The organism is Klebsiella sp. CN_Kp088 (assembly GCF_040064335.1).
GTDB lineage: Bacteria > Pseudomonadota > Gammaproteobacteria > Enterobacterales > Enterobacteriaceae > Klebsiella > Klebsiella aerogenes.
The window spans coordinates 1-104,756 of record NZ_JBEAIQ010000019.1; the positions used below are offsets into that span (position 1 = coordinate 1).

The 104,756-nt window shown below is 57.6% G+C and carries 98 protein-coding genes; 67 read left to right on the top strand and 31 right to left on the bottom strand.

From position 1 onward, the window contains the following. Window positions 1-75: 75 nt before the first annotated feature. Window positions 76-315 (bottom strand): DUF1435 domain-containing protein, encoded by a 240-nt coding sequence (locus tag ABLV08_RS09670; RefSeq protein WP_032706671.1) that lies wholly within the window; start codon window positions 313-315, stop codon window positions 76-78. Window positions 316-581: 266 nt separating this feature from the next. On the opposite strand from ABLV08_RS09670, the gene ABLV08_RS09675 reads away from it, so the two are divergent. Together ABLV08_RS09675 and fhuF are read left to right on the top strand one after the other, a co-directional pair. After that, window positions 582-1,628, top strand: coding sequence for a GGDEF domain-containing protein (locus tag ABLV08_RS09675; protein ID WP_015368393.1), 1,047 nt, complete (start codon window positions 582-584; stop codon window positions 1,626-1,628). Between the two features lie 112 nt (window positions 1,629-1,740). Further along, window positions 1,741-2,529, top strand: coding sequence for a siderophore-iron reductase FhuF (gene fhuF, locus ABLV08_RS09680; RefSeq protein WP_213192516.1), 789 nt, complete (start codon window positions 1,741-1,743; stop codon window positions 2,527-2,529). A gap of 37 nt (window positions 2,530-2,566) precedes the next feature. On the opposite strand, the gene ABLV08_RS09685 is transcribed toward fhuF, so the two are convergent. After that, a complete protein-coding gene (locus ABLV08_RS09685) occupies window positions 2,567-3,910 on the bottom strand; it encodes a PTS sugar transporter subunit IIC (RefSeq protein ID WP_032713269.1) in 1,344 nt (447 codons plus the stop codon). 336 nt (window positions 3,911-4,246) lie between these two features. Here ABLV08_RS09685 and ABLV08_RS09690 point away from each other — a divergent pair, with 336 nt between their 5' ends. After that, complete coding sequence (locus ABLV08_RS09690) at window positions 4,247-4,705, top strand: YbaK/EbsC family protein (RefSeq protein WP_032709833.1); 459 nt, start codon at window positions 4,247-4,249, stop codon at window positions 4,703-4,705. A gap of 8 nt (window positions 4,706-4,713) precedes the next feature. Here ABLV08_RS09690 and bglJ read toward each other — a convergent pair whose 3' ends face one another. From bglJ to pobA, 4 genes are all read right to left on the bottom strand, one after another. Continuing rightward, complete coding sequence (gene bglJ, locus ABLV08_RS09695) at window positions 4,714-5,394, bottom strand: DNA-binding transcriptional activator BglJ (RefSeq protein WP_032709832.1); 681 nt, start codon at window positions 5,392-5,394, stop codon at window positions 4,714-4,716. Continuing rightward, window positions 5,355-6,077, bottom strand: a complete 723-nt coding sequence (locus ABLV08_RS09700) for a response regulator transcription factor (RefSeq protein ID WP_015704315.1) — start codon at window positions 6,075-6,077, stop codon at window positions 5,355-5,357. The genes bglJ and ABLV08_RS09700 overlap by 40 nt, the downstream gene beginning before the upstream one ends. A 259-nt stretch (window positions 6,078-6,336) precedes the next feature. Next, window positions 6,337-7,206 carry a helix-turn-helix domain-containing protein gene (locus ABLV08_RS09705; protein WP_015704314.1) on the bottom strand — a complete coding sequence of 290 codons (870 nt, stop codon included), beginning with the start codon at window positions 7,204-7,206 and terminating at the stop codon, window positions 6,337-6,339. A gap of 24 nt (window positions 7,207-7,230) precedes the next feature. Further along, window positions 7,231-8,415: a 4-hydroxybenzoate 3-monooxygenase gene (gene pobA / locus ABLV08_RS09710; protein ID WP_032709830.1), complete on the bottom strand. Its 1,185-nt coding sequence runs from the start codon at window positions 8,413-8,415 to the stop codon at window positions 7,231-7,233. A gap of 270 nt (window positions 8,416-8,685) precedes the next feature. Between pobA and ABLV08_RS09715 the strand changes: the two genes are divergently transcribed. From ABLV08_RS09715 to opgB, 6 genes are all read left to right on the top strand, one after another. Further along, complete coding sequence (locus ABLV08_RS09715; protein WP_058679941.1) at window positions 8,686-9,462, top strand: threonine/serine exporter ThrE family protein; 777 nt, start codon at window positions 8,686-8,688, stop codon at window positions 9,460-9,462. Further along, a complete protein-coding gene (locus ABLV08_RS09720) occupies window positions 9,453-9,926 on the top strand; it encodes a threonine/serine exporter (protein ID WP_015368404.1) in 474 nt (157 codons plus the stop codon). Before ABLV08_RS09715 ends, ABLV08_RS09720 begins: the two co-directional genes overlap by 10 nt. Before the next feature lie 85 nt (window positions 9,927-10,011). Next, window positions 10,012-10,551: a primosomal protein DnaT gene (dnaT, locus tag ABLV08_RS09725; RefSeq protein WP_015368405.1), complete on the top strand. Its 540-nt coding sequence runs from the start codon at window positions 10,012-10,014 to the stop codon at window positions 10,549-10,551. Window positions 10,552-10,553: 2 nt separating this feature from the next. After that, entirely contained in the window at window positions 10,554-11,291 is a 738-nt protein-coding gene (gene dnaC / locus ABLV08_RS09730; RefSeq protein WP_015368406.1) for a DNA replication protein DnaC, read from the top strand. A gap of 65 nt (window positions 11,292-11,356) precedes the next feature. Then, window positions 11,357-11,848: a DUF2501 domain-containing protein gene (locus ABLV08_RS09735; protein ID WP_015368407.1), complete on the top strand. Its 492-nt coding sequence runs from the start codon at window positions 11,357-11,359 to the stop codon at window positions 11,846-11,848. Between the two features lie 256 nt (window positions 11,849-12,104). Next, window positions 12,105-14,396 carry a phosphatidylglycerol--membrane-oligosaccharide glycerophosphotransferase gene (gene opgB / locus ABLV08_RS09740; protein WP_348855786.1) on the top strand — a complete coding sequence of 764 codons (2,292 nt, stop codon included), beginning with the start codon at window positions 12,105-12,107 and terminating at the stop codon, window positions 14,394-14,396. A gap of 27 nt (window positions 14,397-14,423) precedes the next feature. Here the strand turns inward: opgB and ABLV08_RS09745 are convergent, their stop codons facing one another. Next, entirely contained in the window at window positions 14,424-15,239 is an 816-nt protein-coding gene (locus ABLV08_RS09745) for a GNAT family N-acetyltransferase (protein WP_015368409.1), read from the bottom strand. A gap of 32 nt (window positions 15,240-15,271) precedes the next feature. Here ABLV08_RS09745 and ABLV08_RS09750 point away from each other — a divergent pair, with 32 nt between their 5' ends. Together ABLV08_RS09750 and ABLV08_RS09755 are read left to right on the top strand one after the other, a co-directional pair. After that, window positions 15,272-15,805: a GNAT family N-acetyltransferase gene (locus ABLV08_RS09750; protein WP_348855787.1), complete on the top strand. Its 534-nt coding sequence runs from the start codon at window positions 15,272-15,274 to the stop codon at window positions 15,803-15,805. Between the two features lie 93 nt (window positions 15,806-15,898). Next, window positions 15,899-16,762: a MurR/RpiR family transcriptional regulator gene (locus ABLV08_RS09755; protein ID WP_045379739.1), complete on the top strand. Its 864-nt coding sequence runs from the start codon at window positions 15,899-15,901 to the stop codon at window positions 16,760-16,762. Here the strand turns inward: ABLV08_RS09755 and ABLV08_RS09760 are convergent. The 5 genes from ABLV08_RS09760 to ABLV08_RS09780 all read right to left on the bottom strand — a co-directional run bounded on the left by ABLV08_RS09760 (window position 16,759) and on the right by ABLV08_RS09780 (window position 21,744). Then, complete coding sequence (locus ABLV08_RS09760; RefSeq protein ID WP_045365382.1) at window positions 16,759-17,358, bottom strand: 2-dehydro-3-deoxy-6-phosphogalactonate aldolase; 600 nt, start codon at window positions 17,356-17,358, stop codon at window positions 16,759-16,761. The two genes, ABLV08_RS09755 and ABLV08_RS09760, sit on opposite strands and share 4 nt — an antisense overlap. Further along, window positions 17,345-18,217 (bottom strand): 2-dehydro-3-deoxygalactonokinase, encoded by an 873-nt coding sequence (locus ABLV08_RS09765; protein WP_047041252.1) that lies wholly within the window; start codon window positions 18,215-18,217, stop codon window positions 17,345-17,347. Before ABLV08_RS09765 ends, ABLV08_RS09760 begins: the two co-directional genes overlap by 14 nt. A gap of 9 nt (window positions 18,218-18,226) precedes the next feature. Beyond that, window positions 18,227-19,714: a sodium:solute symporter family protein gene (locus tag ABLV08_RS09770; protein WP_015704305.1), complete on the bottom strand. Its 1,488-nt coding sequence runs from the start codon at window positions 19,712-19,714 to the stop codon at window positions 18,227-18,229. A 187-nt stretch (window positions 19,715-19,901) separates the two neighbouring features. Next, complete coding sequence (locus ABLV08_RS09775) at window positions 19,902-20,294, bottom strand: RidA family protein (RefSeq protein WP_015368415.1); 393 nt, start codon at window positions 20,292-20,294, stop codon at window positions 19,902-19,904. Between the two features lie 10 nt (window positions 20,295-20,304). After that, window positions 20,305-21,744 carry a D-aminoacylase gene (locus ABLV08_RS09780; RefSeq protein WP_015704304.1) on the bottom strand — a complete coding sequence of 480 codons (1,440 nt, stop codon included), beginning with the start codon at window positions 21,742-21,744 and terminating at the stop codon, window positions 20,305-20,307. Here ABLV08_RS09780 and ABLV08_RS09785 point away from each other — a divergent pair. Beyond that, complete coding sequence (locus tag ABLV08_RS09785; protein ID WP_042929906.1) at window positions 21,722-21,901, top strand: hypothetical protein; 180 nt, start codon at window positions 21,722-21,724, stop codon at window positions 21,899-21,901. The genes ABLV08_RS09780 and ABLV08_RS09785 overlap by 23 nt on opposite strands. 43 nt (window positions 21,902-21,944) lie before the next feature. Beyond that, on the top strand, window positions 21,945-23,165 hold the full coding sequence (locus ABLV08_RS09790; protein ID WP_348855789.1) for an amino acid deaminase: 1,221 nt from the start codon (window positions 21,945-21,947) through the stop codon (window positions 23,163-23,165). Between the two features lie 30 nt (window positions 23,166-23,195). On the opposite strand, the gene ABLV08_RS09795 is transcribed toward ABLV08_RS09790, so the two are convergent. The 5 genes from ABLV08_RS09795 to ABLV08_RS09815 all read right to left on the bottom strand — a co-directional run bounded on the left by ABLV08_RS09795 (window position 23,196) and on the right by ABLV08_RS09815 (window position 29,356). Beyond that, window positions 23,196-24,212, bottom strand: coding sequence for an Ldh family oxidoreductase (locus ABLV08_RS09795; RefSeq protein ID WP_126033947.1), 1,017 nt, complete (start codon window positions 24,210-24,212; stop codon window positions 23,196-23,198). A gap of 11 nt (window positions 24,213-24,223) precedes the next feature. Beyond that, window positions 24,224-25,825, bottom strand: coding sequence for an APC family permease (locus tag ABLV08_RS09800; protein WP_015368419.1), 1,602 nt, complete (start codon window positions 25,823-25,825; stop codon window positions 24,224-24,226). A gap of 15 nt (window positions 25,826-25,840) precedes the next feature. Beyond that, window positions 25,841-27,445: an aldehyde dehydrogenase (NADP(+)) gene (locus ABLV08_RS09805; protein WP_348855792.1), complete on the bottom strand. Its 1,605-nt coding sequence runs from the start codon at window positions 27,443-27,445 to the stop codon at window positions 25,841-25,843. A gap of 14 nt (window positions 27,446-27,459) precedes the next feature. Then, window positions 27,460-28,380 (bottom strand): dihydrodipicolinate synthase family protein, encoded by a 921-nt coding sequence (locus ABLV08_RS09810; protein ID WP_008807565.1) that lies wholly within the window; start codon window positions 28,378-28,380, stop codon window positions 27,460-27,462. A 151-nt stretch (window positions 28,381-28,531) separates the two neighbouring features. Beyond that, window positions 28,532-29,356, bottom strand: a complete 825-nt coding sequence (locus ABLV08_RS09815) for an AraC family transcriptional regulator (protein ID WP_015368421.1) — start codon at window positions 29,354-29,356, stop codon at window positions 28,532-28,534. A gap of 310 nt (window positions 29,357-29,666) precedes the next feature. Here ABLV08_RS09815 and ABLV08_RS09820 point away from each other — a divergent pair, with 310 nt between their 5' ends. From ABLV08_RS09820 to ABLV08_RS09835, 4 genes are read left to right on the top strand one after another with little or no spacing between them, the layout of a single operon-like run. Continuing rightward, window positions 29,667-30,614 (top strand): 4-hydroxyproline epimerase, encoded by a 948-nt coding sequence (locus ABLV08_RS09820; protein WP_015368422.1) that lies wholly within the window; start codon window positions 29,667-29,669, stop codon window positions 30,612-30,614. Further along, entirely contained in the window at window positions 30,611-31,720 is a 1,110-nt protein-coding gene (locus tag ABLV08_RS09825; RefSeq protein WP_015368423.1) for an FAD-dependent oxidoreductase, read from the top strand. The genes ABLV08_RS09820 and ABLV08_RS09825 overlap by 4 nt, the downstream gene beginning before the upstream one ends. Further along, window positions 31,717-31,980, top strand: a complete 264-nt coding sequence (locus ABLV08_RS09830; protein ID WP_020079694.1) for a (2Fe-2S)-binding protein — start codon at window positions 31,717-31,719, stop codon at window positions 31,978-31,980. Before ABLV08_RS09825 ends, ABLV08_RS09830 begins: the two co-directional genes overlap by 4 nt. Then, a complete protein-coding gene (locus ABLV08_RS09835; protein WP_015368425.1) occupies window positions 31,961-33,223 on the top strand; it encodes an FAD/NAD(P)-binding oxidoreductase in 1,263 nt (420 codons plus the stop codon). Before ABLV08_RS09830 ends, ABLV08_RS09835 begins: the two co-directional genes overlap by 20 nt. Before the next feature lie 3 nt (window positions 33,224-33,226). Here the strand turns inward: ABLV08_RS09835 and hpaR are convergent, their stop codons facing one another. Continuing rightward, complete coding sequence (hpaR, locus tag ABLV08_RS09840; RefSeq protein ID WP_015704296.1) at window positions 33,227-33,667, bottom strand: homoprotocatechuate degradation operon regulator HpaR; 441 nt, start codon at window positions 33,665-33,667, stop codon at window positions 33,227-33,229. Between the two features lie 287 nt (window positions 33,668-33,954). Between hpaR and ABLV08_RS09845 the strand changes: the two genes are divergently transcribed. The 11 genes from ABLV08_RS09845 (at window position 33,955) to ABLV08_RS09895 (ending at window position 44,409) form a co-directional block, all read left to right on the top strand. Further along, window positions 33,955-34,587 (top strand): fumarylacetoacetate hydrolase family protein, encoded by a 633-nt coding sequence (locus tag ABLV08_RS09845; RefSeq protein ID WP_032709810.1) that lies wholly within the window; start codon window positions 33,955-33,957, stop codon window positions 34,585-34,587. Continuing rightward, window positions 34,584-35,348, top strand: a complete 765-nt coding sequence (locus ABLV08_RS09850) for a fumarylacetoacetate hydrolase family protein (RefSeq protein ID WP_009485356.1) — start codon at window positions 34,584-34,586, stop codon at window positions 35,346-35,348. Before ABLV08_RS09845 ends, ABLV08_RS09850 begins: the two co-directional genes overlap by 4 nt. After that, the gene (gene hpaE / locus ABLV08_RS09855) at window positions 35,345-36,811 is read left to right on the top strand and encodes a 5-carboxymethyl-2-hydroxymuconate semialdehyde dehydrogenase (protein WP_009485357.1); all 1,467 of its coding nucleotides are present in this window, start codon (window positions 35,345-35,347) and stop codon (window positions 36,809-36,811) included. The genes ABLV08_RS09850 and hpaE overlap by 4 nt, the downstream gene beginning before the upstream one ends. 1 nt (window position 36,812) lies before the next feature. After that, entirely contained in the window at window positions 36,813-37,670 is an 858-nt protein-coding gene (hpaD, locus tag ABLV08_RS09860; protein ID WP_009485358.1) for a 3,4-dihydroxyphenylacetate 2,3-dioxygenase, read from the top strand. Between the two features lie 9 nt (window positions 37,671-37,679). Next, window positions 37,680-38,060: a 5-carboxymethyl-2-hydroxymuconate Delta-isomerase gene (locus ABLV08_RS09865; protein WP_015368431.1), complete on the top strand. Its 381-nt coding sequence runs from the start codon at window positions 37,680-37,682 to the stop codon at window positions 38,058-38,060. A gap of 137 nt (window positions 38,061-38,197) precedes the next feature. Continuing rightward, window positions 38,198-39,001 carry a 2-oxo-hept-4-ene-1,7-dioate hydratase gene (gene hpaH, locus ABLV08_RS09870; RefSeq protein ID WP_002887487.1) on the top strand — a complete coding sequence of 268 codons (804 nt, stop codon included), beginning with the start codon at window positions 38,198-38,200 and terminating at the stop codon, window positions 38,999-39,001. Window positions 39,002-39,011: 10 nt separating this feature from the next. Next, on the top strand, window positions 39,012-39,809 hold the full coding sequence (hpaI, locus tag ABLV08_RS09875) for a 4-hydroxy-2-oxoheptanedioate aldolase (protein ID WP_015368432.1): 798 nt from the start codon (window positions 39,012-39,014) through the stop codon (window positions 39,807-39,809). Between the two features lie 21 nt (window positions 39,810-39,830). Further along, entirely contained in the window at window positions 39,831-41,189 is a 1,359-nt protein-coding gene (hpaX, locus tag ABLV08_RS09880) for a 4-hydroxyphenylacetate permease (protein ID WP_348855794.1), read from the top strand. A 9-nt stretch (window positions 41,190-41,198) separates the two neighbouring features. Beyond that, window positions 41,199-42,089 carry a 4-hydroxyphenylacetate catabolism regulatory protein HpaA gene (gene hpaA, locus ABLV08_RS09885; protein WP_015368434.1) on the top strand — a complete coding sequence of 297 codons (891 nt, stop codon included), beginning with the start codon at window positions 41,199-41,201 and terminating at the stop codon, window positions 42,087-42,089. 225 nt (window positions 42,090-42,314) lie between these two features. After that, window positions 42,315-43,877 (top strand): 4-hydroxyphenylacetate 3-monooxygenase, oxygenase component, encoded by a 1,563-nt coding sequence (gene hpaB / locus ABLV08_RS09890; protein WP_002887473.1) that lies wholly within the window; start codon window positions 42,315-42,317, stop codon window positions 43,875-43,877. Window positions 43,878-43,896: 19 nt separating this feature from the next. Beyond that, a complete protein-coding gene (locus ABLV08_RS09895) occupies window positions 43,897-44,409 on the top strand; it encodes a 4-hydroxyphenylacetate 3-monooxygenase reductase subunit (protein WP_002887467.1) in 513 nt (170 codons plus the stop codon). Window positions 44,410-44,941: 532 nt separating this feature from the next. Here the strand turns inward: ABLV08_RS09895 and ABLV08_RS09900 are convergent. From ABLV08_RS09900 to ABLV08_RS09915, 4 genes are all read right to left on the bottom strand, one after another. Further along, window positions 44,942-45,874, bottom strand: a complete 933-nt coding sequence (locus tag ABLV08_RS09900) for a hypothetical protein (RefSeq protein WP_348855795.1) — start codon at window positions 45,872-45,874, stop codon at window positions 44,942-44,944. A 74-nt stretch (window positions 45,875-45,948) separates the two neighbouring features. Next, window positions 45,949-46,299 carry a ribonuclease toxin immunity protein CdiI gene (cdiI, locus tag ABLV08_RS09905; protein ID WP_015704291.1) on the bottom strand — a complete coding sequence of 117 codons (351 nt, stop codon included), beginning with the start codon at window positions 46,297-46,299 and terminating at the stop codon, window positions 45,949-45,951. Further along, a complete protein-coding gene (locus ABLV08_RS09910; RefSeq protein ID WP_348855796.1) occupies window positions 46,299-54,329 on the bottom strand; it encodes a hemagglutinin repeat-containing protein in 8,031 nt (2,676 codons plus the stop codon). The genes cdiI and ABLV08_RS09910 overlap by 1 nt, the downstream gene beginning before the upstream one ends. Window positions 54,330-54,416: 87 nt before the next feature. Continuing rightward, window positions 54,417-56,099 carry a ShlB/FhaC/HecB family hemolysin secretion/activation protein gene (locus ABLV08_RS09915; protein ID WP_348855797.1) on the bottom strand — a complete coding sequence of 561 codons (1,683 nt, stop codon included), beginning with the start codon at window positions 56,097-56,099 and terminating at the stop codon, window positions 54,417-54,419. Between the two features lie 501 nt (window positions 56,100-56,600). On the opposite strand from ABLV08_RS09915, the gene ABLV08_RS09920 reads away from it, so the two are divergent. From ABLV08_RS09920 to yjiA, 3 genes are all read left to right on the top strand, one after another. Then, window positions 56,601-58,751 carry a carbon starvation CstA family protein gene (locus ABLV08_RS09920; protein ID WP_015368441.1) on the top strand — a complete coding sequence of 717 codons (2,151 nt, stop codon included), beginning with the start codon at window positions 56,601-56,603 and terminating at the stop codon, window positions 58,749-58,751. Window positions 58,752-58,860: 109 nt separating this feature from the next. Beyond that, entirely contained in the window at window positions 58,861-59,064 is a 204-nt protein-coding gene (locus ABLV08_RS09925; protein WP_002887451.1) for a YbdD/YjiX family protein, read from the top strand. A gap of 11 nt (window positions 59,065-59,075) precedes the next feature. Then, window positions 59,076-60,032, top strand: a complete 957-nt coding sequence (gene yjiA, locus ABLV08_RS09930) for a GTPase (protein WP_348855798.1) — start codon at window positions 59,076-59,078, stop codon at window positions 60,030-60,032. A gap of 57 nt (window positions 60,033-60,089) precedes the next feature. Here yjiA and ABLV08_RS09935 read toward each other — a convergent pair whose 3' ends face one another. Beyond that, window positions 60,090-61,460 (bottom strand): NAD-dependent succinate-semialdehyde dehydrogenase, encoded by a 1,371-nt coding sequence (locus ABLV08_RS09935; RefSeq protein WP_348855799.1) that lies wholly within the window; start codon window positions 61,458-61,460, stop codon window positions 60,090-60,092. Between the two features lie 262 nt (window positions 61,461-61,722). Here ABLV08_RS09935 and ABLV08_RS09940 point away from each other — a divergent pair, with 262 nt between their 5' ends. The 6 genes from ABLV08_RS09940 to ABLV08_RS09965 all read left to right on the top strand — a co-directional run bounded on the left by ABLV08_RS09940 (window position 61,723) and on the right by ABLV08_RS09965 (window position 66,857). Then, on the top strand, window positions 61,723-63,015 hold the full coding sequence (locus tag ABLV08_RS09940) for a DUF445 domain-containing protein (RefSeq protein ID WP_161799876.1): 1,293 nt from the start codon (window positions 61,723-61,725) through the stop codon (window positions 63,013-63,015). Between the two features lie 56 nt (window positions 63,016-63,071). Next, complete coding sequence (mdtM, locus tag ABLV08_RS09945; RefSeq protein WP_020079709.1) at window positions 63,072-64,316, top strand: multidrug efflux MFS transporter MdtM; 1,245 nt, start codon at window positions 63,072-63,074, stop codon at window positions 64,314-64,316. Between the two features lie 24 nt (window positions 64,317-64,340). Continuing rightward, window positions 64,341-64,580 carry a DUF2164 domain-containing protein gene (locus ABLV08_RS09950; RefSeq protein ID WP_015704280.1) on the top strand — a complete coding sequence of 80 codons (240 nt, stop codon included), beginning with the start codon at window positions 64,341-64,343 and terminating at the stop codon, window positions 64,578-64,580. A gap of 97 nt (window positions 64,581-64,677) precedes the next feature. Continuing rightward, complete coding sequence (locus ABLV08_RS09955) at window positions 64,678-65,829, top strand: double-cubane-cluster-containing anaerobic reductase (RefSeq protein ID WP_348855800.1); 1,152 nt, start codon at window positions 64,678-64,680, stop codon at window positions 65,827-65,829. 9 nt (window positions 65,830-65,838) lie between these two features. Beyond that, entirely contained in the window at window positions 65,839-66,606 is a 768-nt protein-coding gene (gene yjiL, locus ABLV08_RS09960; protein ID WP_348855801.1) for a putative 2-hydroxyacyl-CoA dehydratase activator YjiL, read from the top strand. Next, entirely contained in the window at window positions 66,603-66,857 is a 255-nt protein-coding gene (locus ABLV08_RS09965) for a DUF3343 domain-containing protein (protein WP_049053086.1), read from the top strand. The genes yjiL and ABLV08_RS09965 overlap by 4 nt, the downstream gene beginning before the upstream one ends. Here ABLV08_RS09965 and ABLV08_RS09970 read toward each other — a convergent pair. The 4 genes from ABLV08_RS09970 to ABLV08_RS09985 all read right to left on the bottom strand — a co-directional run bounded on the left by ABLV08_RS09970 (window position 66,854) and on the right by ABLV08_RS09985 (window position 69,758). Continuing rightward, entirely contained in the window at window positions 66,854-67,918 is a 1,065-nt protein-coding gene (locus ABLV08_RS09970; protein WP_045365322.1) for a DUF2955 domain-containing protein, read from the bottom strand. The two genes, ABLV08_RS09965 and ABLV08_RS09970, sit on opposite strands and share 4 nt — an antisense overlap. Further along, window positions 67,908-68,975, bottom strand: coding sequence for an HlyD family secretion protein (locus ABLV08_RS09975; RefSeq protein ID WP_015368453.1), 1,068 nt, complete (start codon window positions 68,973-68,975; stop codon window positions 67,908-67,910). Before ABLV08_RS09975 ends, ABLV08_RS09970 begins: the two co-directional genes overlap by 11 nt. Before the next feature lie 6 nt (window positions 68,976-68,981). Then, window positions 68,982-69,446 (bottom strand): MarR family transcriptional regulator, encoded by a 465-nt coding sequence (locus ABLV08_RS09980; protein WP_015368454.1) that lies wholly within the window; start codon window positions 69,444-69,446, stop codon window positions 68,982-68,984. Window positions 69,447-69,593: 147 nt separating this feature from the next. Beyond that, window positions 69,594-69,758, bottom strand: coding sequence for a DUF1127 domain-containing protein (locus ABLV08_RS09985; RefSeq protein WP_015368455.1), 165 nt, complete (start codon window positions 69,756-69,758; stop codon window positions 69,594-69,596). A gap of 177 nt (window positions 69,759-69,935) precedes the next feature. On the opposite strand from ABLV08_RS09985, the gene ABLV08_RS09990 reads away from it, so the two are divergent. The 3 genes from ABLV08_RS09990 (at window position 69,936) to ABLV08_RS10000 (ending at window position 74,043) form a co-directional block, all read left to right on the top strand. Further along, a complete protein-coding gene (locus ABLV08_RS09990; RefSeq protein ID WP_020079716.1) occupies window positions 69,936-71,348 on the top strand; it encodes a PLP-dependent aminotransferase family protein in 1,413 nt (470 codons plus the stop codon). Between the two features lie 444 nt (window positions 71,349-71,792). Further along, window positions 71,793-72,710 carry an acetamidase/formamidase family protein gene (locus tag ABLV08_RS09995; protein WP_015368457.1) on the top strand — a complete coding sequence of 306 codons (918 nt, stop codon included), beginning with the start codon at window positions 71,793-71,795 and terminating at the stop codon, window positions 72,708-72,710. Continuing rightward, the gene (locus tag ABLV08_RS10000; RefSeq protein WP_045358948.1) at window positions 72,700-74,043 is read left to right on the top strand and encodes an APC family permease; all 1,344 of its coding nucleotides are present in this window, start codon (window positions 72,700-72,702) and stop codon (window positions 74,041-74,043) included. Before ABLV08_RS09995 ends, ABLV08_RS10000 begins: the two co-directional genes overlap by 11 nt. A 157-nt stretch (window positions 74,044-74,200) precedes the next feature. Here ABLV08_RS10000 and fosA read toward each other — a convergent pair whose 3' ends face one another. Beyond that, the gene (gene fosA / locus ABLV08_RS10005) at window positions 74,201-74,620 is read right to left on the bottom strand and encodes a FosA5 family fosfomycin resistance glutathione transferase (protein ID WP_045365318.1); all 420 of its coding nucleotides are present in this window, start codon (window positions 74,618-74,620) and stop codon (window positions 74,201-74,203) included. 177 nt (window positions 74,621-74,797) lie between these two features. Here fosA and dagR point away from each other — a divergent pair, with 177 nt between their 5' ends. From dagR to trpS, 24 genes are all read left to right on the top strand, one after another. Next, window positions 74,798-77,599 carry a transcriptional regulator DagR gene (gene dagR, locus ABLV08_RS10010; RefSeq protein WP_348855802.1) on the top strand — a complete coding sequence of 934 codons (2,802 nt, stop codon included), beginning with the start codon at window positions 74,798-74,800 and terminating at the stop codon, window positions 77,597-77,599. A gap of 119 nt (window positions 77,600-77,718) precedes the next feature. After that, window positions 77,719-78,147 (top strand): PTS fructose transporter subunit IIA, encoded by a 429-nt coding sequence (locus tag ABLV08_RS10015; RefSeq protein ID WP_020079721.1) that lies wholly within the window; start codon window positions 77,719-77,721, stop codon window positions 78,145-78,147. A gap of 10 nt (window positions 78,148-78,157) precedes the next feature. Next, the gene (locus ABLV08_RS10020; protein ID WP_015368462.1) at window positions 78,158-78,643 is read left to right on the top strand and encodes a PTS system mannose/fructose/N-acetylgalactosamine-transporter subunit IIB; all 486 of its coding nucleotides are present in this window, start codon (window positions 78,158-78,160) and stop codon (window positions 78,641-78,643) included. Between the two features lie 24 nt (window positions 78,644-78,667). Then, complete coding sequence (locus tag ABLV08_RS10025) at window positions 78,668-79,417, top strand: PTS sugar transporter subunit IIC (protein ID WP_015368463.1); 750 nt, start codon at window positions 78,668-78,670, stop codon at window positions 79,415-79,417. Further along, window positions 79,414-80,274, top strand: coding sequence for a PTS system mannose/fructose/sorbose family transporter subunit IID (locus tag ABLV08_RS10030; RefSeq protein ID WP_348855803.1), 861 nt, complete (start codon window positions 79,414-79,416; stop codon window positions 80,272-80,274). The genes ABLV08_RS10025 and ABLV08_RS10030 overlap by 4 nt, the downstream gene beginning before the upstream one ends. A 3-nt stretch (window positions 80,275-80,277) precedes the next feature. Beyond that, entirely contained in the window at window positions 80,278-81,387 is a 1,110-nt protein-coding gene (locus ABLV08_RS10035; RefSeq protein WP_348855804.1) for a DgaE family pyridoxal phosphate-dependent ammonia lyase, read from the top strand. Continuing rightward, window positions 81,374-82,120 (top strand): 2-dehydro-3-deoxy-phosphogluconate aldolase, encoded by a 747-nt coding sequence (locus ABLV08_RS10040; RefSeq protein ID WP_348855805.1) that lies wholly within the window; start codon window positions 81,374-81,376, stop codon window positions 82,118-82,120. Before ABLV08_RS10035 ends, ABLV08_RS10040 begins: the two co-directional genes overlap by 14 nt. 166 nt (window positions 82,121-82,286) lie before the next feature. Beyond that, window positions 82,287-82,871, top strand: a complete 585-nt coding sequence (locus ABLV08_RS10045; protein WP_015704263.1) for a TetR/AcrR family transcriptional regulator — start codon at window positions 82,287-82,289, stop codon at window positions 82,869-82,871. A 21-nt stretch (window positions 82,872-82,892) separates the two neighbouring features. Then, window positions 82,893-83,696 carry a winged helix-turn-helix domain-containing protein gene (locus tag ABLV08_RS10050; RefSeq protein WP_015704262.1) on the top strand — a complete coding sequence of 268 codons (804 nt, stop codon included), beginning with the start codon at window positions 82,893-82,895 and terminating at the stop codon, window positions 83,694-83,696. Further along, window positions 83,693-84,211, top strand: coding sequence for a FidL-like protein (locus ABLV08_RS10055; RefSeq protein ID WP_015368469.1), 519 nt, complete (start codon window positions 83,693-83,695; stop codon window positions 84,209-84,211). Before ABLV08_RS10050 ends, ABLV08_RS10055 begins: the two co-directional genes overlap by 4 nt. Before the next feature lie 446 nt (window positions 84,212-84,657). After that, window positions 84,658-84,936: a BMC domain-containing protein gene (locus tag ABLV08_RS10060; protein ID WP_012542984.1), complete on the top strand. Its 279-nt coding sequence runs from the start codon at window positions 84,658-84,660 to the stop codon at window positions 84,934-84,936. A 17-nt stretch (window positions 84,937-84,953) separates the two neighbouring features. Continuing rightward, complete coding sequence (locus ABLV08_RS10065; RefSeq protein ID WP_002442227.1) at window positions 84,954-85,238, top strand: BMC domain-containing protein; 285 nt, start codon at window positions 84,954-84,956, stop codon at window positions 85,236-85,238. Window positions 85,239-85,250: 12 nt separating this feature from the next. Next, window positions 85,251-85,529, top strand: coding sequence for a BMC domain-containing protein (locus tag ABLV08_RS10070; protein WP_004146125.1), 279 nt, complete (start codon window positions 85,251-85,253; stop codon window positions 85,527-85,529). Window positions 85,530-85,582: 53 nt separating this feature from the next. Beyond that, the gene (locus ABLV08_RS10075; RefSeq protein ID WP_042896103.1) at window positions 85,583-87,184 is read left to right on the top strand and encodes an acetaldehyde dehydrogenase (acetylating); all 1,602 of its coding nucleotides are present in this window, start codon (window positions 85,583-85,585) and stop codon (window positions 87,182-87,184) included. Between the two features lie 24 nt (window positions 87,185-87,208). Continuing rightward, window positions 87,209-87,466 carry a EutN/CcmL family microcompartment protein gene (locus tag ABLV08_RS10080; protein WP_015368471.1) on the top strand — a complete coding sequence of 86 codons (258 nt, stop codon included), beginning with the start codon at window positions 87,209-87,211 and terminating at the stop codon, window positions 87,464-87,466. A 17-nt stretch (window positions 87,467-87,483) separates the two neighbouring features. Beyond that, the gene (locus ABLV08_RS10085; RefSeq protein ID WP_032709774.1) at window positions 87,484-88,638 is read left to right on the top strand and encodes a 1-propanol dehydrogenase PduQ; all 1,155 of its coding nucleotides are present in this window, start codon (window positions 87,484-87,486) and stop codon (window positions 88,636-88,638) included. A gap of 25 nt (window positions 88,639-88,663) precedes the next feature. Further along, window positions 88,664-92,050 (top strand): choline trimethylamine-lyase, encoded by a 3,387-nt coding sequence (gene cutC / locus ABLV08_RS10090; RefSeq protein ID WP_032709772.1) that lies wholly within the window; start codon window positions 88,664-88,666, stop codon window positions 92,048-92,050. An 85-nt stretch (window positions 92,051-92,135) separates the two neighbouring features. Next, window positions 92,136-93,083: a choline TMA-lyase-activating enzyme gene (cutD, locus tag ABLV08_RS10095; RefSeq protein WP_046883381.1), complete on the top strand. Its 948-nt coding sequence runs from the start codon at window positions 92,136-92,138 to the stop codon at window positions 93,081-93,083. 12 nt (window positions 93,084-93,095) lie between these two features. Beyond that, the gene (locus ABLV08_RS10100; protein ID WP_015368475.1) at window positions 93,096-93,494 is read left to right on the top strand and encodes a BMC domain-containing protein; all 399 of its coding nucleotides are present in this window, start codon (window positions 93,096-93,098) and stop codon (window positions 93,492-93,494) included. Then, complete coding sequence (locus ABLV08_RS10105; protein ID WP_015704257.1) at window positions 93,491-94,111, top strand: phosphate propanoyltransferase; 621 nt, start codon at window positions 93,491-93,493, stop codon at window positions 94,109-94,111. The genes ABLV08_RS10100 and ABLV08_RS10105 overlap by 4 nt, the downstream gene beginning before the upstream one ends. A gap of 12 nt (window positions 94,112-94,123) precedes the next feature. Further along, the gene (locus ABLV08_RS10110; protein ID WP_047077457.1) at window positions 94,124-94,792 is read left to right on the top strand and encodes a hypothetical protein; all 669 of its coding nucleotides are present in this window, start codon (window positions 94,124-94,126) and stop codon (window positions 94,790-94,792) included. Between the two features lie 31 nt (window positions 94,793-94,823). After that, window positions 94,824-95,237 (top strand): multidrug efflux SMR transporter, encoded by a 414-nt coding sequence (locus tag ABLV08_RS10115; protein WP_047054127.1) that lies wholly within the window; start codon window positions 94,824-94,826, stop codon window positions 95,235-95,237. Between the two features lie 17 nt (window positions 95,238-95,254). Then, window positions 95,255-95,584 (top strand): multidrug efflux SMR transporter, encoded by a 330-nt coding sequence (locus ABLV08_RS10120; RefSeq protein WP_004204123.1) that lies wholly within the window; start codon window positions 95,255-95,257, stop codon window positions 95,582-95,584. Between the two features lie 200 nt (window positions 95,585-95,784). Beyond that, window positions 95,785-96,792 carry a tryptophan--tRNA ligase gene (gene trpS / locus ABLV08_RS10125; protein WP_047036783.1) on the top strand — a complete coding sequence of 336 codons (1,008 nt, stop codon included), beginning with the start codon at window positions 95,785-95,787 and terminating at the stop codon, window positions 96,790-96,792. 47 nt (window positions 96,793-96,839) lie between these two features. Here trpS and ABLV08_RS10130 read toward each other — a convergent pair whose 3' ends face one another. Continuing rightward, window positions 96,840-98,234: a GGDEF domain-containing protein gene (locus ABLV08_RS10130; protein WP_015368480.1), complete on the bottom strand. Its 1,395-nt coding sequence runs from the start codon at window positions 98,232-98,234 to the stop codon at window positions 96,840-96,842. A 370-nt stretch (window positions 98,235-98,604) separates the two neighbouring features. Here ABLV08_RS10130 and ABLV08_RS10135 point away from each other — a divergent pair, with 370 nt between their 5' ends. The 3 genes from ABLV08_RS10135 to ABLV08_RS10145 are packed head-to-tail and all read left to right on the top strand — an operon-like array spanning window position 98,605 to window position 103,549. After that, on the top strand, window positions 98,605-99,669 hold the full coding sequence (locus ABLV08_RS10135) for an HlyD family efflux transporter periplasmic adaptor subunit (protein ID WP_015704252.1): 1,065 nt from the start codon (window positions 98,605-98,607) through the stop codon (window positions 99,667-99,669). Then, window positions 99,666-102,425 (top strand): ribosome-associated ATPase/putative transporter RbbA, encoded by a 2,760-nt coding sequence (gene rbbA / locus ABLV08_RS10140; protein WP_348855807.1) that lies wholly within the window; start codon window positions 99,666-99,668, stop codon window positions 102,423-102,425. The genes ABLV08_RS10135 and rbbA overlap by 4 nt, the downstream gene beginning before the upstream one ends. Continuing rightward, entirely contained in the window at window positions 102,425-103,549 is a 1,125-nt protein-coding gene (locus ABLV08_RS10145; protein ID WP_063445261.1) for an ABC transporter permease, read from the top strand. Before rbbA ends, ABLV08_RS10145 begins: the two co-directional genes overlap by 1 nt. A gap of 28 nt (window positions 103,550-103,577) precedes the next feature. On the opposite strand, the gene ABLV08_RS10150 is transcribed toward ABLV08_RS10145, so the two are convergent. Continuing rightward, window positions 103,578-103,895 (bottom strand): hypothetical protein, encoded by a 318-nt coding sequence (locus ABLV08_RS10150; RefSeq protein ID WP_047075890.1) that lies wholly within the window; start codon window positions 103,893-103,895, stop codon window positions 103,578-103,580. 324 nt (window positions 103,896-104,219) lie between these two features. Continuing rightward, window positions 104,220-104,495 carry a DUF2574 family protein gene (locus ABLV08_RS10155; RefSeq protein WP_072057568.1) on the bottom strand — a complete coding sequence of 92 codons (276 nt, stop codon included), beginning with the start codon at window positions 104,493-104,495 and terminating at the stop codon, window positions 104,220-104,222. Window positions 104,496-104,756 lie beyond the last annotated feature (261 nt).

Sequence of the window (104,756 nt, forward strand, 5' to 3'; positions counted from 1 at the left end):
TCAGGTGTTAGTGTCCTTACGGACGTGGGGGTTCAAGTCCCCCCCCTCGCACCAATATTCTTACCCTTCTCTGTTTTATCCCATCAGCTTCAAATTCAACATGATCAGCATTATTCCACTGACCAGCGCTACGCTTGACGGCAACAGTACGAAATGACGTAACTGACGGTGCCAGATCATTGCCGCCGATAGTAGTAACCCCAGCACAATCATCACGCGCCAGGCTTCCACCGGCAGGCCAATCATGCCTAACGCCATCACCAGTACGCCCGGCAGCAGAATTCCCCAACCACTCCCTAAAGCTCGCTGCAACATGGTTTCGCCTCTCACAACGATAATGATAACCAATATCATATGATAATTCTTATCATTTGTCATGCCGGAGAGTTTAACTTTTATTACTCTTGCATTCAGGAGTAATGACATACATTCACTGGGATGATAAATTAAGCAAATTAAATCTATATATTACATTGTCTGATCATTTGCGCAGATAGCCTTATATTACGTGTTGTTTTATATTTTTCCCCCTTTGGCAGCCATCATCTTGAAACTTAACTACTAATAATGATAGTACCAATATGACTGCACAAACCTGGCGGGCTCATTACGAGCAAAAATATCAGTATTCCTTACGACTTTTTTTATTACTTAATTGTGTTTCTGCCGCTCTGTCGCTCCTCAGTCCGCTGTTTACCATTGTCACCGTCACGCTGCCGAGTTCGCTGATCTGTGCCGCCAGCCTGGGGTTCTTGTTATGGAATTGGAAATTTCCAAAACAGAAAATAAATATTCCTGTTATTTCTCTGTTATTTGGCATGCTATGGGCCTGGCACATCGTAATAAAAGCCTCATTGTTACCACCTCCACATTTTAACTTTCTGGTTATTGCCTTATTAAGCATCCTGTTTATTGGAACTATCGCTTTTTCTAACAATATCATTGCCTTTACTCTACATTCGCTACCGACTTTTATGGTGTGTCTGGTACTGGCCGGCGGCGAACAGTGGATGCGGATGTTTTACTGCTTTGTCCTGCCAGTTGCTGGAATTACGTTGCAAAACATTATGCAAAAGCGCAGCGATAATTTTACCCAAGGGCTAATGGATAAACTGTTGCAAGAGCGTAACACCCTGAACGATCTCAGTATGCTTGACCCATTAACCGGCCTGTATAACCGCCGTGGCCTGCAAAACCGGATGGATAACATCCTGGCAGTGGATACCTGCGAACATTTCATCCTGCTTTTGGATATTGACCATTTCAAAGCCTACAACGATAACTATGGCCATATGATGGGCGACCAGGCGCTAATCCAGGTATCCGCGGCGATTCGTAATTCCGTGCGTTCACGCGATATCGTCGCTCGATTTGGCGGTGAAGAGTTTATGGTGGTGCTGACCAGCAGCTCGGCGGAATCCGCCTTCCAGACAGCAGAGCGTATTCGCCAACGGGTTTACGATTTAAAAATCGCGCATCGTTTTAACGAAAGCGTCGCCACTCATGTCACTATCAGTATCGGGATGACCCCTCTGGTGAGTGGCGACATCGACAGTGCGATAAAACGCGCCGATAGCGCGCTATATGAAGCCAAAAACCAGGGACGTAATATCATTCTCGTCAACTAACGCTTCCAGCCCGCCGCGAGGGATATGCGGCGCTGACAAATCGCTTGCGCTCCCTGCAACGAACAACTAGTATCAGCAATCATTATCATTTAGATTTGTATCTGGAAATCTGATGGCTTACCGTACCTTCTCCTTCAGCGATGACATCATCTGGCGTGCGCCGCTTGCGCCCGTCGAGCATGCATTGGCGAATGCGGTACGGGAAAAGATCGCTGCGGTACGCCCGCATCTACTGGATTTCCTGCGTCTGGATGAAGAAGCTCCCCCGTTTGCTCTAACCCTCGCGGAATGGTCACGACCAACGTCCCTTAGCTCATTACTGTCCACCTATTCCGACCATATTTACCGTCACCAACCCAGCCAACCGCGCGAACAAAAACCCCTGCTTTCACTGTGGGCGCAGTGGTATATCGGCCTGCTGGTGCCGCCGCTAATGCTGGCGTTGCTTACGGAAGAACAGGCAATTAGCCTTGAACCGGAGCATTTTCGCGTTGAATTCCATGAAAGCGGGCGCGCGGCTTGCTTCTGGATTGACGTGCATGCCGACCATGATGCGTTGATGCTTCCCGCGCAAGCGCGTATGGATATGTTGGTCAATAAAGCCCTGAAACCGGTGGTGGAAGCGCTGGAAGCTACCGGCGACATTAACGGTAAGCTTATCTGGAGCAATACCGGCTATCTGATTAACTGGTATCTCGGTGAAATGAAAAATCTGCTTGGCGACGAGCAGGTGAACACGCTACGTCAACACTGTTTTTTTGCAAAACAGCAGGCCAGTGGCGAGGATAACCCGCTGTGGCGAACGGTAGTCCTGCGCGAAGGGCTGCTGGTACGCCGAACTTGCTGTCAGCGTTATCGCCTGCCGGACGTTCAACAATGCGGCGACTGCACGTTAAAGTAATTACCTGACGGGCGGCAATATGCCGCCCGTTGTCATTTTATGCGGTCTGCTCGTTCTCCTGCGCCGCGCGCTGCGCCTCTTCAGCTTCCTGCGCCAGCAGTTGCTTTTCGTACACTTTAAAGAACGGGAAGTAGATGATAGCCGATACGCAAGCGAGGACAACGACCAGAATCGCCGCGCGGAAATCCCATCCCAACGCCCATGCGCCGCCAATCGGCGCCGGCGCCGTCCACGGCACGACGGAGATAACACGACCGATCAGATCCAACTTCATGGCCGCCCAGGCAATCACCGCGTTAACCACCGGCGCCAGCAGGAACGGAATAAAGAATACCGGGTTCATCACGATAGGCGTACCGAAAATAACCGGCTCGTTAATGTTAAACAGGCTTGGCACCACGCTTAAACGGCCGATAGAACGCAAATGCGCGGAACGGCTGCGCAGATAGCAGAACACCAGCCCCATGGTTGCGCCGGAACCGCCGACAACGATGAAGAACGTCCAGAACGCTTCCATAAAAATATGCGGCAGCGGCGCGCCCTGCGCCAGGGCCTGCTGGTTCATCCCCAGATTAGTGAGCCAGAACATCTGCAGCATGCCGGAGACAATCGCCGCCCCGTGAATCCCTGCGAACCACAGCAGGTGGCCAATCAACACTGCCAGCAGAATGGCCGGTAATGAATCCGCGGCGGATACCAGCGGTTTAAAGATAGCCATGATGGCCTGCGGGATCAGCATGTCGAAATGATGCTGGATAAACAGACTCAGCGGATAGAGCGTCAGTACCACTACCAGGACCGGGATCAGCAGATCGAAAGAGTTTTTAATCATCGGCGGCACCTGATCCGGCAGACGAATCCCGATGTTGTGCGCCTTCAGGAATCGCATCATCTCCACGCAGTAAATCGCCACCAGGATGGCAGTGAATATCCCGGTACCGCCCAGACTATCAACCGGCAGACTGCCATTGGTTTTTGGCGCTGCGATCAGCAGAAAGGCCATGATCGACAGCATGGCGCACATGAAAGGATCGAGCTGGTGCGCCTTTTCATAATGCTTGCCCAGGTTGTAGGAAATCGCCGCGCAGATATAAATGGACATGATGCCCATGGTCATATCAAAAGGCGTCAGAATGCGTCCTTCGAACTCTTTAGCCAAATCCAGCCAGGCGCGGGCGAAGCCCCAGGTAGTATCCGGCGAAAAAGGCGGATAAGCGAAGACTAAGAGAAAGGAACCCACGATCATAAACGGCATGGCCGAGATAAATCCGTCACGAATAGCCATGACGTGGCGCTGCGAAGAAATGCGCCCGGCAACGGGGCTTATATAATTCTCTACAAAGCGAAATATCAGATTAAACGCAGCATGGTTAGCAGACATAGCAGCCCTCCTGACAGGCTATCGAAACAGGCCCAACAACGGTAATCTTGCCGCTATGCTGAAATTAACTACGTATCGACAGTGGCTAATCGGAATTAAAGGTCGCCATATTGTCAGCAGAAATATCTCACGCGCGGCTGTTAGTTATCTTTGCTACAGGGAGTTACCTTGTCAGTATTCATCGACGAACGCCATACTGCAACCGGTTACAGTAACCGGTTGCGGTGATTGTGAAGAAGATCCAGAAATCAGAATAATTCCTGATTATCTATCGACAATATTTACAGATTTCCGGCCTTGTGACAGATTTAAGCGGATAACTATCAGGAGAACCCCATGAGTCTGCAGTCCGTGAGGCAGTTTTTTGCTGAACATGCCCCCGATATTGAAATCATCGAATTGAATCAAAGTACGGCGACCGTTGCGCTTGCCGCCGCCGCGCATCGGGTCGAACCGGGGCAAATCGCTAAGACTTTATCTTTAAAAGTAAAAGACCAGGTTATATTGATCGTCGCCAAAGGTGATGCCCGGCTTGATAATAAAAAACTGAAAGACGCTTTCGGGGCGAAAGCGCGCATGCTTAGTAGTGATGAAGTTGTTACGCTGACTGGCCATCCCGTCGGCGGCGTCTGCCCGTTTGGCCTGGAAAATCCACTGCCGGTTTATTGTGATGTCTCGCTCAAGCAGTATTCCGAAGTTCTGCCGGCAGCGGGGGCAATTCATAGCGCGGTACGAATTTCGCCTGAACGTATGGCGCAACTGACAGAAGCCGACTGGGTCGACGTCTGCCTGTAGATTGCCAGTTATTGCGCCAGGCGCATTCCCCGGCCGTCGTCATTATTAGCCGGCAGACACAGCAGAATGTCTGCCGCGCTGAGCAAGCCAATGTCAGAGTTCACACCCAGTTTGGTCATTGCATTAAATTTATGCGCGCGAATGGTTTTGATATTTCTATCAAGCCGGGTGGCTATTTCGGGCAGTGAATAGCCGTAAGTCATGTAACGCAGGATCGTATGCTCGGTTGGGCTAAGAATTTGCCCGCAGGAGCTATAGCTGCGATTGAGAATACTTTCTTTGTCCAGCGGCGCCTGTTCAATTAGCTGCAGTAAACGTTCTTGCAGGCGAGTAAGACAAGATGATTTATTGAGGATAGTTTGCGGGCTTGATGGCGTCAGATGGCTGATCAGACGCATTTCCGCCGTATTATCCGCCAGTACGATTCGCTGTATTTCGGGACGAGTTTGCGCAATCTCGTGTAAGAAGAGCAGGCTTTCCAGACGAATACGCCTGCTACCGGAAAGAGAAAAAATAACGGCAATAAAGTTTTTGGAAGCGAATTCGCGCTTTAGAGCCTGAGTATCTTTATAAAAATGAATGCTATATCTTTTACCCGCATCGTTACTTAAAATGTAACGAAGCGCCGTCTCAGTCATTGCGCATTTTTCTACGATAGCGACACATCGTGTTGTGAGATTTTTTTCCATTCCGTGTTATCTCCATAGGCTGAATACAGATTCAGTTCCTTCATTCCTTGAGCGCTATTGATCCAGGCATACATTTCTGCATTACTGCGTAACGAAAGTCGGCGCATGGCGCTATTTTTCTGCGCGCTTATCGTTTTATTGCTCTTTTTCAACAAGGCAGCAATCTGGTTAATTCCCCACCCTTTTGCCAGAAGCCGCAAAACTTTGCGTTCTGAAAAAGTTAAGATGACCGTCTCGCCAGCGTCATCACCTAAGTTATCCATCTCGGGTGAAAAAAGTGTCTGGCTAATTCTCTCAGCAGAAAGTTTGCCGGCGCGGATGACTTCAATGAAACGTCTTACCGGCTCGCTATCAGAAATCAGCGAACTCTCCGGCCGCATGAGAAACTCGACTGCCAAAGGGAAGCAGGAGTGGCCAACCATAAAAATCCAGTGAATATCCCGGTATTGATTCATTAACGAATAATAATGCTCACAAATATCTCGCGGGCGTTCAATGTGTCCGGAGAGGTCAACGACGACCAGTACGGCGCGGCGAAGCTGCAGTAACGTGAGTTCATCCTGCGAACCACAGAAACTTAGTTCGTAATCAGGAAGATGTTCCCTTAAAATAGCCTTCAGGCCGGATTGCATAACCGGTATTCTACTAATAATGACGCCAAATTTACCTTGTCCTGGCAACATAAAACCTCCGCATCCTGTCAAAGATTCACACCCGAAATAAATGACGGATGAATGGCTACTATAATATTATTTCACCTACTGAATCTTTATCGTCCCTGGTGGGCATAATGCACGCCCTGAAGTTAATTCCATAACCGTGAGGGATATATAACTATTACTCTCACCAACGATTTACCCTAACACAAAATGATGCCATCAATAAATTAGAAAAAATTAAAGCCCTCATTAGAAAAATTACCTTAAGAATTAAATAAATAACTTATTTAATTTCTTTCCTAAATGCTTTTGGCGAGATTCCGCTATATCGCCGAAAGAATCTCGAAAAATAAGCAGCGTCAGTAAACCCTAAATAATCAGAAAGTTGTGTGATGGTCATGCTGGTATATTGCAGGTTACGCCGCGCTTCTAACATTAAGCGTCGATGTAAGACGCCTAATGCGCTGCAGCCATGAAATTCACGACACAAATAATTTAAATGCGTTGTGGAAAGCCCCACTAGCTTTGCATATTCAGCCAGCGGCAGATGCTCCCGGTAATGGCTTTCAATCAGGCGGGAAAAATGGCGCATGACGCTGCGCTTACGTTCGGCTTTGTCTTCTGTCACCGATGTCGGCTGACACTGGCGGTTTAACCAGACCAGGAGCGCCCCCAGCAGCGAATGCAGCATCATTTCTCGCGCATCATGCTCCTCGCAGTACTCTTCACGCAAAGCGGTAAACAGCGAGTGAATATGGCCGCGTGAGCGTTTTACCGCCACGCACTGCGGCTGTGATAGCACATCAAGCGTTCGACCAAACTGGCTTTCAAAGCGGCTCAGCAGCGGCAGTGAAAGCGACAGGACAAATCCCTGAGTACCGGGGGAAAAACGGAAGCCATGAATGCATAATGCCGGCACAACCTGAATACAGGCTTCGGTCATGACCCTCGTCGCGCCCTCAACTTCGATTTCAGCGCGCCCCTTGTGCAGATACAATAGCTGCACCATTTCGGCATGTTGATGCACGCGGATATGCCACTCATAAAGGCTGCTGCGCTGCAAAATGGATTCACAATGCAGCAGATCCGGCGTCGGCCAACCGCGCTCTTCGCCATATAATTTAAAAACAGGGATCGTACTTGCGGTCGACATGGCATCTCCGGTTTTCGTTAGCCGTTACGTTACCTGCTCCATCGGCAAACCCACATAATTTTCGGCAATCGTCGTCAGCCCTGCGCGAGACCCCAGATAGTAGCGGCGGTCGGCGGACTGCATTTTTTTATCGAAATCACTTTGTTCAGGGAAGTCATGCAGCAGGCGAGTCATAAACCAGCTGAATCTCTCCCCTTTCCATACGCGGTCGAGAGCGAAGCGCGAATAGCTCGCAAGCAGGTCCGCACGGCCATGGCGATAATACTCGCGCAGGATCCGCCATAAATAATTGACATCCGACGCCGCCAGATTAAGCCCCTTCGCGCCGGTTGGCGGTACGATATGCGCAGCATCGCCGACCAGAAATAGCCGGCCATACTGCATCGGCTCGACGACATAGCTGCGCAGCGGCGCAATGCTTTTCTCAAGTGAGTGACCAGTCACTACCTTACTTGCCAGATCCTCCGGCAGACGCCGCTTTAACTCATTCCAGAAGCGTTCATCTGACCATGCCGAGACGTTATCGCTTAACGGCACCTGCAGATAATAGCGGCTGCGAGTGAGTGAGCGCTGACTACATAATACAAATCCCCGTTCGTGATGGGCGTAAATCAGCTCCGGATTTACCGGCGGCGTGTCCGCCAGCAAACCTAACCAGCCAAACGGCCACACGCTTTCATACTCTTTGAGAATGTCACGTGGAATGCTTTGCCGCGAAACGCCGTGGAAACCATCGCAACCGGCAATAAAATCGCACTCCAGGCGACACTTTTCGCCGCCGCTCACGTAAGAGACCACCGGTCGGTCGCTCTTAACATCCTCGATTGCCACCTCGCTAACGCCATAAATAATCGGCGCGCCGCTGTCGCGTCTTGCCGCCATCAGGTCACGGGTGACTTCGGTCTGGCCGTAGACCATCACGCTTTTACCGCCGGTCAACTCGCTGAGCGGTACCGGTACCCGCTGGCCTTCAAATAAAAACTCCACGCCATGATGAACCAGCCCTTCCGCATCCATTCGCTTTGCTACCCCCGCTTCGCGCAATAGCTCGACGGTACCGTTTTCGAGGATCCCCGCCCGTATACGTCCCAGCACATATTCCGCGCTCTGACGCTCAAGGATGACGGTATGAATACCAGCGTTATGCAGCAGTTGGCCTAACAGTAGCCCCGAAGGGCCCGCGCCAATAATGGCAACCTGTGTTCTCATAGGGTACTCGCTCTCGAAAGTTAATTATTTGTTTGTTTTTTGTTTATTAAAAGTTCACAGATGCATTTTTGATAACTCAAACGGGAAAAAGAAGGGATGAATGGCGGTAAAAATTGCACTTTCCAACGAAGTGGTGAAAGTGTGGCGCGGTTCAAATTTCAGCCAACGCCATTGATGGAGCAATTTTTGCACATTGTTTGATCCGGCACGCCGCACAACGGGGTGGAGTTCAGGTACAAGTATCAATAGAGACGCGGACAGCAGGTACTTATGCAGGCAGATAAATCAGAGCAGCGCGCCGTCACCCGGTTGTGCATCCAGTGTGCCCTTTACTTACTCCAGCACGGTGCGGAAAGCGCGCTGGTTGAGGAGCTTTCTACCCGCCTCGGGCGGGCGTTAGGTATGGATAGCGTTGAAAGCGCTATCTCCTCTAATGCGATCGTGCTCACCACGATTAAAGACGGCGAATGTCTCACCTCCACGCGTAAAAACAGCGATCGCGGAATTAACATGCATGTGGTGACGGAGGTACAGCATATTGTGATCATGGCCGAACATAAGCTGTTGGATTACAAAGACGTCGAGAAGCGCTTCTCGCAGATCAAACCCTTACGCTACCCGCGCTGGCTACTGGTATTAATGGTCGGCCTCTCCTGCGCCTGCTTTTGTAAATTGAACAATGGCGGTTGGGATGGCGCGGTGGTTACCTTCTTCGCCAGTACCGTCGCCATGTATATTCGCCAACTGCTAACCCACCGTTCCATGCATCCGCAGATTAATTTCTGCATTACTGCCTTTGTCGCCACCACCATTTCCGGGCTGATGCTGCGTCTGCCGGCATTTAGCGAGACGCCGACTGTCGCCATGGCCGCCAGCGTGCTGTTGCTGGTTCCCGGCTTTCCGTTAATTAACGCCGTGGCCGATATGTTCAAGGGCCATATCAATACCGGGCTGGCTCGCTGGGCGATCGCCAGCCTGCTGACGCTGGCGACCTGTATCGGGGTGGTAATGGCAATGACCATGTGGGGGCTACGCGGATGGGCATAATCTCTTATCTTTTCGACCTGGTGCAGGATATGGCGCTGGCGGCCATCCCTGCCGTCGGCTTTGCGATGGTGTTCAACGTCCCACAGCGCGCGCTGCGCTGGTGCGCGTTACTGGGCGCTATCGGCCACGGCTCGCGGATGGTGATGATGAGCGCAGGCTTCAATATAGAATGGGCTACCTTTCTCGCCGCGTTACTGGTCGGCAGTATTGGCATTCAGTGGTCGCGCTGGTATCTGGCGCATCCGAAGATATTTACCGTCGCCGCGGTGATCCCAATGTTCCCTGGGATTTCGGCCTATACGGCGATGATCTCAGCCGTCAAAATCAGCCATTTTGGTTACTCCGAAGAGATGATGATTATGCTGTTGAGCAACTTTTTAAAAGCCTCCTCCATCGTCGGGGCGCTCTCTATCGGGCTGTCTATTCCCGGTCTGTGGCTCTATCGCAAACGCCCGCGCGTGTAACCGCCAGCGCTGCTTCCTGGCCTCGCACTATGCTACTATGTCAGCAATTCCCCCACTCTTTGCTGTTCAGAGTTGAGATAGCGTTATGTCTTCACGAATTTTAACCACCGACTTTTGCGGTCTTGACGATTTCGTCGAGAACCACGCGGCCAGGCTGCAAAAATCAGCCAGCGGCGCCGTCGCCGTATTTGCCAATAACGCCCCGGCGTTTTACGCGCTGACGCCGGAGCGCCTGGCGCAGTTGCTGGAGCTGGAAGCTAAACTGGCGCGCCCCACCAGCGATATCGCGCTGGATGCGCAGTTCTTTGATGAGCCGAGCGCCGCGCCCGTCGCCGTGCCGATGGGAAAATTCGCCATGTATGCCGGCTGGCAGCCGGATGCCGATTTTCAGCGTCTGGCGGCGCTGTGGGGTATCGCCCTGACGCAGCCGGTCACCCCGGAAGAACTGGCCGCCTTTGTCGCCTACTGGCAGGCAGAAGGCAAAGTTTTCCACCACGTGCAGTGGCAGCAGAAGCTGGCGCGTAGCGTGCAAATCGGCCGCGCCAGCAACGGCGGGCAGCCGAAGCGCGATGTGAACGCTATTAGCGAACCCGATAACCAGATCCCGCGAGGTTTCCGAGGATGAGCATGAAAAACGTTGGCGATCTCATGAAGCGCCTGCAAAAAATGATGCCAGCCCACGTGCAACCGGCGTTTAAAACCGGCGAAGAGCTGTTAGCCTGGCAAAAAGAGCAAGGTAGGCTGCGTTCAGAGGCGCTGGAGCGGGAAAATCGGGCGATGAAAATGCAGCGCACCTTTAATCGCTCCGGGATCCGTCCATTACATCAGAACTGTTCATTCGATAATTACCGGGTCGAAAACGACGGGCAGATGATCGCCCTGTCCCGCGCCCGCCAGTACGTTGAAGAGTTTGACGGCAATATTGCGAGCTTCATCTTCTCCGGCAAGCCGGGCACCGGTAAAAATCATCTTGCCGCCGCTATCTGCAACGAGCTGCTGCTGCGCGGTAAATCGGTATTAATCATCACCGTCGCCGATATTATGTCGGCGATGAAAGATACCTTTGGTAATCGGGAAACCAGCGAAGAGCAACTGCTCAGCGACCTGAGCCGGGTCGATCTGCTGGTTATCGACGAAATCGGTATGCAAACCGAATCACGCTACGAGAAAGTGATTATCAACCAGATTGTCGATCGTCGCTCCTCCTCGAAACGCCCAACCGGCATGCTGACTAACAGTACCATGGATGAAATGAACAAACTGCTCGGCGAACGCGTTATGGATCGCATGCGCCTTGGCAATAGCCTGTGGGTGAACTTCACCTGGGATAGCTACCGCGATCGCGTTACCGGTAAAGAGTATTGAGAGATTTCCGAGCGCAAGCGGCGTTATACTGAAGAGATTCTTAAGTAACGACGAAGAGTACGTTTATGAAATCTTTGCAGACAGCTTTTTGCGCCGCTATCGCAGCCGGCGCGTTGATGGCGGCCCCTACCTACGCCGCCTCCTGGCAGGACTCGCTCAATAGCGCCGCCAGCCAGCTCAGCAGCAGCTCCCAGCAAAGCGGCGGCGGTATGTCGATGTCGTCCTTAACCAGCCTGCTCAACGGCGGCAACCAGGCGCTCACCTCCAGCAGCATGAACAATGCCGCCGGCGTTCTCTCTTATTGCGCGCAAAAAAAACTGACCTCGGTCACCAACGCCGACAACGTTAAAAACCAGGTACTGGATAAGCTTGGCCTGAGCACGCCGGAGAAACAGAAACAGGATACCGGTTATCTGGAAGGGCTACAGGGATTGCTGAGCAGTAATAACGGCCAGCAGTTGAATCTGAACACTCTCGGCAGCAGCCCGCTGGCTGAAAAAGTGAAGACCAAAGCCTGTGACCTGGTACTGAAACAGGGCGTTAACTTCCTGTCTTAAAGTTCCCCGCCGATGCCGCGTTTGGCGCTTTAGCGTTGCCAGCGCGGCCGCAATCGCTATTTTTACTTTTCTGCTCCTGTTTTCCCCGTGACGACAGGATGAGACATCGTACAAAAAAGACGCTTTCTAAACCAATTCTGAATCACAGCACACTTTCATGACACTACAATTGCAGCAGAAAGGCGCTGCCATTACAGTGTAGCGTGAAAATCGATCTATCCGGCCAGCCCGCCGCTGGCGCATACGAGGGTTAGCTGTGTCAGAGTTGTTATCCATCGCCTTGTTTCTCGCCTCGGTGGTGATCTATGCCTGGAAAGCCGGTCGCAACACCTGGTGGTTCTCTGCCACCCTGGCGGTGTTGGGGCTGTTTGTTGTGCTTAATATCACCCTTTACGCCAGTGACTACTTCACCGGCGACGGTATTAACGATGCGGTACTCTATACCCTGACCAACAGCCTGACCGGCGCGGGCGTCAGTAAATATATTCTGCCGGGTATCGGTCTGGTGCTGGCGCTGGTCGCCGTATTTGGCGTTCTCGGCTGGATATTACGCCGTCGCCGGCATCATCCGCATCACTTTGGCTACAGCCTGATTGCGCTGGTACTGGCGCTGGCCTCCGTCGACGCCAGCCCGGCGTTCCGCCAAATCACCGAACTCGTGAAATCGCAGTCCCGCGATGGCGATCCGGACTTCGCGGCCTACTACAAAGAGCCGTCGAAAAGCATCAACAATCCGCAGCTGAATCTGGTCTATATCTACGGCGAGAGCCTGGAACGCACCTATTTCAATAACGAGGCTTTCCCCGAACTAACGCCGGAACTGGGTAAAATCAAAAGCGAAGGGCTGGATTTCAGCAACACCGCGCAGCTTCCCGGCACCGATTACACCATCGCCGGCATGGTCGCTTCCCAGTGCGGTATTCCGCTGTTCGCGCCGTTCGAAGGCAACGCTTCCGCGGCGGTATCCAGCTTCTTTCCGCAAAATATCTGTCTCGGCGATATCCTGAAAAACTCCGGTTACGAAAACTACTTTGTGCAGGGCGCCAACCTGCGTTTTGCTGGTAAAGACGTTTTCCTCAAATCTCACGGCTTCGATCACCTGTACGGCGCGGAAGAGCTGAAAACAACGGTGGCTGACCCGTCCTACCGCAACGACTGGGGCTTCTACGACGACACCGTGCTCGACGAAACGTGGAAAAAGTTCGAAGCGCTCTCCCAATCCGGCAAACGCTTTTCGCTGTTCGCTCTCACCGTCGATACCCACCACCCTGACGGCTTTATCTCACGCACTTGCGAGCGTAAACGCTATGACATGGATGGCAAAAAGAACCTCTCCTTCAGCGCCGTGGCCTGTAGCCAGGAGCACATCGCCGCGCTGATTGAAAAGATTAAGGCCTCGCCGTACTTCAAAAATACGGTCATCGTGGTTTCGTCCGATCATCTGGCGATGAAGAACACCGCCTGGGATTATCTGAACAAACAGGATCGCAGCAACCTGTTCTTTATCCTGCGCGGCGACCAGCCTCAACAGGATGTGCTGGCCGTGAAGCGTAATACCATGGATAACGGCGCAACGGTGCTGGATATTCTCGGCGGCGATAACTATATCGGCCTTGGCCGCAGCAGCCTTTCTGCAGAGTCGCTCTCCACTATCTTCATGAACATGAAAGAGAAAGTGCTGGCATGGAAACCGGACGTCATTCGTCTGTGGAATTTCCCGAAAGAGATGAAGAATTTCAGCATCGACTCGCAGAAGAACATGATCGCATTCTCCGGTAGCCACTTCCGTCTGCCGCTGCTGCTGCGGGTCTCTGATCAGCGCGTCGAGCCGATTCCGGAAAGCGAATATTCCGCGCCGCTACGCTTCCAACTGGCGGATTTCGCCCCGCGCGACAACTTCGTATGGGTCGACCGCTGCTACAAGATGGGCCAACTGTGGCGGCCGGAACTGGCGCTGTCCACCGACTGGTGCGTCTCTCAGGGTCAACTGGGCGGCGAACAAAAAGTACAGCATGTCGATAAGCCGCAGTGGCAGGGCAAAACCGCCTTTAAAGATACCGTCATCGATATGGAGCGCTATAAAGGCAACGTCGATACGTTGAAAATTGTCGATAACGATATTCGCTACAAAGCCGATAGCTTTGTGTTTAATGTCGCCGGCGCGCCGGAAGAGGTCAAACAGTTCAGCGGCATCTCGCGGCCTGAGCTGTGGGGACGCTGGTCTAATGCCCAACTCGGTGACGAGGTGAAGATTGAATATAAAAAACCGCTACCGGAAAAATTCGATCTGGTGATCACCGCCAAAGCCTTCGGCCCGAACGCCAACCAGCCAATACCGGTGCGCGTCGGGAAAAGCGAGCAAGTACTTACTTTAGCCAATGAAGTGACCACGACGACGCTGCATTTCGACAATCCGGCGCGCAGCAACACCTTAACAATCACTCCGCCGGAGCCCCAGTCCACCAACGAAGGCAATATTGTCGGCCACGCGCCGCGCCAGTTGGGCATTGGTATGGTCGACATTAAAATCGTCAGTCGCGAAGGTTAACGCCTGCGGCCCGGCGTCTGCGCCGGGCTAGTTCAAGCGCAGGCACATCTCGTACTGCTGCAGCGCCAGCGGCGCATAGCCCGCCGATTTAAACAGCGGCGTGAAGGTTTCCGGGATGGTCACCGAAGTGCTTAATCCCGGAAACTGTTGAGCCAGCGCGAGCAGCATTTCCCGCCCCAGCCCGCGTCCGCGCGCCGCCGGCGTCAGCCATAAAAACTGTAGCTGCGGCTTACTGGCGGTGGTCGCCAGTACGGCGAAGGCCTGCTGCTGCAGCGTCAACGCCCGACAGGGCAAGGTAATAAAGGTCAGCGGATCCAGCAGCCACGGCAGTTGCCCTTCCAGCTCCAGGCTTGCATGACGCAGCAGGCTCAGCAAATCATACTCATCCAGGCTGGATTCACGCGGCTCCGCTTGCCCCGCGCTGAGATAGCCGCACAGCCCGTGACGCACGGTAAAGCCCAATGACTGATACAGCGCCACCGCCCGGTGATTATCGCGGATCACCTCCAGCCACATTCGCTGTACGCCCTGAGCGCGTAAATCGGCGATAAGCGAGGTCATCAATTGTCGCCCTCGTCCTTTGCCGCGAAAGCCGGGATGAATAGCAAAAGCCGCCAGCCGCGCATCGCGCCCGCGGCGAGCGATGAGCCCGATAGCCGCCGGTTCATCTCCTGCCAGCCACACCTTAGACTGCAACAGGTTTAACCCTTCGGCGCTAAAGCGCTGTACAAACAGATCTACCGACATCGACACCGGCACCAGATAATCGGCAAAGCAGTCATTCAAAATCGTAGTCAACTGCGCGCCGCTAAACTGGACGGCAGGAACGGCGGTGAACTCCATGCATTTCTCCCTGAGGCTGCTATGCTGAGGCGATGAAAACTAACACTATAAACCCCACCATCACTTTTCGCCTGACTGAAGAAGGCGATCTGCCGCAGCTGCCCGCGCTGGAACGTTCGGCGGCCCAATCCTTTGCGCGCATTCCCGCTTTCGCCTGGCTGGCGGAAAGCCCGGTAATGAGCGTTGAACAGCACCGGCAATACCTGGAAACCGGCCACAGTCTATTGGCGCTCGCGCACAATAGGCCCGTCGGTTTCCTGCTGAGCGAGCCGCTGGACGATGCCCTGTTTATTGTAGAAATCTCCGTCCATCAGCAGTGGCAGGGCCAGGGTATTGGCCGCGCCCTGCTTAGCCAAACTATCGACAACGCCCGCCGCGACGGCTTCCCGGCGGTGACGCTCACCACCTTTCGCGAGGTGCCGTGGAACGCGCCATTTTATACCCGGTTGGGCTTCACCATCCTCAATGAACTACACCTACCCGAAGGGCTGGCGGCGAAACGCGCGCTGGAAACGGAGCACGGCCTGACGGCGGAAACCCGCTGCGCGATGCGCCTTGATTTTTAGCGCCGCGAGAGGCGCCGCGCTGATTTTGTCACCGGCATATGGTACAAAGTACCATTCCCAATACATAACCTAATACATAACCTGATACCCGGAATGGCCTACTCGATCGATATCATCTCCTGCATCACCGACCGCTTTATGGCGCTGACCGCGACCGAAAAGCGCATTGCGCAGTTTATTCTCGACGACGTCGCCGCCGCGGCGGAAATGCCGATTGCCGAACTGGCGCGCCTGACCGACACCAGCCAGGCATCGGTGACGCGCTTTGCGCGTGCGCTGGGCTGCAAAGACGTGCGCGAACTGAAAATGAAGCTCGCCCAGTCGCTGGCCATTGGTCAGCGCTTTATTCTCGATGTGCCGGATCTGGAAGGCGTACAGGGAATTTATGAATCGATCATCAGCGTACTGGAAACCAACCGCCGGGCGCTGGATCTTGCGGCGCTGAAACGCGCGGTGGAATGGATTAGCGGCGCCCGCCAGGTGCTTGCGCTGGGTATGGGCGGCGGCTCGACCATCTGCGCGCAGGAGATCCAGTATCGCCTGTTCCGCCTCGGGTTGCCGGTAGTCAGCCAGAGCGACGGCCTGCTGGTTCGCATGATGAGTTCGGCGGTGACGGCGAAAGATGTGGTGATTGTGCTGTCGCTCGGCGGCTATACCAAAGAGATGATCGAAAGCGCCGCTATCGCCCGGCAATACGGGGCGAAAATTGTCGCTATTACCCCGCCGGAAACGCCGCTGGCGGCGCAGGCCGATATCGTGCTGCCGCTTCTGGTGAGCGAAAACGACTATATCTTTAAGCCCAGCGCCTCACGCTATGCGATGCTGGCGATGGTGGATGTGTTGGCCACCGAGCTGGCGATGGCCAATAAACCGCAGGCGAAAGACCGCCTGCGCCGCATTAAGCTGGCGCTCGACGACCACCGCGACGGCGTCGACCGACTGCCGCTCGGTGATTAATCGCCGCAGGCGGCGATAAAGCGTTGCGCCTGCTGGCGGGTACGCGCCAACGGCTGCCCGGCGCGGTAGAGATCGCTGCCTAGCCCTGCCCCCGCGCAGCCAGCCTGACGCCAGCTGTGCAGGTTTTCCGGCGTCACGCCACCGACCGCCAGCACCGGCACCTCCGGCGGTAACACCGCTTTCAGCGCGCGGATATAGTCCGGGCCGAATGCCGATGACGGAAAGATTTTCAGCCATTGCGCCCCGGCATCCAGCGCGCTAAATGCCTCGGAGGCCGTCGCGCAGCCGGCGCACACCAACATCCCCTTATCTACCGCGCGGCGGATCACCGCCGGGGCCGTATTGGGCGTCACTATAAGTTTCGCCCCGGCTTCAGCCAGAAAATCAACCTGTTCAACCTTCAGCACCGTCCCCGCACCAATCACCGCCCGCTCGCCAAACTGGCGCACCATCGCCGGAATACTTTGCTGCCAGTCCGGCGAGTTAAGCGGAATTTCAATATAGCGAAAACCCGCCTCGATAAGCGCGGCGATATGCTCCGCCGCCTCACCAGGCTGAATACCGCGTAAAATCGCCACCAGTTTAACCTTGTCCATCAATCATCCTCGCTATACCCGAAAGAAACGCCGCCTCGCCGGAACAACAGGAAACGGCTAACCCACGCGCCGCCATCGCCTGCTGATAACGGGCGCTGAGCGAGTGCTCACCAACCAGCACCACGCGGCTGGCGCGGTAGCGTTCGCTAAAGGTCGCCACCTCCGCGCCAATCAACAGCCCGGAGAGATAATCGCTCACCGAAGCCGCCGCCAGCGCGCCTAACACCCGCGCGGCGCGAGCGCTGAATAACCCGTCCAGCAGCGCCGGCTGAGTTAGCCCTTTTTCCATACCGAGAGCGAAAGCGGCGTCATCGGGTTGTTGTACCGGCAGTTGCTGGCCGAGCAACGAATGGTTAAGCAGCAGGTGATGCAGTTCGCCGGTCATCGCCGTGGCGAACTGGCGCACCACGCCGTTTTGCACCTGCACCCATTTGCAGTGGGTGCCGGGCATCACGTAACACTCCGCGGGCATCAGTTGCCAGGCGCCCAGCAACTGAGTCTCTTCACCGCGCATCACATCGTAATCTGCGGCCTGCGCCACTTTCAGCCCCGGCACGATCCACACGTTTTCCGCCACCTCATGTAACTGACCGTTGAGCGCCTCCAGCGCCAGCGGGCAGGCCAGATAAGGCACCGGTTGCCAGCCGGCATCACTGCCGATCATGCCCGCCATCACCACCGGCAGCGCGGGGTCGCCGCGCCACGGCGCCAGCTGCTGCTGAAATACCGCTTCGGCGCGCTGCCCGTTCAGGCGCGTGACGCCGCAGGGCAGCTTCAGCTGGTCGATGCATTCGCCATCACGCATCCGCCATGCCCGCAGCTGCGTAGAGCCCCAATCGACGGCAATATACTCGTTCATGATGGCCCCTTACCCGCGTGAGGTATGACGTTTGCCAATCGGCAGCGGCGGCGGCGTTGGGCGGCTTTCACGCTCGCGGGTAATCATTTCCAGCGCCTGCTCGCGGCTCAGGCTGCTGGCCGGGGTCAGTAACGTCACCACCACCGAAGCCACCAGGCTCGTCAGTACCGCCGGAATACACGGGTTGCCCCAGAACGCCAGCCAGTCGCTATCCACCAGCACCGCAACCGATGCCCCGGCGCCGCCGGCCAGCGCAGCGACCGCGCCCTGCCAGTTAAAGCGTGTCCAGAAACGGCCAAGCATGGTGCAGATAAACATGCCGGACATAATCATCGAGATCATTTTGGTGATATAGCTGATGATGTCGTTGGAGGTCAGCGCAAACAGCAGCGCCAGCGCAATCACCAGAACCAGGAAGATCCGCGACAGGCGAATCGCTTTCTCCGGCGCGGGCATATGGCCGGTCACCAGGGTGTAGAGGTCGCGCAGCATGATGGACACCGCGGCGATGGCATCAGAGCTGCCGGAAGACATATTGGCCGACATCCCGGCAATCAGGATCGCCATCGCCAGCACCGGCGGCAGCACCTGAGTGGCAAACAAGAAAGCGAAGCCGCTGTTTTCCAGCTGCGGGTTCATGGTCCATACCGCCATACCGATGATCGCCGGCAGGAAAGAGAAGCCCAGATACAGCAGGCCGGTAATGGTAAAGGACTGGCGCACCGAGGAGACGGTCTTCGCCGAGTAAATACGCTGGCGATAAGAAGGCGTCGCCAGCACGCCGACGCCGATCACCATCGCCAATGATAGCGCCGGCAACACGCCTAATTTATCGACCGCGAACAGGCTTTGCGCCGCCGGATCGACGGCCTGCTGAATATGGCTCCAGCCGCCAACGTGATGAACCGCCAGCACCGCCATTAAAATAAAGCCGACGAACAGCACGATCGATTGAATGGTATCGATCCACACCACCGCGGAATAGCCGCCGATACCGACATAAACCACAAAAGCCAGCGCGATAATAATTTTCGCGACATTAATATCAATGCCGCTGGCCCACGCCAGATATAATCCGCCGCCTAATATATGCGCCCCCAGCCAGCCGATAGAGGCAATAAAAATAAGTATCGCGACGAGGTTTTTGATAATTTTACTGCCGCCGGTGTAATACGACATTTCTTCACTCATGGTCATGAAGCGAAGTTTACGTACCGGTGCGAATAACCATGCCACCAGCAGGATCCCCACCGCGCCGCCGAGGCCGTAAAGCATCCCGGCCCAGCCGTTGCTGTAGCCAAAGCCGACGGCGCCGACGCTGGAGCCGGTCCCCACCATGGTGCCGACCGTCGAACCGAGAGTGAGGATCATCGGCAGCGAACGACCGCCAAGTAAAAAGTCTTCGCCGGTTTTCTGTTTGCGCGAAACGTACCAACCTAAAGTAATCATCGCGCAGGCATAAACGGAAAACCAAATCATAAATGACATATTATTCATGGCTCACATCCAGACGTAATAAATAATATTCGTGCCGCTGAATATTATGAGTTAACAGGAACCATGCCTGAAAAAAGGCATAGCGAACCCAGTGGCACCGATTTATTTATTCACTCTGGTGCCGATATCACATTTTTTTGATGATCCCCCCCGGAAAGGGAGGGAATTATTTTTTTGCCGTCAGGCGTTATTGTCGCGCAGCGTTAAAACAGGTCACATCCACTTCAACTTTGCAATCCACCACCAGGTCCGCCACGCAGCAAATGCGCGCTGGCGGATTATCGCCAAAGAACTCGCGAAATACCTTATTGAACGACTGGAAATAGCGCGCGTCGGTGAGGATCACTTTCACGTGTACCACGTCCGCCAGGCCGTAACCGGCTTCGCTCATGATGTCGACGCAGTTCTGGATCGCCAGCCGCGATTGTTCGACGATGCCGCCTTCTACGACTTCGCCATTTTTCATCGGCGTCTGCCCGGAGACATATAGCCATCCGCCGGCTTCCACCGCGCGGGCAAACGGCAGATGCTGACCGCCGGTGCCGGTACCGCCTTCTACGCCATAACGTTTGATACTCATACTCAACTCCTTAGTCCATCCGACGGCGCAGGAAACGCCCTGCCCGCCCGGTAATTTTCTTATCACTGCCGTAGCTCATCACGCCGTTGACCATCACCGCCTCAATGCCGTCCGCCGGTCGTTTCGGGTCGGAGAAACTGGCGACATCGCGCACCGTCTGCGGGTCAAACAGCACCAGGTCGGCAAAGTAGCCAATTTTCACCAGCCCGCGATCCGCCAACTGGAAGCGCGCCGCCGACAGCCCGGTCATCTTGTGTACCGCGGTAGTCAGCGGGAATAACTGCTCGTCGCGGCTATAGTGGCCGAGTACCCGCGGGAAGGCGCCCCACAGGCGCGGATGCGGCATCGGATCGTTCGGCAGCCCGTCAGAGCCAATCATGGTGACCGGATAGCGCATCACTCGCCGTACGTCCTGCTCATCCATGTTGTAGTAGATAGCGCCCGCCGGCATCAGCCGCGCCGCGGCGTCGTGCAGGCTCACCTGCCACTCATTGGCGATCTGCTGCAGCGTTTTCCCCGCCTGCTCCGGCTGCGCTTCGGACCAGGTGATCACGATATCAAACTCATCGGTCACCTGTTTCATATCCAGCGTCGACGAGCTGGCGGAGTAGGGATAACAGTCGCAGGCGATATCCTGCTGCTGGCGCATCTCATCGAAAAACGCCAGCGTCTCTTTGGTACGCCCCCAGTTTTTCGCCCCGGCGCACTTGTGGTGCGAAACCACCACCGGCACGTTGCCGTGGCGGCCGATGCGGAAGGCTTCATCCAACGCCTCGAGAATCGGCTCAAACTCTGAACGTAAATGGGTGGTATAGATGCCCTTCCCGGCTGCCAGCTCTTCCGCCAGCGCCATCACCTCTTCGGTAGTCGACTGGAAGGCGCTGGCATAGGCCAGCCCGGTACTGAGCCCTAATGCTCCCTGGCGCAGCGCATCGCGTAGCTGTACGCGCATACCGGCGATTTCCGTCTCGCTCGCCGGACGAAACAGATCGTCCATATGGTTATTGCGCAGCGCGGTGTGACCGATTAGCGTGCCGACGTTCAACGACGGTCGCGCCGCTTCCACCGCGTGGGCATAAGCCTCCACGGTGGGATAGATAAAGTGCTGCTGCTCGCCGAGGAGATTCATCGGGTCCGGCACTTCCCCGCGCATGGTAGCGGTCGCCGCGCTGATCCCGCAGTTGCCGACGATCACCGTCGTCACCCCCTGGCTGAGTTTCGGCAAGTACTCAGGCATACGGATAACGTTGATATCATCATGGGTATGCACATCAATAAAGCCCGGCGCCAGTACCCGCCCCTGGCCATCAATCACCTGCTCCGCCGCGACATCCAGCGCCGGGGCGATAGCCATTATTCGGTCGCCCTTCACCGCCACATCAGCACGGTATTGCGGCCCGCCGCTCCCATCGATCACCGTGACGTTTTTGAAAAGCCAGTCAACTTTCATAGCAATTACTCCCTTTCGACATGCCGATAAGTTAACCATTTACAAGCGCAAAAAACAGTGGAAAACTACGCAAAACCCAGATCATTTTGTGATACTTTTATTCAAAACGAATAACATTTTTATATTAAAAATATATTTATCAAATAGTTATAAATGATACCAAGAGACTAACCGATTATAACCCCTGAAAGGATAGTGTTATGAAATACCATTCAGCACCGCTCATCCCGCACAAATCCGCCCTCATGTCCGCGCCGGCTAATCTGCTGGCGGAAGAGGTCTGTCTGCCCGCCGCGCTGCTAAAAAAGTCGGCGCTGGAAAATAATATTTCATGGATGCAGCGTTACGCCGACGCCCGCGGCGTGTCGCTGGCGCCGCATGGTAAAACGACAATGACGCCATGGATTTTTCAGGCGCAGCAGCGAGCGGGAGCGTGGGGGATTGGCGTGGGTAGCGCCTGGCAGGCCAGCGCGGCGATGGCCAGCGGCATCCAACGCGTCCTGATGGTTAATCAGCTGGTCGGCAAGGCCAATATGCAGGTGGTCGCGCAGCTAAAAGCCCACTATCGGGCAGTGGATTTTATCTGCTGCGTCGATAGCGAGGCCAACGTGCGCGCCCTTTCCGCATTCTTCGCAGCCCAGGGACAAACGCTGGATGTGCTGATTGAACTTGGCGTGCCGGGCGGGCGCTGCGGCTGTCGTAGCGTTGATGACGCGCTGGCGCTGGCGCAGCGGGTAAGCGATCTGCCGGGGTTACGGCTACGCGGACTGGAATTGTATGAAGGGGTGCTGCACGGCGACGATCCGCAACCGCAGGTGGAAGCGCTGTTACAACAGGCCGCGGCGCTTGCCTGCCGCATGGAGCCGCTGGTTGACGGCGAATTTATTCTCACCGGCGCGGGCACCGTCTGGTATGACGTGGTGTGCAACATCTGGCTGGCGGCGGCAAAACCGCGCCGCTGCCGTATCGTCATCCGCCCTGGCTGTTATATCACCCACGATCGCGGGATCTACGATCTCGCACAACAAGAGCTGATCGCCCGCGATCCGATTGCCTGCGATCTCGCCGGCGATCTTACATCAGCGCTGGAGCTGATGGCGATGGTGCAATCGGTGCCTGAGGCGGATCGCGCGGTGGTGAATTTCGGCAAGCGCGACTGCGCTTTCGACGCCGGGCTGCCGCAGCCGATCGCCCATTATCGTAACGGCCAGCAGTTAGCGCTGCGCGCGGAGTCGATCGTCAGCACCGGCATCATGGATCAGCACTGCATGCTGCGCCTGGCGCCAGGCAGCGATGTGCAGGTCGGCGATATTCTGCTGTTCGGCACCTCGCACCCCTGTCTGACCTTTGATAAGTGGAAGACGTTGCTGCTGGTCGATGACGACTACAACGTGCTGGACGAGCTCGACACGCTGTTTTGACAGGCATCCCGGGTGGCGGCGCTTCGCGCCTTACCCACCCTGGCGCAAGGCGCAAATCTCATCATGCAATGAACGGCTGATGGCGACCCCCTGCCGCTCACTCTGCCGGCGGCAGGCGAAACGCCGCTCGCCCGGCAGCCGCGCGCCCTGATCCTGCATCGCATTGAACAGCGTTTCGGCGCGCTCCAGCTGCTCTTGTGCCTGCGTGCCGAGAAAGCGCTGCGGATCCAGCGCCAGGATAAGCTCGCCGCCGTAAGGGAGACCTCCCGCGCCGTTATCCCACGCCAGCGATTCGGCGCTGGTCATATCGCCAATAAGCGGCCCGGCCAGCAGCTCAACCATTGCCGCCAGCGCCGAGCCCTTATGGCCGCCAAAGGTTAACATCGCGCCGTTCAGCACCTCTGCGGCATCGGTCGTTGGCCGTCCCTGACTGTCGATTCCCCACCCTTCAGGTAGCGCTTTGCCGGCGCGCTGATGCAGCTGGATCTCGCCGCGCGCCGCGGCGCTGGTCGCCATATCAACAATAAACGGCGGTTTGTCCCGCCGCGGCCAGCCAAAAGCGATAGGATTGGTACCGAACAGCGGACGCGTGCCGCCCGCCGGGGCGACCCAGGCGTGGCTTGGCGTGCAGGCCAGCCCCACCAGCCCTGCCTCGGTCAACGGCTCAATATCGGCAAACAGCGCGGAAAAATGGACGCAGCGGTTAATCGCCAACGCCGCAATCCCGCTGTGCCGCGCCTTCTCCAGCAGTAACGGCAGCGCGCGCTCGTAGGCCAGCAGCGAAAAAGCGCCGCCGGCGTCCGCCCGCGCAATCGCCGGCGCCTGATCGTGGATTTGCGGCTCGGCATCAGGCGATACCTTACCTTTACGCAAGGTATCGACAATGCCCAACAGCCGCCACAGGCCGTGGGAAGCGCAGCCGTCGCGCTCCCCGGCGGCCACATTACGTGCAATGGCCGCCGCGTGGTCGGCGCTAAATCCATTGGCGCTGAGTACCTCCAGCGCCAGGTCATAAGCTTCAGGTAACGATAGAGTTACCGACTCCATACTGTTCTCCTTTACTCTTCTTCGTCTCCGCTAAAGTTAGCCTGCGGCAGGCAGCTGCGCGCGCCCCAGTAGTAAATCCCCAACGACATCGCCGCCACCAGCACCGTATCCCAGGGGTGACCGATAACATTAAGCCCGCCGAAGCTGCCCAGCCAGGAAAAGAGGATAATCAACGCATAAAAAACGATCAGCCACAGCGAAGACTTCACCTGCTGCGCCAGGCTCACGGTATGTTCCGACACCTTACCTTTGCACATCACGTAGACGACAAACATCACGATTTGCAGCCCCAACAGCCACGAGAGCGTATTCCAGCCGGACCAGTAGACAATCAGCGCCGAGATCATAAACGATACCGGGCCGATGATGCCGAAGGCGCGCACGCGGAACGGCCGCGGCAGATCCGGCGCGTTGCGGCGCAGCCCGGCGGCGGTTACCGGGGCGATGGCGTAGCTCAGCACCAGGGCTGCCGATACCACGCTAATGAGCTGTTCCCAGGAGGGGAACGGCAGCGTCCAGAAAATCGACAGCCCAAAGGTCAGCCATAGCGCCGGGCGCGGAATCCCGGACGCTTTATCAATATGGGTAAAGGCCTTAAAGAAAGTACCGGCCTTCGCCCAGCCGTAGATCACCCGCGGCGTCGCGTTCATATAAATATTGCCGGTGCCGCTCGGGGAGATAATCGCATCGCTTATCACCATAAAGGCCAGCCAACCCATGCCGAGGGTAATGGCGATATCGCGATACGGCAGCGAGAACTGTTTGCTCACCTCGGCCCAGCCGCCGTTCAGCATCTCGGTGGGGATACTGCCAAGGAACGCCAGCTGCAGCAGCACGTAGATAATCGTCGACAGCACCACTGATAAAATCAACGCAATAGGGATAGTGCGCTGCGGCTTTTGTACTTCGCTGGCTACCGAGATAATCGGCGTCAGTCCCAGATAAGCGAAGATAATTCCGCCCGCGCTGATCGCCGCTTCCACCCCGGACATGCCGAATGGCGCAATCCCCTGAGCGTGCAGGTTCTCCGGTTTAAAGAAGGCGAACAGCGTCACCACCACCAGCAGCGGCACCAGAAACTTGAGCACGCTGATGAAGTTGTTCGATCGGGCGAAGGTCTTAACGCTGTAGTAGTTAAGCGCAAAGAAGAAACAGAGTAGCAAGAACTGCACCACCCACCCCAGCAGCGTCGGCGAACTGGAGCCCGGTTGGGTCAGCGCCGGAAACCAGGCGGCGGCATATTGCCGGGCGGCGACAATTTCAATCGAGATCAGGCTGGAGAAAGCGATCAGGGTGATGAACCCCAGTAGATAGCCCATCAGCTCGCCGTGGGAAAAGACCGGATAGCGAATAATGCCGCCGGCGCGCGGCAGCGCCGCCCCCAGCTCGCAATAGACAATCCCCAGCAGCAGCACCGCAAAGCCGCCGATCACCCACGATGCGATCCCGGCCGGACCAGCGATGGATGCGACGTGGCTGGCGGCGAATAACCATCCGGAGCCGAAAATTGCCCCCAGGCCGATAAAGGTGAGATCGGTTAGGGTCAGCTGTTTTTTAAACTTACCCGACTCTGCAACGCGGGTTTGACTGTTATGCGTAGAGTGAATGGTCATGGTGATGCCCTTGCGTCAATGAGAGGAGGAAATCGCTTCCCGGGTCCACTGGCCGTTGACCAGGCGCAGCAGGTTCAAAGGGTTCGCATCCTGCAGCGCCGGCGGTAACAGGGCGGCGGGCGCGTTCTGCAGACAGACCGGGCGCAGAAAGCGTTCAATCGCCCGGCTGCCGACCGAAGTCCCGCGTGCGTCGGTGGTCGCCGGCCACGGGCCGCCGTGGACCATCGCATCGCACACTTCCACGCCGGTGGGATAACCGTTAAACAGCACCCGTCCGGCCTTCTCACAAAGCAGCGGTAGAAGGCTCGCCGCCAGCGGGCCATCATCCGCCTCGGCATGCAGCGTCGCGGTGAGCTGACCCTGCAGCGCTTTCACCACCGCCTGCAGCTGGGCCACGTCGTCCACTTCCACCAGTAGCGATAACGGGCCGAAAACTTCGGTCTGCAGCAGCGTATCCTGCGCCAGCAGATCCTCGACCTGAGCCTGCCACAGCAGGGTCTGCGCCTGCCCGGCGCCGGCGGAGATGCCGCTCGCCAACTTCTCGATACGCGGGTGCGCCGCAAGCGCCGCCACGCCCTGACGGTAGTGCTGAAGGGTCGGCGCATTGAGCAACACCTGCGGCGTGGAGCCCGCTACCGCCGCGCACAGCGCCGACTTAAAGCGTTCCAGCCCGGCGCCGCGCAGCGCCAGAATCAGCCCCGGACGGGTACAGAACTGGCCACCGCCGAGGGTGAATGACGCCACCAGCTCGTTTGCCAGCGCCTCGGCCCGCGTCTGCAGCGCCTGCGGCAGAATAATCAATGGGTTAATCGCCGACATTTCAGCAAACAGCGGAATTGGCTGCGGGCGCTGCTGCGCCAGCTGATACAGCGCCTTACCGCCGGCCAACGAACCGGTAAAGCCAACGGCCTGAATCGCCGGATGACGGACCAATTCGGCGCCGATATCGGTCCCGAAAATCATATTGAATACGCCGCCGGGTAAACCGCACCGTACCACCGCCCTGACGATCGCCTCGGCGGTCAGCTCGGCGGTGGCCATATGGCCCGGATGGGCCTTCACCACCACCGGGCAGCCAGCCGCCAGCGCCGAGGCGGTATCGCCGCCAGCGGTAGAAAAGGCCAACGGAAAGTTGCTGGCGCCAAACACCGCCACCGGCCCTAACGCCTGCTGATACTGGCGCAGGTCCGGGCGCGGCAGCGGCTGACGGTCGGCTAAGGCGGTATCAATACGGGCGGCGAAGGTATCGCCGCGCAGGATCACGCCAGCAAACATCCGCAACTGGCCGCTGGTGCGCGCCCGTTCTCCCTGTAGCCGCGCCAGCGGCAGCGCGGTCTCCTGCCCGGCGATAGCAAAAAACGCCTCGCCCAGCGCATCCAGTTCATCAGCAATGGCGTTGAGAAAGCGCGCCCGCTGCTGCGGCATGGTTTGTGAATAGACGGCAAAGGCCTGCTGCGCGGCTTCTGCGGCCTGAGCGGCTTCCTCACAGGAAGCCGGATAAAAGCGGTGGCCGGTGGCTTCGCCGTCCACCGCCCGCAGGCTCAATAGCGTCGCCTCACCGCTGGCAATACGGCGTCCGGCGATAAACTGCCGTCCCGCCATGGTCTGAGATGCATTCATATTGACTCCTGTGCTCAGAGGCCGACATCCGGCAGCGTCGGACGAGTGGCCAGCGCCTGTTCAACGATCGCCACCACCTGCTGGCGCGTTTCGCCTTCCAGCGCCAGACGCGGCGGACGGGTAATGGCGCTACCGCGGCCCAGCAACTCTTCACACAGCTTGATGCACTGCACCAGATCCGGACGCGCATCGAGATGCAGCAGCGGCATGAACCAGCGGTACAACGCCATCGCCTCTTCGTAACGCTGCTGGCGGGCGAGACGGAATAACGTTTCCCCTTCGCGCGGGAAGGCGTTGGACATTCCGGAGATCCAGCCTTCCGCGCCGACGGCAATACTTTCCACCACCACGTCATCCAGCCCGGCAAACAGCACGAAGCGGTCGCCAACGGTGTTACGCAGGTCGATAAAGCGGCGGGTATCGCCGGAGGAGTCTTTAAAGCAGACGATGTTGTCGCAGTCGGTCAGGGTGGCGAGAATGTCCGGCGTCACGTCGTTTTTGTAAATCGGCGGGTTGTTGTAGACCATAATCGGCAGGTCGGTAGCGCTCGCCACGCTGCGGAAGTGGGCCGCGGTTTCATGCGGTTTTGAGGAGTAGACCAGCGCCGGCATCACCATGATCCCGTCGACGCCGACGCGCTCCGCCTCTTTCGCCATTTTCTGGGCAAAGGCGGTGGTGAACTCGGCCACCCCGGCGATAACCGGAATTTTGCCGCCGGCGGCATCCTTCGCCACCTCGATAATCTGCAGTTTTTCGTCGGTGCTCAGCGAGGTGTTTTCACCTACGCTGCCGCACACCACCAGCCCGGAAACGCCATCTTTCACCAGGTTTTTCATCACCGCGTGAGTGGCATCTAAATCGAGGGAGTAATCGCTACGAAACTGCGTGCTGACCGCCGGAAATACGCCGCTCCAGTGAATCGCTTTTTTGCTCATGCTCGGTTCCTTGTCGTCATTTTGTTAAGTCGAAGTGAATGAATGGTGAATATTCACTGACAGATTGACGTGTCGCGGAACCGGCGGCTTGTCGGTTTTCCCTCAATACGATGACGAAATTAGCACAGTCGGCAAAAGTGTGAGCCAGCGTTTATCCGAGCAGCGTGAGGCGAAAATCGCGCGGTGTCGAGCCGGTCATCGCCTTGAACTGGCGGCTAAAGGCGCTGTGATCGGTATACCCGCACTGCAGGGCGATATCGGTAATCGGCGTATCGCCAGCCAGCAGTTCGGTAGCTTTTTCCAGCCGCACTTTGTGGATCATTTGCCGCGGAGTGAGATGAAAGATCCGTTTGCAGTAGCGTTCGATCTGCGCAATCGACATTCCGCTTAAGGCGGTTAACTCTTCCATGGCGATCGGCCGGTGATAATGGCGGCGGATATGATCGTCGACGATCGCCAGCCGCTGCCACGCCGGATGGCGGGCGTGGGCCTCCTGCAGATCGTGCGAGATCCCAGCCATGCCGATCACCTGCCCGCTGATATCGCGTAGCGCCAATTTCTGCGTCAGGCACCAGCCGCGCTCGCGGCCATTGTAGAGATGCATTTCCAGCTGATCGCGCAGGGTCACGCCTTCCCGTAGTACCCGAAGATCCTGCTCGGTGTAACCCTGGCCCAGCGCGGAAGGAAAGACATCGGCGGAGGTTTTGCCCAGCAGCGAGGAGACGCTTTTGAAACCACAGCGGCGGGCCAGCGTCAGGTTCGCCAGCAGATAGCGCGCCTGACGATCTTTGATAAAAAAGACCACATTAGGGATGGCATTGAGCAGGGGCGCAATCAGCGCCAGCGCATTCAGCAGCGCGGGCATATTTTCCGGCCGCTGGCGCGCCAGCCCTTCGCAGATCTGGCTCAGCTCATCGACGGCCAGCTCAGGTTGGTTAACCGCCCGCGGCGGCGGCGCATCAGAAACACCGATCATAAGGCCTCCTCATGGTAAGTGACCGAAGGATATTTATTCACTTTCCGTTAACACCTCAAGCAGCAACCGTCGGTTTTGCGATCCTGGATCCGCTTTACGCCTTCCCCTGGTTTAGCCACTGGCACAATGGTCGCTTTCGGTTTACCACAGCATTAAACAAATGATTAATAAGAAATAACTATGTGAAATAGAAATATACCGCGCTCATTACTGTGCAGATTTCGTCATTTTCTCTGACGAAAGCGCTCAAGCAGGCCGGGAAAGGTTGCGCCAGCATGATGAAACATGTTGTTAACTTCCGGAGAGTCTGATGACCGCGCCACGCCCCCCTATTACGCTGAGAGCTATTGATTCACACACCGGCGGCGAACCGACCCGCCTGATCGTTGACGGATTCCCCGACCTCGGCGGCGGCGGCATGGCGGAGCGCCGCGACCGCTTCGCCCGCGACTTCGACCATTGGCGTCAGGCGGCCATTCTCGAACCGCGCGGTAATGACGTACTGGTCGGCGCGCTGCTGTGCAAACCGGTCTCGGCGGCGGCTACCGCTGGCGTGATTTTCTTCAACAACGCCGGTTTTCTGAATATGTGCGGCCACGGCACTATCGGGCTTATCGCCTCGCTGGCCTGGCTTGGGCGTATCAAGCCTGGCGTACATCTGATTGAAACACCGGTCGGCGACGTAAGCGCCACGTTGCACGACGATGGCAGCGTATCGGTGCAAAACGTCCCGGCCCGCCGCTGGAAAAAACAGATCCGCGTTGAAACCGCGCTGGGTCCCGTCATCGGCGATATTGCCTGGGGCGGTAACTGGTTTTTCCTGATTAACGACCACCCGTTTGCCATTACCCCCGAACATATTCCACAGCTCACCGACTACGCCTGGGCAGTGCGCGAGGGGCTGGAAGCCGCGGGGATCCGCGGCGACGACGGAGGAGTTATCGACCATATCGAACTCTTCGCCGATGACGATACCGCCGACAGCCGCAGCTTCGTACTCTGTCCGGGAAAGGCCTGGGATCGCTCGCCGTGCGGTACCGGCACCAGCGCCAAGCTGGCCTGCCTGGCGCAGGATGGCAAGTTGCAGCCGGGGGAAATCTGGCGGCAGGCCAGCATCATCGGTAGCCAGTTTACCGCCAGCTACCAGCGCACCGCTGAAGGCATCATCCCAACGATCCGCGGCGAAGCCTGGGTCTGCGGCGATAACCAATTGATCCTCAACCCTGACGATCCCTTCTGCTGGGGGATCGCGCCGTGAAGCAGTGCGACGTCATCGTGATCGGCGCCGGGATCATCGGCGCCGCCTGCGCGTGGCAGCTGGCGAAGCGGGGGCAGAGCGTGACGCTTATCGATGACGGTCAGCCTGGCGCGACGGCGGCCGGTATGGGCCATCTGGTGTGCATGGATGACGACCCCGCCGAGCTTGCCTTGTCGGCGTGGTCGCTGGAACGCTGGCGCGCTATCACGCCACGGATGCCCGACAATTGCGCCTGGCGCGGCTGCGGTACGCTGTGGCTGGCGGAAAGCGAAGAAGAGATGGCCGGGGCTGGCGACAAACAGCGGCGGATGGCCGGCCATCAGGTGCACAGCGAACTCCAGACCCCGCAGCAGATCGCCGGGCGCGAGCCGCTGCTGCGCGACGGACTGGCCGGCGGCCTGTGGGTGCCAGGCGATGGCATCGTCTACGCGCCGAACGTCGCCCGCTGGTTGATTACTGATGCCGGAAACCATCTTACCTGCCTGCGCGATAGCGTACAGACGATCGAAGAGCCGCAGGTGCTGCTCGCCAGCGGCCAACGGCTACAGGCGCGGGCAATCGTGGTGGCCTGCGGACTTGAAGCCAACGCGCTGTTAGCGGAAAACTGGCTGCGACCGAAAAAAGGCCAACTGGCGATTACCGATCGCTACCAGCCGCGGGTGCATCACCAGCTGGTTGAGCTGGGTTACGGCGCCAGTGCCCACGGCGGCGGCACCTCGGTGGCGTTTAACCTTCAGCCGCGGCCAACCGGCCAGCTGCTAATTGGCTCTTCGCGTCAGTTTGATAACCGCGAGCGCGAGTTGGATCTGCCGTTGCTGGCGCAGATGCTCGATCGCGCCCGCCACTTCGTGCCGGCGCTGGCGACGTTGAATATCATCCGCTGCTGGAGCGGCCTGCGCGCCGCCTCGCAGGATGGCAACCCGCTGATCGGCCCGCACCCCACCCGCCGTGGTTTATGGCTAGCGCTGGGCCATGAAGGGCTGGGCGTCACCACTGCCCCGGCCTCGGCTGAACTGCTGGCGGCGCAGATCCTCGATGAACGCTGCCCATTGGCTCCCGACGCCTGGCTCCCGGCTCGTTTATCTCAACAGGAGGCGATCGCATGAATGCCACGCTCACTATCATCGTTGATGGCGAAGCGCTGACGGTGCCGGAAGGGATCAGCGTGGCGGCGGCCCTGGCGTTGACCGGCGACCCCACCACCCGCCAGGCGGTTAACGGCGGCCTCCGCGCGCCGTTTTGCGGCATGGGCGTCTGCCAGGAGTGCCGGGTCACCGTCGATGGCCTACGGGTACTGGCCTGCCAGACCCTGTGCCGGTCCGATATGCAAATAGAAAGGAGCCGCGATGAACACGCTGCGCTGTGACATTTTAATCCTCGGCGCCGGCCCCGCAGGGATGGCGGCCGCGCTCTCCGCCGCCGCCTGCGATAAACAGGTGATTATTCTCGACGATAATCCCGCCCCTGGCGGGCAAATCTGGCGTGCCGGTCCGCAGGCGACGCAGCCCGCCCTGGCCCGGCGCTACCGCGACGCCATCGTCGCGTCTGCCGCCATCCGGTTAGTGAACGGCGCGCGGCTGATTGCCCGCCCCTCCGCGTACAGTGTGCTGTTTGAAACCGCCGACGGCGGTGGTGTGGTTTACTGGCAGAAACTGATCCTCTGCTGCGGCGCGCGCGAGCTGTCGCTGCCCTTTCCCGGCTGGACCTTACCCGGCGTGACCGGCGCGGGCGGCCTGCAGGCGCAAATCAAACAGGGCCTGGCGCTGAAAGGAGAAAAGGTGGTGATTGCCGGCAGCGGTCCGCTACTGCTGGCGGTGGCGGATACGGTGAACAAGGCCGGAGGCGAAGTGACGAATATCATTGAGCAAGCGCCGCTACCGGCACTGCTGCGCTTCGCCGGTGGGCTGTGGCGCTGGCCGCAGAAGCTGCGCCAGTTAGCGACGCTGGCTCCGAAAGGCTATCTTAGCGGCACGCAGGTGATCCGCGCTCACGGCACAACGCGGCTGGAAGCCGTTACGTTGCGCCAGCGCGGCGTCGAGCGAACTATCGCCTGCGATCGGCTAGCTATCGGCTACGGGCTGATACCCAATATCGAGACGGCGCTGCTGTTTGGCTGCGCCACGGCGCAGGAGGCGATACAGGTTAACCGCTGGCAGCAGACCAGCATCGCGGATATCTACGCCGCCGGCGAGTGCACCGGTTTCGGCGGTAGCGAACTGGCGCTGGCGGAGGGCGAAATCGCCGGTTTTGCCGCCGCCGGGGCCAGCCATCAAGCGCAGGCGTTATTTGCCCGCCGCGCCCGCTGGCAGCGCTTCGCCGACGCCATAAACCGCGCCTTCCGGCTGGCGGAATCTTTGAAAAACGCGGCGACGCCGGAGAGCCTGCTGTGCCGCTGCGAGGATGTGCGCTGCGGCGATGTGGCGGCAGCCGGAGGCTGGCCGCAGGCCAAACTTACCCAGCGCTGCGGAATGGGCGCCTGTCAGGGGCGCACCTGCGCCGCCAGCGCCCGCTGGTTATATGGCTGGCCGCTGCCGCAGCCGAGAGAACCGCTGGCCCCTGCCCGCGCGGAAACGCTTATTGCCCTCGCCAGGTTGAGCGCCGAGCCGTAACCGCTACTCTTCTTCATCACCGCGCCCGGCAGGGACGCCAAGCGCAATAAACTCCTCCAGCAGCGTGGTCAACTGACGCATCTTCTCCGCCGTAAACTGCGCTTCTATCTGCCGGTAGGCCTCTTCCACCTGCGCCTGGGCGCTCTCATACAGCGCCAGCCCGGCGGGCGTCAGCGACAGGTAGAGCTTGCGCTGATCGTTGACCGGTTTTAAACGCAACACTAAACCGTCGCGCTCCATGCGCGTCAGAATCCCGGTCAGGCTGGGGCGCAAAATGCAGGCGCGCCATGCCAGGTCGTGGAAATCCATCGATGGGTTTTCCGCAAGGATACGCACAATACGCCACTGCTGTTCGGTCAGGTTGTGGCGTTTGACGATCGGCCGGAAATGGGCCATCGCCGCTTCCCGCGCCTGCAGCAGCGCAATGGTTAATGAATCATGCATGGTATCCCCTCAACAACGCTCACCAAAACTTATTAACAATTTAATAATTAGCCATAATCCTGCCATGTACAACCGGTTTCTGCACCTGAAAAGTACCAGCCGTCATTAAAAATAAATACATCTATATGATAAATAATAAATAAATAAAAAATATGTAAATATTGTGTTAATCCGATCACAAAACATTTACTTCTATTTGCCAAACCGGCGCGCAAAGAATAAAAGATTATCATTAACATATTAATGAAATTCCTTCGAATCGATAATCAGTACCAGAGGAGTGGTGAATGAAAGGTACCATCTTCGCCGTTGCGCTCAATCATCGCAGCCAGCTCGACGCCTGGCGCGAAGCGTTTCAACAGGCCCCCTACAAGACGCCGCCGAAAACCGCGGTCTGGTTCATCAAACCCCGTAATACCGTGATTGGCGATGGCGAAGCCATTCCCCATCCGCAGGGCGAGACCGTACAAAGCGGCGCGACGGTGGCGCTGATTGTCGGCAAAACCGCGCGTAAAGTGGCGGCGGAAGAGGCCGCAGACTATATCGCCGGCTACGCGCTGGCTAACGACGTTAGCCTGCCGGAAGAGAGTTTTTATCGCCCGGCGATCAAGGCCAAATGCCGCGATGGCTTCTGCCCCATCGGCGCGCTGTCGGCGGTGCGCAACGTCGATAACCTGACCATCATCACCGAAATCAACGGCCGCGAGGCGGATAGCTGGCATACCGGCGATCTGCAGCGTAACGCCGCGCAGCTGCTTAGCGCCTTAAGCGAGTTCGCCACCCTCAATCCCGGCGACGCGATCCTTATCGGCACGCCCCACTCTCGCGTCACGCTGCGCCCCGGCGACCGCGTACGAATTCTCGCCGACGGTTTCCCGGCGCTCGAAAACCCGGTTGTCGCAGAAGGAGAGCTGGCATGAAACAGGCACGTATTGAATGGCAGGGACAGGTACGCGACGTGCTGGTCGATGAACGCGACCAGGTGCGCCTGCCCGATGGCACGGTATTGAAAGAAGGCGAATTCCGCTGGCTGCCGCCCGCCGACGGCACGCTGTTCGCGCTGGGGCTGAATTACGCCGACCACGCCAGCGAGCTGGAGTTTAAACCGCCAACCGAGCCTTTGGTGTTCATCAAAGCGCCAAACACCTTTATTGGCCACCAGCAGCAGTCGGTACGCCCGGATAACGTCGAATACATGCACTACGAAGCCGAACTGGTGGTGGTGATCGGGAAAACCGCGCGCCGCGTCAGCGAAGCCGAGGCTATGGATTATGTCGCTGGCTATACCGTGTGTAACGACTACGCGATCCGCGACTATCTGGAAAACTACTACCGCCCGAACCTGCGGGTGAAAAGCCGCGATACCCTGACGCCGATTGGCCCGTGGATCGTCGCCAAAGAGGCGATCCCGGATCCGCATAATCTGGCCCTGCGCACCTGGGTCAACGGCGAACTGCGCCAGCAGGGCACCACCGCCGATCTGATCTTCAGCATCCCGTTCCTCATCGCTTATTTAAGCGAATTTATGACCCTGCAACCGGGCGACATGATCGCCACCGGCACGCCGAAAGGGCTATCCGATGTGGTGCCGGGCGACGAGGTGATCGTTGAAGTCGAGGGCGTGGGCCGCCTGGTCAACCATATCATCAGCCAGCAAGCGTATGAGGAGACACTGTCATGAAAAAGATTAACCATTGGATTAACGGTAAAAACGTTGCCGGCGCAGACTATTTTCATACCACCAACCCGGCCACCGGCGAGGTACTGGCTGAAGTCGCCTCCGGCGGCGAAGCCGAAATCAACCAGGCGGTAGCGGCGGCGAAAGAGGCCTTCCCGAAGTGGGCTAACCTGCCGATGAAAGAGCGCGCGCGCCTGATGCGCCGCCTGGGGGATCTGATCGATCAGAACGTCCCGGAGATCGCGGCGATGGAAACCGCCGATACCGGCCTGCCTATCCACCAGACCAAAAACGTGCTGATCCCGCGGGCGTCGCATAACTTCGAATTTTTCGCCGAAGTGTGCCAGCAGATGAACGGCAAGACCTATCCGGTCGATGACAAGATGCTCAACTACACCCTCGTGCAGCCGGTTGGCGTCTGCGCGCTGGTGTCGCCGTGGAACGTGCCGTTTATGACCGCCACCTGGAAGGTGGCGCCGTGCCTGGCGCTGGGCAATACCGCGGTGCTGAAAATGTCCGAGCTGTCGCCGCTGACCGCCGATCGTCTGGGCGAGCTGGCGCTGGAGGCCGGGATCCCGGCTGGCGTGCTCAACGTGGTGCAGGGCTATGGCGCCACCGCTGGCGACGCGCTGGTACGCCATCATGATGTGCGCGCCGTCTCCTTCACCGGCGGCACCGCCACCGGGCGCAACATCATGAAAAACGCCGGCCTGAAAAAGTACTCCATGGAGCTTGGCGGAAAATCGCCGGTGCTGATTTTTGAAGACGCCGATATCGAGCGCGCGCTCGACGCCGCGCTGTTCACCATTTTCTCGATCAACGGCGAACGCTGCACCGCCGGTTCGCGCATTTTCATTCAGCAGAGTATTTATCCGGAGTTCGTCAAACGCTTCGCCGAGCGCGCCAACCGCCTGCGCGTGGGCGATCCGACCGATCCGAATACCCAGGTCGGCGCGCTGATTAGCAAGCAGCACTGGGAGAAAGTGTCCGGCTACATTCGCCTCGGCATTGAAGAGGGCGCCACCCTGCTGGCCGGCGGCGCGGATAAACCGTCCGACCTGCCGGCGCATCTGAAATCCGGCAACTTCCTGCGCCCGACGGTGCTGGCGGATGTCGACAACCGCATGCGCGTCGCCCAGGAAGAGATTTTTGGCCCGGTCGCCTGCCTGCTGCCGTTCAAAGACGAAGCGGAAGGGCTGCGTCTGGCCAACGATGTGGAATACGGTCTGGCGTCGTACATCTGGACCCAGGACGTCAGCAAAGTGCTGCGCCTGGCGCGCGGTATTGAAGCCGGGATGGTGTTCGTCAACACCCAGAACGTGCGCGACCTGCGCCAGCCGTTCGGCGGCGTGAAGGCCTCCGGCACCGGCCGCGAAGGCGGCGAATACAGCTTTGAAGTATTCGCCGAAATGAAAAACGTCTGCATCTCGATGGGCGACCATCCGATCCCGAAATGGGGAGTCTGATATGGGTAAGTTAGCGTTAGCAGCAAAAATCACTCACGTGCCGTCGATGTATCTGTCTGAGCTGCCGGGGAAAAACCACGGCTGCCGTCAGGGCGCGATCGACGGGCATAAAGAAATTGGCAAGCGCTGCCGTGAAATGGGCGTTGATACCATCATCGTGTTCGATACCCACTGGCTGGTCAACAGCGCCTACCACATCAACTGTGCCGACCATTTTCAGGGCGTCTACACCAGTAACGAACTGCCGCATTTTATTCGCGACATGACCTACGACTACGACGGCAACCCGGAGCTGGGCCACCTGATTGCCGACGAGGCCGTCAAGCTTGGCGTACGCGCCAAAGCGCACAATATTCCGAGCCTGAAGCTGGAGTACGGCACCCTGGTGCCGATGCGCTACATGAATAGCGATAAGCATTTCAAAGTGGTGTCCATTTCCGCCTTCTGTACCGTTCACGATTTTGCCGACAGCCGCAAGCTGGGCGAGGCCATCCTCAAGGCCATCGACAAATATGACGGCACCGTAGCGGTGCTGGCCAGCGGTTCGCTGTCGCATCGCTTTATCGACGACCAGCGCGCCGAAGAGGGGATGAACAGCTATACCCGCGAGTTTGATCATCAGATGGATGAGCGCGTGGTGAAGCTGTGGCGCGAGGGCAAATTCAAAGAGTTCTGCACCATGCTGCCGGAGTACGCCGACTACTGCTACGGCGAAGGCAACATGCACGACACGGTGATGCTGCTCGGCCTGCTGGGTTGGGATAAATACGACGGCAAGGTGGAGTTTATCACCGAGCTATTCGCCAGTTCCGGTACCGGCCAGGTTAACGCCGTGTTCCCGCTGCCGGCGCAGGCGTAAGGAGGCCGTATGCCGCATTTTATCGCCGAGTGTAGCGACAATATCCGCGAACAGGCCGATTTACCGGGGCTGTTCGCTAAAGTCAACGAGGCGCTGGCCGCCACCGGCATCTTTCCGATTGGCGGCATTCGTAGCCGCGCCCACTGGCTCGATACCTGGCAGATGGCCGACGGCAAGCATGATTACGCCTTCGTGCATATGACCCTGAAGATCGGCGCCGGGCGCAGCCTTGAGAGCCGTCAGGAGGTGGGCGAAATGCTTTTCGCGCTGATCAAAGCCCACTTTGCCGCGCTGATGGAGAGCCGCTATCTGGCGCTGTCGTTCGCCATGGAAGAACTCGACCCGACGCTGAACTACAAACAGAACAACGTGCACGCGTTATTTAAATAATACATCGAGGCTCAAGCAGGTAGCCCGGCCGAGCAACGCGACGCCGGGGTTTGCTCCGGGCCACCCCGGGGTCGGCGTAAACGCCTCGCCCGGGCTACTCGATTGTGCACATTTCCGGTAATGCCACAGGAATCTCTATGCTCGATAAACAGACCCGTACCCTGATTGCCCAGCGGCTGAACCAGGCCGAAAAGCAGCGTGAACAGATCCGCGCGATCTCGCTGGATTATCCGTCGATCACCATTGAGGACGCCTACGCCGTCCAGCGCGAGTGGGTCGAGATGAAGATCGCCGAAGGCCGCGTGCTCAAAGGCCACAAGATCGGCCTGACCTCTAAAGCGATGCAGGCCAGTTCGCAGATCAGCGAGCCGGACTACGGCGCGCTGCTCGACGATATGTTTTTCCACGACGGCAGCGATATTCCCACCGACCGCTTCATCGTGCCGCGTATCGAAGTCGAGCTGGCCTTCGTTCTGGCCAAACCGCTGCGCGGCCCGAACTGTACGCTGTTTGATGTCTACAACGCCACCGACTACGTTATCCCGGCGCTGGAGCTTATCGACGCGCGTTGCCACAACATCGACCCGGAAACCCAGCGTCCGCGCAAAGTGTTCGACACCATCTCCGACAACGCCGCCAACGCCGGGGTGATCCTCGGCGGCCGGCCGATTAAACCGGACGAGCTCGACCTGCGCTGGATCTCCGCCCTGCTGTATCGCAACGGCGTGATTGAAGAGACCGGCGTCGCCGCGGGCGTACTCAATCATCCGGCCAACGGCGTGGCCTGGCTGGCCAACAAACTGGCGCCATACGATGTCCAGCTCGAAGCCGGGCAGATTATCCTCGGCGGCTCCTTCACCCGCCCGGTCCCGGCGCGCAAGGGCGATACCTTCCACGTCGACTACGGCAACATGGGCGCCATCAGCTGCCGCTTTGTTTGAGGAGAGCAACATGAACAACGCATTTAAAGAGGCGCTCAAGGCCGGGCGTCCGCAAATCGGCCTGTGGCTTGGGCTGTGCAGCAGCTACAGCGCCGAACTGCTGGCCGGCGCGGGCTTCGACTGGCTGCTGATCGACGGCGAACACGCGCCCAACAATGTACAAACGGTGCTGACCCAGCTTCAGGCCATTGCGCCCTACCCCAGCCAGCCGGTGGTGCGTCCGTCGTGGAACGATCCGGTACAAATTAAACAACTGCTGGACGTCGGCGCGCAAACCCTGCTGGTGCCGATGGTGCAGAACGCCGAAGAAGCGCGGCTGGCGGTCAGAGCCACCCGCTACCCGCCTGCCGGCATTCGCGGCGTCGGCAGCGCGCTGGCCCGCGCCTCGCGCTGGAATCGCGTCCCGGATTATATCCACCGGGCCAATGACGCCATGTGCGTACTGGTGCAGATTGAGACCCGCGAAGCGCTGAAAAATCTGCCGCAGATCCTCGATGTCGAAGGGGTGGATGGCGTGTTTATCGGCCCGGCGGATCTCAGCGCTGATATGGGCCACGGCGGCAACCCACAACACCCGGAAGTGCAGGCCGCCATTGAAGATGCCATCCAGCAAATCCGTCAGGCCGGTAAAGCGCCGGGGATCCTGATGGCCAATGAACAGCTGGCGAAACGCTATCTCGAACTGGGCGCGCTGTTCGTCGCCGTCGGCGTCGATACCACCCTGCTGGCCCGCGGCGCAGAAGCGCTGGCGGCCCGTTTTACCCACACCGCAACCACCACAACCGATAACAATAAATCCGTCTATTGAACGGATAATGTGGAGCGCAACATGACTACCTCTACCCTGCAACACAATGATAATAAAGCCGTTGAAGTAGAAAACCGGGTGATCAAAAAGCTGTTCCGCCGTCTGATCACCTTCCTGTTTGTTCTCTTTGTTTTCTCATTTTTGGATCGCATTAATATCGGCTTCGCCGGCCTGACGATGGGTAAAGATCTTGGCCTGACCTCCACCATGTTCGGCCTGGCGGCGACGCTGTTCTACGTCACCTACGTGCTGTGCGGGATCCCCAGCAATATCATGCTGGCGAAAGTTGGCGCGCGCCGCTGGATCGCCGGGATCATGGTGGTCTGGGGGATCGCCTCGACCTGCACCATGTTCGCCACCAGCCCGCATACGCTGTACATCCTGCGCATGCTGGTCGGCATCGCCGAAGCCGGTTTTCTGCCGGGGATCCTCGTCTATCTGACCTGGTGGTTCCCGGCCTATCATCGCGCCCGCGCCAACGCCCTGTTTATGATCGCCATGCCGGTGACCATGATGCTCGGCTCGATACTTTCCGGCTATATCCTGGCGCTCGACGGCCTGTGGAACCTGAAGGGCTGGCAGTGGCTGTTTCTGCTGGAAGGCCTGCCGTCGGTGGTGCTCGGCGTCGTCACCTGGTTCTTCCTCAACGACACGCCGGATAAAGCCAACTGGCTGGACAACGAAGAGAAACAGGCGCTGAAGGCGATGATCGATCGCGAACGGGAACATGCGGCGATCGTCCCGGCTTCGCCGCGTTCCACGCTGCGCGAAGTACTGACGCCAGCGGTGCTGATGTATACCCTCGCCTACTTCTGCCTGACCAATACCCTCAGCGCCATTAATATTTGGACGCCGCAGATCCTGCAGAGCTTCAACACCGGCAGTAGCAACATCATGATTGGCCTGCTGGCGGCGATCCCGCAGTTCTGCACCATTTTCGGCATGATCTGGTGGAGCCGCCGCTCCGACCGGCGCAAAGAGCGCAAGATGCATACCATCCTGCCCTACCTGTTCGCCGCGGCGGGTTGGCTGCTGGCTTCGGCAACGCACCACAGCCTGATCCAACTGATCGGCATTATTATGGCTTCGGTGGGATCCTTTACCGCGATGGCCATTTTCTGGACCACCCCGGATCGGGTGATCAGCCTGCAATCGCGCGCGGTGGCGCTGGCGGTGATCAACGCCATCGGCAACATCGGCTCTGCCGTCAGCCCGCTGTTGATCGGCATTTTGCGCGATACCACCGGCAGCTTTAGCTCCGGGCTGTGGTTTGTCGCCGGGCTGCTGATTGTCGGCGCGCTGGTGCTCACCCGCATTCCGATGAGCCAGCGCGAGGACGCCGCCGCCGCGCCGGGCTTAGCGGCGCAAAAAGGCCACTAAGGAGCGGGTATGTGCCAGCATTCAATCGCCAACATCGACATCAATAAAGATTACGACGAGAGTCTGGGCACCGAAGAGGTGCACTATCAGTCGTTTGCCCGCATGGCGGCCTTTTTTGGCCGCGACATGCAGGCGCATCGCCACGACCGCTATTTTCAGATGCACTTTCTTGATACCGGACAGATTGAGCTGCAGCTTGATGACCACCGCTATTCGGTGCAGGCGCCGCTGTTTGTGATAACACCGCCCTCGGTACCGCACGCCTTTATTACCGAGTCCGATAGCGATGGTCACGTGTTGACGGTGCACGAAGAACTCATCTGGCCGCTGCTGGAGGTGCTTTATCCCGGCACGCGGGAGACCTTCGGTCTGCCGGGGATCTGCCTGTCGCTGGCGGATAAACCCGACGAGCTGGCGGCGCTGGCGCACTACTGGCAGCTGATTCGCCGTGAATCCACCGCTCAGCTGCCGGGGCGCGAGCATACCCTGGCGCTGCTGGCGCAGGCGGTATTTACCCTGCTGCTGCGCAACGCCAGGCTCGACGATCATGCCGCCAGCGGCATGCGCGGCGAGCTGAAATTATTCCAGCGCTTTAACCAGATGATCGACAGCCACTTCCATCAACACTGGACGGTACCGGATTACGCCAGCGAGCTGCATCTGACCGAATCGCGGTTGACCGATATCTGCCGCCGCTTCGCCAACCGCCCGCCGAAGCGGCTGATATTCGACCGCCAGCTACGCGAGGCGAAGCGGCTGCTGCTGTTTTCCGATAGCGCGGTCAATGAGATAGCCTGGCAGCTGGGGTTTAAAGATCCCGCTTATTTTGCGCGCTTTTTTAGCCGCCAGGTCGGCTGCTCGCCAAGCAGTTACCGGGCGCAAAAAGTACCGGTGTCTTAATACCCCGGCGGCGCGGCGCTTGCCGGGGCTACAGACCGTAGGGCGAGTCAGCGCCGCGCCGCCCGCCAAAAGCTGCAGAGATCACAAAATTCACTCCCGCCTGAAAAGTACCCGCCGTTGTCGCAAACGTCCCTTCACGACAAGCGCAATAACCGCTTCAATTAAACAACAAAAACAAAACATATATTTAACATTATTATTCCGATAAATACTGAAGAGGCCCCTATGAAACCTGAAGATTTCCGCGCCGACGCGAAACGCCCGTTAACTGGCGAAGAGTATTTAAAAAGCCTGCAGGATGGCCGCGAAATTTATATCTACGGCGAGCGCGTGAAGGATGTCACCACGCATCCGGCCTTCCGTAATGCCGCGGCTTCCGTCGCTCAGCTGTACGATGCGCTGCACAAACCGGAGATGCAGGATTCCCTGTGCTGGGGCACCGATACCGGTAGCGGCGGCTACACCCATAAATTCTTCCGCGTGGCGAAAAGCGCCGACGATCTGCGCCAGCAGCGCGACGCCATCGCCGAATGGTCGCGCTTAAGCTACGGCTGGATGGGCCGCACCCCGGACTACAAAGCCGCTTTCGGCTGCGCGCTGGGCGCCAACCCGGCGTTTTACGGCCAGTTCGAGCAGAACGCCCGCAACTGGTACACCCGCATTCAGGAAACCGGCCTGTACTTTAACCACGCTATCGTCAACCCGCCGATCGACCGCCACAAGCCGGCTGATGAAGTGAAGGATGTCTACATCAAGCTGGAAAAAGAGACCGATGCCGGGATCATCGTCAGCGGCGCGAAAGTGGTCGCCACCAACTCGGCACTGACCCACTACAACATGATCGGCTTCGGCTCCGCACAGGTGATGGGCGAGAACCCGGACTTCGCGCTGATGTTCGTCGCGCCGATGGATGCCGAAGGCGTCAAGCTTATCTCCCGCGCCTCCTATGAGATGGTCGCCGGCGCGACCGGATCGCCGTACGACTATCCGCTTTCCAGCCGTTTCGACGAGAACGACGCGATTCTGGTAATGGATAAGGTGCTGATCCCATGGGAGAACGTACTGATTTATCGCGACTTTGACCGCTGCCGCCGCTGGACCATGGAAGGTGGTTTCGCCCGCATGTACCCGCTGCAGGCCTGCGTGCGCCTGGCGGTAAAACTCGACTTTATCACCGCCCTGCTGAAGCGTTCTCTGGAATGTACCGGCACCCTCGAATTCCGCGGCGTACAGGCCGACCTTGGCGAAGTGGTGGCGTGGCGCAACATGTTCTGGGCGTTAAGCGATTCCATGTGCTCGGAAGCGACGCCGTGGGTCAACGGCGCATGGCTGCCGGATCACGCCGCGCTGCAGACCTATCGCGTGATGGCGCCGATGGCCTACGCCAAGATCAAGAACATCATCGAGCGTAACGTCACCAGCGGCCTGATTTATCTGCCGTCCAGCGCCCGCGATCTGAACAACCCGCAGATCGATCAGTATCTGGCGAAGTACGTGCGCGGCTCCAACGGTATGGATCACGTTGAACGTATCAAGATCCTCAAACTGATGTGGGACGCCATCGGCAGCGAATTCGGCGGCCGCCATGAACTGTATGAGATCAACTACTCCGGTAGCCAGGATGAAATTCGCCTGCAGTGTCTGCGCCAGGCGCAGAGCTCCGGCAATATGGACAAAATGATGGCGATGGTCGACCGCTGCCTGTCCGAGTACGACCAGAACGGCTGGACGGTGCCGCATCTGCACAATAACGCTGATATCAACATGTTGGATAAGCTGCTGAAGTAATTCACAGCGGGAGGTCATAATGCAATTAGATGAACAACGCCTGCGTTTTCGCGATGCCATGGCCAGCCTGTCGGCTGCGGTTAACGTTGTCACCACCGCAGGCGAAGCCGGCCGCTGCGGCATTACCGCCACGGCGGTTTGCTCGGTGACGGATACGCCGCCATCGGTGATGGTTTGTATCAACGCCAACAGCGCGATGAACCCGGTCTTTCAGGGCAACGGCAAGTTGTGCATCAACGTGCTGAACCACGAACAGGAAATCATGGCCCGTCATTTCGCCGGGATGACCGGGGTGACGATGGAAGAGCGGTTTGCCCTCAGCGGCTGGCAGCAGGGCGCGCTCGGACAGCCTGTACTGAAGGGTTCGCTGGCCAGCCTCGAAGGCGAGATTAGCCAGGTGCAAACCATTGGTACCCACCTGGTGTATCTGGTGGAGATCCGCAATATTACCCTGAGCCCGCAAGGGCACGGCCTGATTTACTTTAAACGCCGTTTCCACCCGGTGATGATGGAAATGGAAGTCGCGGTGTAATGGCCTCGCCTGCCTCTCCCCGGATAACGGGGAGGGGCAATACAGATTCGCGTTAGCGTTCCTGCCGGGCAAACTGTGTCAGCGCCGCGCCGCCTGCGCGTTCAGCTTGCCCTGCGTCACCGCCGGCTGGTTCTGCTCTTTCTCCTTGTCACATAGCGGACTCATAATATTATGAACAAACTTCTTCTGAACGTGAACTAGAATCCTTCAACCTTAAAAAGGCGCGAAAGAATAATTCCGATACCTAGTACCCCTCCTCCCACACTCCCGATTTTTATGCCTTGTAGGATATCATTCCATGACAATTGAAATTCATCACCCAGAATCCATAGTACTGTAACAAAAAAAATTTTTGCCAATAGCCCAGTAATAATTACAGAGAACATACAGACAAAAAATATGCAAAAACTAGCGATCATTTTTCTTTTTAAAAGAAAGATTGAACTACTCATTTCTTAACCTTATTGATAATTTCTTGAGTTTCAACACTGCCGTATTCTGTGCGAAAGGAACCAGTTATGTTTCCTGTTGCTCAAGGAATTTTACTTGGCGATATTTCTTTCGATATTCCAATCAGCCCTTTTATTTCCGTATATTTTAATCTAACGGGATCAAATTTGGGGTCCCATCCACCAGTTATCCATTTACCGATTGTATTTGCAGTAGGCTTCACTACATAATGACCAACCCCATATCCTAATCCAGAGCCAACACTACTTGTTATAGCCCCAACCATGGGGTCATCTCCTTTAATATAACTTGATGTTGCTCCACCTGCCGCATTCCATCCCACAGTTCCTAACCAACCAGTTTTTGCGGTTGCTGCTCCAACCCAAGTCGCTATCAACGCATCTGTGTAATTCACTTCACGAGTCGTGGCATATTGTATTGCAGTATTGGCTCCGCCATTGATGGCAGCTGTTATCAGAGCCCCCTTTGGCAATATACCTAACCCAACAGTACCTGCCAGATGGGCTGATACTACTGCATTCCCTTTTGCCACATCTTCTGCAAGTTTTCCTTTACAGTCTGTATCGCAGTCTGACGTCTGGCTGTGAATGATTTCCGCCACATACAAGCTCACTGCCCCGCTCGCCGCCTGCGCCAGGTTGCCACCCGCCAGACCCTGCATCGTCGCCGTTACCGCCTGCGCCACCTTCTGGTACTTTCCGCCCGTATCGTAGTCCGCCGTCGCCGTCCGGCTCACCTGCGCGCTGATTTGCTCCTCGCTCGGGCTGGCATTCCCTCCCGCTACCAGCTTCGCCCGCGCCGCTGCCCGCGCCGCCGGGTCGCTCTGCGCCGCCTGCGCGTTCAGCTTGCCCTGCGTCACCAGCACATCACTCACCTGGCGCCCGATTTCACCTATCTTCTGCGCCGTCGCCAGACGGTTCTGCTCTTTCTCCTTATCAAATATCGGACTCAGCGTCTGGTTCGCATGCGCCGCATCCCGGCTTAACCCCGTCACGTCCTGCTGCTGATTCGCGCCGTCGCGGATAACCGCCGATAACTCGATCCCGGCTCACTAGCCGAGATCTTTACTCAGGCTGGAATTTTAGCCAGCAACTCATTTACTTTTTCAGTATCTTCAGGATGTAACTGAATATACTTTTCACAGGCCAGACGGACATATTTAAAGCCTACAAATTCAGGAACTATAAGTTCTCCGTCCCATACCCCAAACATTATGCCCTCAAAATGACATTCTGGATCAGGGTCTTCAAAATCAGGGAATGAACAATATGTTTCGTTAACACCGCAGCCTATTTTATTTATAAGATACGGTAACATCCATATGAATTTACCCTGTAGATACATTGAATTAAAATAATCCCGAACAACCCATTCAGGATCGTTTTCATAATCTATGTTCTCAAAAATATATTCGTTCATTATTTAGTCACCGGATGAAAATTTTCTACCATTCCTGTCTTTTTATCCAAATAAACTTGGAATTTTATCCCGCCGGCGGTTGCCGTATATTCTCGTTGTCCAGATGCAATAGCTGCTTTGTAACCACTACTTGCAGCTTGCTGCCCCAATTCTAACATTTTTTGGTCAGTAAAGATCTTAGGGTCATAGATTGTTTTGGTAAATATTTTATCCTTATAACCTGTAATATTACCGGCGCGATCGTAAGCGGGTATTTTATATTGAACCTCAGTAATACCCTTCACGCTGCTTCGAGTTTCACCGACAATTTTCACATTTTTCTCACTTACTGTTGAATAGAAAGCATCAGCATTATGACCACCTGTAATACCTTTCTGTTGATTGTATTTTACAACAGAACCCATATGTTCCAGTTGGTCAATTTTAAAACTAATTCCAGATGGATAAGAGGTGTTCTTCGCAACAACCAAAAACGCCTTAGCTGCTACATATTGTACTAACTTCGCTTCACTGGTCGGCACGCCACTTGCCAAGATTTCCGCAGCTCGTTGCGGCGTCATTTCCCCATCCGCCGCCAACGCACTCACCGGAACCCCAAAGAATTCTGCCCAGGCAATCATCAGGCCTTTAGCTGCATTCTGTCCGTCCGGTATCTGTCCCTGTGAGTTCTTGATCAGCGCCGCCGTGAGTTCTTCTGGTGTGGCACCATTCTGGAGCATATGAACGCCGAGCGACTGCTGGGATAAACCCATGTCAGCCATGCCTTTACCGAAATCAATCGGACTCAAAGCATTATTCTCCACCGCGTTCTTCCCGGCCTGCGCACCCGCCACCGCATCCGTGCTGCTGCCTCCGCTAAGCCCCCCCATCAGTCCCGCCGCCAGCGTACTCAGCGCGCTTATCGTCGACTTCTGCTCATCCGACAGCTCTTCTGTCTTAACATCCGGATAATATTCCGCTGCTATCCAGCGGCCCAGCAGCTCGCCGCTCACCGCGCCTGCCGCTCCCGCCAGCGCGCTGTTATTTCCCGATGCCGCCGCTATCGCTCCCCACACCGCATGCGCCATCGCATTGGCTTCCACATTCACCTTACCCGTCGCGCTGTCCGTCGTCTGGCTGTGAATGATTTCCGCCACATACGGACTCACTGCCCCGCTCGCCGCCTGCGCCAGGTTGCCACCCGCCAGACCCTGCATCGCCGCCGTTACCGCCTGCGCCACCTTCTGGTACTTTCCGCCCGTATCGTAGTCCGCCGTCGCCGTCCGGCTCACCTGCGCGCTGATTTGCTCCTCGCTCGGGCTGGCATTCCCTCCCGCTACCAGCTTCGCCCGCGCAGCTGCCCGCGCCGCCGGGTCGCTCTGCGCTGCCTGCGCGTTCAGCTTGCCCTGCGTCACCAGCACATCACTCACCTGGCGCCCGATTTCACCTATCTTCTGCGCCGTCGCCAGCCGGTTCTGCTCTTTCTCCTTATCAAATATCGGACTCAGCGTCTGGTTCGCATGCGCCGCATCCCGGCTTAACCCCGTCACGTCCTGCTGCTGATTCGCGCCGTCGCGGATAACGATACTGCCCTCGCTCACCGCCGCCCGCGTCAGCGAACTGTCGCTGCCGCTGCCGTTCGCCCCCATCAGCAGACCGCTGGCCGCATTCCCGAGGAACTGCCCCGCCACGCTACCGCTCGTGCTCACCCCCGCGCTCTGCTGCTCCACGCTGTACTCGGCATAGTTTTTAATATCCCGGAAACCCAGCGTCCCGGTATCCAGCCGGTTCAGCTCCGCCGCCGCCGTGCTCGCCAGCACGCTGCCGTTCAGCTGCGTATGCCCGCCCACATTCACATCAAAACCGCCCTCGCCGGCAAAAATCCCCGTCTGCGCCTCCACCGACGCCCAGGTGCTGTGCATTTTGCTCTGGCTCAGGTTAAGAGACCCCGAACCACCGCCCATGCTGCCGCTCGCCCCCACGCTGCCGCTACGGTGCTTCGAATCGTAGTTATCGCTGTCCTGCTCGCTGCTCAGCGTCAGGTTACGCCCGACGCCCATTGTCACCTGATGGCCACTCACCTGCGCCCCGGTCAGCGTCGTATCGCGACCGCTGACAATAGTCACCCGCTCCCCGGCGCTGAGGGTCGTTTCGTTATGCGTCAGGCTGTTGCCCTTCTCGTGGCCCTTCGCGGCGTTGGCGCTGACCGTCAGCCCGTTCGCGCCCTGCCCGAAGTTAATACCGACGCCAAACGAACTCCCATGGCTCTCGTTTTTACCGCTCAGGGTGCTGGCGTTCTCCGCAGAGAATAAATTCACATCGCGCGCGGCATTGAGCAACGCGCTGCCGCCGGCCTGCAGCTGGCTGCCCTCAACGTTGATATCCGTCTCCGTGGCGATAATGCTGAGATTGTTGCCGGCCATCAGGCTGCTGCCGCGGCTGGTGTTCTGCGTTTGTCGCTGAGTGGATTTCGAGGACTGGCTACCCCAGGAAAGGTTGATCCCTATCATGCTCTCCGGACTGGAATCCGCAGTCTGCATCTGCGATGCCTGATACGCCTGTACGCCCGATAATGCCGACTGCAGCCCGCTCAGCGCGGCGAGACGGCCATTGCTCTCGGTGCTGGCCTGGTTGGCGCTGGAAACCGCGGTATTAATGGCGCTGCCCACCATCCCGGATAACGCCAGCGTCAGGCCGCTGGTTTTCTGCTCCACGGTATGGGTCTGGGTACTCTGGTTTTCCGCTGCCAGAATATTCACGGTTTTACCGGTCAACGCCATATTGTTGCCGGCCACCAGGTCAGATCCCTGAACCGTCAACACATTGCCGGCGCTCAGGCTCAGGTTGCCCTGTGAGCTTCCGACGGTACTGGCGGCGCTACTCAGCGCCGTCGTCACGTCGGTGGCTTTCAGCGACGAACTGCCGACGCTGAAGCCGACGCCGCCGGTGCCGGAAAAGCCGCTATGTTTCTCTTTTCGTAGATGGTTTTCCTGGCGACTTTCCTCGGCGGTGGTGATGGTCAGGTTACGCCCCGCCACAAGGTTGACGTCCTGGGTGCCGGCAACACTGCTGCCGGACACCAGCAGGTCGCGCCCGGCCTGCATCACAATACTGTCACCGCTAAAATTGCTGCCGATGGCGTTCTGCGCCCACACTTCATCGTGAGTGGTGAGCGAGCGGCGAGCCAGCAGGCCGCTGCTGCTTTGATGGCTGTTTTCCGTCAGGTGCCATGAGGACTCGCCGCTGCTGAGGTTAATATCATTGCCGGCGGCAACCGTCAGGCTGCTGGTCGCCGTCACGCTGGCGGCGCGGGCATTAATATCGTGGCCGGCGGACAGCGCCACCGCGCCGCCGTTAATTTGCGTGCCGATATCGCTACGCTGGGTCAAGGAACGATCGTTGCCTTTCCCCCAGCTTCCGCTTTCGCTATGGGTGGTGGCGAGCGTCTGCAGGTTGAGATCGTTGCCGGCGATAATCTGCGTCTGGCTGCCCGCCGCGCTGTTACTCACCATGCTTGCCGTCAGATTAATGTTATGTAACGCCTGCAGCCCCAGTTGGCCGTTTTCATTCTGGACATAAATCCCCGCGGGCCGATCGAGGCTGATGTTACCCGGGCCGCCGCCGAGGGTGCTGGCGCTGTTGATATCACGCCCGGCTTGCGCGATCAGGCTATCGCCGCCCTGCAGCGTTCCGCCAATATTGTTGATATCAGTACGCGCGTTTAGCGTGAGCTGGTTGCCGCCGATATAGCCGCTGTTATGAATGTTTTCCGCGGTTAGCTGCGTCACGCCGCGGCTGTGGATGTGCCCGCTGTTGGTCACATCACGGCTCACGCTGAACGCCACGTTTTCACCGCCGAGCAACGCGCCGCTGCCATCGAGATCGCCCGCTTTAACCCGCGCGTAAACCTGCGGCACCAGCACCTGCTGCACGGAGCCATCCGTTAGCGTGACCTCTCTGGCGACCAGCCAGACCATATCGCTGGTCAGCAGCGCCATCTGCGCTGGCGTCAGCGCCACCCCGACCGTCAGGTTGTACTGTTTGGCGAAGGCGACGCCCGCGTCCATCAGCGCCCGGTACTGCTCTTCATCGTTACTGTAGCCCTGTAGGTAGCGCCCGCCGCTCAGCTTAACGATCTGCTCACGCACCAGCCGCTGTTCGTAATAGCCGTCGCCAAGCCGCTTCATCGCCTGATCAACGCCCAGCTGATTTTGCATGTAGTCGCTGGCGAGCCACGCTTTACCGTTGGTAAAACGCGGATCGGTTTCCACCAGATAGCCTGCTTTAGCCTGCGGGTCGATCTGATACAGACTGCTGACAGGAAGCCGGGTATCCGGCGTGACGACGCGAATAACCGTTCCGTCAGCGTTAACCGGCGTCACTTCCACCAGTCGTCCGGCGGGTATTTCGCCTGTTTCATCGGCGCGATCGCGCGGATTAATCACACCGCTATGGCCATCAATTTGGGTATTGCCCTGCCACTTCATGGTTTGCAAATCGATGGTCTGAACCGTCGGCGTCGGTTCATATTCGCTGCTTTTTTTCCCCTGGCTAGTTTTGGTGCCGCCAAACGGGCGGCTGGTCTTTTTCTCATACCAACGGGTCTGGGTGCCGACGTCGGTGGTCACCCGTTTGCCGGTCGTGGCGACGTTGTTTAGTTCGCCAATCACGCCACCGAGCGCTCCTCCGGCGATAATCTGGCTATCGTAGTTATTCAGCTTATCGCTGTTGATGATGAGCTGGCCGCCGGAGAGGATTTTGCCAGGATCGCTTTCCACCACCTGCGTTTCCACAACGGTACGCTGGTACTGGTATTCATAGAACTCATCGCCGCGGCTTCCGTCCGGCATGATGGCGTCGTGAACGCCGTATTTGTTTTTATAGCTGGTATCGACCAGCGACCAGTCGAAGCGCTGTACCGATCCTTTCAGCGCCGCTTCATGGCGCCATGACTGCTCGACCATCACATCTTTCGTCACCAGATGGTCGTTGTAGTTATTGATTTGTTGGATATCGAGCGCCATATCACCGGCGGACTCAAGCGTTGCGCTGTGGTTATTAAACACTCCCGCCCGGCCGCTGAGCGAACCGTCTTCGGCAAGCTGGCCGCCAATGGCGAGCGTACCGTCGCTGTAGATTAGCGCGTGATCCTGGTTATTGAGCGTGCCGACGCCCATTGCCAGCGATGCCCGTGCGGCAATCGTCGCCGCCACGCCGTTCTCCGCGGCGTTAGTCAGCGTTGCCGCCTGCAGCGCGACGGCGTCGCCGTACAGGCGCCCGCTGCCGATATTGGTTAACGTCGTGGCGACAATATGGGTTAAACCACCGTCAATCAGCCCCCGGTTGACCAACTCGCCGTTGACCGTCAAATGGTTCTCGCCAGCGCTGATTTCACCTTCCTGACGGTTATCCAGCTTCGCCGCATAGAGATTGAGCGCCCGGCCGGCGCTGATAACCCCCTGATTAATCAGCCCCAGCCCGGAAAGATTCCACTGCAGGTTGCCGTTGGCGATGACCCTCCCGGCGTTATGAAACGCCTGACGCAACGTGAGCGACATATCGCCCTGAGAGAGCGCCTCGCCATCGCCGCTGAGGGAATCGGCATCGAGGCTAAGTTTGCTCGCGGCAAGTAACGTTCCGCCCGTATTAGCCAACGCCAGGTTGACGCCTGCTATTTCCAGAGCGGCGGCGGAGACGATCTGCCCCTGCCGGTTATCCAGCCCCCGGTTGTGAATGGTGATGTTGAGATTACCGCCGGACTGCAGTTCTCCCTGCCGGTTATCAACGGTGGCGCTCTGAATACCCAGGGCATCAAAGGCGGTAATAGTTCCCTGCTGGTTATCCAGTAAACCGCTCGTCGTCAGGTTGACGCTGCCCCGCTGCGCCGTGCCTATCTGCCCGTGACGATTATTAAGATTTTCAGCCTGGAGTTGGATATCGCCGCTGGCGATGATATTCCCCTGCGAGTTATCCACCCCATGGCGCGCAGTGAGTTGAATGTCGCCCTGCGCCGCGCTGATTTTTCCGCCATGGTTGGTAAGATTGTCGGCGTCAAGCTTGATATTGCCATTTGCGGCAAGAACGCCTTCGCGGTTATCCAGCCCTCCTTCAGCGCTCATGGCCAGGTCGCCCTGCGCCGCAATCACTTGCCCCTGCTGGTTCCGAAGGCTGGCCACTTGTAGAGAAAGGCTACCGCCAGCAACGATATTCCCTTGCGAATTTTCCAGCTCATGACGCGTAATGAGCTGAGCATTGCCCTGCGTCGTGCTGATTTTACCGCTGCGATTATTCATGTTATCGGAGTGCAAAACGATATTGCCGTTAGCGGCAATAGTGCCTTCGCCGTTGTCCAGCGCGCCTTCGCTGGTAATAGACATGCCGCCGCTGCCGATATGCAGCAGCGTTCCGTTTTGATTGAGCAACTGGCTGGTGCTGAGCGTCAAAGCATGGCTGTTGCTGGCAATCTCACCACCGCGGTTATCCAATCCCGTGCGAAAATCAAGGCGTAGATCGTCCTCGCCCGTCTGCTGGATTACGCCCTGTTGGTTATCCAGCGCCATTGCTTTCAGCTCAAGCTGGCTGGCCGTCAACAGGCCACTGTGGTTGTTGAGTTTGCCGCTGGTGGCCAACTGGAGTTTTTCGCTGGCCGCCACCACCGCATCTCGGGTGGTGATATCGCCGGACGCGGCGCTGACCACGATCCGCGCCCCCGAGGTTCGACTGTTATCAAGATCCACCGTCCTGCCCTGCGCCGTCAGCGTTCCTGCCGCCATATTGCGGCCATTCAGCGCCAGCGAGCTCTGGCTATTCAGCGTCAGCGCGCCGCTGCTGGCGGTAGAACCATCGCTATTAAATCCGGCGGCGAGCGTGCTGTTTTGCGCGCTACGCAAAGCGTTGGCGGCAATCCGCGTATCGCCTTGCGCGGCGATCATGCCGTCATTGGTTAGCGTCGCGCTGGCCGTCACCACGCTATCTTTTCCGGCGTACAGTTGGCCCTGGTTGTGAAGATCGCCCTTAACGGACAGTTGTAGATTCTGCGCGGACTGAATCACGCCGCTGTTGCTGAGCGCGCCATCAGCGCTGATTGCTACATCCCCCGCCGCCGCGCCGATATTGCCGGCATTGTGAACGCCTACACCGCGCTCGGTACCGACAAGACGAATTTTATGGGCGTACATCCCGCCCAGGGCGCTGACGTCTATCGCCACCGCAGGCAGCGCACTGCCGTCGGCTGATTTTGCCGTCGTTCGGCTGTGCGCCGCATCGATCTGATTACGCCCTGCGGTGACCTTTAGCTCCTGCGCCCAAACCTCGGCGTTGATTTTCACCGCGCGGGCGAGCAGGTCGGTACTGTCTACCGAGCTCGCATCAAGGCCGCCGCCCTGTACGATAATTTCGCCGCGATTGACATCATAACCACTAATCTGCCCGTTACCGTACTGCACCTGGCCTGTCGTCAGCGTCGCGCGGTTGGCATTGATGAACCCGCAGCCGTCGCAGCTAATTCCGGCAGGGTTAGCGATCACCACCTGCGCTTTTTGTCCGGCAACCTCGATATAGCCATTCAGCCGGCTCGGATCGCGGGTATTCACCTCGTTGAGGATCACTCTGGCTTCTCCTTTCGCCAGATTCGGGTTGCCGGCGACCATCCCGGCCAGTTGGGTTGAAGTGTTAGCGTGGCTGTTATTCAGCACCACGCCGCGCCCATCGACATCAAACTGGCTGTAGACGTTGCGTGAAACGCCTGCGCCGCTCGGTGTCTGAATATTGACCTGCGGCGTGCCATTGGCGCTATTAGCGATCTGCGGTTGCTGGCCGCCGGGCGCATGGTTATCGGCGACAATCGCTGCCTGAGCCGGAGTGAGACAGGAAAAAGCGAGCAGAAAGCTAAAGGCCAGCGGCGCCAGGGTGGACGCCAGCGTCGACCCGGTTCGCGCGTCGGCGCCGGATTGCGGCGACACGCCCGCCCGATGAGAGCGGGTCGTTTCCGCCACCACCATCAGCATCCCGCGAGCCTTATTAAATACGATTCGATAAAAGCGTTTATTCATTGCCGTTACTCGTCATCCGTTGTCCACCGCGGCGCGGAAGATCGTCCATGTGCGCAGCACGCGCCGCCGGGCGGCGCGTGAGTAAAGTCAGTAGCTCCAGCTGACGCTGAAACCAAAAGTCGCCGGGTCGGTTTTAAAGCCATCGGGTTTGGCTAAAGGGATACCGGCGAACAGGTCGTAGCTGGCGCGCTGGTACTGGCCGCGCAGCCCTGCCACGCCCCCGGCGAGGTGTTTGCCTACCAGCGTTTCACTGCCTGCGCCGCCGACTTCGCCGTAATCCGCCCCCAGATAAAACTCCTGCCCCGGCAACGGAGTCGAACAGGCGATATCGTTACGTACATACCAGCCGTGACTGGCGGTCAGGGTGCGCTCGCCGTCAAAGCCGCGTACCGTCCAGCGGTTGCCGATGGAAAACATATCCGGCGAAGTCAGCGGCGTGCTGCTCATCTGCCGCTGATAGCGGCTGGTAAAGCGAAAATTTTGCCCGCCCAGGGCAAAAGGCAAATTGAGCTGAGCATTGAATTGCAGGATTTTGCTGAGGGCGGTTGCTTCTCCCCACTGCTCTTCCGGCGCGGGCTGAGCGCCAAACCAGCGGGTACCGCGCTGATAGCTCGCTCCGGCATCGAGAGTGGCCTTGCCCAGGTAATGGCGATGCTGCAGACCAAGCTTCCAGGCCGCCGTTTGCCGCCGCTGAACGGCAATCTCGGTGTCGTTAATGAAGTTGCGCTGCTCGCGGGCTAACACATCGGCGCTAAGCGTGGTCTTCTGACTACCGCTACGGTGCAGTACGCGGCTCATCTGAAAATCAACGTTCTTGCTTTTACCGCTGTACTGGTAATCGCCGTTGGCCCCCGCCACGGTTTGCACGTAATCGTACTGGCTGGCGGTTAATCCGAGCTGCCAGTAACCCAGCGGAATCGAATAGTGGCCGGTCAGGTTCTTTGAGGATTTACCGCCATTGCCATCGAGATTATGTGAGCCCGAAAGGTAAAAAAGATCGCTTAAGGCTAGCGGGTTATCCAGTGATAGCGTCAGGTTACCCTGATAGCGGCCGGTGGCATTAGAGCCGGAATCATCGATCGAGGCGTCAACGCGCCAGAAGCGTTCCTGTCGGCGGTTAATAACAATATCGCTTTGTCCAGGCGTTTCGCCCGGAACAATTTCCATGCTGGCCTGTACCGTCGGCAGGCGCTGCAAGTTTTCCAGCCCCTGTTCAATATCGCGCAGATCCAGTAGTTTCCCGTCAGTCGCCGGAAACGCGCTCGCCAGCCACAGATAATCATCGCTGTCCTCCGTAAGCCTGGCTTCACGGATATAACCCGGCATCACCACCAGGCGCAAAACACCGCTTTTTAAATCCTGCTGCGGGGCAAGGATCCGGCTGGTGATATAACCGCGATCGATTAATATATTCTGCAACTGGGCCATCAGTAGATTAATGCCCTTTCCTCCCAGACAACGTCCAATCGCTTTATTTGTCTGGCGCTGGAGCGGAAGCCAATGCGGTAAGGCTTCAGCGCCCTGCAAAATAACCTGAGAAATAGCAAAGCAAGGTTGTTCCACGGGAAATAAACCATCATCGGTATTTATTTCTTCCGCTGATAAATGAATATCCGGTGACGGCGGCGCGAGCTGATTTTCCAGCGCCTGCTGGCGCTGCTGCTGATTGATGAACTGCTGCTCACGTACGGTATCCACAGGCGCGGCATAAACCCAAACAGGTAGCGCAGAGATAATAAAAACTTTATGAATTAAGTTCCATTTATTCATTATTATTAAAGCCAAAACCATCCATGTTGGATACAACGAAAAGTTATAGCCTTTAAATACATTCAAACGTGTATAAATATCAACTCATATTAACAAGGCAATCACCGCAACAATAATTCAGCGGAAATTTCATCAATGGCAGGCTATTTTTATCGGATTAGTAAATATATTTCAGTAACCGACATAAAATGTGAAGTCATTATAAAATGAGAAAAATGAGTTTGAATTGATATATTCTGACGCAGGTATGCCTCGCGACACACGACAATACCCCGTGATCTCAATCACATATTTCCCTCTTGCTCACTTCATAGCCAACCGCTTACCGCGGCTAGCGACCGCTTAACCCCGCATATAACCACTCACCGATTTACCCAACTTTACGCGCACGGCGTTCTGGCAAGATCGGAGGCAGCCTAGCTAATCAATACCTCCACCAACCCAAACACAAAACCAGACGGCTTCGGCCAATTATTAATCTAATTAACGCCAGGTTTTACTATGGATACCAAAAAACTACTCAAGCACATACCCTGGGTGATTCTCGGAATCATCGGGGCATTTTGCCTCTCAGTCGTCGCGTTGCGCCGCGGTGAGCACGTCAGTGCCCTGTGGATCGTCGTCGCGTCGGTTTCCGTGTACCTCGTCGCCTACCGTTATTACAGCCTGTATATCGCGCAGAAGGTGATGAAACTTGACCCAACGCGCGCGACGCCAGCGGTCATTAATAACGATGGCCTGAACTACGTGCCGACCAACCGCTACGTGCTGTTTGGCCACCATTTTGCCGCCATTGCCGGGGCCGGCCCGCTGGTTGGCCCGGTACTGGCCGCGCAGATGGGTTATCTGCCGGGCACCCTCTGGCTGCTGGCCGGTGTGGTGCTGGCGGGCGCGGTACAGGACTTCATGGTACTGTTTATCTCCTCGCGGCGTAACGGCGCCTCGCTGGGCGAGATGATTAAACAGGAAATGGGGCCGGTACCGGGTTCTATCGCCCTGTTCGGCTGCTTCCTGATTATGATCATCATCCTCGCGGTACTGGCGCTCATCGTGGTGAAAGCGCTGGCGGAAAGCCCGTGGGGCGTCTTTACCGTCTGCTCGACGGTGCCTATCGCCCTGTTTATGGGTATCTACATGCGCTTCCTGCGTCCAGGGCGCGTGGGTGAAGTGTCGGTGATCGGTATCGTACTGCTGGTGGCATCTATCTGGTTCGGCGGCATCATTGCCCACGACCCGTACTGGGGCCCGGCGTTGACCTTTAAAGATACCACTATCACCTTTACCCTGATTGGCTACGCGTTCATTTCCGCGCTGCTGCCGGTATGGCTGATTCTGGCGCCGCGCGATTATCTGGCCACCTTCCTGAAAATCGGCGTGATCGTCGGCCTGGCGCTGGGGATCGTTATCCTCAACCCGGACCTGAAAATGCCGGCAGTGACCCAGTACATTGATGGTACCGGCCCGCTGTGGAAAGGCGCGCTCTTCCCGTTCCTGTTTATTACCATCGCCTGCGGCGCGGTCTCCGGCTTCCACGCGCTGATCGCCTCCGGCACCACGCCGAAGCTGCTGGCTAACGAAACCGACGCCCGCTTTATCGGCTACGGCGCGATGCTGATGGAATCCTTTGTTGCAGTCATGGCGCTGGTTGCGGCCTCGATTATCGAACCGGGCCTCTACTTCGCGATGAACACCCCGCCGGCAGGCCTTGGCATCGTCATGCCTAACCTGCATGAAATGGGCGGTGAAAACGCGGCGATGATCGCAGCGCAGTTGAAAGAAGTCACCGTCCACGCGGCGGCGACCGTCAGCTCCTGGGGCTTCGTGATTTCACCTGAGCAGATCCTGCAGACGGCGAAAGATATCGGCGAACCTTCAGTCCTGAACCGCGCCGGCGGCGCGCCGACGCTGGCCGTTGGTATCGCCCATGTGTTCCATAAAATCATCCCGATGGCGGATATGGGCTTCTGGTACCACTTCGGTATCCTGTTTGAAGCGCTGTTTATCCTCACCGCGCTGGATGCGGGTACCCGCGCAGGCCGCTTTATGCTGCAGGATCTGCTGGGTAACTTCGTGCCGTTCCTGAAAAAAACCGACTCGCTGGTCGCCGGTATTATCGGTACCGCCGGCTGCGTCGGGCTGTGGGGCTACCTGCTGTATCAGGGCGTGGTCGACCCGCTGGGCGGTGTGAAGAGCCTGTGGCCGTTGTTCGGTATCTCTAACCAGATGCTGGCCGCGGTGGCGCTGGTGCTTGGCACCGTCGTGCTGGTCAAGATGCAGCGCACCAAATATATCTGGGTCACCGTTATCCCGGCTGCATGGCTGCTGCTGTGCACCACCTGGGCGCTGGGCCTGAAGCTGTTCAGCAGCAATCCGCAGATGGAAGGCTTCTTCTTTATGGCTCAGCAGTATAAAGAGAAGATTGCCGCCGGCGGCGAGCTGACCGCACAGCAGATCGCCAACATGAACCATATCGTGGTTAACAACTACACCAACGCCGGCCTGAGCATTCTGTTCCTGGTGGTGGTGTACAGCATCATCTTCTACGGCATCAAAACCTGGCTCAATGTCCGCAACAATAAGGTGCGTACCGACAAAGAGACTCCGTACGTGCCGGTACCGGAAGGCGGCGTGAAGACCTCGTCACATCATTAACCCTGATGCCGGATAGCGCTACGCTTATCCGGCCTACAAAAAGCGCATTAACGTAGGCCGGATAAGGCGCGAGTCGCCATCCGGCTTTATTCGTTATCTGGAACTTACAATGTTTGGTAACTTAGGTCAGGCAAAAAAATATCTCGGTCAGGCGGCGAAAATGCTGATCGGCATTCCGGATTACGACAACTACGTCACCCATATGCAAACCAACCATCCGGATCAGCCGTACATGACTTATGAAGAATTCTTCCGCGAACGCCAGCAGGCCCGCTACGGCGGCGACGGCAAAGGCGGCGTACGCTGCTGTTAATGGAGGCAATAATGGCACCGATTGCAGTCACCCTATTAACCGGTTTTCTCGGCGCAGGAAAAACCACCCTGTTGCGCCACATCCTTAATGAGCAGCACGGTTTCAAAATCGCCGTGATTGAAAATGAATTTGGCGAAGTTGCCGTTGACGATCAATTGATCGGCGACCGCGCCACGCAGATTAAAACCCTGACCAACGGCTGTATTTGCTGCACGCGCTCCAACGAACTGGAAGATGCCCTGCTCGATCTGCTCGACAGCTGCGATCGCGGCGAGATTGCCTTCGACCGACTGGTGATTGAATGCACCGGCATGGCCGACCCTGGGCCGATTATTCAGACCTTTTTCTCCCACGAGGTGCTCTGCGAACGCTATCTGCTGGACGGCGTGATTGCCCTGGTCGACGCCGTCCATGCCGACCAGCAGATGGATCAGTTTACCATTGCCCAGTCGCAGGTCGGCTACGCGGACCGGATTCTGTTAACCAAAACCGATGTCGCCGGCGACACCGAAAAGCTGCGCGAACGGCTGGCGCGCATTAACGCGCGGGCGCCAATTTATACCGTCATCCACGGCGATATCGATTTAAGCCTGCTCTTTAATACCAGCGGTTTTATGCTGGAAGAGAAGGTTGTCAGCGCCACACCGCGCTTTCATTTTGTGGCAGAAAAACAGAACGACGTCTCGTCGATTGTGGTCGAGCTCGACTATCCGGTGGATATCAGTGAAGTTTCACGGGTGATGGAAAACCTGCTGCTCTCCTTCGCCGAACAACTGATGCGCTATAAAGGCATGCTGTGGATCGACGGCGAGCCAAATCGCCTGCTGTTCCAGGGCGTGCAGCGCCTCTACAGCGCCGACTGGGATCGCCCGTGGGGCGATGAAACGCCGCACAGCACGCTGGTGTTTATCGGCATTCAACTGCCGGAAGAAGAAATCCGCGCCGCGTTTGCCGGGCTCCGTAAATAGCCGCCGCAAGGAAGAATCCCTCCCCCGATGGGAGAGGGATACTTCATGATGGATGGTTTAGCGGCGAACGACCACCAGCTTCTGATTCACAAACTCTTTGATACCGAGGTCGGAAAGCTCACGGCCAAAGCCGGAGCGCTTCACGCCGCCAAAAGGCAGCTCCGGCGCGGTATCCGTTAACCAGTTGATATAGACCATGCCGGTTTCAATCCCCGAGGCCATACGCTTCGCCCGCTCAATGTCCTGACTAAACACCGCGCCGCCCAGGCCGTAGTGAGAGTCGTTGGCGAGCTCAATCGCCTCATCATCGTCTTTCACCACGTATATCTGCGCCACCGGGCCAAAGAACTCTTCGAAGTACGCCGGGTTCTCACGGGTAATTCCCGTCAGAATAGTGGGTTCGTAGAAATTACCTTCGCCGGAAACCGGCTTGCCGCCGAGGTGTAATTTGGCGCCATGCTTCACCGCCTCGTCGACCTGTTTACTTAAGGTTTCCAGCGCCTCTTTCGACGAGAGCGGGCCAAGGGTGGTGCTTTCATCGAGCGGATCGCCGATCTTCACCTGGCGGAAGGCATCGCTAAACTTGCTCAGGAACGACTCGGCGATTTTTTCATGCAGAATGAAGCGTTTAGCGGCGGTGCAAACCTGCCCGGCGTTGTTCAGCCGCGCCTGTACGCCTATTTTCACCGCGCGTTCCAGGTCGGCATCGTCGAGTACCACAAACACATCATTGCCGCCCAGCTCCAGCGTCGCTTTCTTGATATGTTTCGCCGCCTGCGACGCCACGATGCCGCCCGCTTTTTCCGAGCCGGTCAGCGCCACCCCCTGCACCCGATCGTCAGCGATGATTTTCGCCACCTGCTCCTGAGAGATAAACAGGTTGGTCCACGCCCCTTCCGGCGCGCCAGCCTCGCGCACCAGATGCGCGAAGGTCTCGGCGCATTGCGGAACGATGCTGGCATGTTTAGCAATAACCGGATTACCGGCCGCCAGATTTGGCGCCAGCACGCGCATTAACTGGTAATAGGGGAAGTTCCACGGCTCCACCGCCATTAAGACGCCGATGGGATGGTGCTCAACCCAGGCTTCGCCAAGCTCGGAGGGATACTTCACCGGCGCCAGGAACCGTTCGGCGTTGTCGGCATAATAGCGGGCGATCTGCGCGCAGAGTTTGACCTCGCCGCGGCTCTGTTTAATGAGCTTGCCCATCTCCTGGCTGGCGATTTTCGCCAGCTCCTCCGTCCGGCTGTCGATAAGGTCGGCAAGCTTATGCAGCACCGGCAGACGCTGCGCAATATCGCCTTTCGCCCACGCCGAATGATAAAGCGCATCGGCCTGCCGCAGCGCCGCCTCCACGTCAGCATCGCTGTGTGCGGGATAGCTTTTAATAAGCTGGTTATTCGCAGGATTCACTGTCTGATAAGCCATATCGCATGTCTCCTTGTTATCGCTATTAACGCAGTCAAAAATGCCGCTAAGGATATTAAGGGTAGTAGAGATAGCTGACGACGCGGGTAAAGTTAGGTATATCCGGAATATTCCATGAGGGCAAACCGCGCTTTCACGAGCCGTGCCGAAAGCTAATTTCTGCTTGCTGCATACGTGACCTGACTTTGGAAGCCCACTCGCAAATTGACCCGCGCGTACAGGAAGTTGTGCCGATTTTTGCATGACCTCGCCGTCAGGTTATATGCTTAACCCTATGGAAAAACTCGCTGAATTAAAACGCGCCAAACTGCTGGCGCTGTCGCTGCTGCTGATTGCGGCGGCGCTGTTTATCACTACGCTGCTGCTACCGCCGACGCCGTGGGTCAGCGCGCTGAAGGCTATTTCCGAAGCGGCGATGGTCGGGGCGCTGGCCGACTGGTTTGCGGTGGTGGCCCTGTTTCGCCGAATTCCGCTGCCGTTTGTCGCCCGCCATACGGCGATCATCCCGCGCAATAAAGACCGTATCGCCGATAATCTTGGCCATTTCGTGCAGGAGAAGTTTCTTGATACTCCCTCACTGGTGGCGCTGATCCGCCGCTACGAACCGGCCTTGATGCTCGGTAACTGGTTTAGCCAGCCCGAAAACGCCCGCCGTGTGGGCCAACATCTGCTACAGGTGATGAGCGGTTTTCTCGAGCTCACCGATGATACCCGTATTCAGCGTCTGCTGCGGCGCGCGGTGCACAAGGCTATCGATAAGGTCGACCTGACGCAGACCAGCGCCATGATGCTGGAGGGGCTAACCCGCGACAACCGTCATCAAAAGCTGTTGGATTCACTAATAAGCCAGCTGATCGCCCTGCTACAGCGCGACAGCTCACGCGCCTTTATCGCCCGTGGTATCGTGCACTGGCTGGAGACCGAACACCCGCTGAAGGCCAAACTGTTACCCACCGAGTGGCTTGGCGAGCACAGCGCTGAAATGGTCACCGACGCGGTAAATACGCTGCTCGATGAGGTCACTCAGGACCGCAGCCACCAGATTCGCCAGGCCTTTGACCGCGCGGCGCAGAAGCTTATCGACAATCTGAAATCCGACCCGCAAATGGCGCAAAAAGCCGATAACATCAAAGCGTATCTGAAAAACGATGAGACCTTTAATCGCTATCTCGGCGAGGTGTGGGCGGATCTGCGCGGCTGGGTGAAAAACGATATCAGCAGTGACGATTCGCGCATCAAGCAGCGGATCGCCGAGGCCGGTCAGTGGTTCGGCGAAACGCTGGTGCGCGACGACGCGCTGCGTGAATCGCTGAATGAGCATCTGGAGCAGGCGGCGCATCGGGTCGCGCCGGAATTTGCCGCCTTCCTGACTCGCCATATCAGCGATACGGTCAAAAGCTGGGACGCGCGCGATATGTCGCGACAGATCGAGCTCAACATCGGCAAGGATCTGCAGTTTATTCGCATCAACGGCACGCTGGTCGGCGGCACTATCGGCCTCGGCCTGTGGCTGTTATCGCAAATTCCGGCGCTGCTGCATCTGCATATTGGCTGACAATGGTAGCATCTTAACCATTCTAACGATGAATACCCGACGGCAAGGAGACGGCTATGTCATGGATTTCGCGATTGAGCGCCCGCTACTGCGCATCGCTGTTCTTTCCGATGGCGCTGATCCTGTACGATTTTTCCGCCTACCTGACCACCGATCTCATCCAGCCGGGGATCCTGCACGTAGTGCGGGATTTTAACGCCGATGTGGCGTTGGCTCCGGCCTCGGTGAGCCTGTATATGGCCGGTGGAATGGCGCTACAGTGGCTGCTGGGGCCGCTTTCCGATCGTATTGGCCGCCGACCGGTACTGCTGAGCGGCGCGCTGATTTTTACCCTCGCCTGCTTCGCCACCCTGTGGACGACCTCAATGACCCAGTTCCTGATTGCCCGCTTTGTGCAGGGCACCAGCATCTGTTTTATCGCCACCGTTGGTTACGTTACCGTGCAGGAGGCCTATGACGAAAAGCGGTCGATCAAGCTGATGGCGGTGATTACCTCCATCGTGCTGGTGGCGCCGATCGTCGGCCCGCTTTCCGGGGCGGCGCTGATGCACTTTATCCACTGGAAAGCGCTGTTTGGCATTATCGCCGCGATGGGGCTGGTGGCCTGGCTGGGTTTACTGTTTAACATGCCGGAGACGGTGCGTCGCGGCGACGTGCCATTCAGCCCGCTCGGCGTGGTGCGCGATTTTCGCGACGTCTTCCGCAACCGCATCTTTTTACTCGGCGCCGCCACGCTGGCGCTGAGCTATATTCCGCTGATGAGTTGGGTGGCGGTATCGCCGGTGATTTTAATGGACGCCGGCGGGCTCACCACCAGCGAGTTTGCCTGGAGCCAGGTGCCGGTCTTCAGCGCGGTCATTATCGCTAATCTGTCGGTGGCGCGCTGGGTGAAAGACCCGACTCGCCCGCGCTTTGTGTTAAGCGCCGTGCCCATCCAGATGGTTGGTCTGGCGATCCTGATTATCGGTAATTTGACGTGGCCACACGTCTGGCTGTGGTCGGTGCTCGGCACCTGCTTCTACGCCTTCGGCATCGGGCTGATTTTCCCGACGCTGTTCCGCTTTACCCTGTTTTCCAACGATTTGCCGAAAGGTACCGTGTCCGCCTCGCTGAATATCGTGATCCTTAGCGTCAGCGCATTGTCGATTGAAGGCGCGCGCTGGTTATGGTTCCATGGCGGCAGATTGCCGTTCCACCTGCTGGCGGTAGCCGCCGGGATCGTCGCCGCCTGCTGTCTGGCGGGATTACTCCGTAATTTGCGCCAGCGTTCAGAGGCGGTCATCGAAGCCCGGCAATCCTGAATAACCCACAGAGAATAACCACGCATGAGCGATATTGAACTCAGCCCGGCGCAGCGCGATCTGCTGCGCGAGCGGCTAAGCAAGTACTGTGAAGAGACCTTTAACCTGGAGCTGGAACAGTTCGACGCCGAGTTTTTTGTCGACTTTATCGCCAAAGAGCTGGGGCCTTTGTTTTACAACGCCGGTATTGAAGAAGCCATCCGCACCCATCTGGCATGGAGCGAGCGCATTCAGGAAGAGATGGATTTGAAGAAGGTCTATTAACGCCGTCAGGATGGGCGGGAGATCAATAAACACCCACAAATAACATGGTTATAATGGCGACTCTTTCATCATCTCCCGTGTACGGGGAAGGAAAATCATGTCGCTTATCACTGATCTACCCACCCTCTTCGATCAATTCTCAGAAGCTCGCCAGAAAGGCTTTCTCAGCGTAATGGAACTCAAAGAGCAGAACGTACCGCTGGTCGGTACCTACTGCACTTTTATGCCCCAGGAGATAGCCATGGCGGCGGGCGCCGTGGTCGTCTCACTGTGTTCCACTTCTGATGAAACCATCGAAGAGGCGGAGAAAGACCTGCCGCGCAACCTCTGCCCGCTGATTAAAAGCAGCTACGGCTTCGGCAAAACCGATAAATGCCCCTACTTTTATTTCTCCGATCTGGTGGTCGGCGAAACCACCTGCGACGGCAAAAAGAAGATGTACGAGTACATGGCCGAATTCAAGGCGGTACACGTAATGCAACTGCCGAACAGCGCCAGCGACGCCGCCTCCCGCGCGTTGTGGAAAGCGGAAATCAAACGCCTGCAGCAGGTGATTGAAACCCGGTTCGCCACGCCCATTAGCGAAGCGGCGCTGCGTGAAGCCATCGTACTGAAAAATCGCGAACGCCGGGCGCTGGCCAACTTCTATCGCCTTGGGCAACTCAATCCGCCGGCGCTTAGCGGCGGCGATATTTTAAAGGTGGTTTATGGCGCCACCTTTCGCTTCGACAAAACCGCGTTGATTGACGAACTCAATGCCATGGCGGAAAACATCCGCCGACAATGGCAGGAGGGAAACCGGTTAGCCTCCCGCCCGCGCATTCTGATCACCGGCTGCCCGATCGGCGGCGCGGCGGAAAAAGTCGTCCGCGCTATCGAAGAAAACGGCGGCTGGGTGGTGGGCTACGAGAACTGTACCGGCGCGAAGGCCACCGAGCGCTGCGTGGCGGAAGATGGCGACGTCTACGATGCCTTAACCGATAAATATCTCGCCATCGGCTGCTCCTGTATTTCACCTAACGACCAGCGCCTGCAATTGCTAAGCCAGATGGTTGAGGAATACCAGGCCGACGGCGTGGTCGATGTCATTCTGCAGGCTTGCCATACCTACGCCGTGGAATCGCTGGCGATTAAGCGTCACGTTCGCCAACGGCACGACATTCCTTATATCGCGATCGAGACCGATTATTCGACGGCGGATCTCGGCCAGCTCAGTACCCGCGTCGCCGCGTTTATCGAAATGCTATAAGGAGCAAGCGTGATCTACTCGGTAGGTATTGATTCCGGCTCCACCGCCACCAAAGGCATCCTGCTGGCAGACGGCGCCATCGTGCGCCGTTTCCTCAGTCCGACGCCCTTTCGCCCCGCCGATGCCATTCACGAGGCCTGGGAGACGCTGCGCGCGGACCTCGCGGCAACGCCTTTTCTAACCCTCACCGGCTATGGTCGCCAGTTGGTCGATTTCGCCGATAAACAAGTCACCGAGATTTCCTGTCACGGGCTCGGCGCGCGCCTGCTGGCGCCGGAAACCCGCACGGTGATTGATATCGGCGGCCAGGACAGCAAAGTCATTCAGTTGGATGCGCAGGGCAACCTCAGTGATTTTCTGATGAATGACAAATGCGCCGCTGGTACCGGGCGCTTTCTGGAAGTGATTTCACGGACCCTCGGCGCCAGCGTCGACCAGTTGGACGCCATTACCGAAGGTGTAGAACCGCACGCCATCACCAGCATGTGTACGGTGTTCGCCGAGTCGGAAGTCATCAGCCTGCGTTCCGCCGGAGTCGCGCCGGAGTCAATTCTGGCCGGAGTTATCAATGCCATGGCGCGGCGCAGCGCGAACTTTATTGGCCGTTTATCGGCGCAGGGACCGCTGCTGTTTACCGGCGGCGTCAGCCACTGCGCCGCCTTCGCCCGCATGCTGGAGAAGCATGTTGACATGCCGGTCGCGACCCATCCCGACGCCCAGTTTGCCGGGGCGATCGGCGCGGCGCTGATCGGCCAGCGCCAGCGGAGGCGCGGATGAGCAAATATCTATTCTTATTCCATTCAACGGTGGGCGTCGTGCGGATGCGCAAAGCCCTGCAGGCGGCAGGAATGACCTTCGAGGTGAAGGATATTCCCCGCCAGCTGCGCAGCGGCTGCGGGTTGTGCGTATTGATTGAGGGGAGCGAAAAAACAGCGCGAAGTTGGATAATCGCCGGGCATACTGCGGCGCTGTATCAGCAAAACGGGGAAGCGTGGCGCTGCATCGCCCGCTTCCCGCAGGAGGATTAATCGGTAACCACAAACCGCGTCGGCGCGAAGCAGTTCAGTACCCGATGGACCAGAAACACCATGGTCAGCGTCGCCACCAGCGATACCGTGACTGAAGTGATACGGTACAGGTCGCTGAACACCAGATCCTGATTCGGATGCAGATTCTGGCCAAACATAATACCGATAGTGGTGATGCTGGCGAATCCCACGCCCGCGCCCACTTTTTCCATCACGTGCAGGCGGGCGCTAAAGGCCAGACCAAGACCAATCAACGGCATCATCAGGATCATGTGGTTGCTGAAATCATAGATAATCAGCTGCACCACCAGAATGTACAGACAAGCCAGTACCACCCCCGCCACACGCCAGATCGAGCTGATTACCGCGCCGCGATAATGCATCGGAAACAGGATCAGTACCCCGGCCATCAGCGCCGATAGCGAATCGCTCAGATCGCAGATCTGAAAGATCACAAAGATAATGGTCGCAACCGTGCCGGAAAGCAGCGATTCATGACGGATCCGCGCGGCGTCTTTCTCTATGCGCGGCGGCGGCTTACGCGGTTCAACATCCGGGATCAAATAGTGCAGCAGCGCGCTCAGCGCCACCGCCATCACGCAGGCCTCCATATTGGAGAACATCAGCGTGTGCCAGTTGCTGGTGGGATAGCTCATAAAATTGAGCATCGTGCTCTGGCACACCACGCCCATCGACCCCAGCAGGAACAGCGGCCCCTGGCTCATGAAGCGAAAGCGCATCACATACAGACCGAACACAACTAACGTCATGATCACCGGCCACTGCGACAGATAGCCAACGATGAGCACCATTTCGACGCAATTGACCGCCGCGCTGAACACAAACTGCCGGGCGACGTGGCGGTTGAATACCGGCACCAGCGACATCAGCATCAGCGGATAAACGACGAAAAACACGCCGTACTGCACGTCGTAGAAAGTCGAAATACTCAGCGCGATGGTCCCGGCAACGGCAATGCGTACCGTCTGGCGAAAATCATTGGCCGTGTAGACGATATTGCCGTGCGGGGTAAAGACGTGCGCCAGGGTGTTAATAGACATAGTGCAACCAGCTCACCAGGTGGATCTGCAGGCCGGCAAAGGTGCGGGCGAAGGGGCCGTCGCTATTGTACAACTGCACCGTAGCGCGGGCGCCGGTCGGCAGCGGCTTATCCAGCGGTTGATCCAGCGCGACATGGATCCGCATGCGCTGGGCATCGCGCACCCAGCGGGTAGACTGCTCAGGCTGCGACAGTTGGCCATTCACCGCTTCCTGACCGGCAAGAATACCGGCGTCGCTGCTGGTCACGTGCGCCGGGAACACTTTACCCGGCAGGGCATCGAAAACCACCGCCGCATCGGTATTCACCGCCGTATGGCGCAGGCTTTTTTCACGAAAGTCGGCGACGATATCGGTATTGTTGTTAACCAGCGCCAGCACGGCGGTAGCGGCGGTGGCGTAAATTCCCGGATTAAGCTGCAGGTTGCTGACCATACCGTCGGTCTCAGCGCGCACCTGGGTCCAGCCGAGGTTGAGCTGCGCCTCTTCCAGCGCGTTGCGATATTTCTGCAGCGTCACGTTGCGCTTGTCGTCGCGCTCGCCGCGCTGGATCAGCAGGTTCTGAATCTGCGCATTCAGGGCGCTGACCGATTGTTCGCTGGTCTGCCATGTCGTGCGCACCTTATCGAGATCCGATTGCGACACGTTTTGCATGGTGCTCAGGCGCTGGTAGCGGTCGAGAGTGACTTTGTCATTACGCGCGGTGTACTGCGCGGTGCGCAGGTTGGCGCGAGCGGCGGCGATTTGCGCATCCAGCTGCTGGTTACTCAGTTTGGCCTGTTCAAGGGCGATTTGCGCCGCTTCAACTTTATTAATGAATGGCGTGGGATCGAGCTCATACAGCAGGTCGCCTTTTTTCACCTGGCTATTGTTGTGCACGTAGACGTGCGAGACGTAGCCGGAGACCCGCGACGAGACCGGAGTCACCACGCGCATCACGGTGGAATCCGGGGTTAGCGGGATCCAGATATCGGCAACGATAAACCAGGCGAATATCACCAGGAAAGCGGCAATACTTACCCTTACCCAGCGGGCAAATTTTTGTTCTGGCGTCATCATAGTGTTTTAGATCTTGTTATCTTCTTCGCGGATTGTCCGCAAGTTGCAGGCGATTTGATTTAACGTGGCGCTGAAGGTGTCGAGATCCGCATCGGGGATGGTTTCCGTCACGCGCCGTTGATAAGTCTCAATGACGCGGTTCAGCTTTTCCAGGATGGTACGGCCTTCTGCCGTCAGCGTAAGCAGGCGGATGCGCTTGTCGTATGGCGATGTTGAGCGCAGTAGATACCCCTGCTTTTCCAGCTGCGTGAGGGTGCGCATTAGCGGCGGCAGTTCAATACCCTGCACTTCCGCCAGTTCGCTTACCGAGACGTTGCACCCCAACTGATGCAGCTGCATCAGCACCGTCCAGCTTGACTGGGTCAGGCCGGTATCGGTAATGGCGCTGTCGATAATCGCGCGCCACTGGCGCACCACCATCGCCATGCGCATCCCCATCGGGCGGCGGGCAAACAGTTCGTCTTCGGTCATGTTACTTTCCTCACTTAGCTGTGGGGAAAATAATACTTATCAGGGTAAGTATCAAGAAACGAAGGATGTAGAAGCATCAATTGATAAATTTTGTGAATGTAATTCCCCGGTAGCGCTGACGCTTACCGGGGCTACAAAACGCACTTTTTAATTAATCTGATCCCGGCGCAACCCGACATCTTTCAGCTGTTCGTCGCTCATTCGCTGCAATATTTTGCGCGTTTGCCCACGAAGCCACCATTTTTTAATCGCTCGCACCAGAAATACCCAGCCGATAAACGGCTGTTTTGCCCGATTCTCGTGAAATTCCATCCTCTACCTCCTCGCCTTGCCAGAGGCTTTATCTTCACGGATCCGGGCCAGAACAATACAGATTCACAAAACACTTTTCTTTAACATACAGATTGGCTAAAACGTACACCATGCCCCATTTTTGACCGCCATCTGTACTGGTTTATCTATCTGTATGGCGATAATTAAGGATACAGCATGACCCGTTATCAACATCTGGCCAGCCTGCTGGCTGAGCGTATCGAACAAGGTCTGTATCGCCACGGCGAAAAGTTGCCGTCGGTGCGCAGCCTGAGCCAGGAGCATGGCGTCAGCATTAGTACCGTTCAGCAGGCCTACCAGACGCTGGAACAGCAACAGCTGATCGTGCCGCAGCCGCGCTCCGGCTATTTCGTCGCCCCGCGCAAAGCCCAGGCGCCGGTGCCGCCGATGTCGCGCCCGGTGCAGCGCCCGGTGGAGATCACCCAGTGGGACCAGGTGTTGACCATGCTCGATGCGCGCAACGATAAATCGATCATCACCTTTGGCGGCGGTTCGCCGGACGTCACCCAACCAAGCCTTAAGCCTATCTGGCGCGAACTTAGCCGGGCAATTCAGCACAACCTCAGCGAAGTGCTTAACTACGACGAGCTGGCCGGGCGTCGCGAACTGCGCGAACAGATCGCCCGCCTGATGCTCGACGGCGGGTCAGTCGTCACCGCCGACGATCTGCTGATCACCAGCGGCTGCCACAACGCATTATCGCTGGCGCTGCTATCGGTGTGTCATCCCGGCGATATTGTCGCCGTCGAATCCCCCTGCTACTACGGCACTATGCAGATACTGCGCGGCCTGGGGCTGAAAGCCATTGAGATCCCAACCGATCCGGAATCCGGGATCAGCATCGAGGCCTTAGAGCTGGCGCTGGATCAGTGGCCAATCAAAGGGGTGATCCTGGTGCCTAACTGCAACAATCCGCTGGGATACATCATGCCTGACGCGCGCAAACGCGCGGTGCTGTCCCTTGCCCAGCGCCACGATATCGTGATTTTCGAGGATGATATTTACGGCGAGCTGGCGACCGAATACCCGCGCCCGCGCACGATTCATTCATGGGATATCGACGGTCGGGTGATACTTTGCAGCTCGTTTACCAAGACTATCGCCCCCGGCCTGCGCATCGGCTGGATCGCCCCCGGCCGCTACTACGATCGTCTGCTGCAGATGAAGTACGCCGCCAGCGGCACTAACGTCCCCTCCACCCAACTGGCGGCCTGTAACTTTATTCGCGAAGGCCATTACCACCGCCACGTGCGGCGGATGCGGCAGATCTATCAGCGTAATATGGAGATCTATACCTGCTGGCTGCGGGAGTTTTTCCCCTGCGGCATCTGCGTCACCCGGCCAAAAGGCGGCTTTATGCTGTGGGTCGAGCTGCCGGAGCAGGTAGATATGGTCTGCGTCGCCAAGCAGCTGTGTCGGCTGAAGATCCAGGTCGCGCCAGGATCGCTGTTTTCGGCATCCGGGAAATATCGTAACTGCTTAAGGATCAACTGCGCCCTGCCGCCGATCGAGAAGCATAAAGAGGTGATGGTCAAGCTGGGGGAAGCGGTTAAGGTGGCGATGGAGTGATTTTCCGCTGACGCTGTACTCACCGGAGCGATGGGTTTATCACCCTGCGCCAGTTCGTTGCCAGGCAAGAGATTGCTATCTTCTTCTCTGCTCAGTCGAAGTGCTGGCGAAAATAGTAAGAGTTATTGATAATTACTATGGGTGTATCTCGCGGATCGCCAATTTAATTATACTTGGCATAATATGCTGCAAAATAAGCAGGTGAGCAGTAAAAATCAGGAAATTAGCTATAGTGAATAAGACAATAAACAAAAAAACATTAGATACACCACTTTATTATATTTAATACAACCAAGTATAAAATTTTGATTTTAAATAATAATCACCGCAAACACTCTTAGGCCACTCATAATTGCCTTCCTGCGATATTCCCGATACATTCACCCTTTCCCCGACGGGAAATACCAAATAAAAAAACACAACAATATTACCGGGATGAATCTAATGAAAATAACCAAAGATCGGGTGGTTTACGCCATGTCGCGCGATAACGTTCCTGTCGCCACCGTCAACAGTGGAAGTGAAGTGCTATTCGAAACCTGCGACTGCTTCTCCGACCAAATTACCTCAGCCGATGCCGTCTTTAATGAACTGGACTGGCAGCGCATTAACCCGGCGACCGGCCCCGTCTTTATTGAAGGCGCAGAGCCGGGCGATTGCTTAAAAGTCAGCATCAAACGCATCACCCTGACGGCTCAACAGGCGGTGATGGTGACCGCACCGCAGCTCGGCGTCATTGGCGATGAACTGCATGAGCCCACGGTCACCATCGTCCCAATCGTCGAGGATCATGCGGTCCTCCCGGGGAACGTTCGCGTGCCATTGAAGCCGATGATCGGCGTCATTGGCGTTGCTCCAGCAGGAGAACCCATATCCTGCGGCACGCCGGATAGTCACGGCGGCAATATGGACTGCAAAATGATCGCCGCCGGCAGCACGCTGTGGTTGCCGGTCAACGTGCCCGGCGCGCTATTCGGGCTGGGTGATTTGCACGCCGCGATGGGGGATGGCGAAGTGTCTGTCTGCGGTCTGGAAGTGCCGGGCGAAGTCCTCGTCGAGTTAACCGTTGTTAAAAACCGTCAGCTCCCCTTACCGATGCTGGAAAACAACGAAACGATTTTCACCCTCGCCTCCGCCGTTACCCTCGACGATGCGGCAGCCCTTGCGGCACGTAATATGGCCCATTTCATCGCCGACAATACCGCATTAACGCTGGCTGAGGCGATCAACGTGCTGAGCATCGCCGGAGACCTACAAATTTGCCAGGTCGTTGATCCGCTGAAAACCTGCCGCTACGCGCTGCCGAAAACGGTCGCCAAACAGCTTTCTCTGTCGATTGATGGGGGCAAGCATGAGCGTTGAACAGTTCGGCTATAAACAGGAGCTCCATCGAGCGCTGACCTTCCGCGATCTGCTGGTTTACGGCATGATTTTTATGGTGCCCATCGCCCCTTTCGGCGTCTTCGGCTACGTCTGGGATGGCGCGCAGGGCATGGTGGCGCTGGCTTATCTGATCGGCATGGTGGCAATGTTTTTCACCGCCATGAGTTACTGGTCGATGTCGCGCGCATTCCCGGTTTCCGGTTCGGTATACGCTTACGCTCAGCGCGGAATACACCCTATCGTCGGCTTTTTTGCCGGCTGGCTGATATTGCTGGACTACATTCTGGTGCCATCGCTGCTATATATCGTCAGCGCGGCGGCGCTGGGGCCGATGCTGCCGGGCGTTCCGGGCTGGGTCTGGATTATCGGCTTTATCGCGATTAACAGCCTGATTAACTTACGCGGCATTACCTTTACCGCGCGAGCGAATAATACCATTTTGGTTGCTGAAATCGTGGTCCTCGCGATTTTTGTGGTGCTGGGATTGATTGCACTTTATTCCGGAGCCGGGGCAGGCCACCTGACGCTCGACCCCTTGTATAATGCCGATAAATTCAGCCTGCCGCTGGTGATGGGCGCAGTCTCGATTGCCGTACTCTCTTTCCTCGGCTTCGATGGTATATCGACGCTGTCGGAAGAAACCAAAGGCGGTGTCGATACCGTCGGCAAGGCCTCGTTAGGCGCCCTGATGCTGGTGGGTACGCTGTTCATTGCCCAGACCTGGATTGCCGCGGATCTGGCGCAGGGTATGAAATTTGGCAGCCTCGATACCGCGTTCTACGACACCGCCAATCTGGCCGGCGGCCAATGGCTGAAATACGTCACCATGTGGTCCACGGTGATTTCCTGGGGGATCGCCAACGCGCTGGTTGCTCAGGCGGCGGTTTCACGCATCCTGTTTGCGATGGCTCGCGATAAGCAGCTCCCGCAGCTGCTGGCGAAGGTGCATCCACGACTGAAAACCCCGTATGTCAGTACCTTATTTGTCGCGCTGATTTCACTGGTTTCCGGTCTCTGGTTCTACGGCGATATCGACAACCTCAGTCGGCTGGTGAACTTCGGCGCGCTGATGGGCTTCCTGGTGCTGCACGTGGCGGTGATCAACCACTATCTGATTCGCCAAAAGTCGCGCAATCTGGTGATGCACCTGCTCTTCCCGGTGATTGGGCTGTGCATTATCGGCTTTGTCATTTATGAGATGGATGTTGAAGCCAAAGTGCTCGGCCTGAGCTGGCTGGCCGTCGGCGTGGTGTATTACGCCATTATGCGTCTGGTGCTTAAGCGCAACGTGGAGCTGAATCTGGAAGGGTAAACACCACCGGGCGTCGGGCTCGCCGCTATTTGCGGGCCCGACGCCCCTGAGTATTTCCCCGCTAGCGCTGCGCTTAGCGGGGCTACTGGTTCACAGCCGTTTGCGGGCCGGTAGCCCGGACAAGGCGCGGCAAGCGCCGCCTCCGGGAGACTCTCCATCACTCTTCAAAAAACACCATCCCCTTATACGGCTGTTCGCGGCAGGCGGCCAGGCGCTGGGCGAGGTTGCCAACATGTAGTTCCAGCTTGTGGCCGTCGGGGTCGAGGAAATAGTGCGATTCGCCTTCGCTACGGTTTAGCTTCCATACCGCTACGCCAGCGACCTCAAGACGGGCGGCAAAGCTGGCGAAATCCGCCTCGCTGATGCTAAACGCATAATGGGTGTAGTCGCTCTCCTCCGGCGGAGTGACGCGCCGCTGCGGATCCAGCGACAGGCACAGCCACAGATCGCCGCAGGAAAGATACGCGCCGCTATCCCAGCGCGCGTGCAGCGTCATGCCGAGTAGCCGACGATAAAACGCCACGCTCGGCGCCAGCTGGCTGACCGCCAGGGTCAGATGATTTAATCCGCTCAACATATCTGTTCCTCCGGTGAGATGCGCTAACCATACCCAATCCCACCCTAAACCACCATTGTGGCAGCGAAAGGACATCCTGCTGGCCGCTAAGACCGGCAACTTCGCCCCCGGTCTCTTTCTGACGCCGCGTAATAGTGTATGTTCTCAACTATCGACATTGAACAACCCGGTAACGAGATGAGACGTATTGAGATAGTACTGCGGGAGCTGGAGAGGCTGAGCCAGGCCGTGACGCTGGAGGATTTAGCCAGGGGCTCGAACGCCTTCACCGCAGAGCAAATCGGCTTTAACCTCGGGCTGGCGCGCAACTCGGTGAGTAAAGATCTCAATCAGCTATGGAGCGACGGGCTGGTGATTAAAACGCGCGGCCGCCCGGTGTTCTTTTTACATCGCCGGACGACGGAAACGCTGCTCGACCGTACGCTGACGGAAAGCGAACGCGAGCCGGCAACACTCGCCGATCTCCTGCCGCAGCCACAAGATAACAATGAGGCTGTCGACCCGTTCGCCATGCTGATCGGCCACGATCGCAGCCTGCACGATGCCGTGGAAAAGGGTAAAGCCGCGGTGCTGTATCCCCACGGCCTGCACGTCCTGCTGACCGGCCCTTCCGGCGTGGGTAAAACCTTTTTTGCCGAACTGATGCACCGATACGCCTGCGAGCATGCCGGTGAAAAACGGCCGCCGCTGGTCTACTTCAACTGCGCGGAATACGCCAACAACCCGGAACTGCTGTCATCGCATCTCTTTGGCCACCGCCAGGGCGCCTTTACCGGGGCGACGGAAAACAAAAGCGGGCTGATCGAACAGGCCGACGGCGGCTATCTGCTGCTGGATGAAGTGCATCGCCTGCCCTATGAAGGGCAGGAAAAGCTCTTCTCGCTACTGGATAAAGGCGAATATCGCCCGCTCGGCGCCAGCGGCCCGGCGCGCAATATCGCCGTACGTCTGATTTGCGCCACCACCGAGCCCGTCAGTTCATCGCTATTACGCACCTTCCAGCGGCGTATTCAGGTCACCATCGATCTACCCGGTATCCGCCAGCGTTCGGTTGAGGAGCAGATTGAACTGATCATCGGCTTTTTACAACGTGAAAGCCGCAAGATCGAACGCACGGTAAGCGTAGATAAACCCTTGCTGCTGTGGCTGCTGAACAAGCCGCTGGAGGGCAATATCGGCCAGCTCAAAAGCGATATCCAGTTTTTGTGCGCCCAGGCATGGGCCTCGGGGATGGCGGCCCATAACGAAGTATTGCTACTGGATAGCAAACTGGCGGACGGCCCGATCAATGCCACGCCGGAGCAGCGACAGCTGGTCGATGCGCTGTTTGACGGCCGTCCCCTGCTAAACATCGATGCCCGTACTCTTCCGCAGTTGAAAAGTTCAGCGGCCGATGACAGCGTCGAGGAGAGCGACCTGTTCTACAGCTTCCTGACTCGCGAGTACGTTAACCTGCGCAACAGCAACGTGCCGCCCGCCGAGACGCTGGCGATCCTTAAAAATAAGCTCAGCTCGATTTTTGAATATGGCCTCTATAGCCGCGATAACGCCAGCCATGCCCCGCGCTATGGCGATCGGATTGAAGAGCGGGTGGCTCTGCTGATCGGTTACGTTGAGCAGGTACTCGGCTTCGCCCTGCCGGAAAACCTGGTCAACCCGCTGCGTAAACACTTTCTCGCTCTCATCAGCTACGTACAACGCGGCCTGATCCCGCAGTTATACTCTTCGAGCCTGATCCTCGATCGCTGCAAGGATGAGTACGATAACGCCACTCTGTTGTGTAAGAAGATCAACGATCTGCTGCATATCCAGTGTCCGGCCACCGAGGTAGTCTGGCTGTGCCTGTTCCTCAAAGAGTGCCGCCATTACCGCCAGCGCATCAGCGCCAGCCCGGACTGCGGGGCGATCCTCATTGCCCATGGCGCCACTACGGCCACCAGCATGGCGCAGTACGTCAATCGGGTGCTGGAGCGCGAATTGTTCAACGCTATCGACATGCCGTTCGAACAATCGGTGCACGATACGCTGGAAAAGTTGATCCAGTTGATCCACAGCAAAGGCTGGCAGCGGTTAATCCTGATGGTCGACATCGGATCGCTGGTCCATTTCGGTAGCACCATCAGCAAACTGTTCCAGATTGATGTCCTGCTGATGCCGAATATCACCCTGACCAGCCTGCTGGAGATCGGTCTCGATCTCAGCTACGAAACCGGCGATCTGCCGCGGTTGGTCAATCTGATGCAGGAAAAAGGTATCGCCAGCCAGCTATGCACGCCGCAGCAGGAGAACGCCGGCAAGGTGCTGGTTATCTCCTGCATTACCGGCATGGGCACGGCGGAAAAAATCAAAAAGGTGCTGGAGGAGAGCTTTGGCGAGCTGATGTCGCAGGATACCCGGATGGTTATCCTCGATTACAACGAAGTTCGCAGCCCGGAGCGCCTGCAGCAGGCGATCAGGGCGCATGAACGGCTGGCGGGTATTGTCGGGACATTCCAGCCGGGGCTGCCCGATATCCCGTTTATCTCGCTGGAGGAGCTGTTTTCCGAGCAGGGGCCGGAGCTGGTGCTCAGCCTGCTGACCCCCGATTTGTCCAGCAATGAACGTCGTCTGGAGATGGAGCGCAGCGCTTCACGGTTTATCAGCGCCCTGACCATGGAAAGCATTATCAACCATATTTCGGTGCTCAATCCGCAGCGCATATTAAAAGAAATGGAAGGGATCCTGAACCATCTCAGGAACGCGTTGGCCATCGCGCCTAACCGCCAGGTGACACTACGCTTTCTGATCCACTGCTGCTGTATGGTCGAGCGTATCGTGATTAACCGTAAACCGTTACAGATGGCGCTGGAAACGCGGCCGGATATGGACGCTCAGGCATTTAGTGTCATCAAATCGGCTTTCCATCCGGTTGAAGAGGCCTATGCCATCCGTTTATCCGATGCCGAGTACATTTATATCTACGAATTATTATTTAGTTAACGCCTGTTCTGGCGCGGCTTTGCGGCCCGCCAGCCTTTTCCTCTTTGGTGGATGACACAAATTGTGGCACGCGCTTTGCTCTTATTAGTGCGTCAACGATTCGGCGCCAGGAGGCCACTTTGTCATCCACTGAACCTACCACCCAGTTACCCCAGATTCTGCTGCTGACGCACGGCGGCTGGGGCACGCAACTTTGCGACAGTCTGCGCATGGTGACCGGCGAAATCGCCGGCGTCAGCGAAATCGCGCTTATGCCGGTCGATACCCTCGGCGAGTTTTATCAGCGCGTCGAAGCGGCCGTGCAGGCGATGCCAGCAGGATCGCTGATTTTGACCGATTTTCTCGGCGGCACCACCTCCAACGTCGCCGCGCGCCTGAGCGCGGATTACCCCATCGCCGTCGTCTGCGGGCTCAACGCCTCGCTGCTGCTAGAGGCGTTGGATCTGCGCGAACAGGGTCCGCTCACAGGCTGCGTTGATGCGCTGGTCGAAGCCGGACGCAGCAGCTGCCGCGACGTTGTCGCCCACGTGAACCAGTTAACCTCTTAAGGAACCCATCATGGCAAAAATCGTTTTATGTCGTATCGATAGCCGTCTGATCCACGGTCAGGTCGTCACCAAATGGGTCGGCCAGTCGCAGGCCAATCGTATCGCCGTGGTCAGCGACGAGCTGGATGCCGATCCGTTTATGAAAAATATCTATTTAATGGCCGCGCCGCCGAACATCAAAGTCGACTGTTACGGCAACGCCAGCTTCGCCGCCGCCTGGAAAGAGAATCAGCTCGGCGATGGCAATGTGCTGGTGCTGTTCCCGTCGCTGTCGGCCGTTCAGGAAGCCGTCCAGTTGGGCTTTGACGTGCAGACGATTCAGGTTGGCGGGCTGGGCGGCGGGCCGAACCGCAAGGCCGTGTTCCAGAACATCACCCTTGATGAAAAAGACGTCGGCATCCTCGGCGCTCTGAAAGATAGCGGCATTCAGGTGTTCTTTCAGACCATCCCGGAAGATAAACCACAGTCACTGGACGACATCCTGAAAAAATTCTAACCAGTTGATAAAAAGGTAAAAACTATGGATACCTTACTCTTTGCGAGCCTGATGGGGTTGTATTACTGGTTCGCCCGATTACGTTTAGGCTATACCTTCTCCGCCATGTTGCTGCAGCCCGTGGTGATCGCCGTATTCGTCGGCCTGCTGCTGGGCGATATGAAAACCGCGATGATCATCGGCGCGGGTATGCAGCTGGTCTATCTTGGAGTGACCTCCACGCCGGGCGGCAACGTGCCGTCGGACCCGGCGCTGGCCGCCTGTATCGCCATTCCGATCGCCGTGAAGGCCGGGATGGAGCCCAACCTGGCGATCGCGCTGGCAATCCCGTTTGGCGTCATCGGGGTATTCCTCGATCAGCTGCGCCGCACGCTCAACGCCGCGTGGGTGCATATGGCCGACAAACACGCCGAAAGCGCCAACATGGCGGGCATCATGCGCTGCGCCTTTATCTATCCGGCGCTGCTGGGGCTGGTGCTGCGCTTCCCGGTGGTCTTCGCCGCCAACTACTTTGGCCAAAGCGTAGTGGAAAAATTCCTCAAACTGATGCCGCACTGGCTGACCCACTCCTTTGAAATTATGGGCGGAATCCTGCCGGCGCTGGGCTTTGCCATCACCATCATGGTGATCGGCAAAAAGAGCCTGCTGCCGTGGTTTATCGGCGGATTTTTCGCGGTGCTCTACCTGAAGGTGGACATCATGGCGATGGCGATTTTCGGCACCTGCGTCGCCTTCCTGATTAAAGGCCTGGCCAAAAATGAAGGAGCTGCATGATGAGTAGCGATGTAATGGAACATGAACTGGTTGAACGCGCCCGCGAAACCCAGGCGCTGAGCAAAGCCGATATCACCAAGGCCTGGCTGATTTACTGGCTGGGGGCGGAGGTATCCAGCTCCTACGAACGTCTGCAGAGCCTGATTTTCTGCGCCTCAATGACGCCCATCATCAAAAAGCTGTACCCGGGAAAAGAGGAGCAGGCCGAGGCGCTCAAACGCCACCTGAACTTCTTTAACTCGGAACAGACTTTCGGCTCGGTTATCCAGGGTATCTCCATCGCCATGGAAGAGCAGAAAACCCGCGGCGAGCCGATCAGCGATGCTTCAATCACCGGGATCAAAACCGGCCTGATGGGCCCGCTGGCCGGGATGGGCGACTCGATTATCTGGGCCGCGGTGATGCCGTTGCTGATTGCGATTTTCATCCCCTTCGCCGCCAGCGGCAGCGCGTTCGGCGGGATCGCCCCGCTGATCCTCTACCCGGCGATCACCATGGCGATAAGCTACGGACTGGTGCATAAAGGCTACACCCTCGGCCGTGACTCCATTATTGGCCTGCTGCAAGGGGGGCGAATTAAAGAATTGATTTACGGCGCCAACGTACTGGGTCTCATCATGATGGGCGCGCTATCGGCAAGCTACGTCAAAATCACCACCCCGCTGAAAATCAGCGCGCTTAAAGGCTCGGAAGTGGTGGTCCAGCAGATCCTCGACTCAATTGCCCCCGGCCTGCTGCCGCTGGCGGCGGTGTTCACTATCTATTTCTACTTACTGAAAAAAGGGCCGCGCTACACCACCATTTTACTGTCAATCGTTGCTATCAGCATCGTCTGCTCGCTGTTGGGAGTGCTGTAAATCATGAACGGCAATATCTACCAGCAACTGGGCTTAAAACGGGTGATTAACGCCTGCGGTAAAATGACCATCCTCGGCGTGTCCGCCGTCGACCCGCAAGTGATGCAGGCCACCGCGCAGGCGGCGGGGGCCTTCGTCGAAATCGATAAATTAACCGACCGTGCGGGCGAGCTGGTTTCCGCCCACACCGGCGCGGAAGACAGCTATATCACCTCCTGCGCCTCCGCCGGTATCGCTATCGCCGTCGCGGCGGCGATCACTCGCGGTGAGCCGGAAAAGGTGGCGCAGATGCCGGACAGCAGCCAGTGGCCGAACGAGATAGTGATACTGCGCGGGCATAATGTCGATTACGGCGCGCCAATCACCAGCGCCATCCGCCTCGGCGGCGGGCGCATTGTCGAAGTCGGCTCCAGCAATCTGGCGGCACGCTGGCAGCTGGAGAGCGCGGTGAACGCACGCACGGCGGCGCTTCTGTATGTGAAATCGCACCACTGCGTGCAGAAAGGCATGCTCGGTATTGACGATTTCGTGCAGGTTGCCCGCCAGCATAATCTGCCGCTGATCGTCGACGCCGCCGCCGAAGAAGACTTGCGCCAGTGGGTTGCCAGCGGCGCGGACATGGTTATCTACAGCGGGGCGAAAGCCTTTAACGCCCCAACCTCAGGCTTTATTAGCGGCAAGCGCACCTGGATCGCCGCCTGTAAAGCCCAGCACCACGGTATCGCGCGGGCGATGAAAATCGGCAAAGAGAATATGGTCGGTCTCGTCTACGCGCTGGACCGTTACCGGACGGCGGCGCCGGCGCCTGACGCCGCCGCGCTGCGTCCATTCGCCGAGGCGATTTCCGCGCTACCCGGCCTGTGCGCCGATATCGAGCAGGATGAAGCCGGTCGCGCCATCTGGCGCATTCGGGTCAGCGTCGACGCCAATGAACTGGGACTCAGCGCCCGTGAGGTTGAAGCTCAGCTACGCGGCGGCGATATCGCTATTTTCGCCCGCCGCTACTATCTGCATGAGGGCCATTTTAGCCTTGACCCCCGCACCGTCGGCGAAGGCGAAATGTCGCTCATCGTCGCGCGCTTACAGGAGATTACGCAGCATGCAGCGGATTAACTTTTATCGCCAGCGAGTGGCGATTAATGTGCTGGCCAAGGACATCGCCAACGCCCGGGAAATCCATGAAGCCGCCGAAGGACACGCGGTGATTGGCGTACTCTCGGCGCAATTTACCAGCGTCGAACAAGGCGTTGCAGAAGTGCGCCGCTGGATGGCGGAAGTGCCTTCTATTTCCGTCGGTCTCGGCGCCGGCGATCCGGCGCAGTTTTACAAAGCAGCAATGATCGCCGCGCAGGTCCACCCCGCTCACGTCAACCAGACCTTCACCGGCAGCGGCTTTGCCGCCGGGGCGCTGGCGGCGACCGGCGGCCAGCAAACCTTTATTAATGCGCTGGTCAGCCCCAGCGGCACGCCCGGTGAAGTACGTATCTCCACCGGCGTGCGCAGCGCCAAGGGCATCCCGGCCCAGGTTTCCTGCGATGCGGCGGTCAGAATGATGCAGGATATGGGCGCGCACGCGGCTAAATTTTTCCCGATGGGCGGCGAAAAGTCGCTGGCGGAGCTGAAAGCGCTCGCCCAAAGCGCGGCAGAAAACGGTATGACGCTGATTGAGCCCACCGGGGGCATCGATCTCGATAACTTTGCGCTGATTCTACAAACCTGCCTGCAGGCCGGCGTCGCGCAGGTCATGCCGCATATTTATAGTTCCATTATCGATCCGCAAAGCGGCAATACCCGCCCGCAAGATGTCCATGCTCTGATGAACATCGTCAAGGAACTGGTCGATTAACCCCCCCGCGCGTGCGGTGTAGGCCACTATTACCGCACGCGCTAACTTCCTGATCTGCTGAAGGTCACTGTCAATCTGTGAGCCTCCACGCAATAACCGCATCCCGCCGTGCAAAGCGCCCTCTCATATTGATAGCGATCAAGAATAATCATACCGTCTGGTCGGTATGATCCGGGCCATGAACATGGAAGCCCAGCATCGTAAAAAAGACCCCGTCCGTTTGCATCGTCAACTGCTTGAATCGGCGGCGATGATTGCCGGCCGGGACGGTATCGCCGCCCTGTCGCTGAACGCCGTCGCCCGCGAAGCTGGCGTCAGCAAAGGCGGGCTCATGCACCATTTTCCCAATAAACAGGCGCTAATTTTCGCCCTGTTCGCCCGGCTGTTGGCGATTATGGAAAAGGCGATTAGCGAGCTGATGGCCGCCGATAACATCGCTTACGGGCGCTTTACCCGCGCCTATTTGCGCTATCTGTCCAACCCGGAGCTGACGGATACCCACGAAAGCCGGCAACTGATGGTGCTGTCGCTGGCGATGCCCGACGAACCGGTGCTGCGAAAATGCTGGCGCGACTGGATGCTGGATCATCTGGCGCAGGGCGATGCGCTCGATAACGGCCCGACCGGCACGCTGGTGCGCTATGCCGCCGACGGCATCTGGTTATCGGAACTGACCGAAGGGCGCACCATGAGCAGCGAACACCGCCAGGCGCTGGTAAACGATCTGACAAAAATGACGCTTCCCGCGTGAAGCGAGTAGAGTGAGGCCGCGATGCGCTACAACATCAATGCCCGTCTCATTTATGACGCAACGGACGGCACCCTAACATTACCGGGCGGCAATGAGCCGGATAGTCAGCTATCCATTACCGCCAACGCGCTGCTCTATTTCTTTCTTCGCCATACCGGCGTTGTCAGTCGCGATGAAGTGTTGAAAAAGGTCTGGGACGATAACGGCTTAACCTCATCCAACAGCAATCTCAATCAATACCTGAGCATGCTGCGCAAAACCTTCCGCCACTACGATATCGATAACATTATTGTCACCGTGTCGCGCGGCATGCTGCAGCTGAATCAGGATCTCAGCATCGAACTGCTCGACGCCGAGCCGACGCCCGCCGATGCCGTTCTCACATGCGCTACGCCTGATGAAGCCGCCCCCGCTGCGGCGCCGACGCCGCCCGCCGCTTCTCTACATGCGCGCGGTATGTGCTGGTATCTGGCCGGCGGCTGTCTGCTGCTCATCGCCCTGCTGCTGGTGGCATTTAGTCTCGCCGGCACCCACGTCGCCCGGCCAATCAATCTGACGCTGATGAGCCACAGCCAGTGCGAACTGCTGGCCAGCGATGAAATGCTGCGTTCGGTTTCCGCCACGGCCTACGGTAAGAATTTTGATGAGGTGCGTCAGCGGCTGAAGCTCAGCTGCAAGCCGGGGGAGCGTTTCGTTTTCTTCTACGGCGACCGGCTGGAGACTAACGGCCTGGGCCGGGTATTTCTCGCCCACTGCGCGATGCACGAAGACAACCCATTTAGCTATTGCGATAACTACTTTTACTACTCCTGGAAGCCGCAATGAGACTCGCGCCCCGCCCCTTTTTCGCCCTTTCCGCCCTCGCGTTTATCGCCGCCGCCGGGTTTAGCGCCTGGCGCCTGCTGCCGGATGCCAACGACGGCGTGATGAGCTGTTCCACCAAAGCAATCATGCGTTTTGAGAACATGGAAAAAGAGAATGTGAACGGCAATATTCATTTTAATTTTGCCGCCAACGGCAACGGTTCGATGGTGGTGGAAGGCTATACCGATTCCGCCGCCGGCTGGCTCTACCTGCAGCGCTACGTCAAATTCAGCTACACCAGCCAACGCATCTCGGCAACCGAACGCCACTACCGAATTAAAAAATGGGAATCCAGCGCCTCATCCATCGACGAATCGCCCAATGTCATCTTCGACTACTTCATGCGCGAGATGTCCGACAGCCACGATGGCCTGTTCCTCAACGCGCAGAAGCTTAACGACAAAGCTATCCTGCTGAGTTCTATCAACTCGCCGCTCTACATCTGCACGCTGAAGTCCGGCAGCACGCTTAACTAACCCGTCCCCCCTGAACCGCCGCGAGGAAAATGCGCCCTCGCTCACGCGCCATTATTGCCCCCTCTTTCCACGATGCTAAAAGCGCACGTTTTGCATTTAGCTTCGACGCCAAAACTTGCGCATACCCACAATTATCACGTGGCTATATTACTAACCGCTGGCAAGTAATTAGCATCTTATTAACATTCATCTCCCGCCGATAAATAGCCTAAAAAAGCGCCATATCATCATAAAAATCAACACGCATAAAACAGAACGAACAGATAAATGTAAGGCTAAATAAGGCTAAATCACAGAGTAAAAACCTAAAATATTCATCCTCATGGATTTAAATTTCACTTCTTTCCCCATTCCCTATAGTGAACCCCGAACGCCGCTTCCGCGTGTTGATGCCGTTACGCGGACGGTTTTCCCGAATAACAAAACCTGTTCTGGAGGAAATCACGATGGGTGATGCATTGGGGCTTATCGAAACCAAAGGTCTGGTGGCCTGTATTGAAGCAGCGGACGCGATGTGTAAAGCCGCCAACGTCGAACTGATCGGCTATGAAAACGTCGGCTCCGGCCTTGTCACCGTGATGGTGAAAGGCGACGTCGGCGCGGTAAAAGCGGCGGTGGATTCCGGTGTGGAATCCGCGCAGCGCATCGGCGAAGTGGTGACCTCGCTGGTCATCGCGCGTCCACATAACGACATCAACAAAATCGTCATTAAACACAAGGCCTGAAGGCCAGGAGAACGCAAATGGGTGATGCATTAGGTCTGATTGAAACCAAAGGTCTGGTGGCCTGCATTGAAGCGGCGGATGCGATGTGTAAAGCCGCCAACGTCGAGCTTATCGGCTATGAAAACGTCGGCTCCGGCCTGGTCACCGCGATGGTGAAAGGCGACGTCGGCGCGGTGAAAGCAGCGGTGGATTCCGGTGTGGAATCGGCGCAGCGCATCGGCGAAGTGGTGACCTCGCTGGTTATCGCCCGTCCGCATAACGACATCAACAAAATCGTCTCGCATTACAAAATTGCGGACTAACGGAGAAACCTGATGAAAGAAGCGCTTGGTCTTATCGAAACCAAAGGTCTGGTGGCCTGCATTGAAGCCGCGGACGCGATGTGTAAAGCCGCCAACGTCGAGCTTATCGGCTATGAAAACGTCGGTTCCGGCCTCGTCACCGCAATGGTGAAAGGCGACGTCGGCGCGGTCAACGCGGCGGTCGACTCCGGCGTGGAAGCGGCGAAACGCATCGGCGAAGTCGTCAGCTCTCGCGTCATTGCGCGTCCACATAACGACATCGAAAAAATCGCGGCGCAGCACAAAGCATGACCTGACAGGGCGCGCCCCGTCTCCACTCTTTTCGTCTGATGAAGGATAGACTCATGATTGAACTGGATAACGATTTGCAATCCCGGCAGAACGCGCGGGAACTGGTGCGCAACGCCAAAAAGGCGCAGGCGATTCTGGCCACCTTTTCGCAACAGCAAATCGACGCCATCGTGAAAAACGTGGCCCAGGAAGCAGCGCACCACGCCGAAGCGCTGGCGAAAATGGCCGCGGAAGAGACCGGTTTTGGCAACTGGCAGGACAAAGTGCTGAAAAACCGTTTCGCCTCGCTGCGCGTCTACGACGCCATCAAAGATATGAAGACCGTTGGCATCATTCATGACGACCCGGTAAAAAAAGTGATGGACGTGGGCGTGCCGCTCGGCGTGATTTGCGCACTGGTCCCCTCAACTAACCCAACCTCTACGGTTATCTACAAAGCGCTGATCGCCCTCAAGGCCGGTAACGCCATTATCTTCTCCCCTCATCCGGGCGCGCGTCAGTGCAGCTGGAAGGCGATTGAAATCGTCAAACGCGCGGCAGAAGCGGCCGGCGCGCCGGCAGGCAGCGTCGACGGCATCACCCAGTTAACGCTCGAAGCCACCTCCGAACTGATGCACAGCAAAGACGTGTCGCTGATCCTCGCCACCGGCGGCGAAGGCATGGTGCGCGCGGCCTACGCCTCCGGCACCCCGACCATCAGCGGCGGCCCGGGTAACGGCCCGGCGTTTATCGAACGCAGCGCCGATATCCACCACGCGGTGAAAGATATCGTCACCAGTAAAACCTTCGATAATGGCGTGATCTGCGCCTCCGAACAGTCGATCATCGTCGAACGCTGCATTTACGACGAGGTCCACCGCGAGCTGGAAGCGCAGGGCGTCTACTTCATGAATGAAGATGAGGCGGCGAAAATGGCGGCGCTACTGCTGCGCCCGAACGGCACCATCAACCCGAAAGTGGTCGGCAAAACCGCGCTGTACCTCAGCCAGATGGCGGGATTCTGCGTCCCGGCCAGCACTAAAGTACTGATCGCCGAGCAGACCACCGTATCGCCGAAAAACCCCTACTCGCGGGAAAAACTGTGCCCGGTACTTGGCCTGTACGTGGAAGAGGACTGGAAAGCCGCCTGCCACCGCGTGGTGGAGCTACTGACCAACGAAGGACTCGGCCATACGCTGGTGATCCACACCCGTAATCAGGATGTCATCCGCCAGTTCAGCCTCGAAAAACCGGTCAACCGCATTCTGATTAATACTCCGGCGGCGCTCGGCGGGATCGGCGCGACCACCAACATCTCTCCGGCGCTGACTCTCGGCTGCGGCGCGGTCGGCGGCGGCTCCAGCTCCGACAACGTCGGCCCGATGAACCTGCTCAATATCCGCAAAGTCGGCTATGGCGTGCGTTCGATTGACGAGCTTCGCGCGCCGGGCAGCCGCCCTGAACCACAGCCGACCATCGTTACTCCGGCGAGCGATCCGCAGCGCAGCATTCTTGATGACGTGCGTTTCAACGCCCCGGCCAGCGCCGCGCCAGCGCGCACCGCAGGCAACGATGACCGTTTCGCCAGCGCAGGCGCCGCCAGTATGGAAGGTGAAATCAACGAACAAAACGTGGAACGCGTTATTCGCCAGGTGCTGGAGCGCCTCGCTAAGTAACGCACTGATATAAGGCGATAAACGATGATTCTCGCAAAGGTAACCGGCCATGTCGTCGCCACGCAGAAATGCGATGAGCTACGCGGCAGCAACCTGCTGTTGATCACCCGCTTAGATGACAAACAGCAGCCGATGAAAGACCAGACCTGGGTTGCCGTCGATAACGTCGGCGCCGGCATGCACGATATCGTGCTGGCGGAAGAGTACTTCGCGCTCAATAAAGACCGCTACAAAGCGATGTCGGTGGTCGCCATTGTCGAGAACGTGTTTCGGGACGCCTAACAGGAGTGAGTAGCCCAATGAGTGAATTTTTACTGAAACCGCGGATTTGCTTCGGTCAGGACGCCCTCTCGGTGCTGAACGAACTTTCCGCCCGCAGCGTGCTGCTGGTGACCGATAAAGCGATGGTCAAGTTTGGTCTCGCCGAGCGCGTCACCGCCCTGTTGCGCCAGCGCGGGATCGCCTGGCAGATGTGGGACGACGTGGTGGCGGATCCGGATATCGCCACCGTAGTGCGCGGCATGAAGTTAATGGATAACCACTACCCGGATCTGGTTATCGCGCTCGGCGGCGGTTCGGTAATCGATGCCGCTAAAGCGGTTATTTTCTCCCTGGCGCAAACCCGTCCGCAGACTGATCGCCCGCGTCCATGCTTTGTCGCTATCCCAACCACCAGCGGTACCGGCTCGGAAGTCACCGCCTTTTCGGTGGTGAAAGCCAACGCGGAAAAGCTGGTACTGGTGGATGCGTCGCTGCTGCCGGATATCGCCATTCTTGACCCGGCGCTGGTGGCTTCGGTGCCGCCGGCGATTACCGCCGACACCGGCATGGACGTGCTGTGTCACGCCCTTGAGGCCTACGTCTCCCGCGCCGCCAGCGACTTTTCCGACGCGCTGGCGGAGAAAGTGGTGCAGCAGGTATTTCGCTATCTGCCGACCTGCTGGCGCAGCGGCGACAACCTGCAGGCGCGCGAAAAGATGCATAACGCCTCCTGCATGGCGGGGATGGCCTTCACCAACGCCTCGCTTGGGATAACCCACAGCCTGGCCCACGCCCTCGGCGGCGTCTTCCGCGTGCCCCATGGCCGCGCCAACGCCCTGTTGATGGCGCAAGTCGTCGCCTGGAACGCCGATTTCGACGGTCAGTGCGACACCCTTGCGGCAACGAAATATGCCCGTCTGGCGCATCTACTGGATCTGCCAGCCGCCTCGCCGCGCCAGGGCGTCGCCAGCCTGCTGGTCGCCATTCAGGCTTTAAAAGAAGAGATGAGCATGCCCTCCGGCATTAGCGACACCGGCATTGAGGCGGCTGAATTCGAACGCCGTTTGCCGGAGATGGTCGGCCAGGCGCTGCGCGACAGCTGTACCCCTACCAACCCACGCGCGCCGGACGCTAACACGTTAACCGAGCTTTATCGCCGGGCCTGGTCCGGTCATCCCGTACAGGGCCACTGATAACAAGATTTGGAGAACCTTACCCATGGCACACTACAGCTTAACGCCGCGCGTCAAAGTGCTGGCAGACCGTTTACGCTCGCAGGCAAGCACCCTGTGCACCGAGCACGCCGCGATCCTCAGCGCGCTGGATAGCGATATCGCGGGCATTCCCGCCGCCGTCAAACCGGCTCGCCGTATCTATGAACTGATGCGCCAGCTGCCGCTGACCATCAGCGCCGACGAACTGATTGTCGGTAACCAGACCCGTAAACCGCACGGGGCGATTTTCCATGATGAAAGCGCCGCGCATCGCCCATCCGTATTCCAGTTCCTCAACCTCAACAGCGATCTCGATTCACCGGATTACAAACTGGTAGTCGAAAAAGGCGTGCTGGCGATTAAACACCAGTTGGAAGAGAAAACCCGCGCCCTCGGTAGCGCCGTTAGCCGCAGCGGGATGGATGAAGTCAACGGCTGCCGCGCCGCCATCTACGCCTGCGACGCCCTGCTCGCGCTGGCGCAAAATCTGGCCAACAGCGCCGAACAGCTGGCGGCCGCGGAAACCAATGCTTATCGCAAAGCCGAGCTGCTCGATAGCGCGGCCATTCTGCACCACGTTCCGGCCCATCCGGCGCGTAATTTTAAAGAAGCCTGCCAGGCGTTCTATCTGTTCCAGCTGGCGCTACAGCTGGATAACGGCAGCTATGCGGTTAACCCGCAAGGGGCGGATATCGCGCTACTGCCTTACTTCCAACGCGATATCAACAGCGGCGCGCTGAATACCCAGCAGGCCTATGAAATCGTGGAGTGCCTGTGGTTCAAGCTGGCGGAACTGAGCGAAGTCCGCGCCGCCTGCGCCATTGACGGCTATCCGATGCTCGACGCCATGCTGCGCGGCGCCGCTTTTGACAACGCCGAAGTGAACGAACTCTCGGCGATGTTTATCAGCGCCCAGCGTAACCTCAGCGCGCTGAATCTGCCGGTACGTCTGTTTAGCGGCGTACAGCAGGTCAGCCACGCGCCGTTCGCCGCCTGCGCCGACACGCCGGCGATGGAAGGCTTAACCCCGCGTATGCAGCGCCTGCGTAACCACTACCTGACGGTGCGCCCGAGCGTCTCTATCTATCGCGCGCTGGCCTTTACCGAAGTGGTCAAAGCCAACCCTGGCATGCCGACTATTCTGCTACGGGCGAAAGCCTTCCGCCACGCCTGCGAAACCGCGCCGATTCTGATTCAGGACGATGAGCTGATCGTCGGCCATCCGTGCGGCAAGCCGCGCGCGGGCGCCTTCTCGCCAGATATCGCCTGGCGCTGGGTGCGCGACGAGCTCGACACCATGAGCACCCGCCCGCAGGATCCGTTTGAAATCAGCGAAGCAGATAAAAAAACCATTCGCGAAGAGATCGTCCCGTTCTGGGAAGGGCGTTCGCTGGACGAGATTTGCGAAGCGCAATACCGTGAGGCCGGCGTCTGGGCCTTCAGCGGCGAGACCTTCGTCAGCGATCTCTCCTATCACCAGATTAACGGCGGCGGCGATACCTGTCCGGGCTACGACGTGCTGCTATTCACCAAAGGGATGAACGGCATTAAAGCCGATGCCGAAGCGCATCTGGCCAGCCTGAGCATGGAAAACCCGGAAGATATCGACCGTATCTACTACTACAAAGCGGCGATTGAAACCTGTGAAGGGGTGGTCAACTACGCCCGCCGCATCGCCGCCCACGCCCGCGAACTGGCGGCTAAAGAGCAAAATGCCCAGCGCCGCGCCGAGTTGCTGACCATCGCCGACGTCAACGAAAACGTGCCGGCCAATCCGCCGAAGACCTTGCAGGAAGCGCTGCAGAGTATCTGGACCGTCGAATCACTGTTTGAAATCGAAGAAAACCAGACCGGGCTGTCGCTGGGGCGCGTCGACCAGTACTGCTACCCGATGTTCGAAGCCGATATCCGCGAAGGCCGCCTGACCCACGACACCGCGCTGGAGCTGCTGCAGGCGTTCATCATCAAATGCGCCGAACTGATGTGGATGTCGAGCGAGCTGGGAGCGAAATATTTCGCGGGTTATCAGCCGTTTATCAACCTCACCGTTGGCGGCCAGAAACGTAGCGGCGGCGATGCCTGTAACGACCTGACCTATCTGATTATGGACGCCGTGCGCTTCGTGAAGGTTTACCAGCCGTCGCTGGCCTGCCGTATCCACAACCAGTCGCCGCAGAAATACATGGAAAAAATCGTCGACGTGGTGAAAGCGGGAATGGGCTTCCCGGCCTGCCACTTCGATGACTCCCACATCAAGATGATGCTGCGCAAAGGCTTCGATTTTGAAGACGCCCGCGATTACTGCCTGATGGGCTGCGTTGAGCCGCAGAAATCCGGGCGAATCTACCAGTGGACCTCCACCGGCTACACCCAGTGGCCTATCGCTATCGAGTTCGTGCTCAACCGCGGGCGGATGGTGCTGTTCGATAGCTATCAGGGGCTGGATACCGGCGACCTGCGCGACCTGCGCACCTTCGAAGATTTCGACGCGGCGGTGAAACAGCAGATCGCCCATATCGTGCGCCTGTCGGCCATCGGCACCGTCATTAGCCAGCGCGTCCACCGCGATGTGGCGCCGAAGCCGCTGATGTCGCTGCTGGTCGAGGGCTGCATGGAGAGCGGCAAAGATGTCGCCGCCGGCGGCGCGATGGTCAACCACGGTCCGGGGCTGATTTTCTCCGGCCTGGCGACCTACGTCGATTCGATGGCGGCGATCCGCAAGCTGGTGTTCGAAGAGAAGAAATACACCCTTGAGCAGATCCGCGATGCGCTGCTGGCCAACTTTGAAGGTTACGAAGCGCTGCGCCGCGACTGCCTGAACGCGCCGAAATACGGTAACGACGATAACTACGTCGACCAGTACGCGCTGGATATTACCGAATGGACCGAGAAAGAGTGCCGTAAGTACAAGATGCTCTACTCGACCCTCAGCCACGGCACCCTGTCTATCTCCAACAACACGCCAATCGGCGAGCTGACCAACGCCACGCCGAACGGCCGCCTGGCGTGGATGCCGCTCTCCGACGGCATCAGCCCAACCCAGGGCGCGGATAAACAAGGCCCGACGGCGATTATCAAGTCGGTCAGCAAGATGAACGTGGAAACCATGAACATCGGCATGGTGCACAACTTCAAGTTCCTCAAAGGGCTGCTGGATACCCCGGAAGGACGCCACGGCTTGATTACCCTGCTGCGTACCGCCTCGATTCTCGGCAACGGCCAGATGCAGTTCAGCTACGTCGATAACGAAGTGCTGAAGAAGGCGCAGCAAGAGCCGGAGAAATACCGCGACCTGATCGTTCGCGTCGCCGGCTACAGCGCCTACTTCGTTGAGCTGTGCAAAGAGGTCCAGGACGAGATCATCAGCCGTACGGTGATTGAGAAGTTCTAGTTCTCTTAAAGAGAATTAAATGAGCTGTATTTGAGAAATAACCGGAAGTTCTCCGTCCCGTAACGGGACGGAGCGGGAGGCAAGCGTGATCGCAAAACAAGAATTAACGGGCCGAATTTTCAATATCCAGAAATATTCGATCTATGACGGCGATGGCATTCGCACGCTGGTGTTTTTTAAGGGCTGCAACATTCGCTGCCCGTGGTGCGCCAACCCGGAAGGGCTGAACAGCCAGTTCCAGGTGATGTTCTCGCACGACAAATGCATTAACTGCGGCGACTGCGTCAGCGTCTGTCCGGCGGGTATTCATTATCGGGCGGAAGAGAACGGCGAAATGAAGCACTTCGTCAACCGCAATAAAGACTGCATTGGCTGTCGCAAATGCGAAGAGATTTGCACCCAGAACGCGCTGGACATTATGGGCAAGGACGTCACCGTCAGCGAGCTGATGGAGATCATCATGCAGGACTACGACTTCTACATCTCCTCCGGCGGCGGCGTCACCATCGGCGGCGGCGAGATGAGCCTGCAGACCGATTTTGCCGTCGCCTTATTCAGCGAATGCAAAAAGATGATGATTAACACCGCCGTCGAAACCCAGGGCACCACCCCGCTTGCCAACTACCAGAAGCTGGCGCCGGTCACCGACACCTTCTTGTTCGACATAAAGCAGATTAACAGCGAACACCACAAGGCGATGCTCGGCATCGGCAACGAAGGGATCCGCCGCAATCTCGAATGGCTGGTGGATTCCGGCGCCAACGTCATTGTGCGTATGCCGCTCATTCGCGGCTACAACGACTCATTCGACGCCATTACCGGCGCCATTGATTACGTACAGAAGCTGGCGAAGCGTGGAAATATCCGCCGCATCGACATGCTGCCGTATCACCAGTTGGGACGCAAAAAGTACGAACGCCTGGATATGCCCTACCCGATTACCCAGGACCCGTCTTATACACCAGACGAACTGGACCGGCTGGAAACCTTCTTCCAGCAATTTGATTTTGATATTCGCTTAGTCCGCCATTAACAGGAGCCGACCATGAAAAGTTTAGGCGTAATTGAAACGCGAGGATGGGTCGCCGCCATTCAGGCCGTCGACGCCGCCTGTAAAGCTGCGGGAGTGACCTGCATTGGCTATCGCAAACCAGGCTCCGGGCTGGTGAGCGTCTGCTTTGAAGGGGAGATCAGCGCCATCCACACCGCCATTGAACGCGGCGTGGCGGTCGCAGGCGCCGAGCACACCGTGAAGTCGCTGGTGATTGCCCGCCCGGAGCGCTGCGTGGTTGAAGCGTTAAGCAACCTCAAAGGCAACCCGCCGCGCGAGCAAAAAACGGCCGAACCGGTGGTTATCCCCGCCCCGGAACCTATCGTCCCCCCTGCCGCCCCGAACGAAACGGAAGATAAACATCCGGCGCTGAAGAAAGGGAAGAAGTCATGATCGACACCCTGGTTCGCGAAAAAATCGCCGCCCGCCTGAGCGCAACGGCGCCGGCGATCCCGGTGGGGATCTCCAACCGCCACGTCCATCTCGCGCAGCAGGACGTCGAGGCGCTATTCGGCAAAGGCTACAGCCTGACGCCGTTCAAACCGCTGCGCCAGCCGGGGCAGTTTGCCGCCCAGGAGTGCGTGACCATTGTCGGGCCGAAGGGCTCGCTGACCAACGTCCGTGTCCTCGGGCCGACCCGCCCGGTTTCGCAACTGGAAGTGTCGCGCGCCGACTGCTTCACGCTCGGGATTAAGGCGCCAGTTCGTGAGTCCGGCCAGCTGGAGAATGCCGGTAGCGCGCTGCTGATTGGGCCCGCTGGCCACGTTGAACTCCATTCGCAGGTGATCTGCGCCTGGCGGCATATTCACATGTCGCCGCAGGACGCACGCCGACTCAACGTTAGCAATGGCCAGAAGGTCAGCGTGCGCAGCAACGGCGAGCGCCAGCTGACTTTCGATGAAGTGGTGGTGCGGGTGCGCGATGACTTCGCGCTGGAGTTTCACATTGACACCGAAGAAGCCAATGCCGCCGGGTTGAAAAACGGCGCGCAGGTGACGCTCATCGGCTAACGGAGGCTCGCCATGACCGACGAACAGATTGAAGGTTTAGTTGCGCGTGTTTTGCAGCGCCTGCGCCCGCCGGTACTGGTGATAGTGACCGCCGCTGATGGCTATCGCGCGGCTATCCGCCAACGCCTGGCGGGAAGCGGCTATCCGCTACGCCTCGCGCTGGAGGATGGCCTCGCTGACGCCGCCGCGTGGCGGGAGGTCGGGGAGATAATTCCCTCTTCGGCCTGGCAGGATGCCCTGCCGTCAGCGCCGTGGCGGGCGGTACTGCTGCCGTTTCTCGATTATCCGCTGGCTTCAGACCTGCTGAACGGCACGCTCAGCAGCCCGCTCGCCCGCTGCGCGCACGAGGCGCTGCTGGCGGGTATTCCCGTGCTGGCGCTGCGCTACCACTGCGATCCGCTCAGCGAACTCAACCAACTGCGCGGGGCGCAGGCCGACAGCGCCTATGCCGGGCATCTGCAGGCCACGCTGGCTCGTCTGGAAGCCTGCGGCGTCTTCCTCGGCACCATGAATGAGCTGCTGGCGACGCTGGACGCGCCCACCGCGCCTGCCGCCGCCAGCGGCGAACCGCGCCGTTATCTCACCGTCACAGACGTGGTGAATAATCCAGCGCTGGCGGCGGCCCCGCACGCGCAGCTGACCGATGCGGCCATTGATTATTTAAAAAACAGAAAGATATGACCTTACCCAACTATGAACCTGGAGCTTAACGATGTCTTCGAAAACAAAATGCTGGTTATGGATGCTGCTGGTTATCCTCTCCGAAACCTCGGCAACCTCGACGTTAAAAATGTTCGGTAGCAGCGAAGGCAGCACAAAAATGCTGCTGCTCGTATTGCTGATTGCGCTCTATTGCACCTGCTATTACTCGCTCTCAAGAGCGGTGAAAGATATCCCGGTCGGCCTGGCGTACGCCACCTGGTCCGGTACCGGTATCCTGGTGGTCTCGACGCTGGGAATGGCATTCTACGGCCAGCATCCGGATACCGCCGCCATCATCGGCATGGCGGTGATCGCCAGCGGCATCGTTATCATGAACCTGTTCTCGAAAATGGGTTCCGAAGAGAGCGAAGAGGCTGCGCCCGTCACGCCAGTCGCCTCCATGGATAAAAAAATCGCCAACTAACAGGAAAGGAACACCCTATGTTTAATCTCGGATTTTTATGGCTGGCGCTGTCTATCGGCTCCGAAATCACCGGCACCTCGATGATCAAAAAAACCAACGGCTTCAGCAAACTGGCGCCTTCGGTGCTGGTAGTCTGCGCCTATGGCCTGTGCTACTTCGCCCTCACCCGCGCGATGAGCACCATTCCGGTGGGCGTAGCCTACTCGCTGTGGTGCGGCTTCGGTATCGTCGGCGTCACCATCTGCTCCATGATCCTCTATAAACAGAAGCCGGACCTGGCGGCCATTATCGCCATGGCGCTGATTATCTCCGGCGGCGTGATCATGAACGTCTTCTCGACCATGTAATACAAGGCGGGTTTACCCCGCCGTGATTTCGTGGCAGGATAAAAAGATGAACAGAAACGTTATCGTTACCTACCCCCGTCGTTGGTGGCTGCCTGCATAACAGGCGGCAAGATACACGTTTCCATTTTCAAAGCCGCCGGAAGGCGGCTTTGTTATTTCCAGGACGTCTTTCGGCTGAACAGTCTGATAAGGAGTCCCTGATGAACCATCCACAAACCATCCTCACCGGCGACCGCCCGACCGGCCAACTACATCTTGGCCACTACGTCGGCTCGCTGCGCCAGCGCGTCACGCTGCAGCACGACCACCAGCAGTTTATCCTGATCGCCGACCTGCAAGGGCTCACCGATAACGGCAGCAACCCGCAAAAAATCAGCCACCATATCCTCGAAGTCATGGCCGATTATCTGGCCGTCGGCATCGACCCCAGGCTCACCACTATTTGCCTGCAGTCCGCTCTGCCCGCGCTGGCGGAGCTCAGCGCGCTGTATATGAATATCGTCACCGTCGCTCGCGTGGAACGTAATCCGACGGTAAAAAATGAGATTGCCCAGAAGGGATTCGCCCGCTCGCTGCCGGTTGGCTTCCTCGCCTATCCGATTAGCCAGGCCGCCGATATCACCGCCTTCAAAGCCGAGCTGGTGCCGGTGGGCGACGATCAGCTACCGATGATTGAGCAGACCAATGAAATCGTCCACAAAATGAATAGCCTCACCGGCGAACCGGTACTGCGCCACTGCAAAGCGCTACTCAGCGAAGTGAGCCGCCTGCCGGGCGTCGACGGTAACGCCAAAATGTCGAAATCGCTGGGCAATACGCTGACGTTATCAGCCAGTGAAGAGGAGATTCACCGCGCGGTCAGCGCGATGTATACCGACCCGACACACCTGAGAGTCAGCGATCCGGGGCATGTCGACGGCAACGTGGTGTTCACCTATCTCGACGCTTTCCATAGCGATAAGGCGCGGGTTGCTGAGATGAAAGCCCACTATCAGCGCGGCGGGCTGGGCGATCGCCAGTGTAAGAATGAACTGGAAACCTGCTTGCAGGAGCTACTGGCGCCGATCCGCGAACGCCGGGCTACCTACAGTCAGGATAAAGGAATGCTGCTGGAATTGTTGCGCCAGGGTAGCGAACGCGCCCACCAGCTCACGCAGCAGACGCTGCATGAAGTGAAGCGCGGGCTGGGGCTGCCGATACTGTTCTGAGCTTCAGAGCCCTGCCCCGGTCGCGCTACGTTTACCGGGGCTCGGTTTTATACCCTGCCTTTGTGCATTTTCACGCAGTTGCGCCCCTCGCGTTTGGCGGCGTACAGCGCATTATCGGCATCGCGCAACAGCAGGTTGTAATCAGGATGGCCGGAGTGCACGGCATAGCCAATGCTGGCGGTGATCGGGATCTGCGTGTCGCCGCCAACGTTAAACGCCAGTTGGCTAATTTTCTTGCGCAGGCGGTCGAGGATGGTAAACGCCTCTGACACGCCGGTCTCCACCAGCACCAGCAGAAACTCTTCCCCGCCGTAGCGGAAGATATAGTCGCTGGAACGGATATTATCGCTGAGCAGTTCCGCGACATGTTTAATCGCCCGGTCGCCGACCATATGGCCCCAGTTATCGTTAATGCCTTTGAAATGATCGATATCTACGATCGCTACCGTCATTGGCAGCTCATGCTCCATTGCCAGCGTCACTTCATGCTTCAGCACTACCGGCAAATAGCGGCGGTTAAGTAGGCTGGTTAACGCATCTTTGCCATTTTGCATCTGCGACAAGCTGCTAAAAATCACCCCCAGTTGGCTGCCTATTTGCTGGCAATGAATATGGATCCCCTGAATCAGGTTTTGTGTATTTTTATAATCCATGACAGAGGCGGATGCTCGCCAACCTATTAATAAGTCGTCAACCTGCGAAATTAATGCGGCAATTTCGTCCATCTGGCTATTTTTGTTAAAATAGCGTACGCATTTATGGCGGAACCATAGACCAAATTCTGATTCAGATAATAACGTAGCGTTAGTATTTGCTTTATTTTCGCTAACAATATTAAAAATTGCCGTATTTTCCCAACCGGAAAGCGCCGCCTGCTGTTTGCCATATTCCATCGGGACATTGTCCATCAAACTATACAGGCGATACGCCTCTTCGTTTTTGGTCGCCCGATAGTGCGATAAGGTATAGGCATGGCACATCATCTCAACGGCCATATTAATCGCCATAATAGCGTAATAGATGGCATCGACGGCAATCCGGCGGTCGTTAACGTGGCTGCGGATATACTCGATAAGCCCGGCCTTAATTTGCCGGGCGCCGCGCAGCACCGCCTCCGCCGGGATGCCGATCCGTGCGTGGATGCTGCCAATCTGATATTGCCGTTCCGCCAGCGCCGGCAACTGCGCTTTGCCGCTGGTCAGGATCTCCTTCACCCATAGCGCCAGCGAGCGGCTCAGACGCTCCTGAACTAAATCATAAGTCAGGTGGCGGGCAATATCCGGATCCTGAAAAATAAAATCATAAAACCGGGCCGCTAACGCTTCCGATTGCTCCTCTGCGATATTTTTAAGTACCTCCTTAACGGCTGGCGTCAGGCTGTCATACAGCGGTAGCCACTCCTTAAAAATAACAGAGATATATTTTTTGCTTTCATCGTTCATGAATAAAGCGCTCGCCGGGCGTTAGTCTATTTCGGGGTTGCCGATCATACATGAGTTGCCGCAGGTCAACCAGACGAAGAAAATCATAGGGATAGCGTAGTTCTCAGCCATTACAATGAGGGGTTCGCAATTCCATAGTTTATATATGGACTTTGCCGCTACCGATGTTAGTATCCAGATTATAAATATGCGTGTTTCATTTAAGGCCAGGATTGCTGATGATGACCACTCTAAAAGCACATCTTCCCCACCGGTTGGCAACGTAACAGGATTTTGCGCCGGACGGCCTTATCTCCCCTTTTTTATCGTCCCGCCGGGCGAAATAGCGAAACGCGCACCACTCAGCAATACGGAACAGAGCGAGTCGCGTATGGATAAGAACAAACGACGTTGGGCCGGGTATATCGTAGTTGCAGCGGTGGTTATCGCCGCTGCATGGTGGATGTTGCGCCCGGCCGGGCTCCCGCCGGGCTTCGCCGCCAGTAATGGCCGCATCGAGGCGACGGAAGTCGATATCGCCACCAAAATTGCCGGGCGTATCGAGACGATTCTGGTCAAAGAGGGGCAGTTCGTCCATAAAGGCGATGTGCTGGCGCGGATGGATACGCGGGTACTCAATGAGCAGCGCCTCGAAGCCGCCGCGCAAATCAAAGAAGCGCAAAGCGCGGTTGCCGCCGCCAATGCGTTACTCGACCAGCGGCAGAGCGAAATGCGCGCCACCGAAGCGGTGGTGAAGCAGCGCCAGGCGGAGCTCGATTCCACCGCTAAACGCCACGTCCGTTCCAGTACCCTTTCGCAACGAGGCGCCGTCTCCGCTCAGCAGTTGGATGACGATCGCGCGGCCGCTGAAAGCGCCCGCGCGGCGCTGGAATCGGCGAAAGCGCAGGTCTCTGCCGCCCGCGCCGCCATTGAAGCCGCTCGTACCAGCATTATTCAGGCTAAAACCCGCGTTGAAGCCGCCGAAGCGACCCATCGGCGGATCCTCGCCGATATTGACGATAGCCAACTGAAAGCGCCGCGCGACGGCCGCATCCAGTATCGCGTTGCTGAGCCAGGCGAAGTGCTGGCCGCCGGAGGGCGGGTATTGAACATGGTCGACCTGGCTGACGTCTATATGACCTTCTTCCTGCCAACGGAGCAGGCGGGCCTGTTGGCGCTCGGCAGTGAAGCGCGCTTGATCCTGGATGCCGCGCCAGAGCTGGTGATCCCGGCAAATATCAGCTTTGTCGCCAGCGTCGCACAATTCACGCCAAAAACGGTAGAAACCAGCGACGAGCGGCTCAAGCTGATGTTCCGCGTCAAGGCGCGCATTCCGCCAGAGCTACTGGAGCAGCATCTGGAATATGTCAAAACCGGCCTGCCTGGGATGGCCTGGGTACGACTGGATAAGCAGAAAAGCTGGCCTGAAGCGCTGACGGTGAGGTTGCCGCAATGAAACTGACGCCGCAGGATACTTCGCCCCCCGTCGCCCTGCTGGAAAACGTTGGCCAGCAGTTTGGCGCCACCATCGCGTTGCGCGATATCAACCTGGCGATCCCGGCGCGGCGTATGGTTGGCCTGATTGGCCCGGATGGGGTCGGCAAATCAAGCCTGCTCTCGCTTATCGCCGGGGCGCGGGCCATCGAGCAGGGTAACGTGATGGTGCTCGGCGGCGATATGCGCGACGTTCGTCACCGCCAACAGGTATGCCCGAAAATCGCCTGGATGCCGCAGGGCCTGGGGAAAAACCTCTACCATACACTATCGGTCTATGAAAACGTCGACTTCTTCGCCCGCCTGTTTGGTCACGATAAAGCCGAGCGTGAACTTCGTATCAACGAACTGCTGCAGAGCACCGGGCTGGCGCCGTTTCGCGATCGCCCTGCCGGTAAACTCTCCGGTGGAATGAAACAAAAGCTCGGCCTGTGCTGTGCACTGATCCACGACCCGCAGCTACTCATCCTTGATGAACCGACAACCGGCGTCGACCCGCTCTCCCGCGCGCAGTTCTGGGATCTAATCGACAGCATTCGTCAGCGCCAGCCGGAAATGAGCGTGCTGGTCGCCACCGCCTACATGGAAGAGGCCGAGCGCTTCGACTGGCTGGTGGCGATGAACGCCGGCGAGATTCTGGCGACCGGTAGCGCGGCGGCGCTCAAAAAACAGACCGGCAGCCAGACACTGGAACAGGCATTTATCGCCCTGCTGCCGAAAGCGCAGCGCCTGGCGCATAAAGACGTGGTCATCCCGCCGCGCGACAGCAGTGAGGAAGAGATCGCTATTGAAGCGCGCGGCCTGACCATGCGCTTCGGCAACTTTGTCGCCGTCGACCACGTTAACTTTCGTATCGCCCGTGGCGAAATTTTTGGCTTCCTCGGCTCTAACGGCTGCGGCAAATCCACCACCATGAAGATGCTCACCGGCCTGTTGCCCGCCAGCGAAGGCGAGGCCTGGCTGTTCGGCCAGCCGGTCGACCCGAAAGATATCGCCACCCGCCAACGAGTGGGTTATATGTCGCAGGCTTTCTCGCTCTATAGCGAACTGAGCGTACGGCAAAACCTGGAGCTGCACGCCCGCTTGTTTCACATTCCGGACCATGAAATAGCTGGCCGGGTCGCAGAAATGAGCAAACGCTTTATGCTGACCGAGGTTGAAGACGCGCTTCCCGCTGACTTGCCGCTGGGGATCCGCCAGCGCCTGTCATTAGCGGTCGCGGTAATCCATCGCCCGGAGATGCTGATCCTCGATGAACCCACCTCCGGCGTTGACCCGGTGGCGCGCGATATGTTCTGGCAGCTGATGGTCGACCTGGCGCGGCAGGATCGTGTCACCATCTTCATCTCTACCCACTTTATGAATGAGGCCGAACGCTGCGATCGCATCTCGCTGATGCACGCCGGCAAGGTGCTGGCCAGCGATACGCCGCAGGCGCTGGTTGAGCAACGTGGCTCCGCCAGCCTCGAAGAGGCGTTTATCGCCTGGCTGCAGGAAGCGGCGGATGCCGCGCAACCGACCGTTTCTGTCTCTACCACGCCCGCGCCGTCTGCTGTCGCATCACACCACAAGAACGCGTCCCCACGCCAGTCATTCAGCCTGCGCCGCCTGTTTAGCTATAGCCGCCGCGAAGCGCTGGAACTGCGCCGCGATCCGGTACGATCGACGCTGGCGCTGCTGGGAACGGTGATCCTGATGTTTATCATGGGGTATGGGATCAGTATGGATGTCGAGGATCTGCGTTTTGCCGTCCTCGACCGCGATCAAACGATCAGCAGCCAGAACTGGTCGCAGAATATCGCCGGCTCACGCTACTTTATCGAGCAGGCGCCACTGCAGAGTTATGACGAATTGGATCGTCGAATGCGTAACGGCGAGCTGGCGGTAGCGATAGAAATCCCGCCGAACTTTGGCCGCGATATCGCCCGCGGAACGCCGGTGCAAATAGGTGTTTGGGTGGACGGCGCAATGCCAAATCGCGCGGAAACGGTGCGCGGATACGTACAGGCGATGCATCTGGCCTGGCTGCAGGAGATGGCCGGGCAGCAAAGTAGCCCGAATCGTGATACCTCGATTATTTCCATCGAGACCCGCTATCGCTATAACCCGGACGTAAAGAGCCTGCCGGCCATCGTCCCGGCGGTGATCCCGCTGCTGCTGATGATGATCCCGGCGATGCTCAGCGCGCTGAGCGTAGTGCGTGAAAAAGAGCTCGGTTCGATCATCAACCTGTACGTGACGCCGACCACCCGCAGCGAGTTCCTGCTCGGCAAACAGCTGCCTTACATCGTGTTGGGGATGTTTAACTTCTTTCTACTATGCGCTTTATCGGTCTTCGTATTTGGCGTCGCGCATAAGGGCAGTTTCCTGACCCTCACCCTGGCGGCTCTGCTGTATGTCACCATCGCTACCGGGCTGGGATTGCTGATCTCGACATTTATGAAGAGCCAAATCGCCGCTATTTTCGGTACCGCGATTATTACGCTGATTCCGGCCACCCAGTTCTCCGGGATGATCGACCCGGTGGCATCTCTGGAGGGGCCAGGTCGCTGGATCGGACAAATCTACCCGACCAGTCATTTCCTGACCATCGCCCGCGGCACCTTCTCCAAGGCGCTGAATATTAGCGATTTGTGGGTTTCGTTCATTCCACTATTGATTGCGGTGCCGCTGGTGCTCGGGCTGAGCGTGTGGCTGCTGAAAAAACAGGAGGAATGATGCGCGGATTACGCAATATTTATAACCTCGGCGTCAAAGAGCTGCGCAGCCTGCTCGGCGATAAAGCGATGCTGGCGCTGATTGTGTTTGCTTTTACCGTGTCGGTTTACTCCTCGGCCACGGTAATGCCCGGCTCTCTGCACCTGGCGCCTATCGCCATTGCCGATATGGATAAATCACAGCTCTCATCGCGGATCATTAACGGCTTTTATCGGCCGTGGTTTTTAACGCCGGAGTTGATCAGCGCCGATGAAATGGATGCCGGGCTGGATGCGGGACGATACACATTCGCCATCAATATTCCACCAAACTTCCAGCGCGATGTGCTGGCCGGTCGTCAGCCGGAGGTGCAGGTCAACGTCGACGCCACGCGAATGAGCCAGGCCTTTACCGGCAACGGCTATATCCAGAATATTATCAGCGGTGAAGTGAACAGCTTTATCGCCCGTTATCGCGACAACAGTGCGCTTCCGGTAGAGCTGGCGGTGAGGATGCGCTTTAACCCTAACCTTGAGCAAGAGCGCTTCGGCGCGGTGATGGCGATTATTAACAACATCACCATGCTGGCAATTGTCCTCACCGGCTCGGCGCTTATCCGCGAGCGAGAGCACGGCACCATTGAGCACCTGCTTGTGATGCCGGTAACGCCGTTTGAGATAATGATGGCCAAGATCTGGTCGATGGGTCTGGTGGTACTGGTTGTCTCCGGGCTGTCGCTACTGCTGATGGTGCAGGGAGTTTTGCAGGTACCGATTGAGGGGTCGATTCCGCTGTTTATGCTGGGGGTTGCGCTCAGCCTGTTCGCCACCACCTCCATTGGCATTTTTATGGGCACGCTCGCCCGTTCTATGCCGCAACTGGGGCTACTGATGATCCTGGTGCTGCTGCCGCTGCAGATGCTCTCCGGCGGATCCACGCCACGGGAGAGTATGCCGCAGCTGGTTCAGGACATTATGTTGACCATGCCGACCACCCATTTCGTCAGCCTCGCGCAGGCGATACTTTACCGCGGCGCCAGCTTTGCCATCGTCTGGCCGCAGTTTTTAATTTTGTTCGCTATCGGCGGCGCTTTCTTTACCATTGCGCTGCTGCGTTTTCGCAAGACAATTGGTGAGATGGCATAAAACCTGGAGCAGGCGCTGCGCCGATGGCTTATTTTTGACGATTCATAAAGCGGCGTAACCCCCAGGTGAAGGCCATCGCCATACTGAAAAGGATGAATAACAGCACAATCCAACTGATAGAAATGCGCAGCAACGTGCCAGACGTCATAAATGGCTGAAGATAAACGGTGAAAGAGTGGGCAGGCGATTTTCCCAGCAGTTGATAGGCGCTATCGGTAAGCCACACGCCAACCCGGCAGAACAGCCAGATAATCGCCGGCCAGCAGAGCAGAACCAGAAAGGTAAAGCGCTCCTGAATGTAAGTAACGATCTGGCGCAGCGGCGGCCAGTTAAGCAGGATTTTCATTTATATTCTCATATTGCCAGCCGATGACCTGCAACATTCATCGCAAGGCATTCCGGGCAGCATCCATACAGGCAATCTACCCTATTTGTATATCAAATTTACCGTCACTTAAACCAGATCAAGTTAACAAAGTGTTAATGATGTATCGCATCAATACCAAAAAGCGCGGATAACGCCTGCCGATCGTGGAAATAAGCGGGGGAGAAGTATTCAACGGCGGGAATAAATTTTCAAGCCAACAAATAGCTGATTTTTATGGCTGATAGCAGCGCGCCATTATTTCACCACTGGGCAATATAATGGCGCGGAAATATAAGTGGGTGATTAATCGTAGCTGCTGATAATTATTTTCCTGTTTGCATCATTCGGTAAATTCACCGTTTGGGTAACCACCCCGTGAGATGGGACTGCCATATTTTGCGTGTTAATGAGGTAAGTATTTTTCCCACAACGCTGTTGAGCTTTTTCGTTAATGATATTGGTGCTGCAGGTAGGTGTAGCCACACGCCCGGAGATGGTTAATGTAGCGGTATCAGCAGCGAATGCAGGCAAGCTCAATCCATAAGCTAATGTCAGAATCCCAATTAGCGGTTTTTTCATTGAATTTATAACCAGTTAACAGGATGAGAAATAAGCGATTTGCTTTCTATTTTTCTCCCTCAGGAGAAGTGATGCGTTGATGTCATCACGCAGGAAAGATAATCCATATAATTAATAAGGACAATTATACTGAGAGCTATTAGTGTGATAGGTATTACTGATGTTAACGAACCAGGCGGCCGGGCCGGATGTTTTCCCGGAGGCGCTGCTGCGCACCTTTTCCGGGCTACGGGGTCTGTAGCCCCGGTAAGCGCAGCGCCA

Excerpts from the sequence above, each read along its gene's own strand:
- ABLV08_RS10150 (WP_047075890.1), bottom strand. The coding sequence starts at position 103,895 with ATGAAAATCCTGCTTAACTGGCCGCCGCTGCGCCAGATCGTTACTTAC.
- ABLV08_RS09705 (WP_015704314.1), bottom strand. The coding sequence starts at position 7,206 with ATGTCGACCGCAAGTACGATCCCTGTTTTTAAATTATATGGCGAAGAG.
- fhuF (WP_213192516.1), top strand. The coding sequence starts at position 1,741 with ATGGCTTACCGTACCTTCTCCTTCAGCGATGACATCATCTGGCGTGCG.
- hpaD (WP_009485358.1), top strand. The coding sequence starts at position 36,813 with ATGGGTAAGTTAGCGTTAGCAGCAAAAATCACTCACGTGCCGTCGATG.
- ABLV08_RS10035 (WP_348855804.1), top strand. The coding sequence starts at position 80,278 with ATGAACGGCAATATCTACCAGCAACTGGGCTTAAAACGGGTGATTAAC.
- ABLV08_RS09920 (WP_015368441.1), top strand. The coding sequence starts at position 56,601 with ATGGATACCAAAAAACTACTCAAGCACATACCCTGGGTGATTCTCGGA.
- ABLV08_RS10040 (WP_348855805.1), top strand. The coding sequence starts at position 81,374 with ATGCAGCGGATTAACTTTTATCGCCAGCGAGTGGCGATTAATGTGCTG.
- ABLV08_RS10110 (WP_047077457.1), top strand. The coding sequence starts at position 94,124 with ATGACCGACGAACAGATTGAAGGTTTAGTTGCGCGTGTTTTGCAGCGC.
- ABLV08_RS10100 (WP_015368475.1), top strand. The coding sequence starts at position 93,096 with ATGAAAAGTTTAGGCGTAATTGAAACGCGAGGATGGGTCGCCGCCATT.
- ABLV08_RS09935 (WP_348855799.1), bottom strand. The coding sequence starts at position 61,460 with ATGGCTTATCAGACAGTGAATCCTGCGAATAACCAGCTTATTAAAAGC.
- ABLV08_RS10135 (WP_015704252.1), top strand. The coding sequence starts at position 98,605 with ATGGATAAGAACAAACGACGTTGGGCCGGGTATATCGTAGTTGCAGCG.
- ABLV08_RS09750 (WP_348855787.1), top strand. The coding sequence starts at position 15,272 with ATGAAAACTAACACTATAAACCCCACCATCACTTTTCGCCTGACTGAA.
- ABLV08_RS10030 (WP_348855803.1), top strand. The coding sequence starts at position 79,414 with ATGATGAGTAGCGATGTAATGGAACATGAACTGGTTGAACGCGCCCGC.
- ABLV08_RS09735 (WP_015368407.1), top strand. The coding sequence starts at position 11,357 with ATGAAATCTTTGCAGACAGCTTTTTGCGCCGCTATCGCAGCCGGCGCG.
- ABLV08_RS09940 (WP_161799876.1), top strand. The coding sequence starts at position 61,723 with ATGCTTAACCCTATGGAAAAACTCGCTGAATTAAAACGCGCCAAACTG.
- ABLV08_RS10070 (WP_004146125.1), top strand. The coding sequence starts at position 85,251 with ATGAAAGAAGCGCTTGGTCTTATCGAAACCAAAGGTCTGGTGGCCTGC.
- mdtM (WP_020079709.1), top strand. The coding sequence starts at position 63,072 with ATGTCATGGATTTCGCGATTGAGCGCCCGCTACTGCGCATCGCTGTTC.
- ABLV08_RS10115 (WP_047054127.1), top strand. The coding sequence starts at position 94,824 with ATGTCTTCGAAAACAAAATGCTGGTTATGGATGCTGCTGGTTATCCTC.
- ABLV08_RS09700 (WP_015704315.1), bottom strand. The coding sequence starts at position 6,077 with ATGTTGCCAGGACAAGGTAAATTTGGCGTCATTATTAGTAGAATACCG.
- ABLV08_RS09790 (WP_348855789.1), top strand. The coding sequence starts at position 21,945 with ATGAAATACCATTCAGCACCGCTCATCCCGCACAAATCCGCCCTCATG.
- ABLV08_RS10045 (WP_015704263.1), top strand. The coding sequence starts at position 82,287 with ATGATCCGGGCCATGAACATGGAAGCCCAGCATCGTAAAAAAGACCCC.
- ABLV08_RS09755 (WP_045379739.1), top strand. The coding sequence starts at position 15,899 with ATGGCCTACTCGATCGATATCATCTCCTGCATCACCGACCGCTTTATG.
- hpaA (WP_015368434.1), top strand. The coding sequence starts at position 41,199 with ATGTGCCAGCATTCAATCGCCAACATCGACATCAATAAAGATTACGAC.
- ABLV08_RS09895 (WP_002887467.1), top strand. The coding sequence starts at position 43,897 with ATGCAATTAGATGAACAACGCCTGCGTTTTCGCGATGCCATGGCCAGC.
- bglJ (WP_032709832.1), bottom strand. The coding sequence starts at position 5,394 with ATGGAAAAAAATCTCACAACACGATGTGTCGCTATCGTAGAAAAATGC.
- fosA (WP_045365318.1), bottom strand. The coding sequence starts at position 74,620 with ATGTTGAGCGGATTAAATCATCTGACCCTGGCGGTCAGCCAGCTGGCG.
- ABLV08_RS09720 (WP_015368404.1), top strand. The coding sequence starts at position 9,453 with ATGGGCATAATCTCTTATCTTTTCGACCTGGTGCAGGATATGGCGCTG.
- ABLV08_RS09980 (WP_015368454.1), bottom strand. The coding sequence starts at position 69,446 with ATGACCGAAGACGAACTGTTTGCCCGCCGCCCGATGGGGATGCGCATG.
- ABLV08_RS09820 (WP_015368422.1), top strand. The coding sequence starts at position 29,667 with ATGACCGCGCCACGCCCCCCTATTACGCTGAGAGCTATTGATTCACAC.
- ABLV08_RS10155 (WP_072057568.1), bottom strand. The coding sequence starts at position 104,495 with ATGAAAAAACCGCTAATTGGGATTCTGACATTAGCTTATGGATTGAGC.
- ABLV08_RS10025 (WP_015368463.1), top strand. The coding sequence starts at position 78,668 with ATGGATACCTTACTCTTTGCGAGCCTGATGGGGTTGTATTACTGGTTC.
- ABLV08_RS09915 (WP_348855797.1), bottom strand. The coding sequence starts at position 56,099 with ATGAATAAATGGAACTTAATTCATAAAGTTTTTATTATCTCTGCGCTA.
- ABLV08_RS09990 (WP_020079716.1), top strand. The coding sequence starts at position 69,936 with ATGACCCGTTATCAACATCTGGCCAGCCTGCTGGCTGAGCGTATCGAA.
- ABLV08_RS09865 (WP_015368431.1), top strand. The coding sequence starts at position 37,680 with ATGCCGCATTTTATCGCCGAGTGTAGCGACAATATCCGCGAACAGGCC.
- ABLV08_RS09780 (WP_015704304.1), bottom strand. The coding sequence starts at position 21,744 with ATGAAAGTTGACTGGCTTTTCAAAAACGTCACGGTGATCGATGGGAGC.
- cutC (WP_032709772.1), top strand. The coding sequence starts at position 88,664 with ATGGCACACTACAGCTTAACGCCGCGCGTCAAAGTGCTGGCAGACCGT.
- ABLV08_RS09690 (WP_032709833.1), top strand. The coding sequence starts at position 4,247 with ATGAGTCTGCAGTCCGTGAGGCAGTTTTTTGCTGAACATGCCCCCGAT.
- cdiI (WP_015704291.1), bottom strand. The coding sequence starts at position 46,299 with ATGAACGAATATATTTTTGAGAACATAGATTATGAAAACGATCCTGAA.
- ABLV08_RS09685 (WP_032713269.1), bottom strand. The coding sequence starts at position 3,910 with ATGTCTGCTAACCATGCTGCGTTTAATCTGATATTTCGCTTTGTAGAG.
- dagR (WP_348855802.1), top strand. The coding sequence starts at position 74,798 with ATGAGACGTATTGAGATAGTACTGCGGGAGCTGGAGAGGCTGAGCCAG.
- ABLV08_RS10020 (WP_015368462.1), top strand. The coding sequence starts at position 78,158 with ATGGCAAAAATCGTTTTATGTCGTATCGATAGCCGTCTGATCCACGGT.
- ABLV08_RS09995 (WP_015368457.1), top strand. The coding sequence starts at position 71,793 with ATGAAAATAACCAAAGATCGGGTGGTTTACGCCATGTCGCGCGATAAC.
- ABLV08_RS09805 (WP_348855792.1), bottom strand. The coding sequence starts at position 27,445 with ATGAATGCATCTCAGACCATGGCGGGACGGCAGTTTATCGCCGGACGC.
- rbbA (WP_348855807.1), top strand. The coding sequence starts at position 99,666 with ATGAAACTGACGCCGCAGGATACTTCGCCCCCCGTCGCCCTGCTGGAA.
- ABLV08_RS09795 (WP_126033947.1), bottom strand. The coding sequence starts at position 24,212 with ATGGAGTCGGTAACTCTATCGTTACCTGAAGCTTATGACCTGGCGCTG.
- ABLV08_RS09765 (WP_047041252.1), bottom strand. The coding sequence starts at position 18,217 with ATGAACGAGTATATTGCCGTCGATTGGGGCTCTACGCAGCTGCGGGCA.
- ABLV08_RS10065 (WP_002442227.1), top strand. The coding sequence starts at position 84,954 with ATGGGTGATGCATTAGGTCTGATTGAAACCAAAGGTCTGGTGGCCTGC.
- ABLV08_RS09975 (WP_015368453.1), bottom strand. The coding sequence starts at position 68,975 with ATGATGACGCCAGAACAAAAATTTGCCCGCTGGGTAAGGGTAAGTATT.
- ABLV08_RS09835 (WP_015368425.1), top strand. The coding sequence starts at position 31,961 with ATGAACACGCTGCGCTGTGACATTTTAATCCTCGGCGCCGGCCCCGCA.
- trpS (WP_047036783.1), top strand. The coding sequence starts at position 95,785 with ATGAACCATCCACAAACCATCCTCACCGGCGACCGCCCGACCGGCCAA.
- ABLV08_RS10105 (WP_015704257.1), top strand. The coding sequence starts at position 93,491 with ATGATCGACACCCTGGTTCGCGAAAAAATCGCCGCCCGCCTGAGCGCA.
- ABLV08_RS10055 (WP_015368469.1), top strand. The coding sequence starts at position 83,693 with ATGAGACTCGCGCCCCGCCCCTTTTTCGCCCTTTCCGCCCTCGCGTTT.
- pobA (WP_032709830.1), bottom strand. The coding sequence starts at position 8,415 with ATGAGAACACAGGTTGCCATTATTGGCGCGGGCCCTTCGGGGCTACTG.
- ABLV08_RS10085 (WP_032709774.1), top strand. The coding sequence starts at position 87,484 with ATGAGTGAATTTTTACTGAAACCGCGGATTTGCTTCGGTCAGGACGCC.
- ABLV08_RS09770 (WP_015704305.1), bottom strand. The coding sequence starts at position 19,714 with ATGAATAATATGTCATTTATGATTTGGTTTTCCGTTTATGCCTGCGCG.
- ABLV08_RS09850 (WP_009485356.1), top strand. The coding sequence starts at position 34,584 with ATGAAACAGGCACGTATTGAATGGCAGGGACAGGTACGCGACGTGCTG.
- ABLV08_RS09670 (WP_032706671.1), bottom strand. The coding sequence starts at position 315 with ATGTTGCAGCGAGCTTTAGGGAGTGGTTGGGGAATTCTGCTGCCGGGC.
- hpaB (WP_002887473.1), top strand. The coding sequence starts at position 42,315 with ATGAAACCTGAAGATTTCCGCGCCGACGCGAAACGCCCGTTAACTGGC.
- hpaR (WP_015704296.1), bottom strand. The coding sequence starts at position 33,667 with ATGCATGATTCATTAACCATTGCGCTGCTGCAGGCGCGGGAAGCGGCG.
- ABLV08_RS10080 (WP_015368471.1), top strand. The coding sequence starts at position 87,209 with ATGATTCTCGCAAAGGTAACCGGCCATGTCGTCGCCACGCAGAAATGC.
- ABLV08_RS09910 (WP_348855796.1), bottom strand. The coding sequence starts at position 54,329 with ATGAATAAACGCTTTTATCGAATCGTATTTAATAAGGCTCGCGGGATG.
- ABLV08_RS09970 (WP_045365322.1), bottom strand. The coding sequence starts at position 67,918 with ATGTCTATTAACACCCTGGCGCACGTCTTTACCCCGCACGGCAATATC.
- hpaH (WP_002887487.1), top strand. The coding sequence starts at position 38,198 with ATGCTCGATAAACAGACCCGTACCCTGATTGCCCAGCGGCTGAACCAG.
- ABLV08_RS09985 (WP_015368455.1), bottom strand. The coding sequence starts at position 69,758 with ATGGAATTTCACGAGAATCGGGCAAAACAGCCGTTTATCGGCTGGGTA.
- ABLV08_RS10000 (WP_045358948.1), top strand. The coding sequence starts at position 72,700 with ATGAGCGTTGAACAGTTCGGCTATAAACAGGAGCTCCATCGAGCGCTG.
- yjiA (WP_348855798.1), top strand. The coding sequence starts at position 59,076 with ATGGCACCGATTGCAGTCACCCTATTAACCGGTTTTCTCGGCGCAGGA.
- ABLV08_RS10120 (WP_004204123.1), top strand. The coding sequence starts at position 95,255 with ATGTTTAATCTCGGATTTTTATGGCTGGCGCTGTCTATCGGCTCCGAA.
- ABLV08_RS10060 (WP_012542984.1), top strand. The coding sequence starts at position 84,658 with ATGGGTGATGCATTGGGGCTTATCGAAACCAAAGGTCTGGTGGCCTGT.
- hpaX (WP_348855794.1), top strand. The coding sequence starts at position 39,831 with ATGACTACCTCTACCCTGCAACACAATGATAATAAAGCCGTTGAAGTA.
- ABLV08_RS09745 (WP_015368409.1), bottom strand. The coding sequence starts at position 15,239 with ATGGAGTTCACCGCCGTTCCTGCCGTCCAGTTTAGCGGCGCGCAGTTG.
- ABLV08_RS09810 (WP_008807565.1), bottom strand. The coding sequence starts at position 28,380 with ATGAGCAAAAAAGCGATTCACTGGAGCGGCGTATTTCCGGCGGTCAGC.
- hpaI (WP_015368432.1), top strand. The coding sequence starts at position 39,012 with ATGAACAACGCATTTAAAGAGGCGCTCAAGGCCGGGCGTCCGCAAATC.
- ABLV08_RS09800 (WP_015368419.1), bottom strand. The coding sequence starts at position 25,825 with ATGACCATTCACTCTACGCATAACAGTCAAACCCGCGTTGCAGAGTCG.
- ABLV08_RS09955 (WP_348855800.1), top strand. The coding sequence starts at position 64,678 with ATGTCGCTTATCACTGATCTACCCACCCTCTTCGATCAATTCTCAGAA.
- ABLV08_RS09675 (WP_015368393.1), top strand. The coding sequence starts at position 582 with ATGACTGCACAAACCTGGCGGGCTCATTACGAGCAAAAATATCAGTAT.
- ABLV08_RS09715 (WP_058679941.1), top strand. The coding sequence starts at position 8,686 with ATGCAGGCAGATAAATCAGAGCAGCGCGCCGTCACCCGGTTGTGCATC.
- ABLV08_RS09760 (WP_045365382.1), bottom strand. The coding sequence starts at position 17,358 with ATGGACAAGGTTAAACTGGTGGCGATTTTACGCGGTATTCAGCCTGGT.
- ABLV08_RS09950 (WP_015704280.1), top strand. The coding sequence starts at position 64,341 with ATGAGCGATATTGAACTCAGCCCGGCGCAGCGCGATCTGCTGCGCGAG.
- ABLV08_RS10145 (WP_063445261.1), top strand. The coding sequence starts at position 102,425 with ATGCGCGGATTACGCAATATTTATAACCTCGGCGTCAAAGAGCTGCGC.
- ABLV08_RS09830 (WP_020079694.1), top strand. The coding sequence starts at position 31,717 with ATGAATGCCACGCTCACTATCATCGTTGATGGCGAAGCGCTGACGGTG.
- ABLV08_RS10130 (WP_015368480.1), bottom strand. The coding sequence starts at position 98,234 with ATGAACGATGAAAGCAAAAAATATATCTCTGTTATTTTTAAGGAGTGG.
- ABLV08_RS09925 (WP_002887451.1), top strand. The coding sequence starts at position 58,861 with ATGTTTGGTAACTTAGGTCAGGCAAAAAAATATCTCGGTCAGGCGGCG.
- dnaT (WP_015368405.1), top strand. The coding sequence starts at position 10,012 with ATGTCTTCACGAATTTTAACCACCGACTTTTGCGGTCTTGACGATTTC.
- ABLV08_RS09775 (WP_015368415.1), bottom strand. The coding sequence starts at position 20,294 with ATGAGTATCAAACGTTATGGCGTAGAAGGCGGTACCGGCACCGGCGGT.
- ABLV08_RS10075 (WP_042896103.1), top strand. The coding sequence starts at position 85,583 with ATGATTGAACTGGATAACGATTTGCAATCCCGGCAGAACGCGCGGGAA.
- ABLV08_RS09815 (WP_015368421.1), bottom strand. The coding sequence starts at position 29,356 with ATGATCGGTGTTTCTGATGCGCCGCCGCCGCGGGCGGTTAACCAACCT.
- ABLV08_RS09965 (WP_049053086.1), top strand. The coding sequence starts at position 66,603 with ATGAGCAAATATCTATTCTTATTCCATTCAACGGTGGGCGTCGTGCGG.
- dnaC (WP_015368406.1), top strand. The coding sequence starts at position 10,554 with ATGAAAAACGTTGGCGATCTCATGAAGCGCCTGCAAAAAATGATGCCA.
- ABLV08_RS09845 (WP_032709810.1), top strand. The coding sequence starts at position 33,955 with ATGAAAGGTACCATCTTCGCCGTTGCGCTCAATCATCGCAGCCAGCTC.
- hpaE (WP_009485357.1), top strand. The coding sequence starts at position 35,345 with ATGAAAAAGATTAACCATTGGATTAACGGTAAAAACGTTGCCGGCGCA.
- ABLV08_RS10050 (WP_015704262.1), top strand. The coding sequence starts at position 82,893 with ATGCGCTACAACATCAATGCCCGTCTCATTTATGACGCAACGGACGGC.